Below are 115,343 nucleotides of genomic sequence, written 5' to 3' on the forward strand. Positions count from 1 at the left end.
ATAGAGGGCCCCGCGGGGAGCTGTGCGCGGCCAATTTTATATCGGCGCGTTAACATCGCCGGGGGCGGCCCCCCCCCCCGCGGGGGGGGCCCCGCGCCTCGACGCGTAAAGGACCAAACTTTGGATTCCTCCGGGGCTTCGCCCTGAAACCCCTATTCCTGTGAACGCAGGTACGCCAGCTGCGCTTCGACCGAGCTGTGGGCGGCCGGCCAGAGACGCTTGTCCACATCGGCGTAGACCTCGGCGACGATCTGCAGCGCTTTGGCCTTGGGGCCGAGCTTCTCCAGGGCGGCGCGGACCTGGTTCAGGCGCTCCTCGCGGTGGGCGATGTAGTAGCGGATCACCGGTTCGGCGTCGGCGTGGTCGGGACCGTGGGCCGGGAGCAGGGTGCGGCCGGGGGCGACCGCCACGAGCCGGTTCAGCGAGTCCAGATAGGCCGCCAGCGCGCCGTCCCAGGATTCCAGGACGGTCGTACCACTTCCGAGGACGGTGTCACCGGTGAGCAGCGCCTGCTCGCCGTCCGGGCCGTCGAGCAGGAAGCTGAGCGAGTCCTCGGTGTGCCCCGCGGTGGCGAGCACCGTGATGCGCAACCCGGCGACCTCGATGACCTCACCGTCGGTCAGGTGGGTGCCCACGCCGCGCAGGAACTCGGAATCCTTGGCGCGCACCGCGGTTCCGGTGGCCTTGACCAGATGGTCGATGCCGCCGGTGTGGTCGTGGTGCTTGTGGGTGATGAGGGTAAGGGCGATGTTCCCACCGGTCTCGCGAACCAGCGCCTCGGTGTGCGCGCGATCCTTCGGACCCGGGTCCACCACAACGTATTCCGTGGCGCCGGGAGCGCGCAGCAGCCAGGTGTTGGTGCCCTGCAATGTCATTCCGCTGGGATTGTCGGCCAGCACGACGGCGGCGGACGGAGTCACTTGCCGCAGTTGCTCGTACGCGGGGTGAGTGAGCGTCATTGTTTCGTCCTAATGCACCGAGCGTGATGCGTCCAGAGTTGAACGCATCACGCTTCCGACTGTGCCCCAAGCATTTCGGGGTCAACGCACCTCGGCGATGAGTTCCACCTCGACCGGGCTGTTCAGGGGCAGCTCGTTGACGCCGACCGCGGAACGGGCGTGCACCCCGGCCTCGCCGAGCACCGCGCCGAGCAGCTCGGACGCGCCGTTGATGACCAGCGGCTGGCTGTTGAAGCCGGACGCGGAGGCCACGAAACCGACGACCTTGACGATGCGCACGACATTGTCGAGGCCGACCAGATCGTGCACGACCGCAAGGGCGTTGAGAGCGGCCAGCTTGGCCATCTCCGCGCCCTGCTCGACGGTGACCTCGGCGCCGAGCTTGCCGGTCAGCGGCAGCTCGCCGTTCACGAACGGCAACTGCCCGGAGGTGTAGACGTAGTTGCCGGACCGGACGCCGGGCACGTACGCCGCGACCGGCTTCGGAGCCGACGGCAGTTCGAGCCCGAGCTCCTTCAGGTTCTCGGCCCAGGACATCAGCTCTTCGCCCGCTTCAGGTAGGCGACGTGCTGTTCACCGGTCGGTCCGGGCAGCACCGTGACGAGTTCCCAGCCGTCGGAACCCCACTGGTCGAGAATGGCCTTGGTGGCATGGGTCAACAGGGGCACCGTCGCGTACTCCCACACGGTCACATCACTCATGCGCTGAGACTAGCCCCGGCCGGCTTCCCCCAGTTCCCCAGGCCCGCCGACTACGCTGCGGGATCAGGAAATACGAGTTTCCAGAGTGGTGTATCAGACAGTTGCCGAGTCCTGTGGGCAGGAATTCGGGACGAGTTATAGGCTCGCGAGCGTGGGAGTACCGATAGCAGTGCCCGTTTCGGTTGAGCCGGGGGTCGAAGCAGGTTGGCCGGAGCGGGCGGACAAGGCCCGCCTGCACTACGTTTCCGGGAAGGGGGGCACCGGGAAGTCGACCGTCGCCGGGGCACTGGCACTCGCGCTGGCCGCCGGGGGACGCCGGGTGCTGCTGGTCGAGGTCGAGGGCAGACAGTCCATTGCCCAGTTGTTCGATCTCCCGCCCTTGCCGCCCACCGAGACTCGCATCGCCACCGCGGACGGCGGCGGCGAGGTGATGGCGCTGGCCCTCGATGTCGAGCACGCCTTCCTCGAGTACCTCGACATGTTCTACAACCTGGGCTTCGCCGGTCGCGCCATGCGCCGGGTGGGCGCCATCGAGTTCGTCACCACCATCGCGCCGGGTCTGCGCGACGTGATCCTCACCGGCAAGATCAAGGAATGCGCGGTGCGCGCCGACAAGTCCGGCAAGCCCGCCTACGACGAGATCGTCATCGACGCGCCCCCGACCGGCCGCATCGCCAGCTTCCTCGACGTCACCCAGGCCATGGCCGAGATCGCCGGCGGCGGTCCCATCGCCGCGCAGGCCGAGGGCGTGTCCAAGCTGCTGCACTCCGAGCAGACCATGATCCACCTGGTCACGCTGCTGGAGGCGTTGCCGGTGCAGGAAACCGCCGACGCCGTCGCCGAACTCACCGCCAACGACCTGAATATCGGGACGGTCATCGTGAATCGGGCGAGCGAGGGCTACCTGCCGCGCTCGGTGCGCGAACAGGCCGCGCAGGGCACGGTCGACATCGACGCCCTGCGAGCCGGACTGACCGAGGCCGGGATCAGCCTGTCCGAGACCGATTTCGAGGGCTTGGTCGCCGAGACCGTGGAGCATTCCGCGCGGCTGGCCGCCCAGGACGAGAGCGCCGCCGAACTGGCCCAGCTCGACATCTCGCGGCTGTACCTGCCGTCGCTGACCGACGGCATGGATCTGGGCGGGCTCTACGAGCTGGCCGAAGTCTTGAGCGCGCAGGGGGTTCGTTAGTCATGGTCGTTCCGGCAGGCACTGTGCCCCTGGACATTTCGAAGATCCTCGCGGATCCGTCGGCCCGCATCGTGGTGTGCTGCGGCTCCGGCGGCGTCGGCAAGACCACCACGGCCGCGGCCATCGCGCTGCGCGCCGCCGAGTCGGGCCGCAAGGTCGTGGTGCTCACCATCGATCCGGCGCGCCGGCTGGCCCAGTCGCTCGGCGTGAGCGATCTCGGAAACGCCCCGCAGAAGGTCGAACTCGGGCCCGACGCCAAGGGCGAGCTGTTCGCCATGATGCTGAACATGCGCCGCACCTTCGACGACATGGTGCTCGAGCACACCAGCCCGGACAAGGCCGAGCAGATCTTCGCCAACCCGATCTACCAGACCGTCGCGTCCTCCTTCGGTGGCACCCAGGAGTACATGGCGATGGAGAAGCTCGGGCAGCTGGCGTCCAAGCGCGAGTGGGACCTGATCGTGGTCGACACCCCGCCCTCCCGTAATGCCCTGGACTTCCTGGACGCGCCGAAGCGGCTGGGCAACTTCCTCAACGGCAAGATGATCCGGGTCATCATGGCCCCGGGCCGCGGGGTCGGGCGGTTCGTGGCGGGCGCCATGAGCCTGGCACTGCGCGGCGTCTCGACCATCGTCGGCGGTCAATTGCTCAAAGACGCCAGTGTCTTCTTGCAGTCACTGGAGTCCATGTTCGGCGGCTTCCAGGATCGCGCGGACCGCACCTACGCCATGCTGTCGCGGCCGGGCACCCACTTCCTGGTGGTGGCCGCGGCCGAGCCGGACGCGTTGCGCGAGGCGAGCTTCTTCGTCGATCGGCTCTCGACCGACCGGATGCCGCTGGCCGGCCTGGTACTGAACCGGACCCACCCGGTGCTGAGCGGCCTGTCCGCGGAGGAGGCGCAGGTCGCCGCGGATCGGCTCGCGCCGGAGACCGCGACCAACGGCGCGACGCCGGAACCCGAGGCGGATACCCCGGAGGCCCTGGCCGCCGCGGTACTGCGCATCCACGCCCACCGGGCCGCCACCGCCAAGCGGGAACAGCATCTGCTGCACCGCTTCACGGGCGCGCACCCGAGCGTCCCGATCGTCGCCGTCACCGCGCTGCCGTTCGAGGTCGCCGACCTGGAAGCACTGCGTGCGGTGGGTGATCAGCTGGTCGAGGCGGCCGTGAAGTCCGCCTGACCGCGTCAGGCAGTTCGGCCCTTTGGTTTGAAATGCCCGATCCGACCCCGGACACGGATCGAGCCCGCTTTCGCGGGCTCGATCCGTTCTGCTTATAGGGGGGATCTGGGTAAGGGATACTCGGTTACATCGCTACCTTCTGTGATCGCTGGACGCGGAAGAAGTCCGCCCAACTCGTCACCTCCGGATGCTGCTTGAGCAGCGCGCGGCGCTGCCGCTCGGTCATGCCGCCCCACACTCCGAACTCGACACGGTTGTCCAGGGCATCCGCCCCGCACTCCATCAGTACCGGGCAGTGCCGGCAGATGGTCGCCGCTTTGCGCTGCGCTGCGCCACGCACGAACAGCTGGTCGGGATCCACTTCCTTGCATCGGGCCTGGGAAACCCAGGCGATTCTCGCTTCGGCCTGCTCCACGTCCAATCGAGCGATCGGGGTAGTCATGTGCATTTGGTGTGCCCCTTTGCAGTCCGAACACCGGGTCACGGCGCTCCAGAATCGCGAGTGCAGCGCGCAGTTACCCAACCCCACTGCGTTCTGCACCACATTCCACTTTGAGTGTTAGCTCTATCACACTGGGTTCTCAATCTAGGTAAAGGTGTGCGGCCTGCGCAAGACCGTCCCGAGATTTTCTGGTACGTCCGTCCACGCATTCGTTGCACTGAACCGGGCAGTCCGTCTCTTTTAGGACGAATGAACACCCCGCCGGGCGAACACCGAGTGTCCGCGAGGCCAATTAGGCTAGGGCCCGTGCCGATCACACGAACGCTCTGGAGACTGGCAGGCGCGTGCGTCTTGGCCGCCGTGTTGCTCGCCGGTCTGCTGTTCCCGCTCGCCGGTGGCTTCGGGTTCATCTCCAACCGAGCAGCGGACGCCGTCGACAATGTCTCCGCCGAACTCGTCGAGGGCAATGTGCCCGCCGTCTCGACCATGGTGGATGCGAATGGAACACCGTTCGCCTGGCTGTACGAGCAGCGCCGCTTCGAGGTCCCCAGCGAGAAGATCTCCAATGACATGAAGCTGTCCCTGGTCTCGGTGGAGGACAAGCGCTTCGCGGACCACCACGGTGTGGACTGGCAGGGCACCTTCCGCGCCTTCCTGACCAACACGTCGGGCGGCCAGGTCTCACAGGGTGGCTCCACCATCGACCAGCAGTATGTGAAGAACTACCTGCTGCTCGTCGTGGCCAAGACCGACGCCGAACGCCGGGCCGCCACGGAGACCACCCCCGCCCGCAAGATCCGCGAGATCCGGATGGCGCTGACCCTGGACAAGCGGCTCACCAAGGACGAGATCCTCACCCGGTATCTCAACCTGGTGCCGTTCGGCAACGGCTCCTACGGCATCCAGGACGCCGCGCAGACCTACTTCGGCGTGGACGCCAAGGATCTGAACGTCGCGCAGTCGGCCATGCTCGCCGGCATGGTGCAGTCCAGCTCCAAGCTGAACCCGTACACCAACCCCACGGGCGTGCTGGAGCGCCGGAACACCGTGCTGGACACACTGATCCAGAACGTGCCCAATCGCGCCGACGAGTATCGCAAGGCCAAGGAATTGCCCCTCGGCGTGCTGCCCGAGCCCAAGGGCCTGCCGCGCGGCTGCATCGCGGCCAATGACCGCGGCTTCTTCTGCGACTACGCGATGCAGTACCTGAACAACGCCGGCATCAGCCGCGATCAGCTCGAGAAGGGCGGCTACCTGATCCACACCACGCTGGACCCGGCGGTCCAGGACCAGGTGCGCGACTCGCTGGCCGCCAACACCAACCCGAATCTGGACGACATCGCCGAGGTCATGAATATCGTGGCGCCCGGCCAGGATTCGCATCCGGTGCTGGCCATGGGCTCGAGCCGCGTCTACGGCCTGGACGCCAACGCGCATCAGACCGTGCAGCCGCAGCCGTACTCGATGGTCGGCGACGGCGCGGGCTCGATCTTCAAGATCTTCACCACGGCCGCGGCCATGGAGAAGGGCCTGGGCATCAATGCCACGCTGGATGTCCCGGCGTTCTTCTCGGCCAAGGGCATGGGTAATTCCGGGACGCCGGGCTGCCCGCCGGAGACCTACTGCGTGAAGAACGCGGGCAACTACGCGGGCTCGATGTCGGTGACGCAGGCGCTGGCGACCTCGCCGAACACGGCCTTCGTCAAGCTGATCCAGGCCGTCGGGGTGCAGCCGACCGTCGATATGGCGGTGCGCCTGGGCATGCGTTCCTACACCCAGCCCGGCACCTCCGGCCACGGCAACCAGAGCCTGGCCGACATGATCAAGGACCAGAACCTGGGCTCGTTCACCCTGGGCCCGGTGGCGATCAACCCCCTCGAACTGTCGAATGTGGCCGCCACGCTGGCCTCGAGCGGCAAGTGGTGCCCGCCCACCCCGATCAAGGAGGTGGTGGACCGCAACGGCAAGCAGGTGCCGCTGACCCAGCAGGCGTGTGAGCAGGTGGTGGATCCGGGCCTGGCCAACACCCTCGCCAACGCCCTGGGCCAGGACGTGGTGAGCGGTACCGGTGCCGGTTCGGCGCACTCGGTGGGCTGGAACGTCCCGACCTCGGCCAAGACGGGCACCACCGAGACCCACCGGTCCTCGGCCTTCCTGGCCTTCACCAACTCCTTCGCCGGGGCCAGCTACATCTACGGCGACAGCCCGACGCCGGGTGAGATCTGCTCGTTCCCGCTGCGCAGCTGCGGCAACGGAAACCTGTACGGCGGTAATGAACCCGCTAAGACCTATCTGGGCGCGATGAAGAACGTGCTCGACCGATTCCCGCCGGCGGCGCTGCCGCCGCTGGACGACAAGTACGTTCGCGGATCGAACAATTCGCAGATCCCGGATGTGATCGGCATGTCCCAGGCGGAGGCCACTTCCACCCTGGTCGGGGCGGGCTTCCAGGTGTCGGTGACGACGCAGCCGGGCGCGAACAAGGGGACGGTCATGAACGTCTCGCCGAACGGGTCGGCCATCCCGGGCTCGGTGATCACGCTCTACGTGAGCGACGGCAGTCAGATCCCGGCTCCCGCGCCGAACGCGCCGCCCACGGTGCCGGGCTTGCCGAGCATCCCGCTCCCGCAGCTGCCGCCGATCCCGATTCCCATCCCGATCCCGCGGTAGGCAATCGCGCAGTAGGCAATCGCGCAGTAGGCAAAGGAAAGGCCCGGAGTGATTCACTCACTCCGGGCCTTTCGTATTAATAAGACAGTGTCAGAGTCGCGCCTTCACCGCGGCGGAGATCCGCGACCCGTCCGCGCGCCCCGCGGCGAGCGCCGTCGCGGCCTTCATGACCTGACCCATCTGCTTCATCCCCGGCCGCTCCCCCAGCTGCTCGGCGACGTCGGCGATGGCGGTGTCGGCGATGTCGCCCACCTCGGCATCGGTGAGCGGGGTGGGCAGGTACTCGTCGATGATCGATTCCTCGGCGCGCTCGTTGGCGGCGAGTTCGCCACGCCCGGCCTGCTCGTAGACGACGGCGGCCTCATTGCGCTTCTTCGCCTCCTTCTGCAGGACGGCGATGATCTCCGCGTCGGAAAGCTCACGGGCCTCGGGTCCGGCGACTTCCGCGTTCTGAACGGCGGACAGCAGCATCCGCAGGGTGGCCAGCCGCAGCGTGTCCTTGCTCTTCATCGCGGTGGTCATGTCCGACCGCAGCTTGGATTTGAGTTCCGACATGAGCGACACGGTACGAGGGACTTCTATCGTGGTCCAGCTCATTTGACTCGATGTTTCTCCGCCGGGTCGCCTATTCTGGGCAAATGCCCGTCTTCTCGACCTCCGTCCTCAGCCGTGCCGCACTCGGAGCCGCCGGGGCCGCGGTCGCCGGAATCGGATACGCGACGCTCATCGAGCGCAATGCCTTCACGCTGCGTGAGGCGACGCTACCGGTGCTGGAACCGGGCAAGCCCTCCCTACGGGTGCTGCACATCAGCGACCTGCACATGATGCCCGGGCAGCAGCTGAAGCAGGCCTGGCTGCGGGAGCTGGACCGGCTGGAGCCGGATCTGGTGGTGAACACCGGGGACAACCTCTCGCACCAGAAGTCGGTGCCCGCCGTGGTGCAGTCGCTGGGCGGATTGCTCGCGCGTCCCGGCATCTTCGTGTTCGGCTCGAACGATTACTTCGCGCCGGTGCCGAAGAACCCGCTCAAGTACTTCAACAAGGACCACAAGCGGGTCTACGGCGATCCGCTGCCCTGGCAGGATCTGCGGGCCGCGTTCACCGAGCGGGGCTGGCTGGATCTGACGCATGTGCGCCGCGATATCGAGGTCGCCGGGGTGCGGATCTCGACCGCGGGCGTGGACGATCCACATCTGCAGCGGGACCGTTACGACACCGTGACGGGTGCGCCGAATCCGCTGGCGGACTTGAGCATCGGACTCACCCACTCGCCGGAGCCGCGGGTGCTGGACCGATTCGCGGCCGACGGCTACGACCTGGTGATGGCGGGCCACACCCACGGTGGGCAGCTGTGCCTGCCGGGCTTCGGCGCCTTGGTGACCAACTGCGGGATCGACCGCGCCCGGGTGAAGGGCGCCTCGCGCTGGGGTGCGCACACCCGGCTGCACGTGTCGGCGGGTCTGGGGACTTCGCCCTGGGCTCCGTACCGGTTCTGCTGCCGCCCCGAGGCGACGCTGCTGACGCTGGTCGGCGCGCCGCCGAAGAAGCCGGTCGCCGAGTCGGGGCGGGGCCGCACCGCGTCGTCGGAGGCTGTCGCGCGGTGAGCGCACGCCGCGATATACAGCGCGGTATGTAGTCGTCAGTCAGGGGGCAACCGTGACCAGTGGAAACGACCACAGCAACGAGCCCGGCCGTCCGGAACCCGATCCGGACTGGTGGCAGGGTGTGCCCGGACAGGATCAGACCTGGCAGCAGCCGCAACCGTCGCCGCAGCCGGGTTATGGTGCGCCGCAACCCGATCCGGGCTGGCAGCAGCCCGGCTACGGGCAGCCGCAGCCGACGACCCCGCTCACCGGCGGTCCGTACGGCCAGCCCTATCCGCCCGGTCCCGCCCAGTACCCGGCCCAGTACCCGCCGACCCAAGCGTTCGGCGCGCCGCCGGGCTACGGCCGGCAGCCCGGCTATGGCCAGCAGCCGCCCTATCCCCCACCGCCCGGTGGCGGCAACCGCCGGGTATGGCTGTTCGCCGGTGTCGGCGTGCTGGTGCTGGCGATCATCGCCGCGGTGGTGGTCGTGGCGCTGGTGCACCGGAACTCGAACGACGCCTCGGCGAAGTCGAACACCACGCCGTCGCTGATCAGCGCGCTCACCTCGACCGCGGCCAAGCCCAGCCAGTCGGGCCGGCCGACGACCGCCAGGACCACCGCTCCGAAGGCGACCAGCACGCCCGCCGCGGTGATCCCCGGGTACCAGGTGGTCACGATCCCGGACAACGGTGCGGCATACGACATTCCGCAGAGCTGGAAGGTGGACGGCACCGGGCAGAGCACCTTCGGCAGCGGCGCGGACAGCATTCCGGTGGCCGGGCTGGCGCAGGACGGCATCGAGTACTGCCCGAAGTACGTGCGCACCAACATCTTTCTGACCCAGTCCGACGAGACGGATCCGACGCGGGCGGCGGCCGACATCGGCACCCGGATGGGCCGCATCGGCTGGTCCACGTCGACGGGTGCGACGCCCGGCGCGGCGGAGTCCTTCCAGTCCTCGGACGGGCAGCTGCAGGGCATCTACATGGAGACCAAGGGCGCTGCCCCGGCTCCGGCGGCGGGCTGTGCCTCGACGTATTCGGTCTACACCTTCGCCTTCCCCGGCGACAGCGGCGCTTTCGTGTTCACTATCGCCGCGGACACCGGGGTGGACCAGTCCGTGGACGCGACCTCGGCGAAGAAGATTCTCGCCAGTATCCGACCGATCCAGTAGGCGGCACGACTCGTCACAGGGGGTCCGACGATGAGCGGTGAAACCGACGGCCAGGACATCGATCCGGAGAAGACGACGTCCGGCGGGGACTGGTGGCAGGGGCCGGTGCACGAACGGCCCAAGCCCAGCCCACCGAACCCATCTCCCCATCCGAGCCCGAATTCCCAAGCCTCCGGGTCCAATCCGATCCCGGGGCCCGGTCCGGCCTCGGGTCCTGGACCGTGGCCGGGCCCGAGCCCGTACCAGTCGGGGCCTAATCCCTACCAGTCCTCGCCCTATCGGTCCGGGCCGAATCCCGTTCCGCCGAGCGCGAATTCGTACAGCACGGGCGCGTCGCCCTTCGCCGCCGGGCAACCGGGCGGCTTCGGGCCCCCGCCGGGCGGCAATCGCGGGCGGGTGTGGCTGCTGGCGGGCGTGGGCGCGCTCGTGGTGGCGATCGCGGCCGTCGTGGCGATCGTGATCGTGATGCACGATTCCGGCAAAGGCCCTGCCCCGACCGCCGCGAAGCCCACCCCGATCACCAGTGCGCCCGCCACCACGCCGCGCACCACCACGACCCCGCCGTCCACCTTGACTCCCCAGATTCCCGGCTATCAGGTCGACGTGCCCAAGGACCTGAAGGCCGCGTGGGACATCCCCAGCGACTGGAAGACCGATCTGACCGCTACCACCTACGGGAACGGCACCGACAGCATGCCCGCGGCGGGCTTCGCGGAGGAGGGTTCGGACTACTGCCCGGGCAATGTGCGGACCACCATGTTCCTGTCCACCTCGGATATCTCCGACGCGACGGCGGCTGCCACCGATGTGGGTGCGCACGCCGCCCGCATCGGCTACACCACCAAGACCTCGCTCACCGCGGGCGCCGCGCAACCCCTCGACACCAGCGACGGCCAGTTGCACGGCACCTTCCTGGAGACCAGCGGCGCCTTCACCGCTCCCGCGGGATGCGCCACCGGCTATTCGGTCTACACCTTCGCCCTCAGCGTGGGCGCCGGCAAGGGTTCGCTGGTGCTGGTGATCCTCGCCGACACGGGCGTGGATCGCTCGGTCACGGCCGATTTCGCGCGTAAGCTGTTCGCCACTTTTCGCCTGCTTTAGAGCACCTGACCAGCCGATTTAACGTCTGGACGACGGGTGCGCTAAGCTACTGCAGGTTCGCTTCACGGGGTGTGGCGCAGCTTGGTAGCGCGCTTCGTTCGGGACGAAGAGGTCGCAGGTTCAAATCCTGTCACCCCGACTGTGTGGTTGAGACACAACTCGGCCCCCGGCTCTTTCGAGAGCCGGGGGTTTTGTGTTTTTCAGGGACCGGCGTGCGTTTCGGGGACCCAGTGTGATTTCGGGGTTGGTTTTCAGTCGTCAGCCCGCGACCGGACGAAGGCGGGTGCCGCCCAGGCGGTCCGCGTGGTCGGTGAGGATGGTGCGCAGGGCGGCGGCGGATGTCGCGTCCACCGGCGTGAGGACCGTGATGCTGTGGTCGGCCCCGTCGGGGCTGGTGAGGTTGTCGTAGCAGACCGTCAGGTCGCCCGCGTCGGGATGCCGGATGCGTTTGGTGCCGTGGCTGCGGTCCTGCACCGCATGGTCGTCCCACCAGGTGGCGAATTCGGGGCTGTCCGTGCGCAATTCGCCGATCACCTCGCGCAGGCGCGGGTCGTCGGGGTGGCGGGCCAGGTTGCGGCGCAGGTTGCCGACGGTCTCGCGGGCCACCCTGTCCCAGTCCAGCTGGGTGGCGCGGGTGGCGGGGTCGAGCAGGGTCAGGCGGGCGACATTGATGCCGGGTTCGAAGCCTGGGCCGAACAGGGCCGACGCGGCGGTGTTGCGGGCGAGCACGTCGAGGCGGAAGTCGGACAGGTAGGCCGGGAGCGCGGGCAGGCCGTCGAGGATGGCGCGCAGTGACTCCGGCGGGTCGGCCGGTCGGCGGCGGGTGGGCGGCTGGGCGCCGCGGGCGATGAGGTGCAGGTGCGCGCGCTCGGCGTCGGTGAGCCGCAGGGCGTCGGCGAGGGCGTCGAGGATGGCGGCGCCGGGGGTGCCGACGCGGCCCTGTTCGAGGCGGATGTACCAGTCGACGCTGACCGCCGCGAGCTGCGCCACCTCCTGCCGTCGCAGGCCCGGAGTGCGCCGCTGCCCGACGTTCGGCAGCCCCGCCTGTTCGGGGGCCAGCCGTTCCCGCATGGCCCGCAGGAAGGCGCCCAGCTCCCTTCCCGATGTCGTAGTGTCCACGCTCGCACTCCTTCTCGCCGGAGCACCGGCACCGCCCCGGCTCCCGGCCCTCAGCCTAGGGTGCGGCCGGGTGGCACGCGGGATACCAGGGTGCGGACGATCTCCCTGGCGATACCGGATTCCGAGAGTCTCTTCTCGTCAGTCGAGCAACGAGGAGAACCGCCATGAATCGCACCGCACGCATCGTTTCCGCGACCTTCGCCGTGGCGGCCCTGCTGTCCGCCGCCGCCTGCGGCAGCGACCGGGATCCGTCCGCCCCGGCCCCGCGCCCGAATCCGGCTCCGTCCGTTCAGGTTCGGGCCGTGGTCCCGGCGTCGGCCGCCCCGTTCACCGTCACCACCGGCGACGCCACGGCCGACCGTGCCTTCCCGGCCGACTTCTACGCGGGCGCCTTCGGTTGCACGGCCGCCAATCACGCTCCGCGCCTGCACTGGTCCGGCGCTCCGGCCGGAGCGAAGAGCTTCGCGGTCACCATGTTCGACCCGGACGCGCCGACCGGCGCGGGCTTCTGGCATTGGATGAACTGGGACATCCCCGCCGCCGCAACCGATTTCACCGCGGGCGCCGCGGGTGTGGCGGGCGCCAACGACGCCGGTGTCCCCGGCTACCTGGGTCCGTGCCCGCCCGCCGGCGACCGGCCGCACACCTACCAGATCTCCGTGCTGGCCCTGGACACCCCGACGCTGGACCTGCCCGCGGCGACCACCCCGGCGGTCGCGTCCTTCTCGATGGGTTCGCACATCATCGGAGTGGCCCGGCTGTCGCTGACCGCGCAGCGACCCTGACCCGAACGCACGCCGGGTCCCGGCCACCCGGCCGGGACCCGGTGCGGTGGAACGGCTTTCAGCCCAGGTGCAGGCGCCGCATGAGGCGCAGCGTGACCAGGGTGGACTTGAGCTGCTTCTCGTAGGGCATGTTGGCGCGGGCGGCCATGATCTGCTTCTTCTGCACGCCGACATTGATGGTGTCGGTGTACTTGAGAATGCCGGCCGCGCCGTGACGGGTGCCGACGCCGGACTGCTTCACGCCGCCCGACGGGGTCCCCTTGGCCGCGTAGCTGGTGACGAAGCCGTCGTTGATATTGATGGCGCCGGCTTCGACGCGCTCGGCGAGTTTCGTTGCGCGGTCGATGTTTCCGGTCCAGATGCTGGCGTTGAGGCCGTACGCGGTGTCGTTCGCGAGCGCGACGGCCTCGTCCTCGGTGCTGTACTTGTAGATGCTGACCACGGGGCCGAAGGTCTCCATGGTGGCGTGGGCCATGTCCTTGGTGACGCCGGTGAGGACGGTCGGCTCGAAGAAGGCGGGGCCGATGTCGGGGCGGGGGTTGCCGCCGGTGACGACGGTCGCGCCCTTCTCCCGGGCCTCGTCGACGTGGGAGGCGACGCGCTTCATGTGGTCCACCGAGACCAGCGAGCCCATCTCGGGATCGAAGTCGTAGCTGGCGCCCATCTTGCCGGCGAGGTCCTCGGCGGCGGCCACGAAGCGGCGCAGGTACTCGTCGTAGATGCGCTCGTGGACGTAGATGCGCTCGATGTGCATGCACGCCTGACCGGTGTTGCCGAAGACGGCGAACACGGCCGAGGGGATGGCCTCGTCGAGGTTGACGTCGTCGAGCACGATCATCGGGTTCTTGCCGCCGAGTTCCAGGCTGCAGCCGATGAGGTTGCGTCCGGCCTGCTCACCGATGGTGCGGCCGGTGGCGGTGGAGCCGGTGAACATGACGAACTCGACATTGTCGATGAGGGTGGGCCCGACGTCGGGGCCGCCGCCGCAGACCACCTGGATGAGCCCGCGCGGCAGGCCCGCCTTCTGCAGCAGTTCGATGCCGTACAGGGTGCACAGCGCGGTCTTGTTGTCCGGCTTCATGATCACGCCGTTGCCGGCCATGAGCGCCGGGGTGGAGTCGGACATGGAGATGGCGAACGGGAAGTTCCAGGGCGCGATGACCGCGACCACGCCCTTGGGCCGGTGCTCCTCGGTGGAGGAGGTGATGACCGGCATCGGGCCGCTGCGCTTCTTGGGCTTGAGGGTCTTCTCGGCGGTCTTCAGGTAGTGGGCGATGACCATCGGCGTATCGCACGCCTCCTCGATGGCCATCCGCCGCGCCTTGCCGCAGCCGATCTGGATCAGGTCCGCGATGGTCTCGATCTCGGAGAGAATCAGCTCGTGCGCACGCTCGAATACGGCGAGGCGGTCCTTGAGCGGCCGGGCGGCCCATTCCTTCTGGGCGGCGCGGGAGATCTCGACGGCGGCCTCGACGTCCTCGGGCGAGGACTGCGGCAGGTAGCCGACGACGTCGCCGGTGTAGACCTCGACCATCTCGAAGGGCTCGCGGGCCTCGCCGGCCTGGCCCGCCGTCACCATCGCGGTCAGCCGGTTGATGAGGGATTCCGTGACGCGCGGCGGAAGCTTCGCCTTGCTCGTTGTGCTCATGGGACTCTCTCCACTACTTGCCGCCCGTGACGGCGGTCACCATGATCCAAACTAGAACACGTTATTGTTCAGGACAACGGCGCGGGGTAGTTTCGTGCCGGAATCTTGGTTCGCCCATGTGGAAAGAAGGGTCGGCGATGACCACAGCGACTGCTGAAACACCTAGCAACACCGAACCGCACGCTCTGGTCGAGAAGCGCGGCGCGACCCTGATCGTCACCATGAACCGCCCCAAGTCCAAGAACGCCCTCACCGGCGAGATGCTGGCGATCATGACCGAGGCGTGGGACACCGTCGACAACGATCCGGAGATCCGCTCCTGCATCCTCACCGGTGCCGGCGGCGCGTTCTGCGCGGGCGCGGACCTGAAGGCCATGAACAAGCGCAGCCCGGACGACGGCATGAAGGAGGGCAGCGCGTTCGACCCGTCCCGCATGCCGGGTCTGCTCAAGGGCCGTCGCCTGACCAAGCCGCTGATCGCGGCGGTGGAGGGCGCGGCCATCGCGGGCGGCACCGAGATCCTGCAGGGCACCGATATCCGCATCGCCGGTGAGAGCGCCAAATTCGGTGTCTCCGAGGCGAAGTGGAGCCTGTTCCCGATGGGCGGCTCGGCGGTGCGGCTGCCGCGCCAGATCCCCTACACCGTTGCGGCGGAACTGCTGCTGACCGGTCGCCACATCACCGCGGCCGAGGCGCTGAACTTCGGCCTCATCGGCCACGTGGTGCCGGACGGGACCGCGCTGGACAAGGCCCTCGAAATCGCCGAGCTGATCAACAACAACGGCCCGCTGGCCGTGCAGGCGATCCTGAAGGTCATCCGCGACACCGAGGGCATGCACGAGGAAGAGGCGTTCAAGATCGACGCCAAGGTCGGCTTGCCGGTCTTCCGCAGCAACGACGCGAAGGAGGGCCCGCGCGCCTTCGCCGAGAAGCGCAAGCCGAATTTCCAGGGCAACTAGGAATTCCGGGGACTATCCCCCGGAGCTGAGGTGGCGACGGACCTCTCACATCGCCACCTCACCGTCAGCGAGCGGCCAGCTCCTCGCCGAGGAAGCCGCCGGACTGGTGCCGCCACAGCTGCGCGTACGTACCCTCGCCGCGCAGCAGCTCCTCGTGGCTGCCCTGTTCGACGATCCGCCCGCGATCGAGCACGATCAGCCGGTCCATCCCGGCCACCGTGCTCAGCCGGTGCGCGACCACCAGCGCCGTACGCCCTTCCATCAACTCCCAGAGCGCTTGCTGCACAAGGATTTCGCTCTCGGAGTCGAGGGCGCTGGTGGCCTCGTCCAGCAGCAGGATCGGGGCGTCGCGCAGGATGGCCCGGGCGAGCGCGACCCGCTGGCGTTGCCCGCCGGAGAGTTTCACGCCGCGCTCGCCGATGAGCGTCTCCATCCCCTCGGGCAGCCCGTCGGCGAATTCGGTGACGTGCGCGGCCTTGGCGGCGCGCCGCACCTCGTCGTCGGTGGCCCCGGGCCGGGCGAAGCGAATGTTGTCGCTCAGCGACCGGTGGAACATGGCCGGGTCCTGCGGCACGTAGGACAGCAGGCTGCGCAGATCACGCTGCCGCAGGCGCGAAATATCCTGTCCGCCGATGCGGATGACACCGCCGTCGACGTCCATCATGCGCAGCAGCAGCTGGGTGAGCGTGCTCTTGCCGCCGCCCGACCGGCCGACCAGGCCGATGCGCGCGCCACTGGCCACTTCCAGATCCAGCCCGCGGAACAGGGGCGGCGCGCCCGCGTGGGCGAAGTCCACCCGCTCGAACCGGATGCCGGAGCCCTTGGGGCACAGCGGTTCCGGCTCGCTCGTGTCGAGCACCGTCGGCGATTCCAGCAGCAGTTCGGTGAACTGCGCGGCCTCGGTGGTGGAGCTCTCCAGTCGCCGGTAGATCTGGTTGAACCGGAACATGATGCCGGTGGCGTTCCAGTAGTAGGTGAAGGCCACCATGATCACCTCGACCGAGGCGTGCCCACCGCCGATGCCCAGCGCGATCAGCAATCCGGAGACGTTCACGATCACCATCAGCGGCGTGACCGCGGTGTCGATGTAGAGGTTGTTGTAGTCCCAGGACCGCAACGACTTTCGCCGCTGTACCGCCACCCGCCGCCGATGCTCGTCGATCTCCTGCGGTTCGGCCGCGAAGGCCCGCACCGCCTGCATGTTCGACAGGGTGTCGGAGACGTGGCCCGATACCCGCGCGATGGCGGCCTCGCGATCGTCGACCAGGTGCTGGCGCCGCCGGATCAGCGGGGCGACCACGACGCCGCTCACCGTGATCAGGCCGAGCAGCACGATGACCAGCATCGGGTCGTAGCGCCACAGCACCACCGAGGCGAAGCTCAGCGGCACCAGGGCGGCGACGATCTCGAAGGCGAAGGTATCGGCGAACTCCTCGAACCGGGTCGCGAAGCTCAGGGCGCGCTTGGTCAGCGAGCCCGCGAAGTTGTTGTGGAAGAACGCCGAATCCTTGGCCAGCAGTTCGTCCATGGCGGTGTTGTAGAGACTCTCGATGCCATAGGCGTCGAGACGGTTGAGACAGTGGATCCCCAACCGCCAGAAGACTTCCGCGATGAACAGCAGCGTGCCGAACCCGATCACGTACGGCGCGAGTGTGCCGAACGAGGAGTCACCGGTGGCGGCCACCTTGCCCACGACCACCGCGACCAGCAGCGGCGCGATGTAGAGCTGGCAGATATTGCCGAGGGCGGGCCCCAGCATGGCCGGAATCGTGATTGCCTTGCGCCGGGCCATTTCCCGGCCGTAGTAGCGCAGAACCAGCCTGATAGCGGATGTGCGCGAACTCATCCATCCCCTCTCGAACAGGTGCTTCGAGCAGTGCAGACAGCCCAGAGTGCCTGGTGGGGAGAGAGTGCGCCACCGAATTATTGCTGCACGGTAGCTGGCTTCCGGCTCCGGCCGAACGGATTTCAGCGCTGGGCAGCCTCAGGGCCGGCTGCCCAGCGCTGGGAGCGGATGCCGATCGGAGCACGTGCCGGCATCCACGTTCGGGGGGATTACTCGGTGGGGTGCACCGTGCGCCGGACGATGGCCCGCGCCAGGCCGGGCAGCAGCCTCCGCATGAGATACGCCGGTCGCGCCTGTCCGGGGAAGACGAACAGCGGCGACTTCGGTTTGGCCAGTGCCTTTTCCAGCGCGTCGACAATGCTCTCGGGCGTGGCGCCGCCGGCGTTGCCGAGCACGCTGGCGTTCTCCTTGCGGACCGCGTCCAGGAACGGGGTCTCCACCATGGGCGGGCAGAGCACGAGCAGCCGCACGCCGGTGTGGTGCAGTTCGTAGGAGAGGCTGTCGGCGAAGCCGACCACCGCGTGCTTGGAGGCCGTGTACCCGGCCATGCCGGGTGAGGGCAGCCAGCCCGCGAGCGAAGCGAACAGCACCACGGTGCCGGCGCCGGCCTGCTTCATGGCGGGGATGACGGCCTGGCAGAGGTTGACGGTGCCGATGTAGTTGATGTCCATCATCTTCCGGATCTGGGCCACGTCGTGGTCCAGTACGGAGGCGTGCACGTGCGCCATGCCGGCCGCGTGCACCAGGCGGTCGATGGTGCCCAGTTCCGCGCGCACCTTGTCGACGACGGCGCGGACCTGCGCGGAATCCGACACGTCACACGCGTAGGTGTGGGTGTTGGGCGAGCGCGCGGCCATGGTGGCCAGGCCGTCGGCGTTCAGGTCGACCGCGGCCACCTGCCAGCCCGCGGCGGCGAGTCGCTGCGCGACGATGCGTCCCATGCCGCTGGCCGCTCCGGTGACGAGTGCCGTCCGGCTCATCGGACCTCCCGGGTCTGCAATACCGTCGCGGCGTCCTCGAAGGTCATGCGGAGTGCGCCGATCCGGCTGGAGAACAGTGCGCGCGCCGGGAGCCCCAGCGCGCGCAATTGCTGGGAGACCGGATGGTCTCCGAGTTCGATCCGCGCACCGCCCGGCCGTCCCCGGACCTGGGCCGGATTCATGACCCACGGTGTGCGCCGCAGGATTCCGTTGCGAGCGGTGTAGGCGTCGATGGATGCCCCGCCCGCGCCACCGGGCATGCGGAAGCCGTCGGCGACCCGCAGCGCGAGCACGAACTGCCCGTCGACGCGGACCTCGCAGCGGTGCCCGCGCCCGTCCGGCGTGATGTCGATATCGGCCATGAGCTTCGGGAAGCCCCAGATGGATTGCCCCGCTTCACAGGTGAAGCTCTGGTTGACCGGCAGCCAGTGGATGTACGCCCCGGTGCTGTTCTTACGTCCCGGCTGTCTGGCCATGAGCGAGAAGGCGAATTCGTGGTACGGCCCGAGGTCCCCGTCGAGGTAGCGGACGAAGGCCAGGGAGAGCACGGCCCTTCCGGGCAGCGTCGTGATCGGCTCCAGCCCGGTGCCGGTGAGCAGGTCGCGGGCCGCGGCCGCGTCGACGAGGAACAGCGCCGAGCAGGCGTCGGCGTGCCGGATCTGCACCGGCATGCGGACCTGTTCGCCGAGTACGGTATGCGCCTCCATGCCAGAATTAGAACAGGTTTCAGTGACGGACGCCGGTTGTTTCAACGAGTTTCTTCACCTCGCCTCGTAGTCGGGTCCCCGCTCGGCCACATAACCCTTGGCCCAGCGGTAGTCGGGCTTACCGCTCGGCGTGCGCGCGACGGTCTCGGCCACCCAGATCCGCCGCGGCAGTTTGTATCCCGCGAGACGCGCGCGCACGTGCTCCGCCAGCGCGGCGAAGTCGATCGCGCCCGCGGCCGGCGACACCACGGCCGCCACCAGCTGCCCCCAGCGCTCGTGCGGCACCCCGATCACGACCGCGTCGTAGACGGCGGGATGGGCCTTGACGGTGGCCTCGACCTCTTCCGGGAAGACCTTCTCCCCGCCGGTATTGATGACCATATTGCCGCGGCCGATCAGGGTGACCGACCCGTCGGACTCCACGCGCGCGCGATCGTCGGTGATGACCATGCGCACCCCGTCCACGGTGCGGAAGAGCTTGTCGGTCTTGACCGGATCCTTGTAGTAGCCGATCGGCACATTGCCGGTCTTGGCCACCCAGCCCTCGCCGCCCGGCGCGACGGGCCACCCGGCGTCGTCCACCACCAGCGCCCCGCGCCCGGTGTGCACCCGCGGCGCACGGGCCGGATCATCGTCCTTCTGCGCGAATCCGATACCGCCGAAACCGGTTTCGGAGGAGCCGATGGATTCGGTGACCAGTGTGCTGGGGAACAGTTCCAGCAGTGCGTTCTTCACCGGCTGGGTGAGCTGGGCCGCGCCGGAGCCGATGGAGATCAGCGACGACGCGTCCACCGGCGCGGCCCGGTAGGAGTCCACCAGCGGCCGGGCGATGGCGTCGCCGGTGACCACCAGGACCTGGGGCCGCTCCCGCGCCACCACCTGCCACACCTCGTCGGCGTCGAAGCGCGGCTGGAACAGCACCGCGTTGCCGGACCACAGCGCGGTGAAGGTGGGCATCATGGCGGCGGCGTGGATGAGCGGCGGCAGCACGAACCAGGTCATGGGCGAAGGGTTCCCGGCCCCCGCGCGGGATTGCTGGTACTCGTCGGCGACGGGTTCACCGGTGTAGAAGTCGATGCCGCCGCCCAGCACCCGCCACATGTCCTCCTGCCGCCAGATGACGCCCTTGGGCAGGCCGGTGGTGCCGCCGGTGTACATGATGAAGTGATCGTCGGCGCTGCGCGGCCCGAAATCCCGTTCGGGCGAACCGGATTCGAGCGCCTGCTCGTACGGGACGGAGGTGGTCGGCAGCCCCGCGCCGCCCTGATCGTCCTCCACCACCAGGGTGTGCCGCAGCTTCGGCAATTGCGGCCGGATCTCCTCGATCAGCGGCGCGTAGCAGCGGTGGTGCACCGTCATCTCGAGGTCGGCGTTGTCGTAGACGTAGCGCAGTTCCTCCGCGCGGTACCGGTAGTTGATATTGACCGGCACCGCGCGAATCTTGTAGCAGCCCAGCAGTGTTTCGAGACTCTCGATGCCGTTGTGCATGTGGAAGCCGATGTGGGTCCCCGGTCCCGCGCCGGCGGCGGTGAGGTGGTGGGCCAGCCGGTTGGCGCGGGCGTCGAGTTCGGCGAAGGTGCACCGGCGCGGGCCCTCGATGACGGCGGTCCGGTCCGGCACGGCGTCGGCGGAGTGTTCGAAGAGGTCGGCGAAAGTGCACGCCATGGCCGTATCTCCTGGTGTGTTCCGGCTACAGGACGGTGAGCGGCAGCGGGATGCCCCGGTCGGTGAAGGTGAAGGCGGCCCCGGAGCTGAACCGGGTGATGGCGACCTCGTCGGCCTCGCGGTACGGCAGGTCCGCGCAACCGATTTCGAGGGTGAGGCCGCACTCGTCGACAGAGCGGACCCGGGTGTGGAAACGCGGGTTGACCCCGCGCACCAGAGCGTCGAGCGGGGCCAGGTGCTCGGGGTCGAGCAGGGCGGGCCACGCACCGTCGTCGATCGCGCCGCAGCCGCGGCCGATCCGCAGTTCCACCAGTTGTTCGCCGCCGGTGGTCTCGGTGGCGACCTGCATGTCGACGTAGGCGGCCGGATTGAAGGCGGGATGCAGCCGCAGCACCTTGGCCAGCGCCGCCGCGTCGTCGCCGAGCCCGAGCGCCGTGCGGATGCGCTCGGCGGTGAGGCCGGCGATTCCCGTCCACTGCTTGCGCAGGATATCCAGCGCCACATCGGGTTTCGTCCGGGGCTCGACGGCGGTCCGGTAGCCGAGGGTGAGCAGATGGTGCTGCAGGCACACCTCGTCGGCGATCCGGATGAGCGCGGAGCGGGAGAAGTCCGCGAAGCGCAGATCGCTCAGCAGCGGACCTGAATAGTCGTGCTGTCCCGGATCTTCCGGGTCGATGGGCGCCAATACCGTGGCGGCGGCTTCGGATCCGGCCACCACCTGCGCGTCGTCGGGCGGGACCGGGGGCTCGTGGGCGGGATCGATGGTGACGGTCCACGCGCACACCGGCTTCTTGGGATGTTCCAGCCGATCGGCGGGCTCGCGGGGTGGGCGGTGCACCGGGCGGACCTGCGCGTAGGGGTTGGTGGCCAGCGCGGTCGCGTCGAAGGTGGGGTCTTCGATGTCGTGGCACATGGCGACCACGAACTCGGTGCCCATCGGCTCCACGTCGGCGAGCGCGCCGCAGTGGTCCAGGTGGAATTCGCCGTGGTCGTGGTCGATCACCCGGAAGCGGAAATCCATGAATTGCGGTGGCGCGCCGATATCCAGCTGGAAGCCCTTGAAGATGGCGTCCACGCCGTCGCCGGTGATGTCGAGCGCCCGCCGCATGCGCCGGGTGTAGACCGGGCTGGCCAGCTGCCATTCCTCGATGGCCACCGCCGTCATGCCTTCCCGGCCCAGCGCACCCAGCACGTGCGCCATGCCGGAGCGGTCGATGAGGTGGCCGCACAGCAGCAACTCCGGAACCAGCAGGGCCAGTTCGGATCTGGTCAGGGCTTCGAATCTGCTGTTCACCACAGGGGCACCGGCCCCTTTCCGACGGGGTACCAGCCGGGCAGCGGTTCGCCCGTCATGGCCCGTTCCATGCGCTTGCGCATTCCGGACGATAGCGCGTCGTTCGAGATCATCTCGACGAAAAGCGCGGTCACATTGCCGAAGTCGAAGAAGTCGCGCTGCCAGGACCACCGGTAGTCACCCGCGTAGCGGAACCAGCTGCCGCCGATGCCCTCCGGACTGTAGGGCCGGCCATCCGCCCGCCGGCCCTCGTTGACCTGCTTCCAGAAGCCGATGACGCTGCCGCTGCGCTCGTCGACCACGAATTCCTGATACGGATAGGTCCAGCCCTCCAGGCCGAACATCTCCTGGCCGAGCGCGATGTCACGGATCTCGTCGCGGCCGACGGCCATGAACTCCTGCTGCGGGCCGTAGTTCCAGCCGTAGGTGGCGTCCTCGGTGTAGAAGTGCTCGAGCGGCTTCCAATCGCCCTGGGCCTCACACTGTTTGTTCTCGTCCACCCAGCGGCGGATCATCTCGTCGAGTTCGTCGCGGGACCAGCTCACCGCGGCCTCCTTCTGTTCGGGTTGCGCTATTCGGCGGCGCTGTCGTCGACCAGCGACAGCGCCTGGGTCGGGCAGTAGCGGACGGCGGCGCGGGCCGCCTCCAGGTCGGCGCCGGGGTCGGGGCGCAGGATCCGGACCTGGCCCTGTTTGGGCACCTGGAAGAGTTCGGGGGCCTCGTCCTGGCAGACGGCGTGGCCCTGGCAGAGATCGAGATCGACGATCAGTCGCATCAGGAGGCGTCCTTCCTGTCCTGGATCGGCGCTTCCGGCTGCACCTCCACCAGCACCAGGTGCGCGCCGCGCGGGGTGGAGACGACCGCGGTCACGGCCGCCGCGAGATCGGCCGGCCGCAGGAACTGCGGGTGCCGGGCGAAGCCCCATTTCACCCAGTTCTCCAGCAGCGGGCCGACGACTTCCGGGGTGGCCTGCATGCCCATGCCGGTGAGGGTCTGCCCAGGGCGGACGATGGACGAGCGCACCCCGGTGCCCTCCAGCTCCATGCGCAGCTGGGTGGCGAAGGCCTCCACCCCGGTCTTGGCCGCGTTGTACGCGCCCGCGCCGGGACGCACCCGGACCGCGCAGTCGGAGCCGATGACGACGAAGTCGCCGCGCTGCCGTTCGATCATGCCCGGCAGCACCCGGTGCGCCAGGCGCTGCGCGCCGACCAGGTGCACGCGGACCTGGGATTCGAAGACGTCGGGATCCATTTCCCAGGCCTGCCCGAATTCGAGGTCGCCCGCACCGGAGACCAGGATCTCGGTGGGGCCCAGCGCTGCTTCGGCGGCGGTCACGAATTCGTGCACCGAATCGGTGTCGGAGACGTCCAGCCGTCCGGCGAACGCCTCACCGCCGGCGGCGCGGATCTTCTCGGCGAGGGTCTCGCAGATCTCCACCCGGCGTGCGCCGAGCGCGACCGGATGCCCCAGGGCGGCAAGGGCTTCCGCCGTGGCGGCGCCGATGCCGGAGGACGCGCCCGCGACCATGGCGGGACGGCGGCCGGGATGTGCGGGGAAACGGGTCATCGACGGACCTCCACGGAGACGGGCAGGTGGGCGAATCCGCGCACATTCACCGAATGCACGCGCCGGCAACCGGATTCACCGATGCCGAAGGCGGGCACGCGAGCCGCGAACTCCCCCAGCACGATCGAGGCCTCCAGCCGGGCCAGGTGCGCACCCAGGCAGAAATGCACGCCGCGGCCGAAGCTGATCAGCCCGCCCTTGTCGGCGCGTTCGATGTCGTAGCGGTCCGGGTCGTGGAAGACGGCGGCGTCGCGATTGGCGGAACCGACGAGCAGCAGCACCTTGGCGCCCCGCGGAATCGTCTGCCCGTAGTACTCGAGATCCTCGGCGGCGGTGCGGGCCAGAATCTGGCTCGACGCGTCGTAACGCAGCGTCTCGTCCACCCAGTCCGCCACGAGTTCCGGATGGGCGGCGACCTTGGCATACTCGCCGGGATTGTGGCCCGCCCAATACAGCGCATTGCCCAGCAGTTTCGTGGTGGTCTCGTTCCCGGCGACCACCATGAGGAACATGAATCCGAGGATCTCCTCGTCGGTGAGCCGGTCCCCGTCGGCCTCGGCGTCGAGCAGGGCCGAGGTCAGATCGTCGGTGCGCTGCCGCTTCCGGGCCTCCAGCATCTCGTGGTAGTAGCCCGCCAGCTGCAGGGCGGCCTCCATGGCCGCGACCGGCACATCCAGCACGCCCTCCTCGCGATGCACCAGCAGGTCCGCGAGCCTGCGCAGTTCGGTGCGATCGGATTCGGGGACGCCCAGCAGTTCGGAGATGACGTCCATCGGGACCTGTCCCGCCACCGCGTCGATCCAGTCGAAATCGCCTCCGGCCAGCGCGGGTTCGAGATAGCGCCGGGTGATGTCGCGGATGCGATCGCTCATCTCGGTGACCCGGCGCGGCGTGAAGCCCTGGTAGACCAGCTTGCGCAGGCGCAGGTGCCGCGGATCGTCCATGGCCAGGAAGGACATGGTCCGCCAGGCGTGCGGACCCCAGGCGGCGGGGTCCAGGGAGACGCCGTTGGCGCTGGAGAGCCGGATGTCGTCACGGAACCCGGCGGTCACGTCGGCGTGCCGGGACAGTGCCCAGAAGTCCAGGTCGGGGTGGTGGTACACCGGCGCCTCGGTGCGCAACCGCTGGTACACGGGGTAGGGGTCCTCGTGGATGCGGTAGTCGTAGGGGTCGAACAGCAGCGGCTCTAGGGAGGCTGCGGTCATGGTGTCTGCACCTCGTCTTCGATAACGCGTTCATCGGAGCCGATGAACGTTTTCCAGCAACGGAGACACGTAGCTGGACATGTGTCTGTACGGTACTAGCGACGGGATCGCCTGACAACGGAATCCCGCGAACCGAATCGGCAAGGTCCGCGCAAACTGAAACAGGTTCTTGCGCGTATCCGAGCCACGAACCTATAGTCCGTACACGTGTCCGGACAGCATGGGAGCTACCTATGAGCCCGAGCGATCTCGTCCCCGACGGCGGTTCGCACCTGCTGATCGGCGGCAAGCTGACGCCCGGCGGCGGCGGTGTGTTCACCACCGCCAACCCCGCCACCGGGGAAACCCTCGGCTACGCCGCCAATGCCGACGCCGCCGATATGGACGCGGCCATCGCCGCCGCCCGTACCGCCTTCGACACCACCGACTGGTCGCGCGATCCGGGATTTCGCGCGACCTGCCTGCGGCAGCTGCGGGACGCGCTGCGCGGGCACCTCGAGGAACTACGCGAGATCACCATCGCCGAGGCCGGCGCACCCCGCATGCTGACCAGCGGGCCGCAGCTGGAGGGCCCGGTCGGCGATCTCGGGTACTTCGCCGACCTCGCCGAGAACTACGCGTGGGAAACCGATCTCGGCATCGCCTCACCCATGGGAATCAAGAGTGCGCGGCGGGTGCGCCGCGAACCCGTCGGCGTCGTCGGGGCGATCACGCCCTGGAATTTCCCGCACCAGATCAACTTCGCCAAGCTGGGCCCGGCGCTCGCGGCGGGAACCACGGTGGTGCTCAAGCCCGCGCCCGATACACCGTGGTGCGCGGCAGCCGTGGGACGGATCATCGCCGAGGAGACCGATATTCCGGCCGGGGTGGTCAATATCGTCACCTCCGACGACCACGGGCTGGGCGCCCAGCTGGTCACCGATCCGCGGGTGGACATGATCTCGTTCACCGGGTCGACCCAGACCGGCCGGGCCGTCATGGCCGCTGCGGCAACGTCTTTGAAGAAGGTGTTCCTGGAGCTGGGCGGGAAATCGGCGTTCATCGTGCTGGACGACGCGGATATCACCGCGGCGGTCAGCTACGCGGCGTTCGGGGTGTGCGTGCACGCCGGGCAGGGCTGTGCGATCAGCACCCGCCTGCTGGTGCCGCGTGCACTGCACGATCAGGCGGTCGAAGCGGCCGCGCGCACCCTGGCCGGGATCAAGCCCGGGGATCCGTCGAAACCCGGAACCGTCTGCGGCCCCGTCATTTCCGAGCGGCAGCTGGCACGCGTCGAACGCTATCTCGAGATCGCGCGCGCCGAGGGCGGCACCATCGTCACCGGCGGCGGACGCCCCGAGCGCGCCAGCGGCTGGTACATCGAACCGACCCTGATCACGGGGCTGCCCAACAGCTCCACCGTGGCCCAGGAGGAGATCTTCGGGCCCGTCCTCACCGTCATCCCGCACGACGGTGACGCGGATGCCGTCCGCATCGCCAACGACTCCCCCTACGGCCTTTCCGGCTCGGTCTGGGGACGCGATCCCGAGCGGCTGCGCGCGGTCGTGGAGGGCGTGCGCACCGGGACGCTCAGCGTCAACGGCGGCATCTGGTATTCGGCCGACGCGCCCTTCGGCGGCTACAAGCAGTCCGGCATCGGCCGGGAAATGGGCGTCCTCGGCTTCGAGGAATACACCGAAACCAAACTCATCGCGACCGGTGTCTGAGGAGAACCGACATGAACCGATTCACCGACAGGTCGATCATCGTCACCGGCGCCGCGCGCGGCATCGGCGCCGCCTACGCACGGGCGCTGGCCGCCGAGGGCGCGAAAGTGGTTGTCGCCGACCTCAACAGCGAACTGGGCGAGACCGTCGCCAAGGAGATCACCGCCGCCGGCGGCGTCGCGGTCTTCGCGCAGGTCGACGTGGCCGATCCGGCCTCCGCCAAGGCGGTCGCCGACTTCACCGTCGCCGAGTTCGGCGGCATCGATCACCTGGTCAACAATGCCGCCATCTACGGCGACATGAAGCTGGACATCCTGCTGACCGTGCCGTGGGACTACTACAAGAAGTTCATGGCCGTGAATCTCGATGGGGCGCTGAACATGACGCGCGCGGTGTACCAGCACATCGCGGCCAAGGGTGGCGGGTCGATCGTCAATCAGTCGTCCACCGCGGCCTGGACCTACTCCGGGTTCTACGGATTGGCCAAGGCGGGCATCAACAGCCTGACCCAGCAGCTGGCACACGAGCTGGGGCACTCCAAGATTCGGGTCAACGCCATCGCGCCCGGGCCCACCGACACCGAGGCCACCCGCAGCATCGTGCCGGACCAGTTCGTGGATCAGCTGGTGAAGCAGATGGCGCTCAAGCGGCTCGGCACCACCGAGGACATGGTCGGGGCGTGCCTGTACCTGCTGTCCGACGATGCCGCCTGGGTGACCGGGCAGGTGCTCAATGTCGATGGGGGGCAGGTCTTCCGGCCATGAGTGCGAACCAGGAAATCCCGGTCGGGTTCATCGGACTCGGCAATATGGGCGCGCCGATGGCGCAGCGCCTGGTCGGCTGGCCGGGCGGGCTGGTGGTGTGCGACATGCGGCCGGACGCGGTGCAGCCGTTCACCGACGCGGGCGCGACGGCCGCCGCCACCGCCGCCGAGGTGGCACAGCGCTGCGGCGTGGTCTCGGTCGTGGTCCTCGACGACGACCAGGTGCGCTCGGTCGTGACCGGCCCCGACGGGCTGTTGCAGACCGCGAAACCGGGCACCGTCATCGCCGTGCACTCCACCATCTCCGATCGCACCGCCGTCGAGCTCGACGCCGAATGCGCCTCGCACGGCGTGGAATTCGTGGACGCGCCGATCAGCGGCGGCGCGCCGGCCGCGCAGCGCGGGGAGCTCGCGGTCATGGTGGGCGGCAGCGCCGCCGCCTTCGAAACGGTGCGGGAACCGTTCGGGCGCTTCGGATCCCTGGTCATCCACGCCGGCGAGGTCGGTGCGGGCACGCGAATGAAGCTGGCACGCAACCTGCTGCACTTCGTCGCCTTCACCGCCGCGTCGGAGGCGCAGCGACTGGCCGAGGCGGGCGGGCTGGACATCGCCGCGCTCGGCAAGGTGGTCCGGCATTCCGACTCGCACACCGGCGGGCCCGGCGCGATCATGCTGCGCAAGACCACCGCGCCGGTCGCCGCGGACGATTTCTGGTTCCCGATTCTCGGCCACGTCCGCGACCTCGGCGAGAAGGATCTGGCGCTGGCGCTGGACCTGGCCGGACGGCTGGATGTCGACCTGCCGCTGGCGCGGCGCGCATTGCACGACCTGGGTGACGGGCTCGGCGTGGGGCCCGGAACGATCGCGAAGGAGCAGTCATGACAACGGATCAGAGTCCCACCGAGCAGCGGCAGCAGGGCCTGAAGAAGATGTCGGAGGTGTACGGGTTCGAGCTGCCGAACCTGGCCGGTGATCCGTTCTTCGAGGTCACCGTCGATCACCTGTTCGCCGACATCTGGAATCGGCCCGGCCTGTCGCTGCGCGACCGGCGGCTGCTGCTGCTCGGCGCCATCACGGCGCAGGGACATTCGGAGATCGCCGAGATCCAGGTCGGCGCGGCCCTGCGCAATGGCGAGCTCGACGCCGATCAACTGCGTGAGATCGCGGTGTTCCTGGCCCACTACGTGGGCTGGCCCGCGGCCACCAAACTGGACGGCGTCATTCGCAAGACGCTCGCCAAGGACAAGAAGAAGTAATCCCAACCCGCAGTGAGGAATACAGAGACAATGGCGGAAACCGCAAGCGTCCGACCGCTTCTGGCCAGCGAGGTCGAAACCTGGGATGACCGGGCCGACGTCGTGGTCGTCGGCTTCGGCATCGCCGGGGTGTGCGCGGCCATCGAGGCCGCACGCTCGGGGGCCGATGTCCTGGTGCTGGAACGCACCGGCGGCTGGGGCGGTGCGGCCGCCATGTCCGGCGGCTTCATCTATCTCGGCGGCGGTACCGCGCTGCAGCGGAAACTGGGCTTCGAGGACACCGCCGAGAACATGGAGGCATTCCTCACTGCGGCCCTGGGCCCGGGCGTCGACAAGGCCAAGATCCACGACTACTGCCAGGGCAGTATCGAGCACTTCGATTGGCTGGTCGCCCAGGGCGTTCCGTTCAAGGAGGAATTCTGGGGCGAGCCCGGCTACGAGCCGCCCGGCGACCAGGGCCTGATGTACTCCGGCGGCGAGAACGCCGCACCGTTCAAGGACTCGATCCCGCCCGCGCCGCGCGGTCACCTGGCCTGGACCAAGGACAAGAAGCTGGGCGAGAAGGGCGGCGGCTACATGCTGATGGAGCCCCTCGCCCACAAGGCCGGCGAACTCGGTGTGCGACACGAATACGACGTGCGCCTGCGCCGGCTCATCGTCGACGAGACCGGTCGCGTGGTGGGCGTGGCCGCCACCCGCTACGGCAAGCCGGTACACGTGCGCGCCGAACGCGGCGTGGTGCTGGCCACCGGCAGCTTCGCCTACAACCATGAAATGGTGCAGCGCTACGCGCCCAAGATCTCCGGCCGGCCCACCGCCACCGTCGAGGAGCACGACGGCATCGGCATCCGGGTCGCCCAGGCGCTGGGCGCGGATCTCGCGCACATGGACGCCACCGAGGTGGCGCTGGTGGTGGACCCGCAGGTGGTGGCGCGCGGCATCCTGGTGAACGGGCGCGGGCAGCGCTTCATCACCGAGGACACCTATGCCGGGCGCATGGGTCAGGCCGTGCTGCAGGAACAGGGCAATCAGGCGTACCTGGTGATCGACGAACTCGCGCTGGAGGAGGCGATGGAGAGCAAGTCTTCGCTGTCGTTCCTGCGCACCGCGCCGACCTGGGTGGCGGAGACGGTCGCCGAACTGGAGAGCGAGATGGGCCTGCCGGAGCACACCCTGCAGGCCACCGTCGACCTCTACAACCACCACGCGGAGCAGGGCGAGGATCCGCTGCTGCACAAGAAGACCGAGTGGGTCAAACCCATCCGCACCCCACTCGGCGCGTACGACCTGCGCGGCTACACCGGCGGCTTCACCCTCGGCGGCCTGCGCACCGATCTGGACTCCCGAGTCCTCCACGTCTCCGGCGAACCCATCCCCGGCCTGTACGCCGCAGGCCGCGTCACCTCTGGCATCTGCTCCGGCGGCTACGCCTCCGGTTGCTCCCTCGGCGACGGCAGCTTCTACGGCCGCCGCGCCGGCGTCTCCGCCGCCAAGCAGCTCTGAAAGGAGCCGTCCCCCATGCGATTCGGCATCGTCCTGTTCACCAGCGACCGCGGCATCACACCCGCGGCCGCCGCCAAGGCCGCCGAGGATCGAGGCTTCGACTCCTTCTTCGTCCCCGAGCACACCCACATCCCCGTCAAACGCGACGCGGCCCACCCCCAGACCGGCACCTCCGAACTCCCCGACGACCGCTACATGCGCACCCTCGACCCATGGGTGGCCCTCGGCACGGCCGCCGCGGTCACCTCCCGCATCGAATTGTCCACCGCGGTAGCGCTGCCCACCGAGAGCGACCCCATCACCCTCGCCAAGACCATCGCCACCCTGGACCACCTCTCCGGCGGCCGCGTCACCCTCGGCGCCGGATTCGGCTGGAACACCGACGAACTCACCGACCACGGCGTACCCGGCAACAAGCGCCGCACCGTGCTGCGCGAATACATCGAAGCCATGCACGCTCTCTGGACCGAGGAAGAAGCCTCCTACTCCGGCGATTTCGTCTCCTTCGGCCCCAGCTGGGCCTGGCCCAAGCCGATCCAATCCCACATCCCCGTCCTCATCGGCGCCGGCGGCACCGAGAAGACCTTCACATGGATCGCCCGCTCCGGCGACGGCTGGATCACCACCCCCTACGAATCCGACGTCTCCGCCGCCACCACCCTGCTGATGAAGCACTGGCAGGAAGCAGGCCGCGAAGGCACCCCCCGCGTGGTGGCCCTCGCCCACAAACCCGACCCCGAAAAACTCTCGGCCTGGGCCGAAGCCGGCGTCACCGACGTCCTCTACGGCCTCCCCGACAAACCCGAACCCGACGTCCTCGCCTATCTGGACCGCTTGGCAGGCAAGCTCACCCCGCTGGGCCTGACCACCCCCACCGCCTGACCCGTCCCACTCGCAGCCAGGAGCAACACCGACCTCCCCGCCCGTAATAGACCGCGGGCGCGGAGGTCGGTTGCGCAATAGAGGAACGCAACGGTTGTCGGAAACTGCGCCACCGGCGAACAGCCGAGCTTTCGGTTCTTTCTGTTTGTTCTGTTTTGTTTTCTTTTGTCCTAAAAGGTGATCCGTGCAGTCCGTCGGCCGGGACCGAGGTCACGGCTCTCGAGCCGCGTCAGCGAAAGTCCGGTAGGGCAGGCGACGCAACCACACTTCCAGGTGCATCACCGCGCGAGGAATCCAGTTGCCAGTCATCCACCCTGGTTGTCTTCCCCCGAGTTACCTGGCCTCATGCATCTGAATCACATAGTGACGCGGGAGGTCCCGACGTGTGAACGTACCGCCCGCCGCTGGCCGGGCGTGCAATAGACGTGGACGAGTTCGGTCATGGCGTTGACGACCGGGCCCGGATCGATCAGGGGCCGAATCGGCTCGGCATCCGGAACTCCGGCAGCGGTGACCGGCGGCACCGCCAGCGCCGGGAACAGGAACTTCGCACCCTCCGGGGACGTGATCACCGAACCACCCGAGGGCGTGCGCCATTCGACCTTCCGGTCCGGATGGTGAACGACCTGCCAGCCATTGGCCCCATTGTCGGCGAGTGTCTTCAGGCGATGGTGGCGACGACACCGGCATCCGAGATTGGACTCGACTGTGCGGCCGCCATTTTCGGGGTCCGCGTGATCGAATCGATCCTGATGGTCGAGATCGGTTCCGGCAGGGGGAACTCCGCAGCCCGGTGCGCGGCAACCACCGTCGAGAGCGCGAACTCGCCTGGCCGCTCGGGCCGCAGGGCGGTATCGCAACTCGGAATCAGTGGGCCGTGCCGCGGGTGCGGGTGGCCGAGCGGCCGGGTCGGTGATGACGTCGAAGCGGGCATGCCGTGCGATCTGGCGGGCCAGGTCGGCATCGATCGCACCGAGACCCGCGAGCAGTGCCGGGTTGTCCTGCAGACCGGCCAGTGTCTCCATCGAAACCCCTACCTGCACAAGGGCTTTGCGCGCCGTAGGAGACGGCTCGCCCTCGTCGGTGCGGGGGCAGTCGGCGCGCCCACATTCGCAGGTGAGGCGACCGCGGCCGTCAGCCAGCGCGACCAAGGCGTCAGCCCGGCGCTGGTTGGTGATGCGCGGGTCGTTCCCGCAGCACTGGGTGGTCGCCATTTCCCGCAACCGTTCATAGAGCGCCTGCCCACCGGCGGCGGGCAGCACCCCGTCGAGCAGCGCGGTGCCGTCATCGGCCGCGGTGACCTTCACATACCGGTCCGCCTCGGCGGACTTGCGCCGCGCGGCCTGACCCGCCGGATCCGCCTCCAGCAGCCACCGCCGCAGGGTCCGCCGAACCCGCTGCGGCTCAGCCTTCTCCGCATACGCAACAATCCGCGACTCCAGCTCGGCCACCAGATCCTCGGAAGCATTGGCCAGCGTTTCACTGATCGCCCGCACCCGTGGCAGGTCGATCCGCCCATCGGCGAAAGCCTCGCGAGTACCGCTGTATCGGTTGTCCAAGCCCAGACCGAGCGCGATCAGCCCGTCCGCCGACCGCTGCGACACCTTCAGCGCGATCCCGATCTCGGTGGCCGCATCCTCCCCCGCATACAACGCACCGACCCCCAGCTGCAACTGCTGCTCGCGCCGCAGCCGATACAGCTGCGTCATCAACTCGACCTCTTCGGCCTGAGCCGCAGCAATCATCGAGTGCACCACACGGAGTCGCTCCACCACCCGCACGGCAGCGAAGCCCTCACCAGCTGATTCACTCATAGATTCGATCGTAATTTCGAATCGGAAGACACGGAAGCAAGATAACCGAGACACGCCTTGAAAATCTCTGGCAAACAATAAGATTCGTGCCGCGCGCGGTCTAATTACAGGCGGCGATCCGTTGCAGGATTCGCAGCGCTCCGACGGCAGCGAGCTCGCGGAACTTCCCACCCGCCGCGACTCGGCGATAGAGGGCATCCGCCTCGCGGAGCACGAGCAGCCCGCCACCGGCGATCCAATGAGCCCAGTCGTCGTAGGCGAGCTCCGCGGCGGCACCGGAGCCCGGGTCGGCGATCAGGAGCAGACGCAGCGGCGTACGCCACCCACGAACCTCGCTGTCGTAATCACCCGGCGCGGCCTTGTCGGGATTACCCGGCGCAGCCTCGTCGGCGTGAGCGGCGACTTCCAGAATGACGCCCTTGCCCGCATAAGCGTGCGCGGCCTCGGCCAATGCGCGAGCCTCGTCGAGCGGCCACGTTCTGTTGATCCGCTCGATCAGTGCCGACATCTCGCGCGCGGTGACCTGGAGCGCGATGCGGTTCATTCGAAAGCCTTTCCGATGCGCCCTCATTCATACGGTTCGCGCATACCGCGAGTTGCTCGGCGGGCTCGGCCATAGTAGCATCCGGACACGTGTCTGATCCCCTTTCCGCCCGCCCTGCGGTGAGCATGGAGGCCACTCGCCGGCGACTCACCGAGAAGCAGGCCGATACCGTGGACCGCCTGACCCGGGCGGCCATGGATGTGCTGTCGCGGGAGGGATTCGCCGGGCTCACCGTGCGCATGGTGGCGGCGCAGGCCGGGGTGGGCACGGCCACCGCGTACACGTATTTCTCGTCGAAGGAACACCTGGTCGCGGAGATGTTCTGGCGCCGATTGGCCGCCACCGAGCCGCCCGCCGGCGAGGGCGCCGATTCGACCGCGCGGGTGCTGGCGGTACTGCGGCAGATCGCGCTGCTACTGGCCGACGAGCCGACCCTCGCGGGCGCGGTGACGGCCGCGCTGCTGGGGACCGATCCGGATGTGGCGCATCTGCGGCTGCGGATCGGTGGCGAGATCCGGCGGCGATTGATCGACGCGCTGGGCGCGGACGCCGATCCCGAACTCGTGGAAACACTCGAAATGATCTACGCGGGCGCACTGGTGCGCGCGGGCATGGGCTATGTGTCCTACGCCGAGATCGCCGATCGCATGGAGAAATTCGCGCTGCGCGTGCTGCGGAGCTGAAACCGGTTCGGGGTGCGCGGCCACCGTATCGATCCTGGTGGCCGCGAGTCCCGCTGTCTCCAACCGGATCCCGGAGGACTTCCCGGATCCCGAGTGCTTCGACCCGGTCCGCTACCTGGACCCGAACCAGGCGGATCTGGCCAACCGCTGGACCTGGATACCCGTCGGCGCGGGCCGCCACCGCTGCGTCGGCGCGGCCTTCGCGCTGATGCAGCTAGAGGCCATCTTCTCGATCCTGCTGCGGGACTGGGAATTCGAGCTCACGCCGCCATCGGACAGCTACCGCAACGACCATTCCCAGATGGTGGTGCAGCTGCAACAGCCGTGCGCGGTGCGGTACCGTCGCCGGGCACGGCCGTCGTAGAGCTGAGCTATAGGGAAGCCCGCTGAGTTACAGTGCGCCCTCGAGGGCGGAGACCACGGCCGGATCCTTCGGCTCGGTGCGCGGACGGAAGCGCCCCAGCACCGCGCCATCGCGCCCGATCAGGAACTTCTCGAAGTTCCACTGGATGTCCCCGGCCTCGCCGGCCGCGTCCGCGACCTGGGTCAGCTCCTGGTACAGCGGAATCCGGCCCTCGCCGTTGACCTCGCTCTTCTCCAGCAGCGGGAAGTCCACCCCGTAAGTAGCGGAACAGAATTCCGCGATCTCCTCGGCGGTGCCGGGCTCCTGGCCCATGAACTGGTTGCACGGCACGCCGACCACGGTGAAGCCCTGCGGTCCGTAGGTCTGCTGCAGTTCGACCAGGCCTGTGTACTGCGGGGTGAGCCCGCACTTGGAGGCGACATTGACCAGCAGCACAACCTTGTCGCCGGCCAGTTCGGCCAGTGTGGTGGGCTTGTCGGTCAGCGTGCGCAGCGGAATCTCGCGAAGATTGGTCACAAACACGAATAGTAGAACGAGTTCGATGAGGTCACCGGTTCAGGAGTAGCTCACCCGCCAGTGTTTGATCCCATTGATCCAGCCCGACCGCAGCCGTTGCGGCGGCGCGACCTCGGTGATTTCCGGCATGGCGTCGGCAATGGCATTGAACATCAGGTCGATCTCCAGCCGCGCCAGATTCGCGCCCACGCAGAAGTGGTTTCCGGTCCCGCCGAATCCGACGTGCGGATTGGGATCGCGCTCCACATCGAATTCGAAGGGATGGTCGAAGACCTCCTCGTCGAAGTTGGCGGAGCTGTAGAACAGCCCCACCCGCTGCCCCTCCAGAACTTTCTGCCCGCCGATTTCGGTGTCGCGCACGGCGGTCCGCTGGAAGGCAGAGACCGGCGTCGCCCAGCGCACGATTTCATCGGGTGCGGTGCGCGGCCGGCGCTCCTTGTACAGCGCCCACTGATCGGGGTGATCCACAAAGGCTTTCATGCCGTGCGCGATGGCATTGCGGGTGGTTTCGTTGCCCGCCACCGACAGCAGGATGACGAAGAATCCGAACTCGTCCGAGCCCAGGGCCTCGCCGTCCACATCGGCGGTCACCAGCTGGGAGACGATATCGCCGACCGGGCGGGCCCGGCGCTGTTCGGCCATGGTGTAGGCGTAGCCGAGCAGTTCGGCATTGGCGGTCATATTGCTGCCCGCGAATTCCGGATCGTCGTAGTTGAGCAGCTGATTGGACCAGGTGAACAGCTTGTGGCGGTCGTCCTGCGGCACGCCGAGCAGTTCCGCGATGGCCTGCAGCGGCAGCTCGCACGCCACCTGCTGGACGAAATCGCCGCCGCCACTCGCCTTCGCCTCCCGCACGATCTTTGCCGCGCGTTCGGTGAGCGCGGCCCGCAATCCCTCGATGGCGCGCGGGGTGAATCCCTTGGAGACGATGCGCCGGATCTTGGTGTGCTTGGGCGGATCCATATTCACCAGCAGCGCCTCGCGCCCGAGTTCGAGTTGTTCGGGTTCGGAGTCGGCGGGCATTTTGATGATGGAGCCCTTGCGATTCGAGGACCAGAGTTCCGGTCTGCGGGAGATCTCCTTGACATCCTCGTGGCGGGTGATCACCCAGTAACCGTCGTCGTCCATGGGTGCGGCCTGCTCGGGAGTCTGGGCATTCCACCAGACCGGCGCGGTGCGGCGCAGCAGTGCGAACTCCTCGGCGGGGCTGTGGTCGGCCCAGAGCTCGGGATCGGTGAAATCGAAGCCGGCCGGTAATGACGGAACAGACACTGTTCCTCCTCGGGCAAGGTGCCGCTATGATCACGAAATTGGAACGTGTTTCACAGAAATTGAACCATGCCGACCTGCGGCTGGGCAGCGTTTCCGGCCTCCGATCCCCGGGTTCCCGCACACCCTGCGGTGCAGCTACCCCGCAGCAGTGGATCTGCAACATGTTCAACGAGGACCCGCCGCGCCCGCAAGATCGCTCAACCCACCCTGAAGTCGATCTTGTGACTGGACATCATGTCCACTGTGTCGGCAGACTAGAACTTGTTCTACAGTGATGCCAGGCACACTCGAAGATGAGGTAACTGATATGACCGCTTCCCCGGGCTCCACGTCCGAAGCCGATTACGTCGTCGTTGGCGCGGGCAGCGCCGGTGCAGTATTGGCCGGACGGCTCGCTCAGCGTGGCGCGAGCGTGATCCTGTTGGAGGCCGGGCGCAAGGACAACACCCAGCTGGTCACCCGCCCCGGCATGATCTCGATGGTCCACACGGTTCCGCAGCTGAAGAAGCTGGTGGCGTGGAAGCAGTACTCGGTCCCGCAGAAGCACGCCAACGACCGCCTGATCCCGATGACCCGCGGCAAGGTGCTGGGCGGCTCCAGCTCCATCAACGGCATGCTCTACGTGCGCGGCAACCGCGCCAACTTCGACTCCTGGGCCGCCGAGGGCAACACCGGCTGGAGCTACGACGAGGTGCTGCCCGCCTACAAGCGCCTCGAGAACTGGGTCGACGGCGCGGACGACTACCGCGCCACCGGCGGCCCGATCGAGGTCACCCGCCCCCGCGAGATCACCCCGATCTCCGAGGAGTTCATGACCGCCGCGTCCGAGACCCTCGGCGCGCCGATCATCGAGGACTACAACGGGGCGTCGCAGGAAGGCCTCTCGATCTTCCAGCAGAGCGTGAAAGACGGTGTGCGCTACAGCTCTTCGCGCGGCTTCATCACCAACATGCCGAACTCGAACCTGACCGTGCTCACCCACGTGCAGGCCACCCGCGTGGTGATCGAGAACGGCCGTGCCACCGGCGTCGAGATCGCCGAGAAGAACGGCTCGCGCCGCATCGTGCGCGCCGCCAAGGAGGTCATCGTCTCCGGCGGTGTCGTCGGATCGCCGCAGCTGCTCATGCTCTCGGGCATCGGCCCGGCCGGGCACCTGCGCGATCTCGGCATCGAGGTGGTCGCCGACCTGCCCGTCGGCCAGAACCTGCACGACCACCTGTTCGTGCCCATGACCTTCGTGTCCAAGAAGGCCATCCACCGCGGCATCCCCACCTACTTCGCGCGCGGCATCCTCAAGGAGATGCGCAACCCGGGCAGCTCCTTCATGGGCCGCACGGTCTTCGAGGCCGCCGGCTTCGTCAAGACCAAGTTCGCCGAGGGCGACCACCCGGACATGCAGATCCACACCCTGCCGTGGAGCTACCCGACGCCCAACCAGGACGCCGACAAGCTGCACCTGGTGGACCGCCGCCCGGCACTCACCGTCATGCCCAGCCTCATCTACCCGAAGAGCCGCGGCGAACTGAAGCTGGCCTCCGCCGACCCGTTCGCCTCGCCGCTCATCGACCCGGGCTACCTGACCGACCCGTGGGACACCGAGTTCCTGATCGAGGGCATCAAGATGATCCGGGAGGTCATGTCGCACAAGAGCATCGCGGGCGACATCACCGAGAACTTCTTCCCGGGCCAGGAGTGGGCGGACGAGACCGCGCTGCGCCGCGAGCTGCCCAACCGCGTGCACTCCATCTACCACCCGGTCGGCACCTGCCGCATGGGTGTGGACGAGCGCGCGGTCGTCGACCCGACGCTGAAGGTGCACGGCATCGAGGGCCTGCGCGTGGCCGACGCCTCGATCATGCCGAGCATCACCGGCGGCAACACCAATGCGCCGAGCTACATGATCGGCGAGAAGGCGGCCGAATTCATCGGCTGACCACAAGCCCGCGGAGGAGTGCTGCTACTTCCCTGGTAGCTCCCCCGCGCGGGTCAGCGGATCACGACCACCGCTGACCCGAAACAGCCCCGGGCCTACTACCTCTCGGCCCGGGGCTGTTGTTTTCTCGTATCAGGAGGAGTCACGGTGTCCCTGCCCGTCGATATCTGGCTGAACGCGCCGCTCGCCGAATCGGCCTCCCGCGCAGCGCGATTGCGCGAGCTCGGAGTGGACGGGGTGTTCACCTTCGAGGGCGCGCACGACGTGTTCCTGCCCTTGACACTGGCCGCCACGTCCGGGGTCGACATCATGACCAATGTGGCCATGGCGTTCCCGCGCAGCCCGATGCATCTGGCGCACACCGCGTGGGATCTGCAGTCATTGTCGGGCGGGCGGTTCCGGCTCGGGCTCGGCAGTCAGATCCGGACCCATATCGAGCGGCGCTACGGCAGCACCTGGTCGGAGCCGGTGGAGCGAATGCGCGACACCGTGCTGGCGGTGCAGGCGATCCTGCGGGCCTGGCAGGACGGCGAGAGGCTGGACTACCGCGGCCGGTTCTGGCAGCACACGCTCATGACCCCGCAGTTCGATCCGGGACCGAATCCCCATGGGGCACCGCCGGTTCTGGTCGGCGCACTGGGGCCGCGCATGACCACCATGGCGGCGGAGGTGGCCGACGGACTGCTGGTGATGCCGTTCAATACCGAGCGCCACTTCCGGGAGCGGACCCTCGCCGCTGTCGCGCAGGGGCGCGGGGACTCGACCCGGCCCTTCGAGATCATCGTGGAAGCCATTGTGGCCATGGGCAATTCGGAGCGAGAGCTGCTCGAGGCGCGCCGGGCGGTGCGAAACCTGCTGGCGTTCTACGGTTCCACGCCCGCCTACCGGCCGGTCCTGGAGGTGGAGGGCTGGGCGGAGCTGCAACCCGAGCTGAACCTGCTCTCGAAGCAGGGGCGGTGGCGGGAGATGGCCGGGCTCATCGAGGACCCGATGGTGGACGCGCTCACCGTCAGCGGCACACCGGTCGAATGCGCGGAGCTGATCCGTACCCGCTTCGGCGACAGCGCCGCTCGCGTCTGCTGCTACTTCCCGGGTTACCAGGTCACCGATGCCGCCATCGCCGACCTGGTGACCGCGCTGCACTCCTGAAGGTCCGCATTCCACGAACACCGCCCATCAGCAGGCGTTTTCGCAATTACAAGATCTTGTTAAGGCCGTGCCAAGCGCGGCTCGGCATCGTTTGTGTCAACGCCGGAACGCACCGGCGGACCCGACGAGCCACCATCCGGGGGTGGGAACGCTGGGGCCGACCCGTCTACGAGGGGTGGCGGGTCGGCCACAGCAAACCAACCAACCGGTACTCAATTGGGGACATGGCCTACCGCGAAGGGGGTGGTAGGCCAGCGCAGAACCCGCCGAGTCCGACCACGAGGGGTGTCGGACTGGGCGGGTTCTTTGTGTGGCAGGCTAACGGTTAGCGATCTTGTTCGTCCGATTTGTGGCCTTGTCCGCCTGGTACACGGCATCATGTAGGTAAGTGCGCCAAGAAGATTGGGATTGCCGATGGAAACCGTGGTCGTCTTCGTACTGGCCTGCCTGATCTACTGGTGGGGCCTACTCTGACGTGGGAGTTTGCGCGACCGCGTGCAGCGCGTCCGCGATGCGGCGGCTGAAGTGGTCGGCATCCTCGGTGCCGTGCGTGAGCGCGCGCATCAGGGTCGCACCCCGCAGGAATTCGAAGATCGCCTCGACATCGCAGGCGCGGGCCGCCTGACCCGATTCGGCAGCGGCCATGAGCAGCTCGCGCAGTGCCTGAATCGTCGGCCGCTCGCCGCCGTCGAGCAGGCGGCGGTAGCTCTCCCGATCGTCGTGATACTCCGAGAGCAGGCCGGGGATGGCCGAGCGCGCCGCCGGGTGCGCGGCGGCATTGAGGAACAGGCGCGTCCAGGCCAGTAGGTCGGCGCGCAGGTCGCCGCTGGGAACCGGGTGATTCTCGGTGTCCAGGGCGAAGATCGCATCCTCCACCAGGGCACGCTTGCCGGGCCAGCGTCGGTAGATCGAGGTCGTGACGACTCCGGCACGCCGGGCCACGGCCGCGATGGTGGTGGCCTGGTAGCCGTCGCGGACCAGGAGTTCCTGGGTCGCGGTGAGCACCAGCGCGTCCAGTTGCGGGTCACGGGGTCGGCCGGGGCCGGGGCGGGTGGTCCCGGTGGCTGCGGTCACGGGGCTCCCCTCTCGCTCGGGTCAGTGGCAAATTCTGAAACAGGTTACATCGTCGTCCGATTTGAAATACGGTATGGCCCGTATTCTAATTCAGGAGGCACCCATGCTGACGCCCCAGGACGAACTGCTCGCCCACCAGCTCCCCACCACCTTCGACCACGTCCAGCAGAGCGATCTGCGCTGGACCGAACGCGTCGTCCTGTACGGCTTCGACACCACCGGCGAGATCAGCGTGATGACCGGCATGGCGCGCTACCCCAACCGCAATGTGCTCGACGCCTACGCCATGATCACGATCGGCGACAAGACCGCCCACGTGGTCCGGCTCTCGCGCGAGATCGGCGACCGCTACGACGGCCTCGCCCACTGGCAGGTCGGCCCGTACAGGTACGAGATCGTCGAACCGCTGCGCAAGGTGCGCGCCACCCTCGGCGACAACGAGCACGGGGTGCGGCTGCAGCTCGACTTCGAGGGGCAGTTCCCGGCCTACGAACAGGAACCCGCCTTCTTCCGCAGCCGCGGCCGGGTGCGCGAGGACGCCCGCCGCTACTACCAGAACGGGCGCATCTCCGGGTGGATCGAGGTAGCGGGCAGCCGCTTCGAAATCGATCCGGAGACGTGGTGGTTCGGGCGCGACCACTCCTGGGGCACCCGCCACGGCGGGGGCGGCGGCAGCCTCGGCGAGGGCGAGGGCCTGCAGCCGGGCGACATCCCCGACGGCGTCCTCTACTACATGGGCATCTTCCAATTCGAGGACGAGCTGGTGCATTTCGCGCAGCGCGAGACCGCCGACGGGCAGCGCTGGCACTTCGAGGGCACCGTGCTGGCCCCGATCGGCTCCGCCGCGCAGCCGGTCCCGATCGTCACCACCGACCACGCGCTGACCTTCCGCGACGACTTCCGCATCGTCAGCGGCGGTAGCTTCACCGCGCGCGGCGCCGACGGTCGCGACCGTGAATTCACCATCACGCCGATCTCCGGCTTCTGGCCCGGCCTCGCGGGATACGACCATTACCGCGGCTACGCTTCCGGACTGTGGAAGGGCGCGGACTGGAGCGACGGCTTCACCGCCGACCTCACCGACACCGCGGATCTGCGGCAGGTCAGCATGCTCAGCGAGACCTTCTGCCGCATCGAAACCGCCGGCAAGGCCGGATACGGGCTGGTCGAAATGGTGTTCATGGGCCGCAACGCGCGGTACGGGTACGAGGGGTACTGACCGTGAGCACCACCCGAATTCCGGCCGAGCAGCTGGCGACGGCACTGGAACCGGCCGTACGCGAGCATCTTTCGCCCGCGGGGAACGCGCGAGTGCTCGAGCTCGCGCGCACCGAACGCGGATTCGCCACCGAGACCTATCTTTTCGAGGTCGAGGACGAGTGCGGCCGCACTCCCCTGGTCCTGCGACGACCACCGGACCTGTCGCTGTTCCCGGACTACGACCTGCTGCGACAGGTGCTGATGATGCGCCGGCTGGCGGATACCGGGCTGCCGGTGCCGGCCGTGGCCTGGCTGGAGCGGGGCGACAATCCGCTCGGCAGCCCGTATTTCGTGATGAACCGGCTGGAAGGCCGGGCGCCGAGCGACTATCCGTCGTATCACGCCGCCGGGAACTACTTCGAGGCCACACCCGAGCAGCGGGCTCGCATGTGGTGGGGATGCGTGGACACCATCGCCGAGGTCAACCAGTTGGATTGGCGGGCACTGCGATTGGACTTCCTCGCGTTTCCCGAGCACGGCGCCGGGGTCGTCGAGCAGGGGGTGAACTATCTGGACGCCGCACTGAAGTGGGCTTGCGAGGGAACGCCGCCGGAGATCTACCGGCGGGCGGTGGCGTATCTGCGCGACAACCGCTGCGAACCCGAGCAGCCGTGCCTCTGCTGGGGTGACGCCCGGATGTCGAACATCCTGTACGACAATGACTTCCGGGTCCGCGGTGTGCTCGACTGGGAGATCGCCCACCTCGGTGCGCCGGAGTCGGACCTGGCCTGGCTGCTATTCCTGGACTGGGCGTGCAGCGAGTACGAGGGCCATCCCCCGCTGCCGGGCACACCGAGCCGCGCCGAGACCATCGCCTACTACGAGAAGCGGACCGGTCACGAGGTCCGCAACCTCGAATACCACGAGGTCTTCTCGGCCGCCCTGTTGTCGATTCCCCTGCTGCGCATGACCCACCGCGTACAGCTCCCGCCGGAGATGAACATCACCGGCTTCTGCACTGCCCGCATCGAGCAATTACTCGGCTGACACCTGCCGGCGCCGCGCTGTCACGGCAGTGACTCCCTTCGCGGCAACGACTTTGCCCCCGGCGTGCTGCCGGGGGCAAAGTCGTTCGCGGTTGTCGGGACTAGCGGGCTTCGACCAGGTCAGCCTCGGCCGGAACCCCCTCCGGCGCAGCCGGCTTCGCGCCCTTCATCAGGAAGAAGGCGATCACCGTGGCGACCAGGACGGCCGCCCCACTCGCGAGGAAGGTGGTCGACATGGCGTGGGTGAAGGCCTCGCGGGCCGCGGTCACCAGGGCACCGTCGCCGGAGACGAAGGCACCCGCGATGCTGTCGCGAGCCGCCGCCGGGGCAGCGGAAGGCATTCCGTCGGTGTAGGTTCCGGCCAGCACCGCGCCGAGCACCGCCACACCCAGCGCACCACCGGTCTGCTGGATGGTGTCGTTCAGCGCGGAACCGACACCGGCCTGCTCCGGCGGGATGGCACCCATCAGAGCGCCGATGGCGGCGGGCATCGCCAGACCCGCACCTGCACCCAGCACCGCCATGGCCAGGGCCGCGGCCCAGAATCCGGAGTCGGCGGTCAGCGCCGCCAGCGCCCCGGAACCGGCGGCCAGCACCACCATGCCGATCAGGGTCACCAGGCGCACCCCCAGCTTCTGAACCAGCGCGGCGCCCAGGCCGTTGAAGAGCAGTGCGGCCACCGCCAGCGGGGTGAAGGCCAGTGCGGTCTTGATCGGCGAGTAGCCGAGCACGAACTGAAGGTACTGGGTGAGCAGCAGGCTCAGACCGGCGTTGGCGAAGGTGACCAGCACCAGCGAGAAGCTGGAACCGGTGAAGACCCGGTTGCGGAACAGGTGCAGCGGAACCATCGGGTGTTCGGCCTTCAGCTCACGAATCGCGAAGGCCGCCAGGAAGACCGCCGCGGCGAGCATCGAAACCCAGGTGCCCGCAATGCCCTTGGTCGGGAACTCGATGATGCTCCACACCAGCGACACCGTGCCCACGATCGACAGCGCCATGCCCGGCAGATCGGTCGGGCGGGCCGGGCCCTTGGACTCCGGCATCAGGGCGAAGGCCGCGAAGATGGCCACGGCCGCGATCGGCACATTCAGCAAGAACACCGAACCCCACCAGAAGTGGTTGAGCAGCACGCCGCCCAGCACCGGGCCGCCGACCATGCCCAGCACGGACACGCCGGTCCACGCGGCGATCGCCTTGGGCCGCTCGTCCTCGTCGAACACGGTGATCAGAATGGACAGCGTGCTCGGCATGATGAGCGCGCCACCGATGCCCATGATCACGCGGCCGGAGATCAGCATCCCCGCGCTGGTGGCGTAGGCGGCGAGCAGGGAGGCCACGCCGAAGAGGACCAGGCCGAGCACCATCACCAGCCTGCGGCCGAAGCGATCGGAGAGGCTGCCGGTGGTGAGCAGCAGGCCCGCGAAGACCAGGATGTAGCAGTCGATCACCCACTGCAGCGCCTGCGGTCCAGCGTGCAGGTCGATCGCGATCTCCGGCAGGGCGACGGTGAGGACCATATTGTCGATCACCAGCACCAGCGAGGCCAGGCAGAGCACGATGAGAATCAGCCAGCGCTGCGGGTTGCGCTGGGCCGCAGGCGATGTCAGCACCTCGGCCCTTTTGTCGGAAGTCATTTCGGTTCCCCTTCGAGAAGCTCTCCCGCACACTGTGCGGCGTTGTCGCACACTGTACGGTCTCCGTACACTGTTCGCAATCTGGAACGATGTACGGTCGAACGAACGGCGTTCTAGCTGGGGTTATGCTGTTCCGCGGACGAAGGAGGAAGAGCCATGGCGGCCAAGGCACAGGAGTTCTCGTCGGTGTGGACCCGCCCGCAGCGACAGCGGCGGGATCAGCCCGCACTGAGCCGGGAACAGATCGTGTCCGAAGCTCTCGCACTGCTCGATACCGAGGGCTACGACGCGCTCAGCATGCGTAAGCTCGGCGCCCGCCTCAATGCCGGAGCCACCTCGCTCTACACGCATGTCACGAACAAGGACGAGATCCTGGAGTTGGTGATCGACGAGGCGTTCGGCGAGGTCCACGAGCCCGCCACCATCGCACCGGAGAACTGGCGCGCCGATCTACTCGCGCTGGGTCGCGATGTGCGCGACACCGTCCTGCGCCATCCCTGGATGAGCACCGCCATCACCGGAGCCGGACTCGCCTACCTCGGCCCCAATCTCATGCGCCTGTCGAACGCCATGCTCGCGACCCTCGAAGCGGCGGGCTTCGACGACCGGGAGGCGGACCGGGCCTCGAATGCCTTCTGGGCCTTCGTCCTCGGCTCGGCCGGCACCGAAACCGCCATGCTCACCAGTGTCTCCCGCAGCGGGCTCAGTGAACAGGAGTGGTTCGCCAAGATGATGGCCATGTCCGAACAGGCGGTGCGCGGTTACCCCCACGTCGCCAAACGGTACAGCGTCTACCGGGAACTCGATCCCACGCAGTCCAGGAACGACTTCTTCGACTCCGAGCTCGAACTCATCCTGGACGGACTGGAGTTTCGGCGCGCCCGCGCCAAATGACCTGCAGCGGAGGGTGATTCAGCCAAACATTGCCAGCCGACGGCGCTGGGCCGGAGTCTCCACCACCACCGAGCCGATCACCGATCCGGCCAGCACGCTGAGCAATCCCGCCACCGGAATGTGGGTCGCGATCGGCAGCAGCCCCGCCACCAGCACGGCGGTGAGCAGCCGGATCACCACCACGCTCTCCCGAATTCCGGTGAAGGCGGCCCGGGTCAGCGCTACCGAGACCAGGTACACGATCACGCCGCCGACCACACAGTCCGCGGCGGTGGCAGTCGAATGCGCGCTGCCGCCGGTCACCGCGATGCCCATCGACGCACCCGCCAAGGCCAGGCCGAGCAGCAGCGGCAGGTGCCCGAAGGTGTAGAGGTGCAGCAGCTTTCCGGTGCGCGCCAGCTCGGTGTGCGACCCCGGGCGCATCCCGCTGCCATTGAAGTAGGACCACCACAGGCCCACGGTGAGCGCGAAGGCAGCCGCCGCGGTCACCGCCGCCCAGCCGGCGGTGTGTACCGCCGCGAGGCCATTGGTGAAGCCCAGCACGGATTCGCCCAGGATGACAATGGTGAAGAGCCCGAAGCGTTCTCGCAGATGGTCGGTTTCCTGCTCGACGCCGGCCAGCCGCCGGGTCACCACCAGCGGCAGGGCCAGCTCCGTGAGCATGGCCAGCGTCCAGGCGCCGTAGCGCAGCGGGCCGGCGTCGCAGGCGAGGCCGGCGAGCCAGCCCACCGCGCTCACGGCCGAACCCAGTGTGAACGACCGGAATACGGCCCGCAGTGCCGGATTCCGCCGGGAATCCCAGGCGTACAGCAGGGCGACACCGGCCCGGGCGACCAGGTACGCGAGGACGAATCCCGCGTCCACGCCCCGGCTCTGGCCGACCGCGCCCGCGAACACCGCCATGCCCACGATGCCGGTCAGCCCGAAACTGGTGAGCAGGCGATGGGCCGCGGTATCCCGATCGGCCCGATTGGCGTGCACCGCGTACAGGACCCACGCCCACCACAGCGGCACGAACAGGCCGGCCGCCGCGGCCACCGATCCGGCATCGGGGTGCGCGCCCACCCGATGCGTGATCTGGCCGACCGCCGCGGCGAACACCAGATCCCCGAAACATTCGAACCAGGTGGCCCGGCGCGGTGTGGTGGTTTCCGGTGCGGCGGCGGAGCTTTCGAGCATGCCGACCAAACTACTGGCCGGTCAGCGACCCGTCGCCAGACTGGTGCCGCCGTTGGCGTCGAGCACGACGCCGGTGATGAATCCGTTGGTGGCCAGCATGTGGATGGCGCGGGCGATGTCCTCGGGGCGGCCGACGCGACCGACCGGGGTGGTCGCCACCAGGCCGTCGAACAGAGCGGTGCGCTGCGCCTCCGGAACCCGGTCCCACCACGGGGTGTCGATGACGCCCGGGGAGACGGCATTGATGCGCAGCGGGGCGAGTTCGACGGCGAGCGGCGGCACCATGGCGTCGAGTGCGCCGTTGATGGCGGCCAGGCCCGCGGTGCCGGGGAAGGCCGAGCGCGACGAGCCCGCGGTCACCAGGGTGACCGAGCCCTGCGAATCCAGGTGCGGGAGCGCGGCTTTCAGGATGCGCACCTGCGGCCAGAACTTGCCGTCGAAGCCGGCGGCCAGCTGGTCCAGATCGAGGTCGGCGAAGGGACCGCTGCCGGCCGAGCCGCTCACCGAGATGACCAGGTGGTCGATGGTCCCGGCCTGGGCGAAGAAGGCGTCGATATCGGCCTGGCTGGTGGCGTCCAGGGCGTAGCCGGTGGTCTTGCCGCCGATACGCGCGACGGCCGCGTCGAGCTTGTCCCGGCCGCGGCCGGTGATGACGACCTCGGCGCCGTCGGCCGCGAAGGCGGTGGCGGTGGCCTCACCGATGCCGGAGCTGCCACCCATGACGACGACGCGCGGTGTTGTGGTCATTGTCGGAAACCCTCTCTGTCGCTGTCCGTCTATTCTTACGGAACTGACAGTCTCGACAACGCTGTTGGCGAGACTTTTAGTCTCGGCAAAGCGGTGAGCTGCGTCACAGGAGGGCGAGCATGGAAAGCACAGCGGCACAGCCCAATACGGCGCGACCGCACACCGGGCGACGCCGCAACGAGGCCACCCGGCAGGCCATCCTCGATGCCTCGCTGCGGCTGCTCGGCGAATCCGACGGCGCACCGGTCACCATCGACGCCATCGCACGGGCCGCCGGCGTCGGAAAGCAGACCGTGTACCGGTGGTGGCCGTCCAAGGGCGCGGTCCTGCTGGACGCGCTCACCGAACGGTCGGCGCTCGAGGTGCCGCCGCCGGACAGCGGCTCGCTGCGCACCGACCTGCGCACCCTCATGGAAGCGACTTTCCGTGGCGCACAGCGCAGTTCGACCGCACCCGCGCTGCGCACGCTGGTCCGCGAGGCGGCGCACGACCCGCATCTCGCGGAGCTGTTGCGGACCTTCACCGCGCAGCGCCGGGCAGCGGTGCGGGCCGTGCTCGAGCGCGGACGGCTACGCGGCGAACTGCCCGCCGACGCCGATCTCGATCTGCTGGTCGACCAGTTCTACGGGGTCTTCTGGTACCGCTTCATTCTCGGCCACGCGCCCCTGGACGACGCGGTCGCCGAACGGCTCACCGACTCGATGCTGGCCGGCCGCTGAAGAATCCGGCCGAGCGATCGGTCTGCGCCAGATGCCGCAGCGCGGCGATGAGCTCGTCACCGAGCACGTTTCCGACCACGACCGTCTCGGCCATGCTGTCGATATCGCCGCGCGAGGTCAACACGGCCATATCCAGTTCGGCGATCGGCTCCAGGGCGTGGGCGTAGTCGTCGAGGCGGTCCGCGATATCGCCGTGGCCGAGCTGGCGCAGCGCGCCGACCACCTCGGCGGCGGCCGACACCGCCGGATTGTCGCGGCCGACGCGCCAGCCCAGGCGATCGAGCATGGCCGTCACCTCCGCGCGGGCGGCGGTCCGAGATTCCTTGTCGCAGAAGGCGATGCTGCGGGCGGCGGTGTGCTGGGCGACGCCGAGGATCTTGTGGGTGCCGAGATCCGAATCGTCCAGGGCCGCGATCACCTCGCGCGCCGAGGCGATGGAGAGCCCGCCGACCTCGATGAGCGCCCGGATCAGCCGCAGGCGGCGCAGATGCGCGTCGTCGTACTGCGCCTGATTGTGCCCGGTCGCCTCACCCCTGGGCAGCAGGCCTTCCCGCAGGTAGTACTTGATCGTCGGGGTGGACACGCCACTGGCCTTGCTCAGCTCCCCGATTCGCATCGGACCTCCTCGTCGCCGCGCGGGGCTTGCCCACCGAGCCACCATCATAGATAGCCGCGTTATGGACACCGCGGCTATCCGCTACGCCGGAGTCGGGTCAGAGCTGCTCGCGGACGCCGATCTCGATGCGCTTGCCGAGCTCGGCGTCGACACTCTTCCAGTAGTCGAAGACCCGGCTCAGGATCGGCTCGCGCACGCCGCCCAGGATGTGGCCGACGACATTGCCCACCAGGCGATCCCGCTCGGCATCGTTCATGACCTCGCGGACCAGGGTGCCGGCCTGCGCGAAGTCGTTGTCCTCGCGGTGCTGGAGGTAGCCGGCCCGGACCATGGCCGGGTCGAACGTCCAGGCGCCGTCGTCGATGGCACGCGCCGGATCGGCGTGCGGGCCGCCGAAGGAGTTGGGCGCGTACACCGGAACGCTCGCGGCATTGTGCGCGAAGCGCATGGCACCGTCCTGCGAGTAGGAGTTCACCGGCGCGGCCTTGGCCCGGTTCGGCGGCAGCTGCTCGTGGTTCGCGCCGATGCGGTAGCGGTGCGCGTCGGCGTAGGCGAAGACGCGGCCCAGCAGCATCTTGTCGGGCGAGAAGGCAATGCCGGGAACCACATTCGAGGGTGCGAAGGCGGCCTGCTCGATGTCCACGAAGAAGTTCGCGGGGTTGCGGTTCAGGGTCCAGCGGCCGACCTCGATGAGCGGGTAGTCCTGCTGCGACCAGACCTTGGTCAGATCGAACGGGTTGAAGCGGTAGTTGTCCGCCTCGGCGACCGGCATGATCTGGACCTTCAGGGTCCAGCTCGGGAAGTCGCCGCGCTCGATGGCCTGGTACAGGTCGCGACGGTGGAAGTCGGCGTCCTTACCGGCGAGCTCGTCGGCCTCGGCCTGGGTCAGGTTCTTGATGCCCTGGTCGGTCTTGAAGTGGTACTTCACCCAGAAGCGCTCGCCGGACTCGTTGATCCACTGGTAGGTGTGCGAGCCGAAGCCGTCCATGTGGCGCAGGGTGGCCGGGATGCCGCGGTCGCCCATGAGCCAGGTGACCTGGTGGGCGGTCTCCGGGCGCAGGGTCCAGAAGTCCCACTGCATGTTCGCGTCGCGGAGGCCGGAGCCGGGCAGGCGCTTCTGCGAGTGGATGAAGTCGGGGAACTTGATCGGGTCCTTGATGAAGAACACCGGGGTGTTGTTGCCGACGATGTCGTAGTTGCCCTCGGTGGTGTAGAACTTCACCGCGAAACCGCGTGGGTCGCGCCAGGTGTCGGGACTGCCCTGCTCACCGGCGACGGTGGAGAAACGCACCAGCGACTCGGTGCGGGTGCCCGGCTGGAACAGCGCGGCCTTGGTGTAGCGGCTGACATCACCGGTAACCACCAGTTCGCCGAACGCGCCCGAACCCTTGGCGTGCACCACGCGCTCGGGCACCCGCTCCCGGTTGAAGTGGGCGAGCTTCTCGATCAGGTAGTGATCGTGCAGCAGGATCGGGCCCTGTGTGCCCGCGGTGAGCGATTCGTTGTCGCTGGGCACCGGGGCGCCGGTATTGGTGGTGGTCGCCTTGGTCATGTTTTCGAGCGTGCCGAGTTTTCTGGAACTAGTCAAGAAAAGTCCGCAGGGCGGTGAGTAAACAAAGGTATATACAGTACAGTCGTGCAGGTTCGGCAAATATCAAGCTAATGATTAGCGCGGGACCACGGGTGGCGCTGTCGGCCGATGATAGTTGGCGAATTCGACCACGTTGCGGGCGGATTCGAACCAGGGGCCGGTGCTGGGGCGGGTTTGGGTGAGGGCGGCGGCGATGTCGGGCATACGGACCGAGCGGACGACGACGGTGCGGATGGAGTCGGCCATGGCCAATCGGGTTGCGGACTTGCAGATCGACGCCCTGGGTCGAGCATGGTCAGCAGGTCGGTGATCCGCGGGACCGTTGCCCAGATCACAGTGCCCACTGCGGAATAGATCCGGCGGGCCCCGGGTTGATCCCCCTTGCCGGCGTCGGAACAGCCCCGGGCCGCACCCTTCGTCGCTACGAGCGACCACTCGCCGAGAGGCGCTTGTTGGGCGTCGGCTTCAACTTTCCGGGTCAGCCTGAGCGGCATGCGCCGGACCCGGCTCGCGCACACCGGGATTCGCTGACCGGCCGCCACCCCTGGTTCGCTCAGGGGGTGACCGCGGCGCGGCCCGCCAGCTCCCGTAGTTCGTCGGCCGGTCGGCGACCGGCGAACTGCAGCAGATCCCGCACCACTTCGCGGGCGCGATGATCGGTGTGCACCAGTTCGGGGGTTAGTCGCTCGGCATTGAGCAACGCCTCCAATGCCTCGCTCGCCTGCCGCCGCTGCGCGTGCGCACGGGCCACATCGACCAGGAAGCGCGCCTGCCGCTCCGGAGACAGGATCGAGGCGTCGACGGTGCGCGCGGTATCGAGCGCCTCGCCGGCGTCGCCCAGTTCGACCGCCACGGCCACCGCGTGCACGGCGACCCCGGTCGGACCGAACTCGGTGTCGAAATCGTTGCGGCCCTCGCCCAACCGGTCGGCGGCGGCGCGCGCCGCGGCCAGCCCGGTGCGGGCGGCCGTGCGATTCCCGTCCGTCGCCGCGATCACCGCCAGCATGAGCTGCAGAGATCCGTAGAGCGACAACACTTCCGGCCGTGGCTGCTCGGCCGCCACCTGCGCGGCCAGCGCGGCCACCGACACTCGCGCCGCCTGCTCGGCCTGTTCCAGGCGTTGCAGACGCAGGAAAGCCTGTGCCATGCGATAGGTTCCGGCCACCACGCTCAGCGCGTCACCGGATTCCTCGGCCGCGGACAGTGCGCGATCGGCCGCGACCCACGCCGCGTCGACCTCCTCCTGGCGGGTGAACGCGGTCGCGGCCACCTGATAGGCGCGCGACAGCAGGGTCAGCACCTCCGGCCGCCGCGTGGCATCCGCCCGCGCGGCGTGCTCGAGATCCGGAATCAGTTCCAGCAGACTGCTGCCCACCTCGACCAGCCGGGATTCGTGCGCCAGCTGCCAGGCCAGGTCCACTCGCTGTTGCAGCTCCGGCAGTTTCGCGGCCGCAGTGCTCGGCTCGAGACCGCGATCGGCCTCGTCTCCGAAGAGCTGTTCCAGGGCGGGATGCCCGGTGAGCAGCAGCCGCAGCTGCTCGAACACCGCCGAGCCGGGCCGATGCCCGTCACCGCGGTCGGCGGCAATCGGTTCGGCCGCTTCGGGACGCAGATCGCGTACCGCCACTCCGAGCACGTCCGCCAGTCTTTGCAGAACGGACAGTCGCTCAACAGGCAGCACGTCTCGCTCGACCTGCGACACCCAGCTTTCCGAGCGCCGAATCGCCGCTCCCAACTCTTTCTGCGATAGTCCCCGCCGCCGGCGCAACTCCGCTACCCGTGCCCCAAGGGTACTTTCGGCCACCGGGTCAAACTCCTTCTGCCTGATCGGCTTTCCCGGCCGTCACCGCCCGCTTGTTTCGCCGATGTCTACCATGCCCTTCTCCTTCCGCCCTTTCCATCCAGAGGGGGATCTGCCGACAAGGATTCCAGACCGACCGAGCTTACGGCGCACAGTATGGAACATGGATTTTTCTTATTGCACCGCAATTTTTCTGTGTTTAACGTTTGAAGAGGACCCGTCGAACCAAACGGACGACAAGAGGTGGTCATGCCCGGCGAACTTCTCTTCTTTCTACTCGGAGCCGGAATCGGCGGCGCGGCAATGTGGTTCGCGGCGTGCGCCCTTGCGGCCACCAAGTATTCCTCCACTGCCGACGGAGCGACGGTGCAGAGCATCACCGCGCGCCTCGAACGCGAGGGTATCCGGAACTCGCGCTCGATGAAAGGTCAACCAGCCTCGCATCGGGCACCATCGAGATGACCGCCGCGCCGAAAACCGACGAAGTCCATGTGCGCCTGCGGTTTCCCGGAGGAATGATCTTGGATTACCGCGCGGAACGCGCAATTGCCGAACGCCTCGCTGCGCATTTGCGCCCGCATCGCATAGAAGTCACGATCGACGGGCTCCGGACCGATCGACTACCCCCACTCCCCTGTGCCGAACTTTGGGCGGATTGACCGACTCCAGGGAGCGTATCGCATTGACACCCGGGCAATATCCGAAAACGGACCGTGCACTTTCTTGTGCACGGTCCGTAACGGATAGATCTGATCAGTTGTTCAAAAGAACTTCCGCGATCTGAATCGTGTTGAGCGCGGCGCCCTTACGCAGGTTGTCGCCGGAGATGAACAGCGCCAGACCGCGGCCGTCCGGCACACCCGGATCCTGGCGGATGCGGCCCACCAGCGACTCGTCGATACCAGCGGCGGCCAGCGGGGTGGGGACGTCGGTGAGCTTCACACCCGGCGCCTTCGCGAGCAGCTCCTCGGCGCGCTCCACCGAAAGCGGCTGCGCGAATTCGGCATTGATCGACAGCGAGTGGCCGGTGAAGACCGGGACGCGCACACAGGTGCCGCTCACCAGCAGATCCGGCAGACCCAGGATCTTGCGGGACTCGTTGCGCAGCTTCTGATCCTCGTCGGTCTCGCCGCTGCCGTCGTCCACCAGCGAGCCCGCCAGCGGGATCACGTCGAAGGCGATCGGGGCCACGTACTTGTTCGGCGCCGGGAACTCCACCGCCGAACCGTCGTGCACCAACTTCTCGGCATCGCCGATGACGGCGCGCACCTGCGATGCCAGCTCCTCGACACCGGCCAGGCCGGAGCCCGACACCGCCTGGTAGCTGGACACGATCAGCCGCTGCAGCCCGGCCTCGTCGTGCAGCACCTTGAGCACCGGCATGGCGGCCATAGTGGTGCAGTTCGGGTTGGCGATGATGCCCTTGACCAGGTTGCGGGTGGCCTCCGGGTTCACCTCGGAGACGACCAGCGGCACCTCGGGGTCCTTGCGCCAGGCCGAGGAGTTGTCGATGACGGTGACACCGGCGGCCGCGAAGCGCGGGGCCTGCACCCGGGACATGGTGGCGCCGGCCGAGAACAGCGCGATGTCCAGTCCGCTCGGGTCGGCGGTCTCGGTGTCCTCGACCACGATGTCGCGGCCGCGGAACGGCAGCGTCTTGCCCGCCGAGCGCGCGGACGCGAAGAACCGCACCTCGTCGGCCGGGAAGTTGCGCTCCTCCAGCAGCTTTCGCATGACCGCGCCGACCTGACCGGTCGCGCCGACGACGCCTACACGCACACCCATGCCGCTACCGTCCCGTTCCGCCGTGCACGACCGCGACTTCGTCGCCGCCCAGATCGAACGACGAGTGCAGCACCTTCACGGCCTCGTCCAGGTCGGTGTCCTTGACCAGCACCGAGATCCGGATCTCCGAGGTGGAGATGAGGTCGATATTGATGCCGGCGTCGGCCAGCGACTCGCAGAAGGTGGCGGTCACGCCCGGGTGCGACTTCATGCCCGCGCCGACCAGCGACACCTTGCCGATGTGGTCGTCATACACGACCTGGGAGAAGCCGATGTCGCCCTGCCGCCTGGTGAGCAGCTCGACGGCGCGCGGGCCCTCCAGCTTGGGCAGGGTGAAGGTGATGTCGGTCTTACCCGTCTCCACCTTGGAGATGTTCTGCAGCACCATGTCGATATTGATCTCGGCATCGGCGACCGCGCGGAACACCTTGGCGGCGTAGCCGGGCTCGTCCGGAATGCCGACCACGGTCACCTTGGCCTCGCTGCGGTCGTGCGCGACGCCCGTGAGGATTGCTTGCTCCAAGGGGATGTCCTCCATCGATCCGGTAATCATGGTGCCCGTCTTGTCGGTGTACGAGGACCGCACGTGAACGGGCACGTTGTAGCGGCGCGCGTACTCGACGCAACGCAGCATGAGAACTTTCGAGCCGCAGGCGGCCATCTCCAGCATTTCCTCGTAGGAGACGGTGTCCAGCTTCTGGGCGTCGGAGACGATGCGCGGGTCGGCGGAGAAGACGCCGTCCACATCGGTGTAGATCTCGCAGACATCGGCATTGAGCGCGGCGGCCAGCGCGACGGCGGTGGTGTCGGAACCACCGCGGCCCAGCGTGGTCACGTCCTTGCTGTCCTGGCTCACCCCCTGGAAGCCCGCGACCAGCACGATGGTGCCCTGCCCGAGCGCCTGCTGCACCCGGCCCGGGGCCACGTCGATGATCTTGGCATTGCCGTGCGTGCCGGTGGTGATGACACCGGCCTGCGAGCCGGTGAACGAACGAGCCTCGGCGCCCAGCGAGTGAATGGCCATGGCGACCAACGCATTGGAGATGCGCTCACCCGAGGTGAGGAGCATGTCCATCTCGCGGGCCGGAGCGGCCGGCGCGACCTGCTGGGCCAGATCCAGCAGTTCGTCGGTGGTGTCGCCCATGGCGGAACACACGACGACCACATCGTGGCCGAGCTTCTTGGTCTCGACGATCCGCTCGGCGACCCTCCGGATGCGCTCGGCGGTGGCGACCGAGGATCCTCCGTACTTCTGGACGACGAGAGCCACGGCGGAAATCCTCCAAGATCGACAAACTGCTGCTATCGACCCACAAGACTACCGGCCCAGGTCCACGACTTTTCGTCCCACCTCCCGTCCGCGGATTCCAGTCACCCGGCAGCTATTCCGGCGCCGACATCCGCACGCCCGGATCATGCTTGGCGACAAGGGCGTTGAACAGCCAGCCGTACTTGGTGTTGTGGAAGGCGGCGAAGCCCCACTCGCCGTCCCGCCGCACGGCGACGTACACGTTCACCTTGGTGTTGAAGCGGTTCCGGCGGCGCTTGCCCTTCACCACCGCGCCACGGCCGTGTACGACCGCGACATCCGGGGTGACGAACCGCAGGCCGGTGATCTCACCGTCGAGGCGGGTGCCCTTCATGTACTTCGCGAACAGCGGTTCGTGCGAGGCCCGGATCGCCTCGCGCCCCCGCAGCCGGGCGCCGAACCAGGTGACGTAGTCGGCGTCCGGCGTGAAGACCTCGGCGTAGGCGGCGGCATCCCCGTCCGCCCATGCCTGATTCGACCGGGCGAACAGCGCGCGAACGGCGGTTTCGTCGGTGATCTGCTGAACAGTCATGACATCCCTCCCGAAGATATCTGAACGAGTCATCAATTGACTTGAGAAGTAGTTGAGTCATTCAGATATTGTCCGAGTGAGACTAAGCTGTCAAGGGATGAGCGAGAAACACGACGAACTGGGCGCCGCCCTCACCTTCGCCGCCCAGCGCAGCGCCACCGACGCCGTGATGCTGCACGGGGCCATGGCCGACAAGCTCGGCCTGCACGTCACCGACCTGCGCTGCCTCAATATGCTGCGCATCGGCGGCCCGGCCACCGCGGGCGAACTGGCCCAGCGCACCGGCCTCACCACCGGGGCCATCACCCGGATGATCGACCGGCTGCTGAAGGGCGGATTCGTACGGCGCGAACACGATTCGAAGGATCGGCGCCGGGTGATCATCACCGCCCTGGACGACCGCATCGACGAGATCGCACCGCACTACGAGTTCCTGGCAACGGAATTCGCCAAGATCGCCCGCGATTATTCGGACGAGCAGCTGGAGCTACTGCTCGAGATCTTCAACCGGCTGCACGAGACCTCGATGGACGTCACCGCCCGGATCCGCGAAAGCGATTGAGCACGAACGGGACTCAGGCCCGGTCGAACCAGGTGACCTGCGCGCCGTTGGCGAATTCCCGGCGCTGGGTGACCTCGAACCGGGACGGCCTGAAGTTGCCGACGATCATGGGCAGGCCCGCGCCCGCGATGACGGGATAGCTCTTGAGGATCAACCGGTCGATCTCGCCGATCAGCTGTCCCGCCAGGTTCGCGCCGCCGCAGAGCCAGATGTCCAGGCCCTCTTCCTTTTTCAGGCGGCGGACCAGTTCGACCGGATCGCCCGAGACGATCTCCACCTGCGGATTGTCCACCGGCGCAAGGGTGGTCGAGAAGACGTACTGCTTCAGGTGGTTGTACGGACTGTCGGTTCCGGCGGCCAGACCGGGTTCATAACTGCCGCGCCCCATGAGAACCGTGTCGATCTGCCGGTTCGGCGTATCGACCGGCAGGCCGACCAGTTCGCGAAGGTGGGTCGGGACCGTCTCCGGCATGACCTCGTTGAACCAGGCCATCATGTCGTCGCCGGTCGGATAGAAGTCGTATTCCCCCTGCGGACCGGCGATGTAGCCGTCGAGGGAGACCGCCACGTAGTAGACGAGCTTTCGCATTGTTTACCACCCTGTCCGTAGTACTATGTCCGTAGTGATTACGAACGTAGTACTACACATGGAGTGGTGTCAATGGTTCGGACGAATCCGGAACGACGCAATGCCCTGATCGACGCGGCCATCGAGGTCCTGGCCCGCGACGGCGCGCGCGGACTCACCTTCCGCGCGGTCGACAAGGAGGCCCGGGTGCCCGCGGGCACGGCCTCGAACTACTTCGCCAATCGCGACGAACTTCTGATCCAGGCCGGGCACCGTTTCTACGAGCGGCTACAACCCAGCAAGGAGACGATGGACCATCTCTTCACGGGCCCGCGCACCCGCGAGACCATCGCGGAACTGATGGCGGAGACCGTCAGCCGCATCACCGGGTTCCGCACCGGCTACCTCGCCCTGCTGGAACTGCGACTGGAGGCCACCCGCCGCCCGGAGCTGCAGGCGATCCTCGCCGAGCGGGTGCGCGCGGACCTCGATTTCAATATCCGCAACCATCTGGACTCCGGCCTGCCCGGCGACGCCGATTCGGTGACGCTGCTCTACCTGGCCCTGAACTGGCTGATCGTCGAAAGACTCACGCTGCCGGACATCTTCACCGACGAGGAGGCGGCCCGGCTGGTGCGCATGGCGGTGGAACGTGCCATTCCGACCTTGTGACGAGCATCACCGGAGGCGAATAATCCCAAGTATGCATGCAAGTGTCGGTGATCATCTGGTCATCCATGGGCGCAATGTCGGACTCCCCGACCACACCGCGGAAATCGTCGAGGTGCGCGGCGCGGAAGGTGAGCCGCCCTACGTGGTGCGGTTTGCCGACGGCCGTACGAGCCTGGTGTTCCCGGGCCCGGACTCGGTGGTGGAGCCGGGCTGACGACACCCGGTCACAACCCGTTTCGGCCGTGTTAGCCCAAGATTTTCCGATCACGCCCAGGCGTGACCGGATAGCCCTGCCGAGCAGGGAAATCGGGACTTACCAGACCGACCAGTCGGTCAGAAGCGAGGGGCAGCACAGTTGACTCTCCGAGCGACCCTGGTCACAATCGGTGCCCGAATGGAAGGGTAGATATGAGAACGAAGACTGATCACCGGTTCGTCATCGACATCGATCCCGGACAGGTGATGGATGCGTTGCTCATGGTCGAGCAAATGCCCGACTGGTCCCCCTCCCATCAGGACGTCCGGGTCGCCACCCGCGACAAGCGCGGCCGCCCCAAGCGCGTCTACGTGTCCGCCAATCTCATGGGCCGCCCCGACCGGCAGGTCGTCGAATACACCTGCACCGAGAACCGCGTCGAATGGCGGGTTTCCGAATCCAGCGCCGGCGCCGGCGGCAAGGGCTGGTTCGACCTCGGCGAAACCGAGGACGGCGCCACCGAGGTCTGGTACCACTCCGAGGTCTACCTGCCGATTCCCGCGCCCGGCATGCTGCTCAAGCGCAGCGCCCGCCGCGAGGGCGACGCGATGATCAGCAACTTCATCGCATTCGTCGAATCCGTCACCGGCGTCCAAGGACTCGGCGAGGTGGAGGAAGCGCCCTACGCCGAATCGGCCGCCTTCGAGCAGCCCGGTCAGGTCCAGCCCGGCTACGCCCAGCCGGGCTACGCGCAGCGCCTGGACTACGGCCGCAATTTCGAGCCCGGCTTCGGCACCGCCTAGGCCGGCCGCGAACACTCGCGGCTGATCGCGAACAGCGAACAGTCGTGATCGGCACTGCCTTTCGAGCCGCGCATTGGGCAGGATGTCCCTCATGCCCGGTCCCGTACGCACCCGCATGATGCCCGTCGCCGAGGACGCCTCGGTGACGCAGCTGGAACTGTTCTTCGACCTGGTGATCGTCTTCGCCTTCACCATGGTCACCGACTTCGCCGCGCACGAGACCACCGCGGTCAATCTGCTGCGCGCACTGCTCATTCTGGCCATGCTGTGGTGGGGCTGGATCGGCTACTCCTGGCTCGGCAATGTGGTCAAGGCCGATGAGGGCATCGCCCGGGTGGCCATGTTCGTGGCCATGGGCGCGGCGTTCATGATCGCGCTCACCATTCCCGAGTCCTTCCGCGATCTGCCGGGCGGCTGGTACGGGCCACTGGTGTTCGTCATCGCGTACCTGGCCGTCCGGCTGGTCCACCTGACCGTGTTCTGGATGGCCAGCAGTCACGACGCCCAGCTCCGCCGGCAGGTGATCCGCTGGGCCGCAGGCTCACTCAGCGTGGCCAGCGTGCTGCTGGTGGCCGGCGCGCTCACCACCGGGACCGCGCAGCTGGGGCTGTGGCTGGCGGCGCTGGTCTGGGACATGGGCTGGACGTTCTTCGCGGGCAACGAGTGGCGGCTCTACTCGCCCTCGCACTTCGCCGAACGGTACGGGCTGATCGTCATCATCGCGCTGGGCGAATCCATCGTGTCCATCGGCGTCGGCGTGGCCGGGCTGCCGATCTCGTGGTCCATCACCGTGGGTTCGATGCTGGGCCTGGGCGTGGCGGGCCTGCTGTGGTGGGCGTACTTCGATGTGGCCGCGCTGGTCGTGGAGCGCGCGATGCATCGCGCCGGCGGCGAGCGCCGCATCCAGATCGCGCGCAACTGCTACACCTTCTGGCACTTCCCGATGATCGCCGGAATCGTGGCCATGGCACTGGGTTTGAAGAAGGTGCTCAACTACGTGGGTGGGGCGCAAGGACATTCGCTCAGCGACGAGCTGCACGGGATCCCGCTGTTCGCGCTGTACGGCGGTGTGATCGCGTACCTGGTCGCCCTGGTCGGGTTCCGGCACTACGCGACCGGCAAGGTGCTGGTGCCGCGACTGGTGGCGGCGGTGGTGCTGCTGGCCCTGATCCCGCTGGCGTCGGCGGTGCCCGCACTGGCCGCGCTCGGCATGCTCTGCGCGGCCCTGCTGGCGCTCATCGTGTTCGAGGTGGTGCGCTATGCCCAGCCGCGCGATCTGATCCGGCACGGGCTCGACTGAGGCCCTCGAACACGTGGCCGGCGACGGCTCAGGGACGCGGGGTGAGCCGGTTGTCGATGGCCTCCGGCACCCGCTCCCCCGAATTCACGGCATCGCGGATCTGATTGATGTTCTCGCGCAGGGCATCCGCCACCAGCTCGTCGGTGCGCGGATCGGCGAGCACCTGCAGCACGACGCGGAAACTGGCGTCGGCGATGCCGCGAATCATCTCCTCGTGGAACGGGACATAGCGCACCTTCCCCAGCTGGGGATCACTGCGGATCACCTCGAGGATCATCTGATCGATCTCGGAACGGTTCTCCTCCAGCGCATTCGCGATATTGCGGGTGTACCGGCCACACCGCAAGACCTCGGCGACCTCGTCCAGCACGGCCACCGTGATCGGGCGCTCGATGGCCTCGACGATGGCGCCGATCGACCGGTTCACCACGGCCGCGGTGATCCGGTCGCCGAACGCGCGGTCGGCCACCCGGCCCACCCGCACCGCGATCACCACGATGCGCAGCAGCCGGAAACCGCGGAAGAACGGACTGGTCACCGGGATCATGCCGAGGACCTCGTACCAGTAGATGAAGGGGAAGGTCCAGCTCCAGCCCTCACGCCGCCAGCGCCACAGGAATTCGGCGAGGAACACCGCGCAGATGCTGTAGTCCGTGATGCGGATCGTCCGGTAGGTGTGATCGGAGACCGGGAAGAACGTCACCCAGGTGACCAGCGCGACCGAGACCACCGCGAGCCCGAGCATGACGAAATCGGTCCACAGGGTGGGAGGCTTGTGGGGGATTTCATCCTCATCCGCAGCGCCGAGCTCGATCACGACGTCCCCTTCCTCATCGAACGGTCCCGCCAGCGTAGTCGGCGCAAACGACCGCGCGGCGGGCTGCGAGGGGCCGGGCGGCCGGGCCGGCTACTTCCCCGCCCGGATGATCGCCTCGATATTGCGTTCCGCCACAGCGGTGATGGTGAGCGACGGGTTCACCGTCGCGGTGCTGCCTGGGATGCCCGCGCCGTCCATGACGTACAGGCCCGGATGCCCGATGACCCGGCCGTAGGCGTCGGTGGCCTGCCCCAGCACCGCCCCGCCCAGCGGGTGCGCGGTGAAGAAGCCCTGCGCGTCAAAGCCGATCGGCGTGTAGTTCACCAGCGAGCGGTCTGCCTGCGCCACCCGTTGATCGACCGCGCGGCAGGCGGCGACCACCAGATCCTGGGCCGCTCGGGGCCAGCTCAGTCCCACCGCGTTGCGGCCGGCGTCGTAGCCGAAGCGGGCCCGGGTCGGATCCAGCGTGATGCCGAGCGAGGCGATGGCGCCGGTGTCCACCGGAATGCCCGGCACATACCAGCTTTCGAGGTGCAGCGGCATGCCCGCGTCGTCGAAGATGCGGCTGGCGCTGGGCACGCCACCGCCGGTCATGGACAGCGAGCTGACGCTGCGCGCCAGCACCACATCGCCATTGGTGCCCCAGCCGTCGCCCACGTGCTCGTTGAGGTTGCGCAGTGAGCCGGTGGCCTGGGCGCGCACCAGCAGTTCGGAGGTGCCCACCGAGCCCGCGCCGAGGAACAGGCGGTCGCAGGTGAGGGTGCGGCTGCCGAGCATCTGACCGGTCGGCGCCAGCTTGGTCACCGTGACCACATACTTGCCGCTACCGTCCTGGCCGATGGCGTCCACCCGGTGGCCCGGGTAGATGGCCGAGCGGCCGGTGCCCTCGGCGTAGCGCAGGTAGTTCTGGTTCAGATCGAACTTGGCGCCATTGGAATTGCCGAGATTGCTGCGCGACGCGGTGGCCGAAGCGCGGCTGGCGCCCGCCAGCTCGGCGCGGATCACATCCCAGTTGAAGATCGAATCATTGGCCTGCGGTTCGTAACCCGCGGCCCGCACCTGCTGATCCCATACCCGCGAATGGGTGAAGGGCATGGAGTCGTACACGTCCGGCGGCATGGTGGATAGTCGCAGCATCTGGCGGACCCGCGGGTAGTAGACCGAATCGAGTTCGTCGTAGTTCACCACGCCCCCGAAGACCTGGTCGAACAGGTGCCGCGGCGGCGCGACCATGGCGCCGCTGAACACGATGGACCCGCCGCCCACCGCGGCCGCGCGCCACACGTCGATGCCCGGATACTCCGTGACGTCCAGCACGCCACCGAAATCCGAGCACGGCATGGGCACCTTGGTGATGCCGGTGAAGCTGGTGCGATGCCAGAAGCCGCGCCCGTCGGGCAGGTCGTCGCCGGTGAAGATCTCCCGCCACGGGTCGTTGGGCCAGCGCGAGCCGCGCTCGAGCACGGCGTTCTGCACGCCCGCCTCGGCCAGCCGCAGCGCGGTCACCGCGGCCCCGAAGCCGGAGCCGATGACGATGGCCTCGCTGTGTTCCGGCGGATCCGGCAGCGGCGCAAAGATTTCCGGTACCCACGCCTGGTACAGCGCGTTCCACAACGGATTGGCCGACGCCGGTCCGGCGCCGCGACCGGCGGTACCCATCCCGACACCTGCCAGCAGAACCGCCGAAACGGCAGCCTTCAACACGGCGCGCCTACGCAAGCGGCCACCTCCCTCATCACGCATGGCCGCGCGCGAGATTACCGGCCGGTCGGCAACGCCTCAACAGGTTGGTGGGAGATCACCATCGAGATATGTGGGCCGGCTATGTGTTTCCACACTTCACCGGCATCGCGGACCGGGCGGAGGCAGGCCGGTGTCAGGCCCGGAGGCGCTCACGGCGGAGCTGGTCGACCTCCGGGAGATCCAGGGCCGGAAGCGAATCCACGCCCAGGGCCCGGGTCAGCAGATAGTCGGCGAGCTCGGGGTTACGGGCCAGGGCCGGGCCGTGCATGTAGGTGCCGAGCACCGAACCCTGGATGACGCCCTCGAGGCCGTCGCCCACCCCGTTGCCGACGCCCTTGGTGACGCGCCCCAGCGGTTTGGCGTCGCCGCCGAGTTTGGTTCCGCCACGGTGGTTCTCGAAGCCCGTGAGGGGCTGTGAGAGGCCCGGGACGAGGGGCTGGGTCGCCACCTCGCCGATGGCGCGCTTGTCCTGCGGGGAGGTGGTGACATCGAACAGGCCGACGCCGTCCACACGTTCCCCGGAGGAGGTCTCGTACCAGTGGCCGAGCACCTGGATGGCGGCGCAGATGGCCAGCACCGGAGCGCCGCGTCCGGCGGCCTCCTGCAGGCCCGGATGGCGCTGCAGGTGGCGGGTGGCCAGGCGCTGGGCCGAGTCCTCCGCGCCGCCCAGGGTGTAGACGTCCAGCGAGTTGGGAACCGGCTCGGTGAGCGGGATTTCGATGATCTCGGCGTCGTAGCCGCGCATGCGCAGGCGCTGGCGCAACACCACGGCATTGCCGCCGTCGCCGTAGGTGCCCATGACGTCGGGCAGGACCAGGCCGATGCGGACGGTCGATTCACTCATGGGCGGGTCCCCGTCTCCAGGTCGCGGTTCAGGTCGCGGAACGCGGTGTAGTTGGCCAGCACCTCGACCCGTCCCGGCGGGCAGGAGGCGATGGCGTCCAGCGGATCCGCGACGGTGATGTGCTCGACGCCGGCGTAGGTGAGCCGGACCGCGAGATCGGTGGCGCGCTCGCCGGCGGCCACCACCTGGGTGCCCTCGAAGTGCTCGAAGCGGACGTCCCACAGCCAGGACAGGTCCTCGCCGTCGGGCACCTGGCCGTTGACCGCGATCACCAGACCCGTTGCGGCCGGATCGATCATGGACAGCGCCTCCTGCCAGCCGGCCGGATTCTTGGCCAGCAGCATGCGGGTGCGGCGGCCGTCGACCTCGACCGTCCGATAGCGGCCCGCGATCTCGCGCACGGTGCCCGCGGCGGCCGCGGCCGCGGCCGGATCCGCGCCCAGCGCCACCGCGGCGGCCACCGCCTGCGCGGCGTTGCCGCGATTGGCGCGCCCCGGAAGGGCAAGGGCGAGTGGGATTTCCAGGCCGTCCGGACCGGACAGCGTGTGCTCGCCGACCCGCCACTGCGGCACGGGCCGCTGGAAGTCCGCGCCCGTGCTGTACCAGTGCTCGCCCTCCCACACGATGGGCTCGCCGCTGCGCGGGCAGCTGGTGGCGTCCACCGACCAGCCGCTGCCGGCCGACACCCACACCACGTTCGGGTGGTCGTAGGCGATGGAGGTGACCAGCACGTCGTCGCAGTTGGCGATGAGCACGGCCGCGGGATGCCGCGCCATGCCCTCGCGCAGGCGGCGCTCGATCATATTGATCTCGCCGACCCGGTCCAGCTGGTCCCGGGAGAGGTTCAGCAGCACCACCACCGACGGGTTCAGCGCGTCGGCCACATGCGGCAGATGCAGTTCGTCCACCTCGATCGCGGCCAGCGGCGCGGCGCGGTGCGCGGTGAGCGCGGCCACGATCCCGGCGTCCATGTTCGCGCCGTCGGCCTGGGTGGCGACACTGCTGAGTCCCCGGCGATCCGCGCCGCCGAGGGTCTGCAGCGCCGCGGCGGTCATGCGGGTGGTGGTGGACTTGCCATTGGTGCCGGTCACCAGCACGGTGCGCTTGCCGCGACCCAGCTGGGTCATGAGGGAGGGATCGATCTTCAGCGCGATCAGCCCGCCGATCATCGAGCCGTTGCCGCGCCCGGCCCGCCGCGAGGCCCACGACGCCGCCGTCGCCGCCCGCAGCGCCAGCTGTCCGCGCATCGAGATGTCTGCCACGACGCGAGTTTATGGGGATGGCGGGCGGGACGTGCAGGCGGCATCGGGGCCCACGGCGTGATACGCGCCGCACTCAGCCGTTGTAAAGCATCTTTCGATAGCCCTCGCCCGTGTAGTACGCCTCGAGCTGCTCGAGGGTCTCGGGGGTGGCCGGCTGCACATCCTTCACCAGGCGCGCGACGCTGGGCATCGTGTCCTCGGGCCACTGTTCCGGCTGCCACAGCGCGCTGCGCATGAACGCCTTGGAGCAGTGGAAGAAGATCTGCTCGATGGCGACCTCGATGGCCAGGATCGGGCGATGACCCTTGACCACCATGTCGTCGAAATAGGGTGCGTCGCGGACCAGCCGGGCGCGGCCGTTGATCCGCAGGGTGTCGCCGCGGCCCGGAATCAGGAACAGCACGCCGACATGCGGATTGCTCAGGATATTGAGGTAGCCGTCCGCACGGCGATTGCCGGGCCGCTCGGGAATGGCGATCGTCTTGTCGTCGAGCACCCGCACGAATCCCGCCGGATCGCCCTTCGGCGAGGCATCGCAGTTGCCGTCGGCATCGCTCGTGGCCAGCACCACGAACGGTGAGCGGGCGATCCATTCCCGATCCCGGTGATGCAGGGAGTACCGATCCTTGTTCCGCGGCCGCGGCGCGACCTCCCCCAGCAGTTCACGCAGTTCGACCGGGTCCGTGATCTCGCTCATGCCCCCGATTCAACGCGCGGTACGGGCCTCACACCAGTCTTTTTCGCCGGTGTGAGGAAGTACCCTAGGCGTCGAACATGTTCGGCTGTCCCGCCGCGTACCGCTGAATGTCCAGCTGCCGGAACGGCTCCAGCACCTCCGTGCGGTAGAGCGTGAACAGCTTGCAGCGCGGAGCATCCGAACCCGCCACCTCCAGCAGCTTGTTCACCGCGCCGCGGGCCGCCTCGCACGCGCCCTCCATGGTGGCCAGGTCCACATTGGTGCGCACGTAATCGCCTGCCAGATACAGGTTCTGGAGCGAGTCGGAATGCGATTCCGGGCGCAGCGCCCAGGAGCCCGCCGTATTGATCAGCAGCGGATCGGCATTGGTGTTGCGCTGCCGCGCGGCGTCCCACGCGATGCCGGTGTCGAGGAACCAGGAGTGCAGATCCTCGTCGCGCAGCAGGTCGGCACGATCGTTGAGGTGTGCCTTCAGCTGTGCCCACACCTCGCGCGCGATCTCGTCATGGGTGCACTCCTTGGCCGTCTTGCCGTAGAGCATGCCGGGTGTGTTCCAGTCGGAGATGTCGACCGACAGGCAGTCCTGCACGGTGCCGTCGCCCAGGCCGGTGACCGGGGTGCGGTTCCAGAACTGGCCCTGCGCAATGGAGGTCAGCGACCACGGGGAGTCGACGTAGGCGGTGTGCCCGCGCGCGATATCGGTGGGGCGGCGGAGGAAGAACTGGATGCCGGTCATCCAGTCCACCGTCAGCTGGCTCATGCCCGCCAATTCCGGTCGCAGCGACAGGATTTCGGGCGTCCACAGGGTGCGGGCCACCTCCACGGGCAGTGCGCTCACGAAATGGTCGGCGGTGACCGTCTGGGCCGCGCCCGACGAATCCACCACGCGCGCACCGGAAATGCGCGCGCCCTCCAGATCCAGACCCCGGACCTCGGCGTTGACGAAGGTGACGCCGAGATCCCGGAGGCGGTTCACCCAGGGATCGATCCATGCCTCGTTGGTGGCCCCGTTCAACAGCCGGTCCAGCGCGCCGTCATTGCCGACCTCGAGCGGATTGCCCAGGAACTGCTCGCCCATGGTGCCGATGGTGAGGGTGCTGGCCTTGTCCTCCCGCGCGGCCACCAGCAGTGTGGTGAGCGTGCGCGAGAGCAGCATGCGGAATTCGTTGGAGCGCCTGCCCGCGCCCACGAAATCCCGCCAGGCCATGTTGTCCCACTGCCCGTAGCGGCGGGCGTCGCAGCTGGTGTTGAAGACCAGCAGGCGACTCGCGAAATAGAGGGCATCGCTGGTGCCCATTTTCGTGGAGGTCGTAATGGCCGACCCGACGGTCTCGCGGAAGTCGTCCGGACTCGACCAGGGCTTGCCGAACTTGCCCATCGGAATGATGGTGTCGTCCGCGTCCTTGCGCGAGAACCGCGCCTCGGGAGCGGCGATCAGGTTGTCCCACACACCATTGGCGTTGCCCGCGAACGGGATTCGCCGCATGGTGTCGGGCAGGTGGCGGTAGAAGCCGGGAAAGAACCGGAAGCCGTGCTCGCCCCACAGCTCCGGCCGCCCGTCCTTGCCACTGCCCGGGACCGCGATGCTGCGTGCCTTGCCGCCCAGGGCCCGCCGCTCGTAGACGGTCACCTCGAAGCCGCGTTCGGCCAGTTCGTGCGCCGCGGTCAGACCCGCGACCCCACCGCCCAGCACCGCGACCCGCCGTCCGGTCTCGGCCCGGGCGGCGGTGGGGCGGGCGGCCCCCGCCGCCACCGCTCCCGCCATTGCCCCGGCTGCGACCGCTCCACGCAGCACTGTTCGCCGCGTGACGGACAAACGTCGTCCTGCCATACCCGTTACCTCCCACGCCTGGTCCGCATCCTATGGAGCTGTCGCAGACAGATGGTCGGTTGGGGTGGAAAATTTCATGCCGAATACCCGGAAGATGGGCGAACTACAGCAAATCGGACTGCTCAGCTTGGCCTCGACGAGATTCGGGTCCAGTTCTGACCGGCGTGTCGGCTCGGCGGGTCGGATGGGTCCGGGCGTGTCGAGCGCTGCCTCCGGCACCCGGACCCGGCGGCCCGCCGAGGTGGCCGTGAAGGCGCCGGCGATCACGATGACGGCCCCGAACAGGGACAACGCGGACGGAGTCTCGTGCAGGAACGCCCAGGAGGCGGCGATTCCCACCGCCGGCACGGCCAGCGACAGCGGCGCCACCGTGCCCGCCGGATAGCGGCTCATCAGATAGGTCCACAGCCCCGATCCCGCGATCGTCCCCAGCGCGACGATGTAGGCCAGGGCCGCGTAGGCGGGCCAACCGGTCGCCGAGCAGGAGTCGATCAGGTCGTTCCAGCCGGTGGCCGGCCCCTCGGTGAGCGCGGACAGCACGAACATCGGGATCGGCGGCACCACGGCCATCCACAGCGTCAGATGCAGCGGGTTCACCTGCTCGGACGAGGCCGCGGCCAGCCGCGACCCGATATTGCCGAAGGCCCAGGCCAATCCGCCCAGCAGGGTCAGCACCAGCGGCAGCAGCGCCGCGTGGTGTGAACGGTCCCACCCGATCACCGCCATACCCGCCATGGCCACCGCGATCCCCGCCAGCTGAATGCCGCGCAGCCGCTCCCGCAGGAACACCGCGCCCAGCAACACCGTGAACGGCGCGGACGACTGCAGCACCAGCGAGGACAGGCCCGTCGGCATCCCCGCGCGCATGGCGGTGAACAGGAAGGCGAACTGCAGAATCCCGAACCCGATCCCGTACAGCAGCAACCACTTCCACGGCACCCTGGGCCGCGGCACGAACAGCAGCACCGGAATCGCGATCACGGCGAACCGCAGACCCGCGAAGAAGAACGGCGGGAAATGCTCCAGCCCCACGTGAATGGCCAGGAAGTTCAACCCCCACAGCACCACGACGGCGAGCCCGAGCAGTCGATCGCGATTGGTCATGCCGAAAATCTTGCTGACGCTAATAGATAAGAACAATCGAATAATTCTGCACCAACAATGTAGTACTACTTAACTATGCCCCAGCCCGACCCACCCCGCTCCGTCCCACCCCCACGCCGTATCCCCCGCGACACCCGCGCCGATGCCACCCCGGACGCCCCCGCGACTGCGGCCCAACCCGGCCCCGCCCCCACGCGGGCGCGACGCGTCACACCGAGCCCTCCCGACGCGGCCCCGGTCCACGAGGGCGGCCGAAGCACGGGCGAAGCCGCGCAGGTCGAGGGATCCGGCGTGGCACGGGCCGACGGGCCGCTCATGTCACTCGAAAGACTGCGGGTGCTACGGGAATTGGCAGATCGCGGGACGGTTGCCGCGGTGGCGGAGGCGTTGTCGATGACGCCGTCGGCGGTGTCGCAGCAGTTGAAGGTGCTGGCGCGGGAGGCGGGGGTGGCGCTGCTGGAGCCGGACGGGCGGCGGGTGCGGCTGACCGATGCGGGGCGGGCGCTGGTGGTGCGGGCCGATGAGGTGCTCGAGGCCATGGAACGGGCGGTCAGCGAGATGGCGGAGTATCGGGGGTCGCCGCGCGGGCGGGTGCGGGTGGCCTTGTTTCCGTCGGGGGCGGCGCTGCTGCTGCCGCATGTGCTGGCCGAGCTGGCGGACAGCGGGGTGGAGATGGTGGCGCGCGACGAGGACGTGCCGCCCAGCGAGGTGCCGCGTTTGCTGGCCGATTACGACGTGGCGCTCACCCACCGTGACGAGCGGGCGCCCTCGCTCAGCGGGCCACGGGTGTCCTCGCGGGTGCTCATGCGCGAGCCGATCGACGTGGTGGTCGCGCCCGATCACCGGCTGGCCCGGCAGGGCGCGGTGGTTCCGGCGGAGCTGTCCGACGAGACCTGGATCAGCGTCCGCACCGGCTTCCCGGTCGACGACGTGCTCCGCTCGATCGCGACCGTCACCGGCGTGCAGCCGCGAATCGCGCAGCGGCTCAACGAGTTCAGCGTCATCGAGGCGCTGGTGGCCACCGGCTACGGCGTCGCCCTCATGCCCCGCCACGCGGTCCGGCACCCCGACCTGGTCATGCTCCGGCTGGCCGGTGTCCGTGCCGCCCGCGTCTACGACCTGGCCACCCGCCCGCATGCCGACAAGCGCCCGGCCGTCGCCATGGTCATCGCCGCGTTCCAGGCCGCGGCCCGCCGCGCCACCGGGACCGAATAGCCCGGTCACGCCGCGCGACCGGGAATCGGAAATCAGCGGTTGACTTGGAGCGCACTCCAGGTCCTACCTTTGCGGCATGAGCATTCGACTCGGGTATCAGATGCCGAACTTCAGCTACGGGGTCGCGCCGCGGGACCTGTTCCCGGCGGTGGTGGCGCAGGCACGGGAGGCCGAGGCGGCCGGCTTCGACGCGGCCTTCGTCATGGACCACTTCTACCAGTTGCCACTGCTCGGCGCGCCCGAGGAGCCCATGCTGGAGGCGTACAGCGCGCTGTCCGGCCTGGCCGCCTCGACCGAGCGAATCCAGTTGTCCGCCTTGGTGACCGGCAACACCTACCGTAATCCGGCGCTCACCGCCAAGACCGTCACCACCCTGGACGTGGTGAGCCGCGGCCGGGCCGTGCTGGGCATCGGCGCGGGCTGGTTCGAGCTCGAGCACCAGGCCTACGGCTTCGACTTCGGCACCTTCACCGAGCGGTTCGAGAAGCTCGAGGAGGCCCTCGAGATCATCACCCCGATGCTGCGCGGACAGCACTCCACCTTCGACGGCAAGTGGTACCGCACGAACAACGCCATGAACGAGCCGCGCGTGCGCGACGACCTGCCGATCCTGCTCGGCGGCGGCGGCGAGAAGAAGACCTTCGGCCTGGCCGCCCGCTTCGCCGACCACCTCAACATCATCTGCAATGCCTCGGAGATCCCGCGCAAGCTCGGGGCCCTGCACGCGCGCCTGGACGAGGCGGGACGCGACCCGAAGACCCTGGAGACCAGCTTCCTGGCGTTCGTCATCGTGGACGAGGACGGCGACCGCGCCCGCAAGACCCAGGCCGAGATGCTGGCCCGCATCGGCATCACCGATCTGGGCGCGCTGCCCAACGAGGCCCTGCGCAACACCCCGGCGGACCGCCAGTTCGTCGGCACCCCCGATCAGGTCGCCGAGCAGATCCAGTCCCGGGTACTCGACCAGGGCATCGACGGCATCATCGTGAACATGGTCACCAACGGCCACGAGGCCGGCGCGGTCGAACTCGCCGGCCGCGCCCTGGCTCCCCTGGTCCGGGGCTGACCCGCTCCCCTTTCCGAGGCCGACTCATAGGAAATGCCCCGCGGTTCAATTGAACTGCGGGGCATTTCGTCGTCGATACCGGATCAGCCCTGCGGCCGGAAACCCTCGCCGTGCGGCGGATAGCCGCCGTCACCCTGCGGCGGGTAACCGCCGCCCTGCTGCGGCGCGAATCCACCCTGCGGGGGCTGCTGCTGGAAGCCGCCGTGTGGCGGGAAGCCTTGCTGCGCAGCCTGATAGCCGAAATCGTCGGCCACCATGGCGGCCAGTTCCAGCAGGGCCCGCCGCGTCGGCTTGCCGACCAGTTCGAGGTCGATCTCCGCGCCCTCGGCCAGGTGGTCGTCGAACGGGACGACCTGCACCGCGCGGGTGCGGTCCAGGAACAGCTTGCGCAGCTGGTCCAGGTCCACCGTGGAGGAGCCCTTGCGAGAGGCGTTGACCACCACCACGGTTCGCTCCACCAGCTTGTGGTAGCCGTGGTGGTCGAGCCAGTCCAGGGTGGCCGAGGCACTGCGCGCGCCGTCGATGGCCGGGGAGGTCACCAGCACCAGCGAGCTGGCCATATCCAGCACGCCGGACATGGCCGAGTGCATCAGGCCGGTGCCGCAGTCGGTGAGGATGATGTTGTAGAACTGCTGCAGGATGCCGATGGCCTTGCGGTAGTCCGCCTCGGAGAACGCCTCCGACACCGCCGGATCCTGTTCACTGGCAAGCACTTCCAGTCGGCTCGGCGCCTGCGAGGTGTGGGCGCGCACATCCGAATACCGCGAGATGTGCCCGTCCTCCAGCAGGTTTCGCACCGTGGAGCGGGTCTGGCGGGGCACGCGGTGCGCCAGCGTTCCGAGGTCCGGGTTGGCGTCGATGGCGATCACCCGGTCACCGCGCAGCGAGGCGAAGGTGGAGCCCAGACCAACCGTGGTGGTGGTCTTTCCGACGCCGCCCTTGAGCGACAGGATCGCGATCCGGTAGTCGCCGCGGACCGGCTGGTTCACCCGGTCCACCAGTTGCCGGTACACCACGTCCGCGGCCGACTCGCCCGGGTTGATGGCACCGCCGGACGCCTTGTGCACGGCCCGCCGCCATCCGCTGCGCGGCGCCCGCTTGGCCCGCTTCAACAGGTTCAGATCATTGACCGAATGCCCAGGGGGCATCGGCTGCTGCCCGAACTGCTGCCCGAAACCACCCTGCTGCTGCGGAAAACCCTGCTGCGGCTGCGGATTCCAGCCGGGCTGGAAACCCACCTGGGGCTGCGGCTGGGATAGCTGGGTCTGCGGCGGCGCGGCCGGGGGCGGCGACCAGCTGTAGATCGGCCCGCCCGGTTGATCATTGGACGGCGCGAACTGCCCCGGCTGGCCGGGACCACCGAAATGCCCTGGCTCCCCGGGCCTCTCACCGTCGCCCGGCACGCCCGGCGGCTCGGGGAACACCCGGCGCACCATCCCGTCGCTGCCGATCTCCTGCCTGATCTCGCCGTAGGGCGTCTGATCGCGCACCTCGCCCAGCGGTGCACCCGGCGGCGGAAAACCGCCCGGCACACCGGGATTCGGCGGCGGCGCGAATTGCCCGGCATCCGGCGGCGGGAACGCGCCGGCGGGCGGGAAGCCCGGCTGACCGTACGGCCCGGGCCCGCCCGGCGCGAACGGATTGTGGCCATCGCCCGCGAACGGATTGTGGCCGTCCGGCCCACCGTAGGGCCCCGGGAAGGGACCGTTGGGCGGTGCGAAGGGGTTGGGCCCCTCACCCGGGTGCGGCAGGGCCTGGTCGATCGAATCCGGCACCGGCGGGAAGAATCCGGCGGCCTGCTCCTCGGAATCGCTCGCCGCGCCGTTGTTCTCGGCCGGTCCGTCGGCGTTCACCGCGTCCTGCTCGGCCTCGACATCGGCCACCTCGACGGCGTCGTCGGTAACCCCCTTGCCCTGCACAGGCTTCGAGGTCGAATTCTGATCTTTCGTGGTCACGTGTCCCCCATCTGCTCGACGGCTCGAACAGAGAGCTCGGCGCTAATGCGTCCCAACGCTAGCATTGTCGACCGGTCCGGACGCGGCGAGGCAGATCCGCCTCCCGGCAGCTTCGGCGCACGGCTGAGTGGCGTTATCACTCCTGCATGCGTGCCTGCGTCGGGTGCCGAACCGATGCTGGACGTACCCGGTGAGTTACCCCGATCCTCGCGAAATCAGTCGTCACGTTCGCGAGGGTCGGGGGAGCAATCCCTCAGGCCCTACGGGCAGCGCGGTTGACCGCGGAGACGACCGCGCGCAGCGAGGCGGTGGTGATGGAGGTGGCGATGCCGACACCCCAGGTGACCTGATCGCCGATGGCGCATTCGACGTAGGCGGCGGCCTGGGCGTCGTCGCCGGAGGACATGGCGTGCTCGCTGTAGTCCAGCACGCGCACGTCGTAGCCGATGGTGGCCAGCGCGTCGACGAAGGCGGCCAGCGGGCCGTTGCCCTCACCGGAGACGGCGTGCTCGACGCCGTCCACCTTGACCACGGCCTCGATGTGGTCGACGCCGCCGTCGGTCTCGGCGGCGGTGACCTTCTGACGCATGCGCTCCAGCGGCAGGATCGGGATCAGGTACTCCTCGGAGAAGACGTCCCACATCTCCTTCGGGGTGACCTCGCCGCCCTCGCCGTCGGTGATCTTCTGTACGGCCTGCGAGAACTCGATCTGCAGGCGGCGCGGCAGCACCAGCCCGTGATCGGTCTTCATGATGTAGGCCACGCCGCCCTTGCCGGACTGCGAGTTCACCCGGATCACGGCCTCGTAGGTGCGGCCGACGTCCTTCGGGTCGATGGGCAGGTACGGGACCTCCCACACGATGTCGTCCACGTCGGCGCCCTGCGCGTCGGCGGCGGCCTTCATGGCGTCCAGGCCCTTGTTGATGGCGTCCTGGTGCGAGCCGGAGAAGGCCGTGTAGACCAGGTCGCCGCCGTACGGGTGGCGCTCGGCGACCGGCAACTGGTTGCAGTACTCGACCGTGCGGCGGATCTCGTCGATGTTGGAGAAGTCGATCTGCGGGTCGACGCCGCGCGAGAACATGTTCATGCCCAGCGTCACCAGGCAGACATTGCCGGTGCGTTCGCCATTGCCGAACAGGCAGCCCTCGATGCGGTCGGCGCCGGCCTGGTAGCCCAGTTCCGCGGCGGCCACGGCGGTGCCACGGTCGTTGTGCGGGTGCAGCGACAGCACGATGGAGTCGCGGCGGGCCAGGTTGCGGTGCATCCACTCGATGGAGTCGGCGTAGACGTTGGGCGTCGCCATCTCCACGGTCGCGGGCAGGTTGATGATCAGCGGCTTCTGCGGGGTCGGCGCGATGATCTCGGAGACCGCGTCGCACACCTCGCGGGCGTAGTCCAGCTCGGTGCCGGTGTAGGACTCCGGGCTGTACTCGTAGCGCCAGTTGGTGTCCGGGTAGCGCTTCTCGACCTCCAGGCACAGCTTCGCGGCGTCGGTGGCGATCTTCTTGACGGCGTCGCGGTCGGCACGGAAGACCACGCGGCGCTGCAGGATCGAGGTCGAGTTGTAGAAGTGCACGATCACATTGGCGGCGCCGGCGCAGGCCTCGAAGGTGCGCTCGATCAGCTCGGGCCGGGACTGGGTCAGCACCTGGATGGTGACGTCGGCCGGAATCGCGCCGTCCTCGATGATCTCGCGGACGAAGTCGAAGTCGGTCTGCGATGCGGACGGGAAGCCGACCTCGATCTCCTTGTAGCCCATGCGCACCAGCAGGTCGAACATGCGACGCTTGCGGGCGGGGCTCATCGGGTCGATCAGCGCCTGGTTGCCGTCGCGCAGGTCCACGGCACACCAGCCGGGCGCGCGTTCGATGATCTTGTCCGGCCAGGTGCGGTCGGGCAGGGTGACCGGCTCGACCTCCTCGGCGAAGGGCCGGTACCGGAAGACCGGCATGGAGGAGTTCTTCTGTGTGTTCCAGGCCGGCTGGTCGGCGGGCGCGGGCTTGGACGGCGCGGTGATGGACCGGGTACCGGATACGAAAGCGTCAGCGGCTGACATGGCGATTTATCTCCGAGGGTGTGGCTGGATCCCAGGTATGGGGTAGACCGGCACGGCAGATCCCCGCGACGGGAGCCGGTCCGAATCAGACCCCGTCGCGGCGGCCGAGGAGAAGTGCCCGCTGCATGATGGCGACGAGTTTACAGGGGCGCAATAGATGCCCGGAAGCAGGGGAGGCGGGCGCCACAGCCCGGGCGTGTCACTCATCGGCGGCGATCGGTGCCACATCGACCGACACGGTGATCGTCGATTCCTTGGCATCGGTATAGATGATGCCGCGCAGGGGCGGCACGTCGGCGTAGTCGCGACCCCAGGCGACGGTGACGTAGCGGTCGTCGGCGAACTGGTCGTTGGTGGGGTCGAAGCCGATCCAGTGCCCGGCGGCGCCCGGGAGCCAGACCGCGGCCCAGGCGTGGGTGGCGTCCGCGCCGACCATGCGTTCCTTGCCGGGGGGCGGATCGGTGGACAGGTAGCCCGAGACATAGCGGGCGGCCAGGCCCTGGGAGCGCAGGCAGGCGATGCCGAGGCGGGCGAAGTCCTGGCAGACGCCGTGGCGGGCGGCAAAGACGTCGGCGACGCTGGTGCTGACGGTGGTGGAACCGGATTCGTAGGCGAAGTCGGTATGGATGCGCGTGGTCAGTTCCCGCACCGCGTCCAGCAGCGGGCGGCCGGGCGGGAAGGATTCGGCGGCGTAGGCGGCAACCTCGGGGATGATCTCGGGCGGGGTCAGGTCGAGGGTGAATTCCACGGCGAGCGGGCCGTTCTCGGCGGTCGGGCGGGCCTGCTCCCAGGCCGGCTGCGCGGCCGGCGCGGCGGGCGCGCCGACTTCGACGAGGGATTCGCCGGTCACCTCCAGCCGGCGGTGTTCGGCGGTGACGTGGAAGTAGAGGGTGGTGTTGTCGTACACGTCGGTGCCGACCGATCGATCCGACGGGAGGGGATCGACGCGAATGTCGTGGGACAGCAACCGCTGTCCCGGAAACTCGCGCGGTGTCAGGTAGGCGCGGCCGTAGGAGCTGCTGACCACGTCCGAGTACAGGTAGACGGTGCGGTGCAGCACCCGGTAGCGGCGCATCAGCCCACCACCCGGGTGGAGCCCCACAGCGGCTGGATCTCGCGCGGCACCGACAGCCGGCCCGCCTCGAAGGATTCGGAGAGTTTGCGCAGCCGCAGGTGGACGCCGTCGAGCAGCTCGGCCAGTTCGGTGCGGCGACCGTCGGCGACGGTCTCCAGCTCGGCCGGGTCGACGCGGCGCAGCATACGCTGGGCATCGGCCAGGAGTCGTTGCGGGCGTGAGGATCCGGAGGCCCCGGGCAGTGCCGGGAAGTCGGCCTCGAGGCGTTCCAGCTGGTAGGCCAGCGAGCGCGGGTTGTGCCCGTCGAACAGCAGCAGTCCGGCGACGGCGGCGATGCGGACCGAATCACCGTGGCGGCGGCGGTAACTCACCGCGGAGACGGTGGCCTGCAGGACCGCATCGGTCACCACCCGGCCGACCTCCGGCGGGTAGGCGTCGGTGAGGGCGGCGGTCAGCAGGGCCGACAGCGCCAGCGCGCGCTCGATGCGCCGCCCGATGTCCATGACGTGCCACCCCGTGTCCCGCACGGTCGATTCCGCGTCGATGCCGGTCAGCGACAGCAGGGCGGACAGGGCGCGGGAGTGCACGGCCGACAGCGCCGCGCCACGGTCGCCGCGGACAGCCCGGTATTCCGACAGGGCTCGATCGATGGAGCCGAGCACCATCCAGGTGTCGGGTGAGAGCTGATCACGCACGGCGCGCGCGGCTTTCGCGTAGCGCTCCATGGAGAACGCGACCGAGCCGGGAACCTCGCGGTCGACGGTGAGGGAGACCAGGTAGTCGTGGTCGCGGCGGGACGCGCCGGGCAGCGCGATCGGGACGGTCGGCTCGTCGGAGTACTCGCGACGCCGCGGCGGCTGGGATCCGGATCGGGTCCGCGCGGCGGACTGCGCCTCCGGCTGGCGGCGCCTGCGCCGGCGCTCCGGCGAATCACTTCGCACAGCAGTCGGTTTCGGTACGGCGGGCAGCTTCGGCTCGGCCGGGGCCGTGCCGGTCATGCGGGCGAGGGCGGCCATCAGGATGGGCATCGCCTCCGCACCCTCCAGCCACGGCCGGTAGCGGTAGTCCTGGTGGCGTTCGTGGATGGCGCTGAGCAGGCGCACGGTGACCTCGGCGCGCTCGCCGTAGCGGCCCAGCCAGAACAGGTCGTTGAGCACGCGCGGCGAGCTGACCACGTCCATCGGGGCGACCGCGACGACCCGGCGCTCGCGCTCCTCGGGTACCTCGGTGGTGGCCGCGGGCACGGCCGGGACGGCGGCGGGCGCGGCGCGCACCCAGACGTCCTTGGCCGCGACCTCCCCCACCATGCCCTCGGGTTCGCCGCGCTGATGCAGCTGCCCCAATCCGCCCGGCATGATGCGGTATCCGACGCGTCCGGCCAGGGAGAACAGGCGGACGGCGACGGGGGCGGCAGCGAGTCCGCCGGAGCCGTCGACCGCGGGGGCGACCGAGAAGCGGGCCGGTTCCTGGCCGACCCACTTCCAGCCCTCGGTCTCGATGCGGGCCCGCCATTGCGCGCGCTGCACGGCGGTCAGGACGGGGCCGAAGACCGTGGTGCCGTCCACGGTGGAGCGCAAGATCAGGCGGTGCAGGTTGGCCGTCAGGTGGGAGCGTTCGGAATCGTCTCCGCCCCAGTAGGATTCGATTCCCGGCAGGGCGAGTTCCTCGTCCAGCAGCCGCCGGGACAGGCGTGGCAGGAACGCGGCCAGCGCCGGATTCTCCAGCAGTCCGCTGCCCAGGGTGTTGACCACGGTGACCGCACCGCGCCGCAGCACCTCCACCAGGCCCACCACGCCCAGGCGCGAATCCGGCCGCAGGTCCAGGGGATCGGAGAACTCGGCGTCCACGCGGCGCAGCACCACGTCGACCCGTTCGAGCGTGCCCAGCGAGCGCATCCACAGCCGGCCGTCGCGCACCACCAGGTCGGCGCTCTCCACCAGCGGGAAGCCCAGCACGGAGGCCAGATACGCCTGGTCGAAGGCGGTTTCGGAGTGCACGCCCGGGCTCAGCACCACGACCACCGGGTCCTCGTCGGCGCCGCGCGGCGCGGCCTCGATGAGCATGAGCCGCATGGCCCGCACGAACGGGGTGAGCGGACGCGGGCCGGCCAGCTCGAAGGCCTCGGGAATGGCGGCGGACACCACACGGCGGTCGGCCAGCGCGTAGCCCGCGCCGGAGGGAGCCTGCGCCCAGTCGGCGAGCACCCGGAAGCCGCCGTCGCTCCAGCGGCTGACATCGCAGGCGTGCAGGAACAGCTGATGCCGTCCCGGCAGGGAAATACCGTGCGCGGCACGGACATAGCCGCGGTGCGCGAAGACCACCTGCGGTGGCAGCAGCCCCTCGGTGAGGGTGCGGCGCGCGCCGTACACGTCGGTGAGCACCGCGTCGAGCAGCCGGGAACGTTGCACCACACCGGATTCCAGCGCCGCCCACTCGGTGTCGGAGAGCAGCAGCGGAATCGGGTCCAGCCGCCACGGCGAGGGCGTCGCGGCACCCTCGGAGCCGGTCAGTTCGGTGTAGGTGATGCCGTCGTCCTCGATCAGCCGCCGGACCCGGCCGTCGATGCGGTGCAGTCCGGCCCGGCCCTGGTCCAGGAAGTCGGCGGACAGGTCGGCCCACAGGCCGCGCAGGCGGCCGTCGTGATCGACGAGTTCGTCGTAGAAGCCGCCGGTGGCCAGGCCGCAGGCGTCGCGGGCGCCGGTATCGGCCGCGGCGGCACGGTAATTCGCGAACTCCTCGCCGGGTGGCACTGCGTCGAGCACTGTCACCGCTACCACATCCCCGGGTATGCCTATCGACCGCCGACGACGCCCCACACGGTCCGCGCCCGGCGCAGATCGAGTATTCCGGGCGCACCGACGTCTGTTGCCTGTATGGCCATTTTGGCACGCAAATCCGCGATATCGACCGGGCCCGGGGTGTGCCCGCAGGATTCGAATCGCCGATTGCGCCGGGATTGCGCCACCACCGAATTCACCGGCGGCCCGGCATAGAACATGCCGCCCGGATGGCTCACGTGATACGTGCAGCCGCCGCGGGATAGGCCGGTCTGCAGCTCGACCACGTCGAAGACCAGCGGCGCGTCCACCGTGATCGTCGGATGCAGGGACTCCGGCGGCTGCCACGCCCGATACCGCACGCCCGCGACCTGCACGTCCGCCCGCCCGGCCGGGATGAGGGGCAGCGGGAAACCGTTGCAGGTCACCGCATACCGGTCCCGGTCCGCCCCGGTCACCCGGACCTGCAGGCGCTCGACCGAAGAGTCCACGTATCGCGCGGTCCCGGAGGCGGTGGTCTGTTCCCCGAGGGTGTTCCACGGCTCGATCGCCCCGCGCAGTTCCACTTCCATATCCCCGAGTACCACCGTGCCGAAGCGAGGAAAACGGAACTCCGAGAACGGATCCAGCCAGCTGGTGTCGAATTCGATGTCGTGCGCGCGCAGATCGGCCGCCACCTCGGCGATATCGGCCTGCAGGAAATGCGGCAGCAGGTAACGCCCGTGCAGGTTGGCGCCGTGCCGGAGCAGCGGCGCGGTGTAGGGGTGCTCCCAGAACCGCAGCACCAGCGCCCGCACCAGCAGCGACTGCACCATGGCCATGCGGAAGTGCGGGGGCATCTCGAAGCCGCGCAGTTCCACCAGTCCGAGGCGGCCGCGCGCCGAATCCGGGCTGTAGAGCTTGTCGATGCAGAATTCGGCGCGGTGGGTATTGCCGGTGAGGTCGGTGAGCAGGTGGCGCAGCGCGCGATCGACCGCCCAGGGCGGCGCGGCCGGCTCGCCGGGGTCGGCGGCGGCCCGGCTCAGGCGGGCGATCTCGGCGAAGGCGATCTCCAGTTCGTAGAGCGCGTCCTCACGGCCCTCGTCGACACGGGGCGCCTGGGAGGTCGGGCCGATGAAGCGGCCCGAGAACAAATAGGACAACGCCGGATGCCGCTGCCAGTAGGTGAGCAGCGACACCAGCAGGTCCGGGCGGCGCAGCAGGGGCGAGTGCGCCGGGGTGCGGCCGCCGAGCGTGATGTGATTGCCGCCGCCGGTGCCACGGTCGGTGCCGTCCACATCGAAGGATTCGGTGCTCAGCCGCGCCAGCCGGGCCTGCTCGTAGAGCGTCTCCAGCAGCCGCGACTGCTCGGCGAAACCGGTGGTGGGTTGGATGTTCACCTCGATCACGCCCGGGTCGGGCGCCAGGGACAAGGTACGCAACCGGTCGTCCACCGGGGCCGGATAACCCTCCAGCACGACCGGCCGGCCGACCGCGGCGACGGCCTCCTCGACCCGGCGCACCAGATCGCAGAACGCGCCGAATTCCTCGACGGGAGGCAGGAATACGAACAGCCGGCCGTCGCGGACCTCGGCGACCAGCGCGGTGATCGGCGCGCGCTCCGCGGACTCCACCACCGCGGGCGGCTCATCCGCGGCCAGCGGCGGGCACGGCGCGAACGGGTCCGCCTCGGGTCGCGGCGGTGGCGCGTTCCAGGTGACGGACCGCAGCGGCAACCGGAGTCCGGCCGGGGAATCGCCCTCCGTCAAGACGATTCGACCGCGCCGCAGCTTCCAGTCGGCGCTCGCCCACCCGGCCTCGTCGTCCCGGCGGTACAGCGACAGCACGTAGGCGGCGGGCTCGCCGACAGCGGCATCCAGCCGAGCCAGCAGCGCGCTGCGCGCCGACGGCGAATCCAAGCCGCTGTCCAGATCCTCGTCCGCACCGACCGGATCACCCTGTGGCGCAGCGGCCTTGGCGGCCATCCGGAGTAGCGAATCCTCGTAGGCGGGCCGCACCTGACCGTCCGGCAGGCCCAAGCCCCGTGCGATGTGGGCGATCACCGCTCGCGCGGCGGCCTCACCCACGTCGCCGGCCTGCGGGAGCCAGGGATGCGCGAGCAGGTCGCGGTGCCGCCACAGTGGTTCGTCGTCGTCGCGCCAGGTCATGGCGATTTCCCAGCGCGGCAGGGGTTCTCCCGGATACCACTTGCCCTGGCGGTACTGCACCAGGCCGGTCGGCGCGTAGATGCGGCGCAGGCGCTCGGCCAGGTCGGCGGCGCGTTCGCGCTTGCGCGGGCCGTCGGCCTCGGTGGTCCATTCCGGACCGGTCTGATCGTCGAGGGAGACGAAGGTGGGTTCACCGCCGATGGTCAGGCCGATCCCGGCGGCCTCGGTGCGGGCGTCCACGACCGCGCCCGCGGCGCGGATGCGCTCCCACTGGGAATCGGTGTAGGGCAGGGTGACTCGCGGATCCTCGCGGATCCGGCGCACGGTATTGGAGAAGTCGAGACTGGCGGCTACCGGGTCGGTGGATCCGGTGATCGGTGCCGACGAGACCGGATGCGGGGTGGCGGCCAGCGGAATGTGGCCCTCCCCGGCGAACAGGCCGGAGGTGGGGTCCAGGCCCACCCAGCCCGCGCCGGGCAGGTACACCTCGGTCCAGGCGTGCAGGTCGGTGAAATCGGCGAGCGGCCCCGAGGGTCCGTCCAGAGACGGCACGTCCTGGGCCAATTGGATGAGATACCCGGAGACGAAGCGGGCGGCCAGCCCGAACTCCCGCAGGATGGACACCAGCAGCCACGCCGAATCCCGGCACGAGCCGAGGGCGGCGCGCAGCGTGTGATCCGGCGACTGCACGCCCGGCTCCATCCGGACGGTGTAGGCGACATCATGGCGCAGCGCCTGATTCACCGCGATCAGGAAGTCGATGGTGCGCGGCCGATCCGCCGGCGTGTGGCGGCGCACCCAGTCCCGTACCGAAGCGCCGGGGCCGGAACCGGATTCGCCCTCGTCCACCGGCCGCAGATAGGGCTCGAGGTCGGCGGACAACTGCGGCGAGTAGCCGAACGGGAAATGCTCGGCGTGCTCCTCGACGAAGAAATCGAAGGGATTGATGGCGTCCATATCGGCGATCAGCCCGACCACGATGGACAGTTCCGGCGTGGGCTCGTGGAAGATCAAGCGCGCCAGGAAATTCCCGAACGCGTCCTGCTGCCAGTTCACCCAGTGGTTCCCGGGGCTCACCCGCATCGAGTACGCCTCGATGGCGGTGCGGGTGTGCGGGGCGGGTCGCAGGCGGACCACGTGCGGATGGACGCGCACGGGATGGTCGAAGGAATAGGTGGTGCGATGTTCGAGGGAAACCTTGATCCCCATCTGTCCAGTTCACCACGCCAAGGCCGGGACACGCGGGAGTTTTTCCGACAGCTAGCCTGGCCGGGTGAGCTACGACCTCGTTCTGCTGCCCTCCGGAGCCGCCGTGTCCCCTGCCGAGGTGGACACGTATCTGACCGCGCAGGACGGCAGACCGGCCGGTGACGCCGTCACCGGAATCGCGGCCGAGCTGGACGAGCGCAATGGCGAACTGCCCGAGGCGGACAGCTTCCTGGGCTCGCCCGCCGGCGACGGCGTGCTCGGCGACGCCCTGTTCGTCTCCACCCCCTACGACGCCATCGGCCATGTACGCGGGCTGCTGTTCGAGCTGGGCACCCCGCACGACTACGCGCTGTGGGACCCGCAGCTGGCCTGGTTGGTGGATCCGGCCGAATCGGTCACCGCCGCCGTCACGCACGGCGGGGCGGGTGAATTCCCGTACCTGACACGGCAACTGGTGGAGCTGTGGATTCCGGAGCTGGGACAACCCGGTCCGTATCTGATCGTGGAAACCGGAGATCAGATCTACATCCAGACCTATCGGCATCAGGACGGGCATTACGACCTGGAATACCGGGACGGGTCCGCCGACAAGCATTTCGCCGCCACCGCGAACGACCCGCGAATTGTGGCCGATCTCATCTGGGGCTGGGCCACCGGAGATCGTTCGGGATTCGCCGCACTGGATTGGCAGCGTCTCACGTTCTGACCGTCGAATAACGGACCGATTTCAATTTCCACTTCCAACCCCCCGGAATGAAGGCTGCGCACGCACAGGAAAGCTAGCATTTCGCTAATTGCACGCGGTGTTTCCGAGCTTGTACGCATTACTCACCGAGGCGAGGAGCGAAACATGAAGCTACGCCGGTCGAAGCTACGCCCATCCTTGAAGAACGGGACCTTGCGTAAGGGCTTGGCAGTCGTGGCCGGTTTGGCGGCTACTTTCGCTATCGCCGTGGCATTGCACGCCAGCGGTGCCGGAGCCGATATCCCCAGGAACGTTCAACACATTCCCTGCCCGCAGCCGGCGGCGCTCCCCGCGCCGCCGACCTGGACATAACCCGATCCGTTACCCCACTTACAGGGCGCGACGCCCGGAAAGGGCGCGGCCCAGGGTCAATTCGTCGGCGAATTCCAGATCGCCGCCCATGGGCAGACCCGAGGCCAGGCGCGTCACACTCAGTCCCGGGAAATCGCGCAGCATGCGGACCAGGTAGGTGGCCGTCGCCTCGCCCTCGGTATTCGGATCGGTGGCAATGATCACCTCGGTGACATCCACGCCGTCGTCCTGATTTCCGATGCGGGTCAGCAATTCCCGGATGCGCAACTGATCCGGTCCGATACCCGACAGCGGGTCGAGCGCGCCGCCGAGCACGTGATAGCGCCCGCGGAATTCCCGGGTGCGCTCGATGGCCTGCACATCCTTGGGCTCCTCGACCACGCAGATCATGGTGCGGTCGCGGCGCGGATCGGCGCAGATACGGCACAGTTCACCGTCGGAGACGGTGCCGCAGACGGCGCAGAACCGCACGCCGTCCCGCACCTTCTGCAGGGCTGCCTGCAGCCGGTCGATCTCCGGCGGCTCCACCGAGAGGAGATGAAACGCGATGCGCTGCGCGCTCTTCGGGCCGACGCCGGGCAGCTTGCCCAACTCGTCGATGAGATCCTGAACCGGACCCTCGTACACCTACCCAGCCCCGATCAGAGTCCGGGCAGCGCGCCGCCGCCGAGACCGCCGGCCAGCGGGCCCAGCCGCTCGGCGGCCAGGTTCTGCGCGGTCTCCATGGCGTCGTTGAGCGCGCCGATGATCAGATCCTGCAGCGTGTCCACATCCTCCGGATCGACCACCTTCGGGTCGATGGTCAGCGCCAGCACCTCGCCGGTGGCGCGGATCCGGGCGCGCACCAGGCCACCGCCCGCCTCGCCCTCGACCTCCGACTCCGCGATCTCCTGCTGCGCGGCCATGACGGCCTGCTGCATCTGCTGGGCCTGGGCCATCAACTGCTGGAAATCGAAACCTTCACCGGGCTGCACGGCGCGTCCTTCCTGGGGGATGGTGATCGCTCCCCAGCCTAGTCGGCGACGCGCGCCGCGCTGCTTGACTCTCCCCTCGCTGGAGGGTGTTCGCTAAGGGCATGACGGCAACGGTTCCGATCGGTGAGTTCTCCCGGCTCACCTACCTGACCATCAAGACGCTGCGGTACTACCACGAGATCGACCTGCTGGCCCCGGTGGCGATCGACCCGGGCTCCGGCTATCGGTTCTATTCGACCGAGCAGGTGGACCAGGCGCACCTGATCAAGCGGCTGCGCGAGCTGAACATGCCGTTGCCGGAGATCAAGGCGGTGATGGCCGCCCCGGATCAGGCGGCGCGGGACGCGGCCATCCGGGCGCATCTCGAGCGCATGGAGGCCGAGCTGGTGCGCACCCGCGACGTGGTGGCCTCGCTCCGGGCGCTGCTGCTGCCGTCGACCGGGATCAGCGTCGAATACCGTTCGGTCGCAAGCTATCCGGCGCTGGCCATGACGGCGGAGGTGGCGCGCGAGGACTGCGATGCGTGGTGTGACCACAGCTACGGAACCATGTACGCGCAACTGGCCGCGGCGAGCCTCGCACCCGCCGGACCGGGCGGCGCCACCTACGCGCCGGAGTTCTTCGAATACGACCGCGGCGAAGTCGTCACCTTCGTGCCCATCGACGAGCGGCACCGGGACCGCGTCGACGCCGGGACCGTCCTCGACCTGCCCGCCCGCCGGTTCGCCATCGCCGTCCACGCGGGCCCGTTCACCGAATTCGACCGCACCTATGGCGCGCTGGGCAGCCATGTGGCCGAACACGACACCGCGCTCATCGAACCCGTGCGCGAGATCTACCTGGTCGGGCCCGGCGACGCCGAGCCCGCCGACTACCGCACCGAAGTTTGCTGGCCCATCGGCCGGCTCTGAAGAAGGAGAGAATCCATGGCACTGTCCCTCGGCAATATCGTCTTCGACTGCCACGACGCCGCCGCGCTCGCGGGCTTCTACGCGCAGCTGCTGGACCGCCCGGTCGACGAGGGCGCGAACGAGCATTTCGCGACCATCGACAACGCCGCCGCCACCCCGACGTTCATGTTCGCCCAGGTGCCGGACAAGAACCCGGGCAAGAACGTCGTGCACGTCGACCTGAGTGCGGGCAACGCCCTGACCACCGAGGTCGAGCGCGCGGTTGCCCTCGGGGCCAAACATCTCGCGGACTTCGACGAATACGGCGTGAAGTGGGCGACGCTGGCGGACCCGGAGGGCAACCTCTTCGACATCGGCGGCGAGGGCTGACCCCCTAGCTCGCTAGGCGAGCTCGCGCTTCAGGTTCTCGAGCACCTCGGCCTGGATCTTCTTCAGGCCGAGCGGCGCGAAGATGCCCTCGAAGATGCCGCCGATGCCGCCCGCGCCCTTCCAGGTGGTGCGCACGGTGACCAGCGAGCCGGTGCCCGAGGGGGTCACGGTCCAGGCGGTGACCATGGAGGAGTTCGAATCCCGTTCCGTCACCATGGAATCGGAGACCGAGATGGCCGCGCGCACATTGCGGGAGCGCTTCTCGGTGGCCTGCAGCGTCCACTCGGCGACGGTGCCGGCGCCCTGGCCGCCCTCGACCACCTTGTAGTCGCGGTAGTGCGCGGAGAGGATCTTGGGCCGCACTGTCTCGTAATCGGCGATCGCGTCGAGGGTGCGCTTCGGATCCGCCGCGACGACGATCGAACTGGAGGCGCTGACCTGTCCCACCATGTGCTCCTTAGTGATTGCGCGGGCCGACCGGCACTCTGCCCTGCTACCGCTCGGTCATGCTACGCCGCATCCGGCTGCGCCGGTTCGCTGCGCCGTGTCGGGTCGGCCACCTATCCTGGGTGCACTACTGCGGGGGAGGACGCGGTGATGACGCGGTTCGTGACCTGGATCCGGCTCAATATCGACGGTGTCGTGACGCTGGTCGTGGCGGCCACGGCCATTGTGGTCGAGGCCTTCGACAAGTTCGCCAATCTGAACGCGGTGAGCGGCGCGACGCTGCTCGTGCTGAGTCTGCTCGCGCTCACCCTGCTGCGCGACCGCAATCGGACCTCGCGGCTGGTCCGGGAACTGGCGGCGGTCCGGCTGCTGCACGGCGCGGAGATCGATCAGGCGCACGCCCGGGCCCGGCGGGACACCGACAACTGGATCTACAAGGGCGGCACCGGAACCTACCTGCGCGCGGTGACGCTGCCGTATTTCCTCGGGCGGGCGCGGGACGAGAGCCACCTGCTGAATCTGCGGGTAGAGGTGCTGCACCCGGGCAATGAGCAGCTGTGCCTGGCGGACGCGCAGTACCGCAACTCGCTCCAGCCGCAGGGCGATGCCAGCGGGCGACCGTGGACGGCCGACCGCATTCGCAAACAGTCCTACGCCACGGCGCTGGCCTGCGCCTGGTATCGGCAGCAGTCGGAGTTCCTGACCGTCGAACTCGGGCTGTCGTCGACGCTGTCGACCTACCGCTGGGACATGTCGGACAACGTGGTGATCATGAACCAGCGCGGCTCGAAAACCCCGGCGCTGCTGTTCGAGCGCGGCAAGCCCCAGTATTCGGATTTCACCCGGGAATTGGCGGTGAGCTTCAAACAGGCGCAGCCGGTGCAGCTCAGTCGCGACGCCGATCTGCGGCCGCCGAGCGAGCCGACGATCGGGCAGGTGCGCAGGCTGCTGGAAAGCCTCGGCCTACCCCTGCCCACCGTGTATACCGACGACGATGTCATCGAGATCGTGGAATACGCACTGCGCCCGGTGAATACGTTCTAGCCGGTGAGCAGCAGCCCCGCGGTGGCGGCGGCGGTCGCGGCCACCGCCAGCACCAGGCCGGTCAGCAGGAACCGGCGCATGGGGACCCGTACCGCGTGGGTGCGGCAGAACTCCAGGCACAGCAGCGTGGCCAGGGAGGCCCACGGGGTGACCACCGGGCCCGCGTTGGTGCCGATCAGCAAGGCCAGCAACTGGTTCCGCTCACCCGGTGAGATCACGGCCTCGCCAGCGGTATAGGCGGGCAGGTTGTTGAAGATATTGGACAGCGCCGCGCCCGCGCCGGCGGCCCGGAACACGCTGGGACCGCTGGAGTCCTGCCCGATCAGATAATCCATCACCGTCGACAGGCCGTGCGCGGACAGCGTGGGCACCACCAGGAACAGCCCGGACACGAAAACCAGCAGCTGCCAGGGGAACAGCGACAGGCGCAGCGCCGACCGGTCGCAGATGGCGAAGGCCAGCACCGCGATGGCCGCGGCCACCGTGGCCGCGATACCGATCCGATCCCCCACGAACGGAATGGCCAGTACGAACAGCACACACGCGCCACCGGACGCGTACAGCAGCACCCGTTCCCGCAGATCCGCCGGGCGGATCGGCTCCGGCACCACATACCGGTCGGCCCCGCGCTGCGACCGCCGCCAGTACCACCACCACAGGCACAGCATGGTCACCGCGATCGAAAGCAGTTGCGGCAGCCACATTCTGGCCGCGAAACCGGTCGCGTCCAGCGCTACCCGATCCGCCGCCAGCAGATTGGTCAGATTCGACACCGGCAGCAACAGGCTCGCCGTATTCGCCAGCCACAGCGTCGTCATGGCCAGCGGCAGCGGCGGAATCCGCGCCGGCCCCGCCAGCGCGATCATCACCGGTGTCAGCAGCACCGCGGTCGTATCCAGATTCAGCACCGTCGTCGTGGTCGACGCGAACAGCACGCACAGCAGGAACAACCCGGCATAATTCCCACCGGCGATGATCGCCAGCCGATGCGCGATCACATCGAACACCTTGGCCCGCCGAGCCAGGTTCGCCAGCACGATCACACTGCCCAGAAACAACAACAACGGCGCGATCCGCCGCATGTTCTCCGCCGCCTCATGCCTGGGCAGCAGTCCCGTCGCCACACACAGCAATCCAACGATCAGCAGCCCGATCCGGACCGAATCCAGCACACTGGGCCGCCGGCGCGCGACCGAGCCCACCCGGGTGGGCGGCGAATCGGATTCCAGCTGTTCGGGCATTGACCAATGATCGCAGGATCAGCGGGAGGGTCACCCGGACCAATGCCGCCAGGATCGCGGCCCGGCTGCGCATCTCGCCCGACAAGGACCTGCGCGGGCTGGACCTGTCGCGGGAGGATCTGTCCTTCCGCAATCTGCAACAGCTCGACTTCACCGGCGCGAACATGACCGAGACCCGGCTGACCGGCGCGGTGCTGGACCAGGCGGTCCTGCGCGGCGTGCGATTGGTGGGCGCGCAACTCGACCAGGCCTCCTTGGTCGGCACCGATCTCCGCGGAGCGGATATGACCGAGGTCCAGCTCACCAGCGCCAACCTGCAGAACGCCGACCTGCGCGGGACCCGCCTGCACCGGGCGCACCTGGATCAGGCCTCCCTGGTGCGCGCCAACCTCGGCCGCGCCGACCTGACCGGGGCGCGACTGGCCCGCACCGATTTCACCGGGGCACGCGGCGAGGGCAGCCGCTGGACCCGGGCCGCCCTGCTGGACGTGATCGGCAGCCCGATCGGCACCGAACTGGCCGGGTCCGGACGGGTGCCGGGTACCCCACCGCTGACCGAATTCGCCCCGGCCGCAATCGGTGTCAAGCACGGGGTGGACGCGCAGAGCGGACGGCTGCCCCGTCCGCTGGCCTACAGCCCGGACGGCGGCACCGTCGCCGTCGGCTGCGATTCCGGCAGTGTGGTCGTCTACGGCGCCGACACCGGGCGCACGCTGCGCACCCTGCACGGACATCGCGCCCGCACCTTCGCGGTCGCCTACACCGAGCAGGTCCTGGTCACCGGTTCGGCCGACGGCACCGTCCGGATCGGGGACGCGGCCGGCGGGGCCGTGCGAAAGATCCTGTCCGGCCATGAGAATTGGCCATGGCCGCTGGAAACCGATTCGGCCGGAACACTGCTCGCGGGCTGCGGCAACAACGGCAGCGTGCGGCTCTGGGACGCCGCCACCGGGCGGCTGACCCAGCGTCTGCAGGGCAGCGCGGACGGGCTGATCACCCTGGAGTCCGGCGTCTTCAGCCCGGCCCACCCCGCCCAGCTGGTGACGGTGGGCAATGCCGGGCGGCTGCGGGTGTTCGATATCGACGCCGCCACCGCGGAACGCGACATCACCGTCGACTCCGCCCCGGTGTGGGCCATCGCCTACGACCCGGCCGCCCGCTACATCGCCACCGCCAATGACGACGACACCGTCACCCTGTGGACCCGCGAGACCGGCGGCGAGCACGCCGTCTGCGCCGAGCATCGCGGCCGGGTGCGCTCGATCGCCTTCGACGCGGCCGGCGCGACCATGGCCACCGGCTGCGACGACGGCCATGTCCGGCTCTGGGACGTGGCGTCCGGGGACCTGCTGGAAACGCTGTCGGACCCGGTCCGCGACGGTGCGAGCGGCCACCGGGTCTACGGGGTGGTCTTCCGCGGCGACCGGCTGGCCGGCATCTCCTGGGACGGCACGGTGCGGATCTGGAGTCTGACCGGCGGGCCCCCGCTGCACCGGCTGGACCTGCACCGCGGGCGGCTGTGGTGCGTGGCGGTGGATCCGGTGTCGGGCACGCTGGCCACGGCGGGCGACGATCTGGTCATCAACCTGTGGGACATCACCAGCGGCCGGCACCTGCACACCCTCTACGGCCATCGGAACCGGGTGCGGTCCTTGGCTTTCGCCCCGTCGGGCCGGCTGCTGGCCAGTGCCGGGAACGACGGTTCGATCATGCTGTGGTCGCTGACGGATCCGGCCGCGGCTCCGCAGCCGCGCGGCACCCTGCTCGGGCTGCCCGAGGGCTGGGTGGCCTTCACACCGGACGGCCGCTACAAGACCGAGGGCCTGACCGCGGGCCAGTTCTGGCACGTGATCGGATTGTGCCGTTTCGAGGCGGGCGAACTGGATCCGTATCTGCCGCAGATCCGGCAGATGGAGCTCGACGACCCGCTGTAAAGGGCTCGGCCGCACCGTAACCCAATTGTTAGCTGAAGTAACAATCATCACGCCGGGGACGGGAATACCCTCGCTACACGGCAGGTCGCACCCGCCGACACGCATGCAAACTGTGCGTGAAAACCCGCCCCGCCGGTGCTCCCCTGCTGGCCGTACCGGTCGGTGCACGCTAGGTTTCCGAAGGTGGCAGTGAGTCTGTTGGGGAAGGCCGGCCGCGCACCGGCCGCACAGGAATCAGGTTTCGCCGCGCATCGGGCCGGAGTCGATCGCCTCCTGGCCTCGTACCGCGCCATCCCGCCGGATGCGAACATCCGGCTGGCCAAGAAGACGTCCAACCTCTTCCGAGCCCGGGCGCGCAGCACCGCGCCCGGGCTCGATGTGTCCGGATTGACGCAGGTCATCGCGGTGGACCCGGCGGCCCGCACGGCCGACGTGGCCGGCATGACCACCTACGAGGACCTGGTCGCCACCACCCTGCGCTACGGGCTGGCACCGTTCGTGGTGCCGCAGCTGAAGACCATCACCCTGGGCGGCGCGGTCACCGGACTTGGCATCGAGTCCACCTCGTTCCGCAACGGTCTCCCGCACGAATCCGTGCTCGAGATCGACGTGCTGACCGGCGCCGGTGAGATCGTCACCGCCACCCGGGACGGCGAACACGCGGATCTTTTCCGCGGATTCCCGAATTCCTACGGCACGCTCGGGTACTCGACCCGACTGAAGATAGAACTCGAACCGGTGCTGCCCTACGTGGCATTGCGGCACATACGGTTCCACGATCTGCGGGAGCTGGAGGCGACGATGACACAGATCATCGCGGACCGTTCCCACGACGGCGAACCGGTCGACTACCTCGACGGCGTGGTCTTCACCGCCGACGAGAGCTACCTCATTCTGGGCCGCCAGACCGACGAGCCCGGCCCGGTCAGCGACTACACCGGCATGGACATCTACTACCGATCCATCCAGCACGATTCCGCGCGGCCCAAGCGCGATCGGCTGACCATCCACGACTACCTGTGGCGCTGGGACACCGACTGGTTCTGGTGCTCACGGGCATTCGGGGCGCAGAACCCGCGGATCCGGCGCTTCTGGCCCCGGCAGTACCGGCGCTCCAGCTTCTACTGGAAGCTGATCGCGCTGGATCACCGGTACGCGATCGGCGACAAGATCGAGGCGCGGCACGGGAATCCGCCGCGCGAACGGGTGGTGCAGGACATCGAGGTACCGATCGAGCACACCGCGGATTTCGTGGAGTGGTTCCTGCGCGAGATCCCCATCGAGCCGATCTGGTTGTGCCCCTTGCGCTTGCGCGACAACCCCGCGGAGGCGCAGGACGCGGCCGAACGCCCCTGGCCGCTCTATCCGCTGGAGCCCGGTCGCACCTACGTCAATGTCGGTTTCTGGTCGGCCGTGCCGACCGTGCCGGGACAGCCCGACGGCGCGGCCAACCGTGCCATCGAGCGCAAGGTGTCCGAACTGGACGGTCATAAATCCCTGTATTCGGACTCCTTCTACGGCCAGGATGAATTCGCCTCCCTCTACTACGGCGGCGATACGTATCCCACCCTCAGGAAACGCTACGACCCGGATTCTCGTCTACTGGATCTGTATTCGAAGGCGGTGCAACGCAAGTGACCACGTACAAGGACCGTTCCGACGTATTCGCCGAGCTCGGAACCAAACTCAGCATTGCCGAGATCTTCGAGACCCTCCTCGACGGACCCGTGCCGATCCGCCTGACCTGCTACGACGGCAGCAGTGCCGGCCCGGAGGACTCGGAATTCGGCCTGGAGATCACCACCCCGCGCGGCGTCAACTTCATCGCCACCGCGCCCGGCGACCTCGGCATGGCCCGCGCCTACATCTCCGGTGACCTGATCGCCCACGGCGTCGAACCCGGCGACCCCTACGCCCTGCTGAAGGCCATGGCGGGCATGAAGTTCCGCCGCCCCACCGCCCTGCAACTGGTGGTCATCGCCCGCTCGCTCGGCTGGGAACTGCTCAAGCCGGTGCCCCCGCCGCCGCAGGAGGCCATGCCGCGCTGGCGGCGCATCGCGCTGGAAGGACTGCGGCACAGCAAGACTCGTGACGCCGAGGCCATTCACCACCACTACGACGTCTCCAACACGTTCTACGAGTACGTGCTGGGCCCGTCCATGACCTACACCTGTGCGGCCTACGAGGACCCGGCCTGGACGCTGGAGCAGGCCCAGGAGAACAAGTACCGCTTGGTCTTCGAAAAACTGAACCTGAAGCCCGGCGACCGGCTGCTCGACATCGGCTGCGGCTGGGGCGGCATGGTGCGCTACGCCGCCAAGCGGGGCGTGCGGGTCATCGGCGCCACCCTGTCGGCCGAGCAGGCCGAGTGGGCGCAGGCCAAGATCGCCGAGGACGGCCTGTCCGACCTCGCCGAGGTGCGCCACAGCGACTATCGCGATGTGCGCGAGGACGAGTTCGACGCGGTCTCCTCCATCGGGCTCACCGAGCACATCGGCGTGCACAACTACCCCGCCTACTTCGAGTTCATCAAGTCGAAGCTGAAGGTCGGCGGCCTGTTCCTGAACCACTCCATCACCCGGCCGGACAACACCCGCATCACCAAGGCGGGCGACTTCATCGACCGCTACGTCTTCCCCGACGGCGAACTGGCCGGCTCCGGCCGCATCATCTCCGAGGTCCAGAACGTGGGCCTCGAGGTGCTGCACGAGGAGAACCTGCGCCGGCACTACGCCCTCACCCTCGCCGAATGGTGCGACAACCTGGTGAAGAACTGGGATGCCGCCGTCGAGGAGGTCGGCGAGGGCACCGCCAAGGTGTGGGGCCTCTACATGGCCGGCTGTCAGCTCGGCTTCGAGCGCAATGTGGTGCAGCTGCACCAGATCCTGGGCGTCAAGCTCGGCGCGGATCAGGCCTGGACCGTGCCGCTGCGCCCCTGGTGGAAGGCGTAGGAACCCTCGTAAGACGACGCAGGCGTGCGGCTTTCGCCGCACGCCTGCTTTCGCTGCTACGAGGACAGGCCCGCCACCGGAATTCCCAGGCGCGCGGTCATCCACGGGAATGACGAGGTGAAGGCCGCCGCCGCGAACTGCCAGGTGTGCCCGCCCTCGGTGGTGTGCACCGTGCAGTTGATATTGACCTGCTGCCCCTGGGCACAGAGCGCCTCGGCCGCGCCGACCTCGCCGGTGTCGTAGACGCCGTCCTTGCCGCCCATGCCGACCTTGCTCTCGTCGATCGACTGCTGCTGCATGTAGGCCTTCGCCTTGGGGTCGGAGGCCATCTTCTTCTGCCACGCGGGCGGTGTCAGATCGTCGAACAGGCCGACCGTATCGGTATACGGGCCGTGCTTCTGCATCACGGTGGTGGGATCGAAGGCCGCCCAGGCCTGCTCGCTGCCGCCGAAGAGCCGTTTGACGGTCTGCTCCTTGTTGCCCGCGACCGGACCGAGATCGCCCGCGATATCCACGAAGGTGCCGAACAGTTCCGGATGCATGGTCGCCAGATCCACCGCGCACGTCCCGCCCATGGACCATCCGACGATCCCCCACTTCGCGGGATCCGCGGACGCGCCGAAGGTCGATTCCACATAGGCGGGAACATCATTGGTGAGATGGTCGGCCGCATCGCCGCGCGGGCCGTTCACGCATTCGGTGTCGTTGTTGAAACTGCCACCGGAATCGACGAACACCAGGATCGGCGTCCGGCCGTTGTTGGACTTCGCGAAATCGTCCACGCTGGGCATGATCTGACCGCTGCGCACCCAGTCCGCCGGCGTATTGAACTCGCCGCCGATCATCATGACCACCGGCAGGGTGGGCGGCTCGTCGCCCTGGAACCAGGCCGGCGGCAGGTACACGTATTCGGTGCGGTGATTGAAGTGGCTACCCGATTCCGGAATGTCCACCGGCACGATCCGCCCGGTTCCTACATTCGTGTTCCGCAGCGACGCCAGCGAATCCAAGCTGGTCTGATGCGGCAGCGGTTCCGCCGTCATGGCAGCCCACGCCGCGTTCGCGGTCGGGTAGTACCCCACCCACTGGTTCAGCACGACACCCACGTTCAGCAGCGCCGCCGGCACGGCCAGCACGGCCACGATCCGCTGCCACCAGCCACCGGTTCGGATGCCGACCACCGCGGCGGCGAGCGCCGCCCCCGCCAGGCCGATCGCGATCCACAGCAGCACCGGCGCCGGATCCGACGCCAGCCCCTCGTCGTTGGTGTACATCCAGGCGGCCCACACCACCCCGAGCGCGAACACCACGCAGACCGGCACCCACAACAGCCACCACCGGCGGGTGAAGCGCGCGAACGCCACCACCAGCAGGAAGACCGCGACGAAGGTGATCACCTGGGGCAGCCAGCCGTGCAGCAGTGAAACCCCGTGGTGGAAGCCGCCCCCGAATCCGGTCTGGGTCTGTGCGGGCAACTGCGGTGCCGGAGGCACGGCGGGCGGGGACTGCAGCATCGTCGTCACAGGCACGTCGGCGATTCTCGACACCATTCCTCGAGAAACCCTGTGAATAGGCTGCATGAAGCCTGGATGCTGGGCGAGCTCACTCGAATTCGCCGGTCGTACCCCTGAATCCGCTGTTCAGAGCAGGGAATCGAGAAATCGGCGCGGCAGCTCCGGCGCCTCGGTACCGGCGTCCAGCGGCATCTCGTGGCGCATGGTGCGCAGGATGTTCACCACGCCCGGCCCGGCATCGAGCAGCGGCCGGGACCACCCCAGCCCGGCGCAGCGGACCACCACCGGGGTGAGCACCGCGATGGACTCCCCGAGCCAACCGGAGACCGACAGGCATTCGGCCAGCAGCAGCGCCGCGTCGAGTTCGGCGCGCGGCCGATGCTGTTCGCGGATGCGTGAATACAGGGCGCGGGCGCGCTTGACCGCGGTGTCGTCGGCACCGAGCGGGGCCAGGTCGTCGGTGGCGCGGTCCTCGCCGCGGTAGTGCCGGGCCAGCAGGGCACGGATGGTGGCGATCTCCTCCGCCTCGGCGGCCAGCGCCGCCGCGCCGGTGGCGTGCCGCAGCGCGGGGGCCATCGGATCGGTGACCAGGCCCGCGGTCAGCGCATCGGCGGGCAGGCCCAGCCGCAGGCGTTCGGCCCGGACCTGGGCGGCCAGGCGGGTGAGCCGGCGGTCGGCCGCGATGCGCGCGCCCTCGTCCAGGCGCGCCGCGGCGGTCTCCAGGTCACCGCGGACCGCCTTCACCCGGGCCCCGCTCACGAAGATGGTGACCAGGAAGTCCACCGGGCCGACCCGGGCGGTCAGCTCGTGGCTCTGATCCAGCAGCCGCTCGGCGCTGTCGAGGTCACCGCGCCGGTAGGCCACCTCGCCCAGCAGCGCGGCCGCCACCCGCGCCGAGTTCGAGCGGGACCCCGCGCGGTCGCGGGCGATCTGCCACGCCTGCTCGAAACACCGGGTGGCGGTGTCGATATCGAGCTGCTCGTAGGCGGCGTCGCCCTGCGCGCAGCGGCCGAACACCTCGCCCAGCGGATCGGCCGACCGCACGTGATAGGGCGCGGCCCACTCCTGCATGTCCCGGGCGCCCTCGAAGTCGAAGTCGCACAGGCGCACGAAGGAAGCCAGATTCGCGGCCGTCGACACCGTCCACGCCGGGAGGTCGTCGGCCAGCTTGAGGCATTCGGTGATCTTGTCCAGCACACCCTCGGTGCGGTCGCGGGCCACCTGATCGGCCGCGGCCAGCACCGCCGCCTGACAGCGCTGGTTCACCGCCTCGGCGTCGTCGGCGCCACTGCGCGCCAGCATGTTCGACAACCGCCCCAGCGCGGTCCGGGCCGCACCGGACTGCTGCAGGTTCACATTGGCCCGGGCCAGCGCCATCAGCAGTTTGCTACGCGAAGTCACCTGCTGCACCGGCAGTTTCGACACCGTGCCGAACAGGGTCGCCAGCCGAGCGCTGTCGATCAGGTCCATGCCGCCCTTCTCGACCAGGTCCAGCGCGTACTTCAGGTCGGTGGCGGCCAGCGCGTGATCGACCGACTGCTTGATCAGATTGTGCTCGGCGAACCAGCGAGAAGCCTTGCCGTGCAATTTCTTCAACTGCCCGGGCTGGGCCCGGTCCAGGCGGGCGCGCAGGTGCTCGGCCACCACCGGCTGCATCCGGTACCAGCTCGGATCGTCGGCGAGCCGGTGCACGAACAGTTCCCGCCGCTCGGCCTGATCCAGCAGATCGGCGGCGTCCTTCGCCCCGGACAGCGCCTCGGCCAGCGAGGCGTTCACGCGTTCGGGAACGGCTATGGCGCTGAGGAATTCGAGCATGTGCGGCTCGATGGTGTCGAGCACGTTCTCGGCGAGGTACTCGCGAATCTCCTTGTTGTCGCCGGAGAGTCCGGTGATCAGCCGGTCCACGTCGTGATCGGCCGACCGCAGCGAGAGCCCCGCCAGCTGGATCGCGGCGGGCCAGCCGTCGGTGGCGGTGTGGATCTGCTCCACCTGCCGCTCGCTCAGCTCCAGCGCCATGCGCTCGACCAGGATCTGCCGGGTCTCCGTCTCGGTCAGTCGCAGCTGACGGGATCCGATCTCGACAAGTTCGTCGGCCACCTGCAGGCGGCTCAGCGGCAGCCCGGTCCGCTCCCGGCTGGTGATGACGAAACGCAGGTCGTGCGAACAGTTGTCGAGCAGCGACTCCATCACCCGCTGCGCCCCCGCGTCGGTGATCCGATGCCAGTCGTCCACCACCACGACCACCGGGCTGCCGCTCGCCTGCACCTCGTCGATCAGCGCCGATACCGCGTACGGCACCGCCTCGGCGGGCCGTTCCTCCAGCAGTTGCTCGAGCCCCGCGCCGATCTCGGGCCGCACCTTGCGGATGGCGGCGATGATGTGGGCCAGCAGCCATACCTCGTTGTCGTCGTCGCGGTCGATGCCGATCCAGGCCACCGCCACCCCGCGATCGGTGAGCTCGGCACACCACTGCGCGGCGAGGGTGCTCTTGCCGAATCCGGCCGGGGCGTGGATCACCGCCAGCCGGCGGCGACCGCCCGCGCGCAGCGGGTCCAGCAGCCGGGGGCGTGGTATCGGCTCGCGCGCCGGGGTCGGGGGCAGGAATTTCGTTGCGGCCGTGGGCGGCAGCGTATTGCCGACGGCCCCGGACTCGGTGGTGCCGGAGGCCGCGAACACGGCGCTGGGATTGCCCTGCGGCCGCAGCGTCAGCGAGTGGGTGCGCGGGGCGGTGACCACGGTGTGCGTGCGCCGGCGCGAATATGTCCGGGTGGCAGCGGAATCCGTGCCGTCCACCCCGGGCTGTTCACTCTCGAGCAGCGCCATCTCGTCCGGGACCTGCCCGTGCTCACCCTGCACGGTCCGCAGCAGCTCCCCGAATTCCACGGCGCTGCCGGGCCGATCACGCGGATCCGGCGACATGGCCGCCTCGATCGCCGCCGCCACGTCGGCCGGAATCTCGAGCTCCCGCAGATCCGGCACCGGCTGGCTGGTGATGCGCAGGAACTGCGCCACGATCTTCTCCCCGGCCTGCCGTTCGAAGGCGGCGTGACCGGTCAGCAGCGCGAAGAGGGTGGAGCCCAGCCCGTACACATCCGAGCGCACGGTCGGCTCGTCACCCTTGAGCACCTCGGGCGCGGTGAACGCGGGCGAACCGGTGATCAGACTCGTCGAGGTGCGGAAACCTCCTGGGATACGGGCGATTCCGAAGTCGGTGAGCTGCGGTTCCCCGTAGCGGCTCAAGAGCACATTCGCCGGTTTCACGTCCCGGTGCAGCACGTCGGCCCGGTGCGCGGTCTCGATGGCCCCCGCCAGCTTCACCCCGACCCGCACCGAATCCGTCCAGGACAGCGGACCGCTGTCCCGCACCACCTGTTCCAGGGAACCACGGGTGGCATAGGGCATCACGATGAAGGGCCGCCCACTGGGCGTCACATCCACCTGCAGGATGTCGACGATGTTCGGATGCCCCGACAGCCGGCCCATGGCGTGTTCCTCACGCAGGAACCGCTCCCGGCTCTCGTCGTCGATCTCGGTGGAGAGCACCTTGACCGCCACCACCCGGTCCAGGGCGCGCTGGGCACAGCGGTACACCACCCCGAAACCGCCCCGGCCGATCTCCTCCGCGTCGAACAGGCCCATGGCCTCGAGCTCGTCGTCGAGGGTCATGGGAAGGTAGGACTGCGTGGAGTCTTCGGGAGGGGCCTGCTCACTCCGCGAGCCGCCCGGGCGCGCCTGTGGATTCATCTGGACCTGCCTCCGGTGTTCTCCCGCGCATCTTCCAACGTAGCGCGGACCGCACGGGCGTGTGGACCTTTCACTCAGCTCCGGGCGTCCCGTCCGGTCCTCGTCACACACCTGTAAAACACCCGGCCCGGGCCGCGTATTCGCGACCCGGGCCGGGTGTTTCAGCGCTGGAGCGCCGATGTCACTTGCGCAGCGAAGCCGGAACCTCGAAGCGGCTGCCGAACTTGGCGGCCAGCTCGTCGGCGCGAGCCACGAAGGCTTCCTGTCCACCCGGGTAGCCCACGATGAACTGGTGGGTGCCACCGGTCCAGGCCGGGAAGCCGATGCCGAAGATCGAGCCGATGTTGGCGTCGGCGGTCGAGGTCAGCACGTTCTCGTCGAAGCACTTCTGGGTCTCGATGGCCTCGGCGAACAGCATGCGGTCCTTCAGGTCCTGCAGCGAGACGCCCTCGGGCAGCTCGGTGGAGGTCTTGAAGGTGGAGCGCAGCTCCGACCACAGGCCGGTGGCCTTGCCGTCGACGTAGTCGTAGAAGCCCGCGCCGCCGGCCTTGCCCTTGCGGTCGAACTCGCCCACCAGCTTGTCGAGGATCTGCGCGGTCGCGCCGGAGGCGGCGTCGATCTCGCCACCGGCGGCCACGATGGCCTCGGCGGTCTCCTTGTAGATCTTCTGCATGGTGGTGAAGTTCAGCTCGTCCGACAGCTTCAGCGGCGCCGCCGGGTAGCCCGCCTGCAGACCGGCCTGCTCGATGGTCTGCGGGTCGATGCCCTCACCGAGCATCATGATGGCCTCGTTGATGAACTTGCCGATCACGCGCGAGGTGTAGAAGCCGCGCGAGTCGTTCACCACGATCGGGGTCTTGCGGATGGCGAGGGTGTAGTCGTACACCCGGGCCAGCGCCTCGTCGGAGGTCTTCTCACCCTTGATGATCTCGACCAGCGGCATCTTGTCGACCGGCGAGAAGAAGTGGATGCCGATGAAGTCCTCGGCCCGCTTCACGCCATTGGCCAGCAGGGTGATCGGCAGGGTCGAGGTGTTGGAGCCGAGCAGCGCGTCGGCGTCCACGATGTCCTCGATCTCGCCGAAGACCTTCGCCTTGAGCTCCGGGTTCTCGAACACGGCCTCGATGACGAAGTCCACGCCCGCGAAGTCGGCCGCGTCGGCGGTCGGCTTGATGCGGTCGAGCAGGGTCTTCGACTTCTCCTCGGTGGTCTTGCCACGCGAGAGCGCCTTCTCCTCGAGCTTGACCGAGTAGTCCTTGCCCTTGTTGGCGGCCTCGATGGTGACGTCCTTCAGGACGACGTCGATGCCGGCCTTGGCGGTGACGTACGCGATGCCCGCGCCCATCATGCCCGCGCCGATCACGCCGACCTTCTTGATCTCACGCTTCGGCACGTCCTTCGGACGCGAACCGCCGTTGTTGATGTGCTGCAGGTCGAAGAAGAACGCCTGGATCATGTTCTTGGCGACCGGACCGGTCAGCAGGGACACGAAGTAGCGCGACTCGATCAGCGAGGCGGAGTCGAAGTCGACCTGCGCGCCCTCGATGGCGGCGGACATGATCGCCTTGGGGGCGGGCATGTTCTGACCCTTGAGCTGCTTGCGCAGGTTGGCCGGGAAGGCCGGCAGGTTGGCGGCCAGCGACGGGGTGGAGGGGGTGCCGCCCGGGATCTTGTAGCCCTTGACGTCCCACGGCTGCACGCCCGCCTCGGGGTTGGCCTTGATCCATGCCTTGGCGGCCGGGACCAGCTCCTCGACGGAGGCGACGGTCTCGTGAATGAGGCCGGTGGCCTTGGCCTTCTGCGCGTTGAACTTCTGGCCCTGCAGCAGCACGCCCATCAGGCCGTTCGCGATGCCGAGCATGCGGGTGATGCGGGTGACGCCGCCACCGGCCGGGAGCAGGCCCAGGGAGACCTCGGGCAGACCCAGCTGCACGGCCTTGATGTCGGCCGCGATGCGGTGGTGGGTGGCCAGGGTGATCTCCAGGCCGCCGCCCAGGGCAGCACCGTTGATGGCCGAAACCACCGGCTTGCCAAGGGTTTCCAGCCGACGCAGGTCGTCCTTGATGAAGGTCAGTTCCTCCATGATGGCCGCGGCGTCCGCCGGGGTGGTCTGCATCATGTTCTTGAGGTCACCGCCGGCGAAGAAGGTCTTCTTCGCGGAGGTGATGACGACACCGGTGATGTCGTCCTTCTCGGCGACCAGGCGGTCCACCGTGGCCCGCATGGAGTCCTTGTAGAGCTGGTTCATGGTGTTGGCGCCCTGGTTCGGGTCGTCCATGGTCAGCACGACGATGCCGTCGGCGTCCTTTTCCCAGCCGATCATGTTCTCGGTCATTGTTTTCGATTCTCCTGAAGATGAAAGTCGGTGGGCGTCAGACGCGCTCGATGATGGTGGCGACACCCATGCCGCCGCCGATGCAGAGGGTGACCAGCGCGTAGCGCGCGTTGCGGCGGTGCAGCTCGTCGACCATGGTGCCGGTGATCATGGCGCCGGTGGCGCCCAGCGGGTGGCCCATGGCGATCGCGCCACCGTTGACGTTCAGCTTCTCGTCCGGGATGTTCAGGTCCTTCTGGAACTTCAGGACGACGGAGGCGAAGGCCTCGTTGATCTCGAACAGGTCGATGTCATCGACCGTCAGGCCCGCCTTGGCCAGCGCCTTGTGCGCGGCCGGGGTCGGACCGGTCAGCATGATGGTGGCGTCGGCGCCGGAGGTGGCGGTGGCGACGATGCGGGCGCGCGGGGTCAGACCCGAAGCGGCGCCGGCCTCCTCGGAGCCGACCAGCACCAGCGCGGCGCCGTCGACGATGCCGGAGGAGTTACCACCGGTGTGGACGTGGTCGATCTTCTCGACGTAGGTGTAGCGCTGCATGGCGACGGCGTCGAAGCCGCCCATGTCACCGATGCCGGCGAAGGCCGGGTTCAGCTTGCCCAGGTCGGCGGCGGTGGTGCCGGGACGCATGTGCTCGTCGTTGTCCAGGACGGTCAGGCCGTTGATGTCCTTGACCGGGACGACGGAGCGCGAGAAGTAGCCGTTCTTCCAGGCCTGCTCGGCCAGGTTCTGCGAGCGGACCGCGTAGGCGTCCACGTCGTCGCGGGAGAAGCCCTCGATGGTGGCGATCAGGTCGGCCGAAATGCCCTGCGGCACAATGTAAGCGTTGTAGCTGGTCCACGGGTCCATGAACATGGCGCCGCCGTCGGAGCCCATCGGCACGCGGGACATGGACTCCACGCCACCGGCCAGCACCAGGTCGTCGAAGCCCGAGCGGACCTTCTGCGCGGCCATGTTGACGGCCTCCAGGCCGGAGGCGCAGAAGCGGTTGATCTGCACGCCGCCGACGGTGTCGGGGAGGTTCGCGGTGAGCACGGTGGTGCGGGCGATGTCGGCGCCCTGATCACCGACCGGGGAGACGACGCCCAGGATGATGTCCGAGATGCGGTCCTCGTCCAGGTTCGGGAACCGGTTCCGCAGCTCCTCGACCAGACCGGTGGTCAGATCGATCGGCTTGACCGAGTGCAGCGAGCCCTTCCGGTTCTTGCCGCGCGGGGTGCGGATGGCCTCGTAAATGTAGGCCTCTGTGGTCATATCGGAGTTTTCCTCTCTTGGGTGCGCCGTCACCGCGTTGTGCGGGCAGTGCCATGGCTATAACCTCGCCGACCGGCCCCACGACCGATCGCCTAGACGCTGTACAAAACAGCGTCCCGAGCAGGCTCGTTGACGCTCCGGAAGCCCGTACGCCCGGGCATACCTTAGAACCTCGCGAAACCGATACTCACGGCCACCCGATCATAGTACCGAACTATGCGAACTCCGGTTAACTTAAGTTGCCCCGCAGGGGAACTGTCAACCCTCGAGAGGTGTGGCCCCCAACTCCGCCCGCAGCAGTGCTAGCGCCACCTCATCCGGGTCGCGGCGCTCCTCCGGAGGCACCGGCTTCGCCGACTCCTCCAGCATCTCCCGCTCCTCTTCCGGCGTAGTAGCAGGTGGGACGCCGTCATAACCTACCGGTGAGTAGTCCCCCGGCCCCGGATCGTCCGGAAGATCCGGCCCGTCAGGCAGCGGAATATCGTCGTCCGGCGGCGCGAACCGGGCACTGTCCGCATCGAACGGATCCCCGCCCGCCGGACCCGGATCCGCGGGCGCCGGAGCGGCGGGCGCCGCGGGTGCCGCGGTGCTCCCCCACCCAGCGGCCGCCGCGGGCTCGGCGACCGGTGCGGCCGCGGCCGCCTTGGCCTGACTCGGGCGCGAGAACTTCGGCGCGGCCTTCTTGGGCGCGGGCTGCCCGCCCGCCGGGGCCCGCCCCGCCGCCTTGGCCGCCGATCCGCCACCGGCGGCCGGTCCCCCGACCTCCCACCGCACATCGTGGTCGCGCCCCAGCACGGCCCGGACCGCCGACCGCACCGCGTCCAGGTTCTGCGGCTGCGACAACCGCTGCGCCAGCGGCGCGTGCAGATGCGCGAAAACGATCGTCTCCCCTTCGACCCGCGCCACACTGGCGCCGGTCAGCAGGGCCTGCACCGCGGCACCGAAGTCCCGCACCTTGGCCCGGATGTCCGCCCAGGCCGCCTCGATCTCCTGCAGCACGGCGTCACCCACGGGCGCGGCGGCCGCGGGAGCAGCGACCTCGGCCGGTGCCGCGACCGGCTCGGCCGGGGCGGCCTGCCGAGGCGCGGCAACCGGCTCGGGCGCGGGGACAGGCGCCGGCGCGGGGGTCACGACCGGCTCGGCCTCGGCCACCGGCTCCACGACCGGCGCGGCCGCGATCGGATCGGCAACCGGCGCAACGGATTCGGTCGCCACCGGCGCGGGCATGGGGTCGGGAGCAGCCGGAACCGATTGCGGCGCAGTGCCTTCCGCTACCGGGGTCGTCGCAACCTGCGGTGCGGCGCTGCCCACCGGGCTCAGCTCAGGCGGCCGGACCGCGGTGCCGCCGGTGACGGCCTGCGGTGCGGGATCAGCGGACTGCACCGGCGCGGACGCCGTCTCGGCAGCGGAAGCTGCCGGCGTGCCGGACTTTTCGGCGCGCAGCGCGGCCAGGGCCGCGGCTCCGCGCCGGCGGTTGTCGCCGCCGGCCGGGGGCACGGCGGGAGCGGCGGATGAGGCCGCGGCCGGGGAGGCCGAGGGGGCCTGCGCCTGCTGCGGGGCGGCGGGGATTGCACCGCTTGCCATTCGGCGCTCCAGCAGCTCGAGGCGCTGGAGGGTGGCGGTTTCGGTGTCCGAGGCCGCCGGAAGAAGCATGCGGGCACTGATGACTTCGAGCAGCAGGCGCGGGTTGGTGGCGCCGCGCATGTCGCCGAGGCCCTCGTGCAGGAGTTCGGCGTGGCGGGCCAGGGTGGCGGCGCCGAGGCGCTCGGCCTGGGAGCGCATGCGGTCGATGACGTCTCCGGGCCCGGTGACCAGGTTGCGGTCGGTGGCGTCGGGGACGGCGCGGAGCAGGATCAGGTCGCGCAGCCGCTCGAGCAGGTCGGTGGCGAAGCGGCGGGGGTCGTGGCCCGCCTCCACCACGCGGTCGATGGTGCCGAACAGGGCCGCGCCGTCGGAGACGGCAAGCGCCTCGATGGCATCGTCGATCAGGGCGACATCGGTGACGCCCAGCAGCGAGACCGCACGCGCATAGGTGACGCCGTCGGGACCCGCGCCCGCCAGCAGCTGGTCCAGCACGCTGAGGCTGTCGCGCGGGGAGCCGCCGCCGGCGCGAATCACCAAGGGGTACACCGACTCTTCGACCTGCACCCCCTCCTGGTCGCAGATCTTGCCGAGCAGTCCGCGCATGGTGGCGGGCGGGAGCAGCCGGAAGGGGTAGTGGTGGGTACGCGAGCGGATGGTGGGCAGCACCTTGTCCGGCTCGGTGGTGGCGAAGACGAAGATCAGGTGGGCGGGCGGCTCCTCCACGATCTTGAGCAGCGCGTTGAAGCCCGCGGTGGTGACCATGTGCGCCTCGTCGACGATGAAGACGCGGTACCGGGATTCGGCCGGGGCGTAGAAGGCGCGGTCGCGCAGTTCGCGGGTGTCGTCCACACCGCCGTGGCTGGCGGCGTCGAGCTCGATGACATCGAGATTGCCGGATCCGCCCGGGCCGAGCGCGACGCAGGACGAGCAGACGCCGCACGGCTTGGAAGTCGGGCCCTGTACGCAGTTCAGCGAGCGCGCGAGGATGCGCGCGGAGGAGGTCTTGCCACAACCGCGCGGTCCCGAGAAGAGATAGGCATGACTGATCCGCCCGGTGTCGAGCGCGATACTCAGGGGATCGGTGACGTGCTCCTGACCCACCACTTCAGCGAACGTTGCCGGTCGGTACTTCCGGTACAGAGCCACGTGGAGAGGTTACCGGGGCGCACCGACAGGCGGTGCCGCGCCGCCGGGCCGGTCGTCCGGTACGCCGCGGATGTCCGGCCGCCCACTCGGACTATGGCGTAAATCACACTCATTCCTGAGGCCCGATCAGAACCGACCGTCCCGAACGGATATCTCGACAATTCCCACAGCAAATTCTCAGCGTGTCCATAGCGGCCATTTGTCCAAGACCTCTGACCTGCTATGTCACCTGATACAGACTTACGTTCTGTTTCAACTCCAGAGATCCGACATAACGATCCAGTCAATCGATGGGGCAAGATCGCAATCGCTTGGCTACCGTGGACGACGGCAACTTCGGTAGCCAAACCTTCATCAGGTTGGTCGCCCCGGCCGGTCCCTCATCCCGGCCGGAGCACAACCAAATCCCCCGGAGGACATGCCTCGTGCAGCCGTGTGACGACATCGCCGCAGCCTGGCTCTCCAGTACCGAATTCGCCGGCGATGCCGCGGCGGTCGGACTGCTCAGCCGGGCCATCAGCCCGCACGATTACGACATCCGGCGCGACTCCCTACCCGTGTCCGCCGCCGCCGATCCGGCCACCGCGGGCGCGATTCTGGAACTGTTGCAGCGCGGCCAGGTGCCGACCCTGGCGGCGATCCACACCCTCATCGTGCAGAACGACATGCGGGCCGAGGCCGAGCGCATCGAGCGGCTGGGCCGGCGAGCACAGCGCAGCATCGACGATTTCGGACGGGTGCTGGCGAAACTCACCGACAACTACTGGATCGCGCACGGCACCGGCCCGACCCGGCGCGACATTCTGCTCTCCGAACCGGCGATCGCCCTGATCCGCGAGCGGGTGGGCGATATCCCGCCGACCGCCATCAAGCATCTGTGGCTGATCGAGCGCGCCCAGCGCGCAGGCTGGATCGCCTACAACGCCGCGCCCCGATCCCTGTGTGCCGGAAGGCGCTTCCATGCCGCCCGGTACGGTAACCGGGTGTCGCTGCGACCGGTGAACACCATCGGCACGCTGGTCGCGGCGTATCTGCGGGACCAGGTGGCCGAGCAGGGCCGCCCGCCGCGCTGGTCGGTACTGGCCTACGAATTGCGCGACGATCGGGGGCGGCGCGTGTTCAACGACACAGCCGACGCCCGGGCCCAGCAGCAGTGGCTCGTGACCGCCGAATGGATGGCGCTCGACGACGGCAATCCGGTCGCCGGCCCGCGCGGATTGCGCGCGCTGGCCAAAAAGGTCAAGGATCGTCGCAGCTAGGGCTGTTAACGGCAGGTATCCGAAGCCTCATTTTTGTAACAGCGCCTTAACGTGAGGATTCGGTAACTTCCACGCAACGCGATCACCGCGTGGAAGGAGTTACCGCATGACACCTCATCTCGACCCGGCGGCGACGGCCTGGCTGCTGGCCGCCACGGCGCTGGTGCTGCTGATGACGCCCGGACTGGCGATCTTCTACGGCGGCATGGTGCGGTCCAGCGGTGTGCTCAACATGCTGATGATGAGCTTCATCTCGATTCCGCTGGTCGCGGTGGCGTGGCTGCTGTTCGGGTACAGCCTGGCCTTCGGGGATGACGCGGGCGGCGGGATCATCGGCGATCTCGGGCATTTCGGGCTGGCCGGAATCGACCCGAACACGCTGCACGTGGTGGACAACAAGAGCGGGGCGGCGGTGCCGGAGCTGTTGTTCGTCACCTTCCAGCTGACCTTCGCGATCCTGACCGTGGCGCTGATCAGCGGCGCGATCGCCGATCGCGCCAAGTTCTCGGCGTGGATGATCTTCGTGCCGGCCTGGGCGCTGATCGTGTACGCGCCGATCGCGCACTGGGTGTGGACGCCGGACGGCTGGCTGGCCAAGCTGGGCGCGCTGGATTACGCGGGCGGTCTGGTGGTCGAGATCGCCTCGGGCGCTTCGGCGCTGGCCATGGCGCTGGTGCTGGGACCGCGGGTGGGCTTCAAGACCGACGCCATGCGGCCGCACAATCTGCCATTCGTCCTGCTGGGCGCGGGCCTGCTGTGGTTCGGCTGGTTCGGCTTCAATGCGGGTTCGGCCCTGGCGGCCAATGGCATTGCCGCCGCGGTGTTCCTGAACACGCTGGTGGCGGGCTGTCTGGGCATGCTGGGCTGGCTGGTGGTCGAGGCGCGGCGCGACGGCAAGCCGACCACTTTCGGCGCGGCCTCGGGCGCGGTGGCCGGTCTGGTCGCGATCACGCCGTCCTGCGGCGAGGTGAGCACCATCGGCGCGGTGATCGTGGGTCTGGTTGCGGGCGTGGTGTGTTCGTTCGCGGTGAGCTGGAAGTTCAAGGGCAACTACGACGATTCGCTGGACGTGGTGGGCGTGCACTTCGTGGGCGGCATCGTGGGCACGCTGCTCATCGGCTTCCTGGCCTCGGCGGTCATGACCGGTGGGCCGAAGGGCCTGTTCTACGGCGGCGGACTGGGTCAGCTGGGTAAGCAGACCGTGGGCGTGCTGACGGTGGCGGCCTTCGCCTTCGGGGTGACCTTCCTGCTGGGGAAGGTGCTGGACAAGCTGATCGGCTTCCGGATCACCAAGGAGGACGAGATCGGCGGCATCGACTTCGCGCTGCACGCGGAGACCGCCTACGCCGAGGGCGTGCACGGGCACGCGCCGAGCCGGATCACCAAGCCGCACGGGCACTGAGCTGTGCGATAGTTCGAGCCCCGCTGCGTCGCGCAGCGGGGCTCGAGTGCTTTGCGGTCCGGTTCAGTTCACCTTGCTCGCGGGAACGCTGAAGGTATTGCACTGGAGGGTGCGGTCCTTGTCGTACCCGATCTCGAACCAGCCGCCCATGTTCTGGGCGGTGCCGTGGTCGCGCATGTCGCCGGGTCCGTCGCCGCGGTGATAGGCGTCATTGCGGGCCACGCCGATTTGCGCGCTGGTCAGCGAGCCGCCATTGTTGGAGGACGACAGGTACATGCCGTCGAAGCACTGGGCCTGCAATTCGGTGCGGCGGGACAGTTCCAGGCCGGTGTCGCTGCGGGAACCGGCGTCGCGGCGCTGCTGGTGCACCTTGCCGAGAATGCCGGCCTGAGCCTGGACGTGATGGCCGTATTCATGGGCGAAGACGGACAGGTAGACGACCCAGTTGTTGCCGAAGAGATCGGTTTGCAGCTGGCTGATCGGCATGTAGATGGTCATGTCCGCCGAGCAGTAGAAGGCCGCGAAATTGGTGCTGTTCCCGGTGCACAGGGTGGTGATTCCGGTGGTGTCGGCGGACACGTTCAGCTTGGGCGCCTCGAACGGCAGATTGATCTTGTCGAACAACGGTTTCCACGTGGAGTGCAGGCAGTCCGCCGCGGTTTCGAAGAACTTGCGCGCCACCGCGACCTGGGTGCCCCACGGCGTGTACGCGCACTTGGCCGGCAGCAGCGTGTAGTCGGCGTTGGTGAGCAGCGGGTTGTCGGCCGTGGCCGCGACGCCGTGGTTCTCTCCGGAATCCCCCGAGTAGCTGGTCTTGACAGTGGAGCCGGCATTGATGGAATTCAGGCCGGTGCTGATGGCGGTGCGCAGCAGCACGCCGGTCACCAGCAGGACCAGGGTCACCACCAGCACACCGATCCGGCCGCGGCGCGGCGGCGCGGGCCGGGTCATCGGGATCGCGCCGGTCGGCGGGGCGGCGGTGGGCGGCGGCATGGGCGCGCGGTAGGCGGGCCGGGCCGGGTAGCCCGGCGGCTGGCCGTAAACGGGCGGCTGGCCGTAGCCGGGCGGCGGAAAGCCTTGGTGCGGTGGATATCCCGGCCGGGACGCACCTGCAGCGGGCGGGGGCGGATATCCCGGGCGCGGGGATGGATACCCGGGCGGCGGCGGAGTGGGCCGGCCCGGCGGCGGCGAATATCCCGGCGGCCGTTGGTATCCGGGCGGCTGCTGCGACCCGCCCGGCGGCGGGGTTCCGCGCGGTGGCACGGGACGCCGGCCCGGGGGTGTCGGTCCGTGTTCGGACGGTGGGCGAGTCATCTCCCCCGCACCCCCTCGTTCCTCAGAGATAACCTGCCGGCTCCATAGACCTGCGACTTGCCGCTGAGGAAGGATAGCAAGCTGGCTAGAGTAGCCAGTCATGCAGATTTTTCGGGGGGCCGCCCTGGTCGCGCTGCTGCTCGCGGTGGCGGGTGTGGCGGCGCCGGCCGCGGTGGCGCAGCCGGCCGGTGTGGATATCACCGCCGAGGTGAATCTGGGCGACGACGGTCTGCTGCGGGTCACCGAAACCGTGAAAGTGCCCGAGGGCGGCGAGTTTCGGCAGGTGCTGCCGCTGCGGGTGCAGGTGGGCGCGGGCGTGCAGCGCAATTTCCAGGTGACCGACGTGTCCGCCGACGGGGACGGCGAAGCCAAGGTCGCCGATGACCGGTTCACCATCGAGGCCCGGCCGGGTTCGGCCACCTTCAAGTACACGGTGCACAACACCGTCAGTGACGCTTCGGGCGCGCAGGTGTTCCAGTGGACCGGGGTGCTGAATACCGATGTGGCGTCGATCAATGCGACGGTGTCGAGCCCGAGCTTCCGCATGGGCATCACCAAGTGCACGGTGGGCCCGCCCGGAAATCCCCAGGACTGCGCGGATATTCGTGTGGAGCCGGACGGCTTCGCGCATCTGGAGAAGACGGACCTGCACAAGGGCGACATCCTGGATGTGACCTTGCAGCTGCCGCCGAGCACGGTCAAGGCGAATGCCGATGTGCGCGACGACAATGCGCCCGGCGCCTTCTCGCCGACCGGTCCGGTGTTCGCCGCGTTCGGCGTGCTGCTGGCGGCGCTGGCGGCGGCGGCCGGGTATGTGGTGTGGTCGCGCCGGTCGGCGCCGGCGGGCACCGAGGTGCTCGATCCGCTGGTGCGCGCGGGTGACCACGTTCAGTTCACCTCACCCGACGGGATACTGCCGAGCACGGCCGGGCTGCTGCTCGACGGCCACGCCGATGTGCCCGACATGGCGTCGACCGTGGTGGATCTGGCGGTGCGCAACTATCTGTGGGTGAGCGCTGCCGGCGATTCGGATTGGCGCTTCTCCCGGGTGAATCCGCCCGACGGGCAGCTGACCGCCTACGAGCGCGCGGTGTACGCGGCGCTGATTCCGGAGGGCGTCGAGTCGGTGCTGCTGTCCGAGCGCAAGGGCCGGGTGGATGCGAGCGCGGTGCGGGCGGCGCTGATCGGGGATGCCGTGGCAGCCGGGGTCTTCATCGACCGGACCCGCCGGGGTTTCGAGTTCTGGCTCGGGGTCGGGCTGATCCTGCTCGGGGTCATCGCGACCGTGGCGCTGGCCTTGGGCCCGCAGCGGCACGCGCTGGTCGGGGCGGCCATCGCGCTCGGCGGGGTGGCGGCGCTGCTGCTGCCGCGCTATCTGCCCGCCCGCACAGCGCTGGGCCGGGAGCTGACCGGTCGGGTCCAGGCCATGCAGCGCGGGCTGGACGCTATTGCGCCGCAGCGCATCCCGGCCGCCGATCAGGAGCTGGTGTTCTCCCGGGCGCTGCCGTTCCTGGTGGCCGCGCGCCGCGGGGACCAGTGGGTGCGCACTTTCCGCGACTTGGATCCGACCGCGGACGGGAGCCCGGGCCTGTACTGGTTCGGCGGCTTCGAGGGCGATCGCGCGCTGCAGCGTTTCGGCGCGCATTTCCCGTATTTCATCACGGCCGTCGAAGGGTTGTTCCGGACCGCCGACCAGCGCTGACCCGCATAGCGGCCTAGCCGCCGGCGTGCACCGCCAGCGCACGCCGGGCGTAGGCGCGCACATCGGCATCGCTGTCCGCGCGGGCGGATTCGAGGGCGGCCCGGGCAGCGGCGGATTCCGGCCAGGTGCTGAGGGTCAGCACCGCGGCCTTGCGGATGTCGGGATGGATATCGGCGAGGGCCCGGCTCAGTGGTTCGACCGCTCGATCCGGTCCGGCCGCGGCCAGGCCGCGCGCCGCCCCCTCCCGGATCTGCCATGCCGAATCACCCAGTGCGGCGGTCAGTGTCGCGGCGTCGGAGTCGGCGCCCAGTCGCGACAGCGCGGTGAACGCGGCCGCGCGGACCAGTGGGTCGCGGTCCGTGGTGAGGGCGCGGACGGTGTCGGCGCCGCCGAGTCCGATGGTGGCCAGACCGCGCGCGGCGGCGATCCTGACCTCGCGATTGTCGTCATGCGCGGCGGCGGTCAGGGCGGTCCAGTCGTCGAGGGAGACCAGGGCGTGCACGGCCTGGATGCGGACGCGGTGGTCGGTGTCGACGGCGGCCTTGGCGAAGAGCTCCGCCGAGCCGGACCGCAGGGCGCGCAGCAGATCCACCACCGCGGCGCGCACGATCGGGTCGGGGGAATCAGCGTGTCGCGCGAGACCGGTTGCGGCGGGCAGGATTTCGGCGAGTTCGCGCAGGCCGGAGACCGCGGCCGAGCGCACTTCCGCGTCCTCGTCCGCGAGCGCCGCGATCAGTTGTTCGGCGAAGCCGTCCGGCGTGTGCTCGGTCAGGACCGCCAGGGCGGTGGCGCGGACCCGGGGATCCGCATCGGAGAGGAACGGCTGCAACTCCGGGACAGCGGGTGCGTCCAGGCTCAGCAGTAGCGCGATCCGGGGTGCCACAATGTCTTTCGTCACGACGCCCGCGGCCGGTGCGTGGGAGCGCACCTGCGCACCGAGGTTGGGCGGGGTGCCGATGAGCGCGGGCTGGTCCACCGGGACGATGGTGTCGTCGGTGCCGGGCAGATCGTCCAGCCCGGGCACCGGAACGAAATACGGTGCGACCGGTCGCTTCAGGAATTCCATCCGGCCGTCGGCGGTCTTGCGCAGGTTGAGGTGGTACCGCCATTCGACGTCGTCACGTTCCGGGAGGTCGGCGCGCTCGTGGTAGAGGCCCCAGCGGGATTCGGTGCGGGTGAGCGAGGAGCGGGCGGCCATGTCGGCGCAGTCGCGAATGAAGGTGACCTCGGCGCAGCGCATGAGTTCGTGCGGGGTGCGCGCGCCCATGGCGGTGAGGTCGTCCAGCATGCGATCGAAGGTCTCGATGGCGAGGGAGAGCTTGGTGGCCGTCTTGGGCGGGGCCACATAGTCGTTCACGAACCGCCGCAGCTTGTATTCGACCTGCTGCTGCGGCGGCCCGTCGGGATTGCGCAGCGGGCGGTAGACGAGTTCGTGGGCGGCGGCGAGCTGGTCGGCGGGCAGCTCGCCGGGAGCGGTGACCTCGCTCAGGGTGGATGCGGCGTGTGCGCCGGCCAGGTCGCCGTAGACGAACGCGCCGATCATGTAGTTGTGCGGCACGCAGGCCAGGTCACCGGCGGCGTAGAGGCCGGGCACGGTGGTGCGGGCGTGTTCGTCGACCCAGACGCCGGAGGCGGAATGCCCGCTGCACAAACCGATTTCGGAGATGTGCATCTCGATGTCGTGGGTGCGGTAGTCGTGGCCGCGATTGGCGTGGAAGGTGCCGCGGGTGGGGCGTTCGGTGGTGTGCAGAATGCCCTCGAGGGCATCGAGGGTCTCCTCGGGCAGGTGTGAGACCTTGAGATAGATGGGGCCGCGGGCGGATTCGATCTCCCGCTTCACCTCGGACATCATCTGGCCGGACCAGTAGTCGGAGTCCACGAAACGCTCGCCGAGTGCGTTCACCTGGTACCCGCCGAACGGATTGGCCACATACGCGCAGGCCGGACCGTTGTAATCCTTGATGAGCGGATTGATCTGGAAGCACTCGATGCCCGAGAGCTCCGCGCCCGCGTGGTAGGCCATGGCGTAGCCGTCACCGGCATTGGTGGGGTTCTCGTAGGTGCCGTAGAGGTACCCGGAGGCGGGCAGCCCGAGGCGACCGCACGGCCCGGTGGCCAGAATGACGGCCTTCGCGCCGACCGCGACGAATTCACCGGTGCGCGTGTTCAATGCGGCCGCGCCGACGGCACGCCCGTTCTCGGTGAGCACCCGCACGGGCATCAGCCGGTTCTCGATTCTGATGCGCTCGCGCATCTTCCGCTGCCGCAGCACGCGGTACAGCGCCTTCTTCACGTCCTTGCCCTCCGGCATGGGCAGCACGTACGACCCGGACCGGTGTACCCGGCGCACGGCGTATTCGCCGTAGGCGTCCTTCTCGAACTTCACGCCGTAGCGCTCCAGCCGCTGCACCATGGCGAAGCCGCGGGTGGCGGTCTGATAGATGGTGCGCTGGTTGACGATGCCGTCATTGGCGCGGGTGATCTCGGCGACGTAGTCCTCGGGTTCGGCCTTGCCGGGAATGACGGCGTTGTTGACGCCGTCCATGCCCATGGCCAGCGCGCCGGAGTGGCGGACGTGCGCCTTCTCCAGCAGCAGTACGTTCGCGCCCGCTTCGGCGGCGGTGAGCGCGGCCATGGTGCCGGCGGTGCCGCCGCCGATCACCAGCACGTCGCAGTCGAGGCGGATGGTTTCGGCGAGATCGGGGATGTCCATTACTTGGTTGCCTCCGTGAGGTCGCCCGAATGATCCAGGGCGGCGATGATGTCGGTGCGTAGCGCGCTGCGGTCGACCCCGGTTTCGCGCGGGCGGGGGACCTCCAGCAGCGCGCGCAGGGGTTCGCCGGCGCGGCCGAGCACCGCGACGCGGTCGCCGAGCAGCAGCGCCTCGTCCACGTCGTGGGTGACGAAGACGAGGGTGGCGGGATGCTCGCGCCAGGTGTCGATCAGCAGGCGCTGCATGGTGTTCCGGGTCTGGGCGTCCAACGCTCCGAAGGGCTCGTCCATCATGACCGCGCGGGGCGCGCCCGCCAGTCCGCGGGCCAGCTGTACGCGCTGGCGCATGCCGCCGGACAGCGATTTGGGCAGGAAGTCGGCGAAGCCGGTGAGCCCGATCTCGGCGATCCAGCGGTCGGCCAGCGCGCGTCGTCCGGCCCGGGGTTCGCCCCGGAGTTTCAGGGCCAGTTCGATATTGGCGCGCACGGACTTCCAGGGCAGCAGGGCATTGTCCTGGAAGACGACGGCGCGGTCGCGATCGGTGCCGGTCACCTCGAGCCCGTCGGCCAGCACCCGGCCGGTGTCCGGCCGCAACAGGCCCGCCAGGGCGCGCAGCACCGTGGACTTACCGCAGCCGGAGGGTCCGGTGAGGATCAGGATCTCGCCCGGTCGCACCGTCAGCGACAGGTCGGTGATCACCGGCGCGCCCGTGTACGAGAGCCCGACCCGGTCCAGGGTCAGATCGATTCCGGCGGTGCTCATTTCACGGACTCCTCGCCTCGGGGCAGCCAGTGGGTGACGCGCCGCCCGAGCAGTTCCACGGCGGCGGAGGTGGTGTAGCCGAGCACCCCGATGGTGATGATGCCGACGAAGACGCCCGGGTAGTCGACGATGGTGTACGCCTGCCAGGTGCGGTAGCCGACACCCAGCCGGCCCGAGATCATCTCGGCCGAGACCACGCAGATCCAGGCCACGCCGATGCCGGTCGACAGTCCACCGAAGACGCCGGGCAGGCTGCCCGGCAGCACGACTCGCCACAGCACGTCCCAGCGCGTCCCGCCCTGTGTCCGCACCGATTCCTCCCAGATGACCGGCAGCGCGCGCACCGCGTGCCGGGTGGCGACCATCACGGGGAAGTACGCGGCCAGGAAGGTGATGAACACGATTCCCGTCTCGTCGTCGGGGAACAGCAGAATGGCGACCGGCACGATGGCGATGGCCGGAATCGGCCGGGCCAGCTCGGTGAGCGGCCCCAGCGTGTCGGCGATCCACCGCGAACGCCCCAGCGCCACACCGGATGCCACCCCGGCCACGGCCGCCAGCCCGAATCCGGTGAGGATCCGGACGAGCGACTGCCCGAGATCGAGATAGTAGGTGTCGGTCCCCAGCTGATGGTGAAATGCCCGCACGATCTGCGTCACGGTCGGCAGGGTGTCGAACCGTACCCAGAGCCGAAGGTGGGAGGCCGTCAGGAACTGCCAGACACCCACCGCGACCAGCACAGACAGTGCGCGCACCAGGCGCGACCGCCATACCGTCCGGCCGGCCCCGGAGCCGGCCGCGCCCACCGCCCGTGCGGGTGCGGCGGCGGACGACGCCGGACGGGCCGCTACCGCCGTGGTCGCGATCATCGTCCAACTCCGTTGCGCCACCGCATGCTTCGGCCGGATTCGGCCGTTCGCCGCCGACCCGGGATCACGGCGTTCCGCGGCCGGGCGCTCACGGCCGGACCTCGCTGATCGCCTGGTCGTAGGAGACCGTCGCACCCGACGGGTGCCGGCCCAGGTAGCGCTGCACGGCCGACGCGGTCGTGAAGGGCAGGTAGGTGTCGCCGTCGCGGACCCACAGCGCCTTGTCGGCGAACCAGCGGGTGCCGAGTTCGGCATCCGGCACGTAGGCGGCGCGGACCGTCTTCCCCTGTGCCCGCGCCTGTTTGATCGCGCGGAGCAGGCTGGTGGGGTCGGCGGCGGGCTGGGTGACGTCCTGGCCGGTGAGCCAGATCTCGCCGGCCAGCGCCGGATTGTCGGCAGCCCGGTTGGCCACCGGATCGGTGCCGGCCACGGGCGCGGGGTTGGTGGTGCGGGCCAGCTCCGCGTCGTAGTTCAGGCCCCGTTCCGCGAACGCCTGCTTCAGCGCGGCCGGGTCGACGAACCTGTCGATGTCGAGGTCGGCGAAGTCGCCGATCGACTTCAGGTACGGCACATCACCTTTGAACGCGGCGATGAGCGAGGGCTTCAGCGTGGTGTCGAAGGAGGTTCCGCCCGGCCCGTTGTACAGGTACACGACCTCCGGGGACAGCCCGGCGTTGTCGGCGACCACCTGCGCCGCTTCCAGGGGGTGCTGGTGGATGAAATCGGTGGCGTCCAGCTGGGCTTGCAGGAAGGCATCGAGCACCTCGGGATGCTGCGCGGCGTAGTCGCGGCGGGCGACCACGCCGTGGAAGGTCGGGACGTTCAGTTCCGCGCCGTCGTAGAGCAGCCTGGCCTTGTTCTGGAAGACCAGCAGCCCGGGCCAGGCCACGAACTGCGACAGCGCCGCCACCTGCCCGGATTCCAGTGCGGAGGAACCGATCTGGGGTTGCTGATTGAGCACCTCGACTCCGGACTTCGGGTCGATGCCCGCGCGGGTCAGCGCCTGCACCAGGGTGCCGTGCCCGGCGGAGCCCACGCTGGCCGAGATCTTCTGACCGGCCAGGTCGTTCAGGGATTGCGCCTTGGAGTCGGGCGCGACCACCACCATGTTGAGCGCGCCCTTGGGGTTGTAGCCGGTGATCGAGACCAGCTCGGTCTTCGACCGCTCGCTCGCCTGGGTACGGGAGCCATTGATGAGCAGCGGATAGTCGCCCATCGAGCCGATGTCGATCTTCTCGGCCACCATCTGCGCGGTGATGGGCGCGCCGGTGTCGTAGTCCTGCCATTCCACCGCGTACTTCTTGCCGCCCCCGGCACTCAGGGCGTTCAGGCGCTGTTCCAGAAAGCCCTTGGCCTTCAACAGGGTTCCGGCGGTGACGGTATTGATGGTCTTGGACTGATAGCCGATGACGACCTTGACGGTGTCACCGTCGCCGGTGCTCTCGAGCGAGCAACCGGACGCGGTCAGGGCGAGGGCGGCGGCCAGAGCGGCCAGAGCGGGGCGGTACTTCATGGGTTTTCCTCAACGCAGCAGGTAGGGCATGTTGACGGTGACGGCGCCGGTGGGACAGCGGGCTGCGCAGGGGCCGCAGTACCAGCACTCGTCGACGTGCATGTATGCCTTGCCGTTGTCCG

General features: G+C 68.7%; 97 protein-coding genes, 1 tRNA gene and 1 pseudogene (1 of these 99 running past the window's edge). 40 read left to right on the top strand and 59 right to left on the bottom strand.

All coding sequences use genetic code 11. The features are described from left to right. Positions 1-152: 152 nt before the first annotated feature. The 3 genes from ACFXKA_RS28890 to ACFXKA_RS28900 form a co-directional block, all read right to left on the bottom strand. Complete coding sequence (locus tag ACFXKA_RS28890) at positions 153-959, bottom strand: MBL fold metallo-hydrolase (protein ID WP_379429695.1); 807 nt, start codon at positions 957-959, stop codon at positions 153-155. Positions 960-1,040: 81 nt separating this feature from the next. Further along, on the bottom strand, positions 1,041-1,496 hold the full coding sequence (locus ACFXKA_RS28895; protein WP_379429696.1) for a RidA family protein: 456 nt from the start codon (positions 1,494-1,496) through the stop codon (positions 1,041-1,043). Continuing rightward, a complete protein-coding gene (locus ACFXKA_RS28900; protein WP_085996654.1) occupies positions 1,496-1,660 on the bottom strand; it encodes a DUF4177 domain-containing protein in 165 nt (54 codons plus the stop codon). The genes ACFXKA_RS28895 and ACFXKA_RS28900 overlap by 1 nt, the downstream gene beginning before the upstream one ends. A gap of 169 nt (positions 1,661-1,829) precedes the next feature. Here ACFXKA_RS28900 and ACFXKA_RS28905 point away from each other — a divergent pair, with 169 nt between their 5' ends. Both ACFXKA_RS28905 and ACFXKA_RS28910 read left to right on the top strand, forming a co-directional pair. Continuing rightward, the gene (locus ACFXKA_RS28905; protein ID WP_364621551.1) at positions 1,830-2,849 is read left to right on the top strand and encodes an ArsA-related P-loop ATPase; all 1,020 of its coding nucleotides are present in this window, start codon (positions 1,830-1,832) and stop codon (positions 2,847-2,849) included. Between the two features lie 2 nt (positions 2,850-2,851). Next, positions 2,852-4,030: an ArsA family ATPase gene (locus ACFXKA_RS28910; protein WP_379429697.1), complete on the top strand. Its 1,179-nt coding sequence runs from the start codon at positions 2,852-2,854 to the stop codon at positions 4,028-4,030. A 124-nt stretch (positions 4,031-4,154) separates the two neighbouring features. Here ACFXKA_RS28910 and ACFXKA_RS28915 read toward each other — a convergent pair whose 3' ends face one another. Then, positions 4,155-4,478, bottom strand: a complete 324-nt coding sequence (locus tag ACFXKA_RS28915) for a WhiB family transcriptional regulator (protein WP_033089817.1) — start codon at positions 4,476-4,478, stop codon at positions 4,155-4,157. Positions 4,479-4,778: 300 nt separating this feature from the next. Between ACFXKA_RS28915 and ACFXKA_RS28920 the strand changes: the two genes are divergently transcribed. After that, on the top strand, positions 4,779-7,142 hold the full coding sequence (locus tag ACFXKA_RS28920) for a penicillin-binding protein (protein WP_379429698.1): 2,364 nt from the start codon (positions 4,779-4,781) through the stop codon (positions 7,140-7,142). 90 nt (positions 7,143-7,232) lie between these two features. Here the strand turns inward: ACFXKA_RS28920 and ACFXKA_RS28925 are convergent, their stop codons facing one another. Further along, positions 7,233-7,697: a GatB/YqeY domain-containing protein gene (locus ACFXKA_RS28925; RefSeq protein WP_379429699.1), complete on the bottom strand. Its 465-nt coding sequence runs from the start codon at positions 7,695-7,697 to the stop codon at positions 7,233-7,235. An 83-nt stretch (positions 7,698-7,780) separates the two neighbouring features. Between ACFXKA_RS28925 and ACFXKA_RS28930 the strand changes: the two genes are divergently transcribed. The 4 genes from ACFXKA_RS28930 (at position 7,781) to ACFXKA_RS28945 (ending at position 11,142) form a co-directional block, all read left to right on the top strand. Continuing rightward, positions 7,781-8,746 (top strand): metallophosphoesterase, encoded by a 966-nt coding sequence (locus tag ACFXKA_RS28930; RefSeq protein ID WP_354839040.1) that lies wholly within the window; start codon positions 7,781-7,783, stop codon positions 8,744-8,746. Between the two features lie 52 nt (positions 8,747-8,798). Next, entirely contained in the window at positions 8,799-9,902 is a 1,104-nt protein-coding gene (locus ACFXKA_RS28935) for a hypothetical protein (RefSeq protein ID WP_379429700.1), read from the top strand. 30 nt (positions 9,903-9,932) lie between these two features. Continuing rightward, positions 9,933-11,003 (top strand): hypothetical protein, encoded by a 1,071-nt coding sequence (locus ACFXKA_RS28940; RefSeq protein ID WP_379429701.1) that lies wholly within the window; start codon positions 9,933-9,935, stop codon positions 11,001-11,003. Positions 11,004-11,068: 65 nt separating this feature from the next. Then, positions 11,069-11,142 (top strand) — tRNA-Pro (locus ACFXKA_RS28945). A gap of 119 nt (positions 11,143-11,261) precedes the next feature. On the opposite strand, the gene ACFXKA_RS28950 is transcribed toward ACFXKA_RS28945, so the two are convergent. Next, the gene (locus ACFXKA_RS28950; protein WP_354839031.1) at positions 11,262-12,122 is read right to left on the bottom strand and encodes a helix-turn-helix transcriptional regulator; all 861 of its coding nucleotides are present in this window, start codon (positions 12,120-12,122) and stop codon (positions 11,262-11,264) included. 164 nt (positions 12,123-12,286) lie between these two features. On the opposite strand from ACFXKA_RS28950, the gene ACFXKA_RS28955 reads away from it, so the two are divergent. Beyond that, positions 12,287-12,907: a YbhB/YbcL family Raf kinase inhibitor-like protein gene (locus tag ACFXKA_RS28955; RefSeq protein WP_379429702.1), complete on the top strand. Its 621-nt coding sequence runs from the start codon at positions 12,287-12,289 to the stop codon at positions 12,905-12,907. A 58-nt stretch (positions 12,908-12,965) separates the two neighbouring features. Here the strand turns inward: ACFXKA_RS28955 and ACFXKA_RS28960 are convergent, their stop codons facing one another. Continuing rightward, the gene (locus ACFXKA_RS28960; protein ID WP_379429703.1) at positions 12,966-14,555 is read right to left on the bottom strand and encodes a succinic semialdehyde dehydrogenase; all 1,590 of its coding nucleotides are present in this window, start codon (positions 14,553-14,555) and stop codon (positions 12,966-12,968) included. A gap of 137 nt (positions 14,556-14,692) precedes the next feature. Here ACFXKA_RS28960 and ACFXKA_RS28965 point away from each other — a divergent pair, with 137 nt between their 5' ends. After that, complete coding sequence (locus tag ACFXKA_RS28965; RefSeq protein ID WP_379429704.1) at positions 14,693-15,514, top strand: crotonase/enoyl-CoA hydratase family protein; 822 nt, start codon at positions 14,693-14,695, stop codon at positions 15,512-15,514. Positions 15,515-15,578: 64 nt separating this feature from the next. On the opposite strand, the gene ACFXKA_RS28970 is transcribed toward ACFXKA_RS28965, so the two are convergent. The 9 genes from ACFXKA_RS28970 to ACFXKA_RS29010 all read right to left on the bottom strand — a co-directional run bounded on the left by ACFXKA_RS28970 (position 15,579) and on the right by ACFXKA_RS29010 (position 24,777). After that, entirely contained in the window at positions 15,579-17,360 is a 1,782-nt protein-coding gene (locus tag ACFXKA_RS28970; protein ID WP_379429705.1) for an ABC transporter ATP-binding protein, read from the bottom strand. Between the two features lie 209 nt (positions 17,361-17,569). After that, complete coding sequence (locus ACFXKA_RS28975; protein WP_379429706.1) at positions 17,570-18,340, bottom strand: SDR family NAD(P)-dependent oxidoreductase; 771 nt, start codon at positions 18,338-18,340, stop codon at positions 17,570-17,572. Continuing rightward, positions 18,337-19,047 (bottom strand): acetoacetate decarboxylase family protein, encoded by a 711-nt coding sequence (locus ACFXKA_RS28980; RefSeq protein ID WP_379429707.1) that lies wholly within the window; start codon positions 19,045-19,047, stop codon positions 18,337-18,339. The genes ACFXKA_RS28975 and ACFXKA_RS28980 overlap by 4 nt, the downstream gene beginning before the upstream one ends. A 54-nt stretch (positions 19,048-19,101) precedes the next feature. Beyond that, entirely contained in the window at positions 19,102-20,712 is a 1,611-nt protein-coding gene (locus tag ACFXKA_RS28985) for an acyl-CoA synthetase (RefSeq protein ID WP_379429708.1), read from the bottom strand. Positions 20,713-20,737: 25 nt separating this feature from the next. Further along, positions 20,738-22,009, bottom strand: coding sequence for a hypothetical protein (locus ACFXKA_RS28990; RefSeq protein WP_379429709.1), 1,272 nt, complete (start codon positions 22,007-22,009; stop codon positions 20,738-20,740). Further along, a complete protein-coding gene (locus tag ACFXKA_RS28995; RefSeq protein WP_354839119.1) occupies positions 22,003-22,521 on the bottom strand; it encodes a nuclear transport factor 2 family protein in 519 nt (172 codons plus the stop codon). Before ACFXKA_RS28995 ends, ACFXKA_RS28990 begins: the two co-directional genes overlap by 7 nt. Before the next feature lie 56 nt (positions 22,522-22,577). Continuing rightward, a complete protein-coding gene (locus ACFXKA_RS29000) occupies positions 22,578-22,781 on the bottom strand; it encodes a ferredoxin (protein ID WP_354839004.1) in 204 nt (67 codons plus the stop codon). Continuing rightward, positions 22,781-23,572, bottom strand: coding sequence for an SDR family oxidoreductase (locus ACFXKA_RS29005; RefSeq protein WP_379429710.1), 792 nt, complete (start codon positions 23,570-23,572; stop codon positions 22,781-22,783). The genes ACFXKA_RS29000 and ACFXKA_RS29005 overlap by 1 nt, the downstream gene beginning before the upstream one ends. Then, entirely contained in the window at positions 23,569-24,777 is a 1,209-nt protein-coding gene (locus ACFXKA_RS29010; protein WP_379429711.1) for a cytochrome P450, read from the bottom strand. The genes ACFXKA_RS29005 and ACFXKA_RS29010 overlap by 4 nt, the downstream gene beginning before the upstream one ends. Positions 24,778-25,010: 233 nt before the next feature. Here ACFXKA_RS29010 and ACFXKA_RS29015 point away from each other — a divergent pair, with 233 nt between their 5' ends. The 6 genes from ACFXKA_RS29015 to ACFXKA_RS29040 are packed head-to-tail and all read left to right on the top strand — an operon-like array spanning position 25,011 to position 30,887. After that, positions 25,011-26,483: an aldehyde dehydrogenase gene (locus ACFXKA_RS29015; protein WP_379429712.1), complete on the top strand. Its 1,473-nt coding sequence runs from the start codon at positions 25,011-25,013 to the stop codon at positions 26,481-26,483. Between the two features lie 11 nt (positions 26,484-26,494). Then, a complete protein-coding gene (locus tag ACFXKA_RS29020; protein WP_364621457.1) occupies positions 26,495-27,247 on the top strand; it encodes an SDR family oxidoreductase in 753 nt (250 codons plus the stop codon). Next, positions 27,244-28,128 carry an NAD(P)-dependent oxidoreductase gene (locus ACFXKA_RS29025; protein ID WP_379429713.1) on the top strand — a complete coding sequence of 295 codons (885 nt, stop codon included), beginning with the start codon at positions 27,244-27,246 and terminating at the stop codon, positions 28,126-28,128. Before ACFXKA_RS29020 ends, ACFXKA_RS29025 begins: the two co-directional genes overlap by 4 nt. Next, complete coding sequence (locus tag ACFXKA_RS29030) at positions 28,125-28,502, top strand: carboxymuconolactone decarboxylase family protein (RefSeq protein ID WP_379429714.1); 378 nt, start codon at positions 28,125-28,127, stop codon at positions 28,500-28,502. The genes ACFXKA_RS29025 and ACFXKA_RS29030 overlap by 4 nt, the downstream gene beginning before the upstream one ends. A gap of 30 nt (positions 28,503-28,532) precedes the next feature. Continuing rightward, positions 28,533-30,005: an FAD-dependent oxidoreductase gene (locus ACFXKA_RS29035; protein WP_379429715.1), complete on the top strand. Its 1,473-nt coding sequence runs from the start codon at positions 28,533-28,535 to the stop codon at positions 30,003-30,005. Positions 30,006-30,020: 15 nt separating this feature from the next. Beyond that, positions 30,021-30,887, top strand: a complete 867-nt coding sequence (locus ACFXKA_RS29040) for an LLM class F420-dependent oxidoreductase (RefSeq protein WP_379429716.1) — start codon at positions 30,021-30,023, stop codon at positions 30,885-30,887. A gap of 356 nt (positions 30,888-31,243) precedes the next feature. Here ACFXKA_RS29040 and ACFXKA_RS29045 read toward each other — a convergent pair whose 3' ends face one another. Both ACFXKA_RS29045 and ACFXKA_RS29050 read right to left on the bottom strand, forming a co-directional pair. After that, complete coding sequence (locus ACFXKA_RS29045) at positions 31,244-32,701, bottom strand: DUF222 domain-containing protein (RefSeq protein ID WP_379429717.1); 1,458 nt, start codon at positions 32,699-32,701, stop codon at positions 31,244-31,246. A 100-nt stretch (positions 32,702-32,801) separates the two neighbouring features. After that, positions 32,802-33,245: a hypothetical protein gene (locus ACFXKA_RS29050; protein WP_379429718.1), complete on the bottom strand. Its 444-nt coding sequence runs from the start codon at positions 33,243-33,245 to the stop codon at positions 32,802-32,804. 119 nt (positions 33,246-33,364) lie between these two features. Between ACFXKA_RS29050 and ACFXKA_RS29055 the strand changes: the two genes are divergently transcribed. Both ACFXKA_RS29055 and ACFXKA_RS29060 read left to right on the top strand, forming a co-directional pair. Further along, positions 33,365-33,928 carry a TetR/AcrR family transcriptional regulator gene (locus tag ACFXKA_RS29055; RefSeq protein ID WP_379429777.1) on the top strand — a complete coding sequence of 188 codons (564 nt, stop codon included), beginning with the start codon at positions 33,365-33,367 and terminating at the stop codon, positions 33,926-33,928. Positions 33,929-33,962: 34 nt separating this feature from the next. Then, positions 33,963-34,292, top strand: a pseudogene (locus ACFXKA_RS29060) (cytochrome P450); the annotation flags it as partial. Between the two features lie 27 nt (positions 34,293-34,319). On the opposite strand, the gene ACFXKA_RS29065 reads toward ACFXKA_RS29060, so the two are convergent. Both ACFXKA_RS29065 and ACFXKA_RS29070 read right to left on the bottom strand, forming a co-directional pair. Then, positions 34,320-34,784 carry a glutathione peroxidase gene (locus tag ACFXKA_RS29065; RefSeq protein ID WP_379387701.1) on the bottom strand — a complete coding sequence of 155 codons (465 nt, stop codon included), beginning with the start codon at positions 34,782-34,784 and terminating at the stop codon, positions 34,320-34,322. Positions 34,785-34,847: 63 nt separating this feature from the next. After that, a complete protein-coding gene (locus tag ACFXKA_RS29070) occupies positions 34,848-36,080 on the bottom strand; it encodes a cytochrome P450 (protein WP_379429719.1) in 1,233 nt (410 codons plus the stop codon). A gap of 307 nt (positions 36,081-36,387) precedes the next feature. On the opposite strand from ACFXKA_RS29070, the gene ACFXKA_RS29075 reads away from it, so the two are divergent. Beyond that, positions 36,388-38,013 (top strand): GMC family oxidoreductase, encoded by a 1,626-nt coding sequence (locus tag ACFXKA_RS29075; RefSeq protein ID WP_379429720.1) that lies wholly within the window; start codon positions 36,388-36,390, stop codon positions 38,011-38,013. A 153-nt stretch (positions 38,014-38,166) separates the two neighbouring features. After that, positions 38,167-39,162: a TIGR03617 family F420-dependent LLM class oxidoreductase gene (locus tag ACFXKA_RS29080; RefSeq protein WP_379429778.1), complete on the top strand. Its 996-nt coding sequence runs from the start codon at positions 38,167-38,169 to the stop codon at positions 39,160-39,162. A gap of 465 nt (positions 39,163-39,627) precedes the next feature. On the opposite strand, the gene ACFXKA_RS29085 is transcribed toward ACFXKA_RS29080, so the two are convergent. Next, on the bottom strand, positions 39,628-40,236 hold the full coding sequence (locus ACFXKA_RS29085; protein WP_379429721.1) for a TetR/AcrR family transcriptional regulator: 609 nt from the start codon (positions 40,234-40,236) through the stop codon (positions 39,628-39,630). Positions 40,237-40,339: 103 nt separating this feature from the next. Between ACFXKA_RS29085 and ACFXKA_RS29090 the strand changes: the two genes are divergently transcribed. Together ACFXKA_RS29090 and ACFXKA_RS29095 are read left to right on the top strand one after the other, a co-directional pair. Continuing rightward, the gene (locus ACFXKA_RS29090; RefSeq protein ID WP_379429722.1) at positions 40,340-41,455 is read left to right on the top strand and encodes a hypothetical protein; all 1,116 of its coding nucleotides are present in this window, start codon (positions 40,340-40,342) and stop codon (positions 41,453-41,455) included. Positions 41,456-41,457: 2 nt separating this feature from the next. After that, positions 41,458-42,483: a phosphotransferase family protein gene (locus tag ACFXKA_RS29095; RefSeq protein WP_379429723.1), complete on the top strand. Its 1,026-nt coding sequence runs from the start codon at positions 41,458-41,460 to the stop codon at positions 42,481-42,483. Between the two features lie 100 nt (positions 42,484-42,583). Here the strand turns inward: ACFXKA_RS29095 and ACFXKA_RS29100 are convergent, their stop codons facing one another. Continuing rightward, the gene (locus ACFXKA_RS29100) at positions 42,584-44,116 is read right to left on the bottom strand and encodes an MFS transporter (RefSeq protein WP_379429724.1); all 1,533 of its coding nucleotides are present in this window, start codon (positions 44,114-44,116) and stop codon (positions 42,584-42,586) included. Positions 44,117-44,272: 156 nt separating this feature from the next. On the opposite strand from ACFXKA_RS29100, the gene ACFXKA_RS29105 reads away from it, so the two are divergent. After that, positions 44,273-45,010, top strand: a complete 738-nt coding sequence (locus ACFXKA_RS29105) for a TetR/AcrR family transcriptional regulator (protein ID WP_379429725.1) — start codon at positions 44,273-44,275, stop codon at positions 45,008-45,010. Positions 45,011-45,028: 18 nt separating this feature from the next. Here ACFXKA_RS29105 and ACFXKA_RS29110 read toward each other — a convergent pair whose 3' ends face one another. Next, positions 45,029-46,189 (bottom strand): low temperature requirement protein A, encoded by a 1,161-nt coding sequence (locus ACFXKA_RS29110; RefSeq protein ID WP_379429726.1) that lies wholly within the window; start codon positions 46,187-46,189, stop codon positions 45,029-45,031. Positions 46,190-46,210: 21 nt separating this feature from the next. Next, positions 46,211-46,936 carry an SDR family oxidoreductase gene (locus tag ACFXKA_RS29115; protein WP_354838942.1) on the bottom strand — a complete coding sequence of 242 codons (726 nt, stop codon included), beginning with the start codon at positions 46,934-46,936 and terminating at the stop codon, positions 46,211-46,213. A 119-nt stretch (positions 46,937-47,055) separates the two neighbouring features. Here ACFXKA_RS29115 and ACFXKA_RS29120 point away from each other — a divergent pair, with 119 nt between their 5' ends. Further along, complete coding sequence (locus tag ACFXKA_RS29120) at positions 47,056-47,655, top strand: TetR/AcrR family transcriptional regulator (RefSeq protein ID WP_379429727.1); 600 nt, start codon at positions 47,056-47,058, stop codon at positions 47,653-47,655. Here the strand turns inward: ACFXKA_RS29120 and ACFXKA_RS29125 are convergent. From ACFXKA_RS29125 to ACFXKA_RS29155, 7 genes are all read right to left on the bottom strand, one after another. Further along, positions 47,627-48,271 carry a MerR family transcriptional regulator gene (locus ACFXKA_RS29125; protein ID WP_354838936.1) on the bottom strand — a complete coding sequence of 215 codons (645 nt, stop codon included), beginning with the start codon at positions 48,269-48,271 and terminating at the stop codon, positions 47,627-47,629. The genes ACFXKA_RS29120 and ACFXKA_RS29125 overlap by 29 nt on opposite strands. Before the next feature lie 97 nt (positions 48,272-48,368). Beyond that, on the bottom strand, positions 48,369-49,823 hold the full coding sequence (locus ACFXKA_RS29130; RefSeq protein ID WP_379429728.1) for a catalase: 1,455 nt from the start codon (positions 49,821-49,823) through the stop codon (positions 48,369-48,371). A 114-nt stretch (positions 49,824-49,937) separates the two neighbouring features. After that, entirely contained in the window at positions 49,938-50,108 is a 171-nt protein-coding gene (locus ACFXKA_RS29135) for a hypothetical protein (protein ID WP_379429729.1), read from the bottom strand. Between the two features lie 307 nt (positions 50,109-50,415). Further along, positions 50,416-51,666 carry a helix-turn-helix domain-containing protein gene (locus ACFXKA_RS29140; RefSeq protein WP_379429730.1) on the bottom strand — a complete coding sequence of 417 codons (1,251 nt, stop codon included), beginning with the start codon at positions 51,664-51,666 and terminating at the stop codon, positions 50,416-50,418. Positions 51,667-52,416: 750 nt separating this feature from the next. After that, positions 52,417-53,448, bottom strand: coding sequence for an aspartate-semialdehyde dehydrogenase (locus ACFXKA_RS29145; protein WP_354838928.1), 1,032 nt, complete (start codon positions 53,446-53,448; stop codon positions 52,417-52,419). A gap of 4 nt (positions 53,449-53,452) precedes the next feature. Next, entirely contained in the window at positions 53,453-54,718 is a 1,266-nt protein-coding gene (locus tag ACFXKA_RS29150; protein ID WP_354838925.1) for an aspartate kinase, read from the bottom strand. 112 nt (positions 54,719-54,830) lie between these two features. Further along, complete coding sequence (locus ACFXKA_RS29155) at positions 54,831-55,289, bottom strand: SgcJ/EcaC family oxidoreductase (protein WP_354838922.1); 459 nt, start codon at positions 55,287-55,289, stop codon at positions 54,831-54,833. Between the two features lie 97 nt (positions 55,290-55,386). Between ACFXKA_RS29155 and ACFXKA_RS29160 the strand changes: the two genes are divergently transcribed. Next, positions 55,387-55,851 carry a MarR family transcriptional regulator gene (locus ACFXKA_RS29160; protein WP_354838919.1) on the top strand — a complete coding sequence of 155 codons (465 nt, stop codon included), beginning with the start codon at positions 55,387-55,389 and terminating at the stop codon, positions 55,849-55,851. A gap of 13 nt (positions 55,852-55,864) precedes the next feature. Here ACFXKA_RS29160 and ACFXKA_RS29165 read toward each other — a convergent pair whose 3' ends face one another. Next, complete coding sequence (locus tag ACFXKA_RS29165) at positions 55,865-56,440, bottom strand: dihydrofolate reductase family protein (RefSeq protein ID WP_379429731.1); 576 nt, start codon at positions 56,438-56,440, stop codon at positions 55,865-55,867. A gap of 72 nt (positions 56,441-56,512) precedes the next feature. Here ACFXKA_RS29165 and ACFXKA_RS29170 point away from each other — a divergent pair, with 72 nt between their 5' ends. The 4 genes from ACFXKA_RS29170 (at position 56,513) to ACFXKA_RS29185 (ending at position 59,390) form a co-directional block, all read left to right on the top strand. Continuing rightward, a complete protein-coding gene (locus ACFXKA_RS29170; RefSeq protein WP_379429732.1) occupies positions 56,513-57,091 on the top strand; it encodes a TetR/AcrR family transcriptional regulator in 579 nt (192 codons plus the stop codon). Between the two features lie 31 nt (positions 57,092-57,122). Beyond that, the gene (locus ACFXKA_RS29175) at positions 57,123-57,305 is read left to right on the top strand and encodes a DUF1918 domain-containing protein (RefSeq protein ID WP_354838910.1); all 183 of its coding nucleotides are present in this window, start codon (positions 57,123-57,125) and stop codon (positions 57,303-57,305) included. Positions 57,306-57,499: 194 nt separating this feature from the next. Then, positions 57,500-58,090, top strand: coding sequence for an SRPBCC family protein (locus tag ACFXKA_RS29180; RefSeq protein ID WP_354838907.1), 591 nt, complete (start codon positions 57,500-57,502; stop codon positions 58,088-58,090). 91 nt (positions 58,091-58,181) lie between these two features. Beyond that, positions 58,182-59,390, top strand: coding sequence for a low temperature requirement protein A (locus tag ACFXKA_RS29185; RefSeq protein WP_379429733.1), 1,209 nt, complete (start codon positions 58,182-58,184; stop codon positions 59,388-59,390). 28 nt (positions 59,391-59,418) lie between these two features. Here the strand turns inward: ACFXKA_RS29185 and ACFXKA_RS29190 are convergent, their stop codons facing one another. The 7 genes from ACFXKA_RS29190 to ACFXKA_RS29220 all read right to left on the bottom strand — a co-directional run bounded on the left by ACFXKA_RS29190 (position 59,419) and on the right by ACFXKA_RS29220 (position 67,688). Then, a complete protein-coding gene (locus ACFXKA_RS29190; RefSeq protein WP_379429734.1) occupies positions 59,419-60,207 on the bottom strand; it encodes an ion transporter in 789 nt (262 codons plus the stop codon). A 90-nt stretch (positions 60,208-60,297) separates the two neighbouring features. Next, positions 60,298-61,866 carry a GMC oxidoreductase gene (locus ACFXKA_RS29195; RefSeq protein WP_379429735.1) on the bottom strand — a complete coding sequence of 523 codons (1,569 nt, stop codon included), beginning with the start codon at positions 61,864-61,866 and terminating at the stop codon, positions 60,298-60,300. Between the two features lie 217 nt (positions 61,867-62,083). Further along, positions 62,084-62,794, bottom strand: a complete 711-nt coding sequence (locus ACFXKA_RS29200; RefSeq protein WP_354838895.1) for a glutamine amidotransferase — start codon at positions 62,792-62,794, stop codon at positions 62,084-62,086. Continuing rightward, positions 62,791-64,041 (bottom strand): MurT ligase domain-containing protein, encoded by a 1,251-nt coding sequence (locus ACFXKA_RS29205; protein WP_379429779.1) that lies wholly within the window; start codon positions 64,039-64,041, stop codon positions 62,791-62,793. The genes ACFXKA_RS29200 and ACFXKA_RS29205 overlap by 4 nt, the downstream gene beginning before the upstream one ends. An 88-nt stretch (positions 64,042-64,129) precedes the next feature. After that, positions 64,130-64,753, bottom strand: a complete 624-nt coding sequence (locus ACFXKA_RS29210; protein WP_354838892.1) for a pyridoxamine 5'-phosphate oxidase family protein — start codon at positions 64,751-64,753, stop codon at positions 64,130-64,132. A 64-nt stretch (positions 64,754-64,817) separates the two neighbouring features. Continuing rightward, a complete protein-coding gene (locus ACFXKA_RS29215; RefSeq protein WP_379429736.1) occupies positions 64,818-66,584 on the bottom strand; it encodes an FAD-dependent oxidoreductase in 1,767 nt (588 codons plus the stop codon). Positions 66,585-66,614: 30 nt separating this feature from the next. Further along, positions 66,615-67,688, bottom strand: coding sequence for an EamA family transporter (locus ACFXKA_RS29220; RefSeq protein WP_379429737.1), 1,074 nt, complete (start codon positions 67,686-67,688; stop codon positions 66,615-66,617). A 315-nt stretch (positions 67,689-68,003) separates the two neighbouring features. Here ACFXKA_RS29220 and ACFXKA_RS29225 point away from each other — a divergent pair, with 315 nt between their 5' ends. Together ACFXKA_RS29225 and ACFXKA_RS29230 are read left to right on the top strand one after the other, a co-directional pair. Then, positions 68,004-68,903: a LysR family transcriptional regulator gene (locus tag ACFXKA_RS29225; RefSeq protein ID WP_379429780.1), complete on the top strand. Its 900-nt coding sequence runs from the start codon at positions 68,004-68,006 to the stop codon at positions 68,901-68,903. A 76-nt stretch (positions 68,904-68,979) separates the two neighbouring features. After that, entirely contained in the window at positions 68,980-69,969 is a 990-nt protein-coding gene (locus tag ACFXKA_RS29230) for an LLM class F420-dependent oxidoreductase (RefSeq protein WP_379429738.1), read from the top strand. Between the two features lie 83 nt (positions 69,970-70,052). On the opposite strand, the gene ACFXKA_RS29235 is transcribed toward ACFXKA_RS29230, so the two are convergent. The 5 genes from ACFXKA_RS29235 to ACFXKA_RS29255 form a co-directional block, all read right to left on the bottom strand. After that, on the bottom strand, positions 70,053-71,924 hold the full coding sequence (locus ACFXKA_RS29235) for an AAA family ATPase (protein ID WP_379429739.1): 1,872 nt from the start codon (positions 71,922-71,924) through the stop codon (positions 70,053-70,055). A 253-nt stretch (positions 71,925-72,177) separates the two neighbouring features. Continuing rightward, positions 72,178-73,980: a 2-isopropylmalate synthase gene (leuA, locus tag ACFXKA_RS29240; RefSeq protein WP_379429740.1), complete on the bottom strand. Its 1,803-nt coding sequence runs from the start codon at positions 73,978-73,980 to the stop codon at positions 72,178-72,180. Between the two features lie 199 nt (positions 73,981-74,179). Then, positions 74,180-75,055, bottom strand: coding sequence for a transglutaminase family protein (locus ACFXKA_RS29245; protein WP_354838874.1), 876 nt, complete (start codon positions 75,053-75,055; stop codon positions 74,180-74,182). After that, positions 75,055-77,823, bottom strand: a complete 2,769-nt coding sequence (locus ACFXKA_RS29250; protein WP_379429741.1) for a circularly permuted type 2 ATP-grasp protein — start codon at positions 77,821-77,823, stop codon at positions 75,055-75,057. Before ACFXKA_RS29250 ends, ACFXKA_RS29245 begins: the two co-directional genes overlap by 1 nt. Before the next feature lie 23 nt (positions 77,824-77,846). Further along, complete coding sequence (locus tag ACFXKA_RS29255) at positions 77,847-81,188, bottom strand: DUF2126 domain-containing protein (RefSeq protein ID WP_379429742.1); 3,342 nt, start codon at positions 81,186-81,188, stop codon at positions 77,847-77,849. A gap of 64 nt (positions 81,189-81,252) precedes the next feature. Between ACFXKA_RS29255 and ACFXKA_RS29260 the strand changes: the two genes are divergently transcribed. Then, the gene (locus ACFXKA_RS29260; protein WP_354838865.1) at positions 81,253-81,894 is read left to right on the top strand and encodes a hypothetical protein; all 642 of its coding nucleotides are present in this window, start codon (positions 81,253-81,255) and stop codon (positions 81,892-81,894) included. Positions 81,895-82,263: 369 nt separating this feature from the next. On the opposite strand, the gene recR is transcribed toward ACFXKA_RS29260, so the two are convergent. Both recR and ACFXKA_RS29270 read right to left on the bottom strand, forming a co-directional pair. Continuing rightward, a complete protein-coding gene (gene recR, locus ACFXKA_RS29265) occupies positions 82,264-82,872 on the bottom strand; it encodes a recombination mediator RecR (RefSeq protein ID WP_033090831.1) in 609 nt (202 codons plus the stop codon). Between the two features lie 14 nt (positions 82,873-82,886). Then, a complete protein-coding gene (locus ACFXKA_RS29270) occupies positions 82,887-83,219 on the bottom strand; it encodes a YbaB/EbfC family nucleoid-associated protein (RefSeq protein WP_354838861.1) in 333 nt (110 codons plus the stop codon). 101 nt (positions 83,220-83,320) lie between these two features. Here ACFXKA_RS29270 and ACFXKA_RS29275 point away from each other — a divergent pair, with 101 nt between their 5' ends. Both ACFXKA_RS29275 and ACFXKA_RS29280 read left to right on the top strand, forming a co-directional pair. Next, positions 83,321-84,130, top strand: a complete 810-nt coding sequence (locus ACFXKA_RS29275) for a MerR family transcriptional regulator (protein WP_379429743.1) — start codon at positions 83,321-83,323, stop codon at positions 84,128-84,130. A 15-nt stretch (positions 84,131-84,145) separates the two neighbouring features. Beyond that, a complete protein-coding gene (locus ACFXKA_RS29280; protein WP_379429744.1) occupies positions 84,146-84,499 on the top strand; it encodes a VOC family protein in 354 nt (117 codons plus the stop codon). 12 nt (positions 84,500-84,511) lie between these two features. Here the strand turns inward: ACFXKA_RS29280 and ACFXKA_RS29285 are convergent, their stop codons facing one another. Next, complete coding sequence (locus ACFXKA_RS29285) at positions 84,512-84,946, bottom strand: SRPBCC family protein (RefSeq protein WP_354838852.1); 435 nt, start codon at positions 84,944-84,946, stop codon at positions 84,512-84,514. Positions 84,947-85,096: 150 nt separating this feature from the next. On the opposite strand from ACFXKA_RS29285, the gene ACFXKA_RS29290 reads away from it, so the two are divergent. After that, positions 85,097-85,990: a hypothetical protein gene (locus tag ACFXKA_RS29290; protein WP_379429745.1), complete on the top strand. Its 894-nt coding sequence runs from the start codon at positions 85,097-85,099 to the stop codon at positions 85,988-85,990. Here ACFXKA_RS29290 and ACFXKA_RS29295 read toward each other — a convergent pair. Beyond that, the gene (locus ACFXKA_RS29295; protein ID WP_379429746.1) at positions 85,987-87,231 is read right to left on the bottom strand and encodes an SLC13 family permease; all 1,245 of its coding nucleotides are present in this window, start codon (positions 87,229-87,231) and stop codon (positions 85,987-85,989) included. The two genes, ACFXKA_RS29290 and ACFXKA_RS29295, sit on opposite strands and share 4 nt — an antisense overlap. Here ACFXKA_RS29295 and ACFXKA_RS29300 point away from each other — a divergent pair. From ACFXKA_RS29300 to ACFXKA_RS29310, 3 genes are all read left to right on the top strand, one after another. Beyond that, complete coding sequence (locus ACFXKA_RS29300) at positions 87,231-89,165, top strand: pentapeptide repeat-containing protein (protein ID WP_379429747.1); 1,935 nt, start codon at positions 87,231-87,233, stop codon at positions 89,163-89,165. The genes ACFXKA_RS29295 and ACFXKA_RS29300 overlap by 1 nt on opposite strands. Positions 89,166-89,354: 189 nt before the next feature. Beyond that, positions 89,355-90,803 carry an FAD-binding oxidoreductase gene (locus tag ACFXKA_RS29305; protein ID WP_379429781.1) on the top strand — a complete coding sequence of 483 codons (1,449 nt, stop codon included), beginning with the start codon at positions 89,355-89,357 and terminating at the stop codon, positions 90,801-90,803. Beyond that, positions 90,800-92,116 carry a class I SAM-dependent methyltransferase gene (locus ACFXKA_RS29310; protein ID WP_354838840.1) on the top strand — a complete coding sequence of 439 codons (1,317 nt, stop codon included), beginning with the start codon at positions 90,800-90,802 and terminating at the stop codon, positions 92,114-92,116. The genes ACFXKA_RS29305 and ACFXKA_RS29310 overlap by 4 nt, the downstream gene beginning before the upstream one ends. Positions 92,117-92,172: 56 nt before the next feature. On the opposite strand, the gene ACFXKA_RS29315 is transcribed toward ACFXKA_RS29310, so the two are convergent. From ACFXKA_RS29315 to ACFXKA_RS29335, 5 genes are all read right to left on the bottom strand, one after another. Further along, entirely contained in the window at positions 92,173-93,645 is a 1,473-nt protein-coding gene (locus ACFXKA_RS29315) for an alpha/beta hydrolase (protein WP_379429748.1), read from the bottom strand. A gap of 111 nt (positions 93,646-93,756) precedes the next feature. Then, on the bottom strand, positions 93,757-97,296 hold the full coding sequence (locus ACFXKA_RS29320) for a protein kinase (RefSeq protein WP_379429749.1): 3,540 nt from the start codon (positions 97,294-97,296) through the stop codon (positions 93,757-93,759). Positions 97,297-97,555: 259 nt separating this feature from the next. After that, entirely contained in the window at positions 97,556-99,709 is a 2,154-nt protein-coding gene (locus tag ACFXKA_RS29325) for a 3-hydroxyacyl-CoA dehydrogenase NAD-binding domain-containing protein (RefSeq protein ID WP_354838831.1), read from the bottom strand. Between the two features lie 37 nt (positions 99,710-99,746). After that, positions 99,747-100,958 (bottom strand): acetyl-CoA C-acetyltransferase, encoded by a 1,212-nt coding sequence (locus tag ACFXKA_RS29330; RefSeq protein ID WP_364621314.1) that lies wholly within the window; start codon positions 100,956-100,958, stop codon positions 99,747-99,749. A gap of 258 nt (positions 100,959-101,216) precedes the next feature. Beyond that, a complete protein-coding gene (locus ACFXKA_RS29335; protein ID WP_379429750.1) occupies positions 101,217-103,688 on the bottom strand; it encodes a DNA polymerase III subunit gamma and tau in 2,472 nt (823 codons plus the stop codon). Positions 103,689-104,113: 425 nt separating this feature from the next. On the opposite strand from ACFXKA_RS29335, the gene ACFXKA_RS29340 reads away from it, so the two are divergent. Together ACFXKA_RS29340 and ACFXKA_RS29345 are read left to right on the top strand one after the other, a co-directional pair. Further along, on the top strand, positions 104,114-104,947 hold the full coding sequence (locus ACFXKA_RS29340) for a hypothetical protein (protein ID WP_354838822.1): 834 nt from the start codon (positions 104,114-104,116) through the stop codon (positions 104,945-104,947). 106 nt (positions 104,948-105,053) lie between these two features. Beyond that, on the top strand, positions 105,054-106,349 hold the full coding sequence (locus ACFXKA_RS29345) for an ammonium transporter (protein ID WP_354838819.1): 1,296 nt from the start codon (positions 105,054-105,056) through the stop codon (positions 106,347-106,349). A 63-nt stretch (positions 106,350-106,412) separates the two neighbouring features. Here ACFXKA_RS29345 and ACFXKA_RS29350 read toward each other — a convergent pair whose 3' ends face one another. Further along, positions 106,413-107,342 (bottom strand): neutral zinc metallopeptidase, encoded by a 930-nt coding sequence (locus ACFXKA_RS29350; RefSeq protein ID WP_379429751.1) that lies wholly within the window; start codon positions 107,340-107,342, stop codon positions 106,413-106,415. A 421-nt stretch (positions 107,343-107,763) separates the two neighbouring features. On the opposite strand from ACFXKA_RS29350, the gene ACFXKA_RS29355 reads away from it, so the two are divergent. Continuing rightward, entirely contained in the window at positions 107,764-109,365 is a 1,602-nt protein-coding gene (locus ACFXKA_RS29355) for a DUF2207 family protein (RefSeq protein ID WP_379429752.1), read from the top strand. 13 nt (positions 109,366-109,378) lie between these two features. Here ACFXKA_RS29355 and ACFXKA_RS29360 read toward each other — a convergent pair whose 3' ends face one another. The 5 genes from ACFXKA_RS29360 to ACFXKA_RS29380 all read right to left on the bottom strand — a co-directional run. Next, positions 109,379-112,078 carry a fumarate reductase/succinate dehydrogenase flavoprotein subunit gene (locus tag ACFXKA_RS29360; RefSeq protein ID WP_379429753.1) on the bottom strand — a complete coding sequence of 900 codons (2,700 nt, stop codon included), beginning with the start codon at positions 112,076-112,078 and terminating at the stop codon, positions 109,379-109,381. After that, complete coding sequence (locus ACFXKA_RS29365; protein ID WP_379429754.1) at positions 112,078-112,839, bottom strand: ABC transporter ATP-binding protein; 762 nt, start codon at positions 112,837-112,839, stop codon at positions 112,078-112,080. The genes ACFXKA_RS29360 and ACFXKA_RS29365 overlap by 1 nt, the downstream gene beginning before the upstream one ends. Next, positions 112,836-113,708: an ABC transporter permease gene (locus ACFXKA_RS29370; RefSeq protein ID WP_379429755.1), complete on the bottom strand. Its 873-nt coding sequence runs from the start codon at positions 113,706-113,708 to the stop codon at positions 112,836-112,838. The genes ACFXKA_RS29365 and ACFXKA_RS29370 overlap by 4 nt, the downstream gene beginning before the upstream one ends. Positions 113,709-113,796: 88 nt before the next feature. Further along, the gene (locus ACFXKA_RS29375) at positions 113,797-115,221 is read right to left on the bottom strand and encodes an ABC transporter substrate-binding protein (protein WP_379429756.1); all 1,425 of its coding nucleotides are present in this window, start codon (positions 115,219-115,221) and stop codon (positions 113,797-113,799) included. A 9-nt stretch (positions 115,222-115,230) separates the two neighbouring features. Further along, positions 115,231-115,343, bottom strand: the 3' portion of a protein-coding gene (locus ACFXKA_RS29380) for a ferredoxin family protein (protein ID WP_040853885.1). The gene runs 115 nt beyond the window's last position; 113 of the gene's 228 nt are visible here — the last part of the coding sequence; its start codon lies beyond the right edge, outside the window; its stop codon occupies positions 115,231-115,233.

The sequence above is a fragment of the Nocardia sp. NPDC059228 genome (assembly GCF_042754245.1).
In the GTDB taxonomy this organism is placed as follows: Bacteria; Actinomycetota; Actinomycetes; order Mycobacteriales; family Mycobacteriaceae; genus Nocardia.

Coding starts and splice junctions, on each gene's coding strand:
- leuA (WP_379429740.1), bottom strand. CDS start 73,980: ATGTCAGCCGCTGACGCTTTCGTATCCGGTACCCGGTCCATCACCGCG.
- ACFXKA_RS29000 (WP_354839004.1), bottom strand. CDS start 22,781: ATGCGACTGATCGTCGATCTCGATCTCTGCCAGGGCCACGCCGTCTGC.
- ACFXKA_RS28915 (WP_033089817.1), bottom strand. CDS start 4,478: ATGCACATGACTACCCCGATCGCTCGATTGGACGTGGAGCAGGCCGAA.
- ACFXKA_RS29290 (WP_379429745.1), top strand. CDS start 85,097: ATGACGCGGTTCGTGACCTGGATCCGGCTCAATATCGACGGTGTCGTG.
- ACFXKA_RS29320 (WP_379429749.1), bottom strand. CDS start 97,296: ATGACCCTCGACGACGAGCTCGAGGCCATGGGCCTGTTCGACGCGGAG.
- ACFXKA_RS29130 (WP_379429728.1), bottom strand. CDS start 49,823: ATGACCAAGGCGACCACCACCAATACCGGCGCCCCGGTGCCCAGCGAC.
- ACFXKA_RS29245 (WP_354838874.1), bottom strand. CDS start 75,055: ATGCGCCGCTACCGGGTGCTGCACCGCACCGTCTACCTGTACTCGGAC.
- ACFXKA_RS29255 (WP_379429742.1), bottom strand. CDS start 81,188: ATGGGGATCAAGGTTTCCCTCGAACATCGCACCACCTATTCCTTCGAC.
- ACFXKA_RS28985 (WP_379429708.1), bottom strand. CDS start 20,712: ATGGCGTGCACTTTCGCCGACCTCTTCGAACACTCCGCCGACGCCGTG.
- ACFXKA_RS28910 (WP_379429697.1), top strand. CDS start 2,852: ATGGTCGTTCCGGCAGGCACTGTGCCCCTGGACATTTCGAAGATCCTC.
- ACFXKA_RS29230 (WP_379429738.1), top strand. CDS start 68,980: ATGAGCATTCGACTCGGGTATCAGATGCCGAACTTCAGCTACGGGGTC.
- ACFXKA_RS29005 (WP_379429710.1), bottom strand. CDS start 23,572: ATGACCCGTTTCCCCGCACATCCCGGCCGCCGTCCCGCCATGGTCGCG.
- ACFXKA_RS29165 (WP_379429731.1), bottom strand. CDS start 56,440: ATGCGAAAGCTCGTCTACTACGTGGCGGTCTCCCTCGACGGCTACATC.
- ACFXKA_RS29375 (WP_379429756.1), bottom strand. CDS start 115,221: ATGAAGTACCGCCCCGCTCTGGCCGCTCTGGCCGCCGCCCTCGCCCTG.
- ACFXKA_RS28975 (WP_379429706.1), bottom strand. CDS start 18,340: ATGAGCCGGACGGCACTCGTCACCGGAGCGGCCAGCGGCATGGGACGC.
- ACFXKA_RS29220 (WP_379429737.1), bottom strand. CDS start 67,688: ATGACCAATCGCGATCGACTGCTCGGGCTCGCCGTCGTGGTGCTGTGG.
- ACFXKA_RS28895 (WP_379429696.1), bottom strand. CDS start 1,496: ATGTCCTGGGCCGAGAACCTGAAGGAGCTCGGGCTCGAACTGCCGTCG.
- ACFXKA_RS29360 (WP_379429753.1), bottom strand. CDS start 112,078: ATGGACATCCCCGATCTCGCCGAAACCATCCGCCTCGACTGCGACGTG.
- ACFXKA_RS29195 (WP_379429735.1), bottom strand. CDS start 61,866: ATGGGTACCGCCGGTCGCGGCGCCGGACCGGCGTCGGCCAATCCGTTG.
- ACFXKA_RS29200 (WP_354838895.1), bottom strand. CDS start 62,794: ATGAGTGAATCGACCGTCCGCATCGGCCTGGTCCTGCCCGACGTCATG.
- ACFXKA_RS28955 (WP_379429702.1), top strand. CDS start 12,287: ATGAATCGCACCGCACGCATCGTTTCCGCGACCTTCGCCGTGGCGGCC.
- ACFXKA_RS29355 (WP_379429752.1), top strand. CDS start 107,764: ATGCAGATTTTTCGGGGGGCCGCCCTGGTCGCGCTGCTGCTCGCGGTG.
- ACFXKA_RS29120 (WP_379429727.1), top strand. CDS start 47,056: ATGGAAAGCACAGCGGCACAGCCCAATACGGCGCGACCGCACACCGGG.
- ACFXKA_RS29050 (WP_379429718.1), bottom strand. CDS start 33,245: ATGAACCGCATCGCGCTCCAGGTCACCGCGCGCGAGATGTCGGCACTG.
- ACFXKA_RS29145 (WP_354838928.1), bottom strand. CDS start 53,448: ATGGGTGTGCGTGTAGGCGTCGTCGGCGCGACCGGTCAGGTCGGCGCG.
- ACFXKA_RS29275 (WP_379429743.1), top strand. CDS start 83,321: ATGACGGCAACGGTTCCGATCGGTGAGTTCTCCCGGCTCACCTACCTG.
- ACFXKA_RS29035 (WP_379429715.1), top strand. CDS start 28,533: ATGGCGGAAACCGCAAGCGTCCGACCGCTTCTGGCCAGCGAGGTCGAA.
- ACFXKA_RS29345 (WP_354838819.1), top strand. CDS start 105,054: ATGACACCTCATCTCGACCCGGCGGCGACGGCCTGGCTGCTGGCCGCC.
- ACFXKA_RS28970 (WP_379429705.1), bottom strand. CDS start 17,360: ATGAGTTCGCGCACATCCGCTATCAGGCTGGTTCTGCGCTACTACGGC.
- ACFXKA_RS29115 (WP_354838942.1), bottom strand. CDS start 46,936: ATGACCACAACACCGCGCGTCGTCGTCATGGGTGGCAGCTCCGGCATC.
- ACFXKA_RS29110 (WP_379429726.1), bottom strand. CDS start 46,189: ATGCTCGAAAGCTCCGCCGCCGCACCGGAAACCACCACACCGCGCCGG.
- ACFXKA_RS29105 (WP_379429725.1), top strand. CDS start 44,273: ATGGCGGCCAAGGCACAGGAGTTCTCGTCGGTGTGGACCCGCCCGCAG.
- ACFXKA_RS29155 (WP_354838922.1), bottom strand. CDS start 55,289: ATGACTGTTCAGCAGATCACCGACGAAACCGCCGTTCGCGCGCTGTTC.
- ACFXKA_RS28995 (WP_354839119.1), bottom strand. CDS start 22,521: ATGATCCGCCGCTGGGTGGACGAGAACAAACAGTGTGAGGCCCAGGGC.
- ACFXKA_RS29330 (WP_364621314.1), bottom strand. CDS start 100,958: ATGACCACAGAGGCCTACATTTACGAGGCCATCCGCACCCCGCGCGGC.
- ACFXKA_RS29040 (WP_379429716.1), top strand. CDS start 30,021: ATGCGATTCGGCATCGTCCTGTTCACCAGCGACCGCGGCATCACACCC.
- ACFXKA_RS29210 (WP_354838892.1), bottom strand. CDS start 64,753: ATGAGCGAGATCACGGACCCGGTCGAACTGCGTGAACTGCTGGGGGAG.
- ACFXKA_RS29135 (WP_379429729.1), bottom strand. CDS start 50,108: ATGGCCGACTCCATCCGCACCGTCGTCGTCCGCTCGGTCCGTATGCCC.
- ACFXKA_RS29365 (WP_379429754.1), bottom strand. CDS start 112,839: ATGAGCACCGCCGGAATCGATCTGACCCTGGACCGGGTCGGGCTCTCG.
- ACFXKA_RS28965 (WP_379429704.1), top strand. CDS start 14,693: ATGACCACAGCGACTGCTGAAACACCTAGCAACACCGAACCGCACGCT.
- ACFXKA_RS29225 (WP_379429780.1), top strand. CDS start 68,004: ATGTCACTCGAAAGACTGCGGGTGCTACGGGAATTGGCAGATCGCGGG.
- ACFXKA_RS29325 (WP_354838831.1), bottom strand. CDS start 99,709: ATGACCGAGAACATGATCGGCTGGGAAAAGGACGCCGACGGCATCGTC.
- ACFXKA_RS28930 (WP_354839040.1), top strand. CDS start 7,781: ATGCCCGTCTTCTCGACCTCCGTCCTCAGCCGTGCCGCACTCGGAGCC.
- ACFXKA_RS29350 (WP_379429751.1), bottom strand. CDS start 107,342: ATGCCGCCGCCCACCGCCGCCCCGCCGACCGGCGCGATCCCGATGACC.
- ACFXKA_RS28980 (WP_379429707.1), bottom strand. CDS start 19,047: ATGGAGGCGCATACCGTACTCGGCGAACAGGTCCGCATGCCGGTGCAG.
- ACFXKA_RS29185 (WP_379429733.1), top strand. CDS start 58,182: ATGCCCGGTCCCGTACGCACCCGCATGATGCCCGTCGCCGAGGACGCC.
- ACFXKA_RS29010 (WP_379429711.1), bottom strand. CDS start 24,777: ATGACCGCAGCCTCCCTAGAGCCGCTGCTGTTCGACCCCTACGACTAC.
- ACFXKA_RS29170 (WP_379429732.1), top strand. CDS start 56,513: ATGGTTCGGACGAATCCGGAACGACGCAATGCCCTGATCGACGCGGCC.
- ACFXKA_RS29075 (WP_379429720.1), top strand. CDS start 36,388: ATGACCGCTTCCCCGGGCTCCACGTCCGAAGCCGATTACGTCGTCGTT.
- ACFXKA_RS28925 (WP_379429699.1), bottom strand. CDS start 7,697: ATGTCGGAACTCAAATCCAAGCTGCGGTCGGACATGACCACCGCGATG.
- ACFXKA_RS29015 (WP_379429712.1), top strand. CDS start 25,011: ATGAGCCCGAGCGATCTCGTCCCCGACGGCGGTTCGCACCTGCTGATC.
- ACFXKA_RS29295 (WP_379429746.1), bottom strand. CDS start 87,231: ATGCCCGAACAGCTGGAATCCGATTCGCCGCCCACCCGGGTGGGCTCG.
- ACFXKA_RS29280 (WP_379429744.1), top strand. CDS start 84,146: ATGGCACTGTCCCTCGGCAATATCGTCTTCGACTGCCACGACGCCGCC.
- ACFXKA_RS29215 (WP_379429736.1), bottom strand. CDS start 66,584: ATGGCAGGACGACGTTTGTCCGTCACGCGGCGAACAGTGCTGCGTGGA.
- ACFXKA_RS29090 (WP_379429722.1), top strand. CDS start 40,340: ATGCTGACGCCCCAGGACGAACTGCTCGCCCACCAGCTCCCCACCACC.
- ACFXKA_RS29030 (WP_379429714.1), top strand. CDS start 28,125: ATGACAACGGATCAGAGTCCCACCGAGCAGCGGCAGCAGGGCCTGAAG.
- ACFXKA_RS29175 (WP_354838910.1), top strand. CDS start 57,123: ATGCATGCAAGTGTCGGTGATCATCTGGTCATCCATGGGCGCAATGTC.
- ACFXKA_RS29180 (WP_354838907.1), top strand. CDS start 57,500: ATGAGAACGAAGACTGATCACCGGTTCGTCATCGACATCGATCCCGGA.
- ACFXKA_RS28940 (WP_379429701.1), top strand. CDS start 9,933: ATGAGCGGTGAAACCGACGGCCAGGACATCGATCCGGAGAAGACGACG.
- ACFXKA_RS29025 (WP_379429713.1), top strand. CDS start 27,244: ATGAGTGCGAACCAGGAAATCCCGGTCGGGTTCATCGGACTCGGCAAT.
- ACFXKA_RS29205 (WP_379429779.1), bottom strand. CDS start 64,041: ATGCGCGGACAGCTGGCGCTGCGGGCGGCGACGGCGGCGTCGTGGGCC.
- ACFXKA_RS29125 (WP_354838936.1), bottom strand. CDS start 48,271: ATGCGAATCGGGGAGCTGAGCAAGGCCAGTGGCGTGTCCACCCCGACG.
- ACFXKA_RS29020 (WP_364621457.1), top strand. CDS start 26,495: ATGAACCGATTCACCGACAGGTCGATCATCGTCACCGGCGCCGCGCGC.
- ACFXKA_RS28890 (WP_379429695.1), bottom strand. CDS start 959: ATGACGCTCACTCACCCCGCGTACGAGCAACTGCGGCAAGTGACTCCG.
- ACFXKA_RS29045 (WP_379429717.1), bottom strand. CDS start 32,701: ATGAGTGAATCAGCTGGTGAGGGCTTCGCTGCCGTGCGGGTGGTGGAG.
- ACFXKA_RS28900 (WP_085996654.1), bottom strand. CDS start 1,660: ATGAGTGATGTGACCGTGTGGGAGTACGCGACGGTGCCCCTGTTGACC.
- ACFXKA_RS29100 (WP_379429724.1), bottom strand. CDS start 44,116: ATGACTTCCGACAAAAGGGCCGAGGTGCTGACATCGCCTGCGGCCCAG.
- ACFXKA_RS29160 (WP_354838919.1), top strand. CDS start 55,387: ATGAGCGAGAAACACGACGAACTGGGCGCCGCCCTCACCTTCGCCGCC.
- ACFXKA_RS28960 (WP_379429703.1), bottom strand. CDS start 14,555: ATGAGCACAACGAGCAAGGCGAAGCTTCCGCCGCGCGTCACGGAATCC.
- ACFXKA_RS29370 (WP_379429755.1), bottom strand. CDS start 113,708: ATGATCGCGACCACGGCGGTAGCGGCCCGTCCGGCGTCGTCCGCCGCC.